Here is a 115343-nt window from a genome sequence, read left to right as displayed (position 1 = left end):
GCCAGAAGAACTTCATGCGGGCCGCCGCCGAGATGGGCTTCCGCTACGACAGCAGCGGCGTGAACAACCAGGTCTGGCCGAAGAAGAAGCAGGAGCTGTGGGACCTGTCGATGCAGCTCGTGCCGTTCCCCGGGCACACCTTCGAGCAGCTCACCATGGACTACAACTTCATGGTCAACCAATCGGGCACCACCACCCAGGGCGACCCGGCCAAGCACGAGTTCTGGGGCGACCAGATGCGCGACGGCCTGCTCCAGGGCTTCCAGCGGGCCTACGACGGCAACCGCGCACCTCTGATCATCGGCAACCACTTCGAGTCCTGGAACGGCGGCACCTACATGCGTGCCATCGAGGAGGTCATCGAGGGGGTGTGCACCAAGGACGAGGTGCGCTGCGTCTCCTTCCGGCAGCTCGTGGACTGGCTGGACGCCCAGGACCCGAAGGTCCTGAAGAAGCTGCGCACCCTGGATGTCGGTGAGGCCCCGAAGAAGGGCTGGGCGTCCTTCCTCTCGGCCGCCCCCGCACCGGCGCCGAAGGGCGTGCCCGGGGCGCCGGCCGCCAAGCAGTAGCCGAGGCGGCGGGAACGGTCAGGGCGTCGTCACGCCGGGGTGACGACGCCCTCGCCCAGCACGAACCCGGGGTCGACCTGCGCCACCAGGTCGGCCCCGGTGCGCTCGTTGCCCCAGCTGCGGGCGTTCTTCACGTGGAAGTGGACCATCTGGCGCGTGTAGCGCTCCCGGTCCCGCAGCTCGTACGTCGCGTCGACGGCCGTGTGCAGGGCGCTGAGCGCACGGCGGTTGGCGTCCTCCAGGAGCTCGAAAACAGGTGGCCGGCCCTTCTCCATGGCGCGCACCCAGTCCGAGTGCCCGACGGTCACCAGCAGGTCGTCCCCCACCTGTTCACGGAGGAAGTCGAGGTCGTCCGGCCCCTGCACCTTGTTGCCGACGACCTTCAGGGCTACGCCGAAGTCGCGGGCGTACTCCTTGTACTGGCGGTAGACGGAGACCCCCTTCCGGGTCGGCTCGGCGACGAGGAACGTGATGTCGAAGCGGGTGAACATGCCGGAGGCGAACGAGTCCGAGCCGGCGGTCATGTCGACCACGACGTACTCGTCACGGCCGTCGACCAGGTGGTTCAGACACAGCTCCACCGCTCCCGTCTTGGAGTGATAGCAGGCGACACCCAGGTCGGCGTCCGTGAAGGGCCCGGTGACCATCAAACGGACGGTCCCGCCGTCCAGTTCCACCGGCCGGGCGCAGGCGTCGTAGACCGGGTTGTCCTCGCGCACCCGCAGCAGGCGCGAGCCCTCGCCGGGCGGGGTGGTTTTGATCATCTTCTCGGCGGAGGCGATACGCGGGTTGGCGCCGCGCAGGTGCTCCTTGATCAGCGGGAGGTGCTCGCCCATCGCGGGCAGCCCGGCCGCCTCCGCCTCGTCGAGCCCCAGCGCGGCCCCCAGGTGCTGGTTGATGTCGGCGTCGATCGCGACGACGGGTGCCCCGGTGGCGGCGAGATGGCGGACGAACAGGGAGGACAGGGTGGTCTTGCCGCTGCCGCCCTTCCCGACGAAAGCAATTTTCATGTTCACCAAGCGTAGTTGGGTGATAGCCCTAGGTGGTAGGGGAGTCCGGAGCCACGTGAAGAAGACCACTCGTTCGTGGGGTGTGGCGCCGGGATGCGTAGGGTCGTACTCATGAGTACGACAGGCGCGACCGCCGATCCGCTCGCGGCCCTGGGCGCACTGCCCGGTGTGGCCGAGTCCGTGGAGTCCGTACGCAAGGCCGTGGACCGGGTCTACGGCCACCGGATCATGCGGCGCCGCAGCAACGAGATCACCTCCGAGGCGGCCCTGCGCGCCGCCCGGGGCTCGGCGGCGCTGTCCGGGGCGGACTGGGCCCTGGAGGAGGTGCGCAGGCGGACCGACTTCAGTGGCGACGACGAGGCGCGTGCGGTGGGTGCGGCCCTGCGGCTGACCGCCGAGGCGGGGCAGTTGCTGTCCATCTGGCGGCAGTCCCCGCTGCGGGTCCTGGCCCGGCTGCACCTGGTGGCGGCCGCGGACAAGGCCGACCAGGTGGGACGGCCCCGCCAGGAGGGCGAGCCGGTGGACGAGCCGCTCGTGGAGCTGCCGCTGCCCGGCGCCGAGGAGGCGCACGGCCGCCTGGACGGCCTGGCCGCGCTGGTCATGGCGGGCGGGTCCGCGCCTGCTCTGGTGACGGCGGCCGTCGTGCACGGCGAGCTCTTGGCGTTGCGTCCCTTCACGACGCACAACGGTCTGGTCGCGCGCGCGGCCGAGCGCATCGTTCTGATCAACAGCGGTCTGGACCCGAAGTCGGTCTGTCCGGCCGAGGTCGGCCATGCCGAGCTGGGCCGCGCGGCCTATCTGGCGGCGCTCGACGGCTACGTCTCGGGGACCCCGCAGGGCATGGCCGCCTGGATCGCCCACTGCGGCAGGGCGGTCGAACTGGGCGCGCGCGAGTCGACGGCGGTGTGCGAGGCGCTCCAGCGCGGGGCGGCGTAGGAGGACGGCAGGAGAGGCGTACGAGCGTCACACGCGAGGCGTACGAGAGGCGCTGTGGACGGAGAAATGCGGCGGTACGAGTGCTCGTACCGCCGCTGGCATGACCACCGGGTTACCAGGCGTCCTCGATGTGTTGCCCATCAGGCCGGGAACTTTGCCCGTCACCTGGTGCGGCTGGCCCGTAATCGACGGGTCGACGTCGCGTGGGTGCCCGGTGTTCATGCTCGGTCCGTGGGGCCAAATGCGTTCTTAAGGTGATCCTTTCGGATGTCCTCGGTCTCGCGGGCCGTTGATTCCTTTGTACTCCTGCCCCGGAGCAAGCGGAAGTGCCGACCGCACTTCTTTACTTTTGCGCTCATACGCGGGTGAAAGGGCGCATCCGCGGATCGGCGGTTCAGACCGCCGCCGCGGACCGCCGTCGGCTCGCGTACCAGACGAGGCCCGCGGTGGCCGCCGCGGCGCCTATCGCGGCAGCGGCGACGAGCGCCGGACGCGGCGGTACGGAGAAACCCCGGACCCGCTGCTTGAGGCGTACCGGACGGTGGAAATCGAGAATCGGCCACTCGCGCGCGAGTGCCTCGCGGCGCAGGGCACGGTCCGGGTTCACCGCGTGGGGATGTCCGACGGACTCCAGCATCGGCAGGTCGGTCGCCGAGTCGCTGTAGGCGTAGCAGCGGGTCAGGTCGTACCCCTCGGACTTGGCCAGCTCCTGGATCGCCTCCGCCTTGGTGGGGCCGTACGCGTAGTACTCCACCTCTCCCGTGAAGCAGCCGTCGTCGCCCACGACCATGCGGGTCGCCACCACCCGGTCCGCGCCGAGCAGCTCACCGATCGGCTCGACGACCTCGGCACCCGACGTGGAGACGATCACGACGTCGCGGCCGGCGGTGTGGTGCTCCTCGATCAGGGAGGCGGCCTCGTCGTAGATGATCGGGTCGATCAGGTCGTGCAGGGTCTCGGCGACGAGTTCCTTGACCAGTTGGACGTTCCAGCCGCGGCACAGCGCGGAGAGGTACTCGCGCATCCGCTCCATCTGGTCGTGGTCGGCTCCGCCCGCCAGGAAGACGAACTGGGCATATGCGGTACGCAAGACTGCCCTGCGGTTGATCAGCCCGCCTTGGTAGAACGACTTGCTGAACGTGAGCGTGCTCGACTTCGCAATGACCGTCTTGTCCAGGTCAAAGAAGGCGGCTGTGCGGGGCATGGAGTGCGGCAAGGAGTGGGGCAAGGAGTGGTTTTCCACGACCCCGAGCATAGGCGCAGCCCATTCGGCGTAAGGTGGGGCGCGTGGGTTTGCCTGAGATGGCTCTCGGGTACACCATGGAAGTCACGGATCGTTCGCGACCGTGCTAACCCGGTCCGACTCCTCCCCCCCCCGAGTCGGCCGTGGAGACGACCCCCGCTCTCCCCCCCGGCGGGGGTCGTCGCATGTCCGGATGCGTTTTCCCCCTCTCTCCGACCCCGTTTCCGGGTGGTGACGGCGCCGATCCGCGACGACATGTCATGTGCATGCCCTGCTACGCAAGGTAGTCGTCAGACTGCTCTGCGGGAGTCGTGCACGGGGTAGAGGGGCGTGCGTCCGGACTCACCGGTTTGAGTGACGCGATATTCACAATCGTTGAGTTGTCCACAGTTTTTGACCAAGATCCACACGATTTTCCGGATCGCTGCACCGTGATTCCCATGCGTCCGGGCCGCGCCGACTTCCACGGCCGGTTCCGTTTGCCGGATGCGTATGGCCGGGTTCGACCGATGTTCAAGCCGACGCGCAAGTCGGTGGCCAAGTCGGGCGTTCACGTAGGCCGTTCATGTGGGGACCGTTTGCCGGTTCTTCACACGGTTGGGAATCGCGGGGCCGCAAGGGCTGCGCGAGGTCACAGAAGTCGGGCGCGACCGCGGGAGTCGCGGCGAAGGGGGACGCAAGCCATGACCGGAACCATCACCCATGATCCGCCGCCCGCCGCCGGAGGGCGGCAGAGCGGACCACTGATCGTCACCGAGGACACCGAACTCCTCGACGACCTGCTGCGCCTGTGCGCGGCGGCCGGCGCCACGCCGGAGGTACACCACTCGGTGCCCTCGGCGCCCTCTGCCTCCGGACCGCGGGGCGGCTGGGAAGCCGCGCCGCTCGTCCTCGTCGGCGACGACGCCGCGCGACGAGTACGCGGGGCCGTGCGGAGACGAGGAGTGGTCCTCGTGGGCCGTGACCAGGACGATCCGGGGGTCTGGCAGCGAGCCGTCGAGATCGGCGCCGACCACGTCCTGATGCTGCCCGACGGGGAGCAGTGGCTGGTCGACCGCATCGCCGACGTCGCCGAGGGCGTCGGCCGGCCCGCACTCACCGTCGGCGTCATCGGCGGCCGAGGCGGAGCCGGAGCGTCCACGCTGGCCTGCGCGCTCGCCGTCAGCGCCGGACGAGAGGGGCTGCGCAGCCTCCTGGTGGACGCCGACCCGCTGGGCGGCGGCCTCGACGTACTGCTCGGCGGGGAGACGGCCGAGGGGCTCAGGTGGCCCGCGTTCGCGGCCTCGCGGGGGCGGGTCGGCGGCGGCGCCCTGGAGGAGTCGCTGCCCGAGCTGCACTCGCTGCGGGTGCTCAGCTGGGACCGGGGCGACTGCGTCACGGTGCCGCCCCAGGCCGTACGGGCGGTGCTCGCGGCGGCCAGGCGCCGGGGCGGCACGGTCGTCGTCGACCTGCCGCGCCGGATCGACGACGGCGTCGCCGAGGTACTCGCCCAGCTCGACGTCGGACTCCTCGTCGTCCCGGCCGAACTGCGGGCCGTCGCGGCGGCCGGCCGGGTGGCCGCCGCGGTCGGCATGGTCCCGCGCGACCTCCGGGTCGCGGTACGCGGGCCGTACGCCTCCGGACTCGACGACCGCGAGGTGGCCCGGCTGCTCGGACTGCCCCTGGTCGGCGAGGTGCCCGTCGAGCCCGGCCTCCTGCGCGCCACCGAGGCCAGGCGCCCCCCGGGCGCGTCCGCACGCGGGCCACTCGCGCGCTTCTGCAGGGAGTTCTGGGAGCGGGCGCTGGTGGAGTCGGGAGGGGACGCATGAGGGCGCTGATGGGTCCGGAGAGGGCGACTGGTGGCGGGCGGGCCGGCGCGGTGAGTGGTGAGAGGCGGGTTGTGGAGGTGGGTGCGGGGGTGTCTGGCGGGATTCCGGGCGCGGGGGCGGCGGGGGCCGCGGGGACGACGGGGGCTGAGGGGTTCATGGGGTCCGCGAGGGTGACGCTCGGGGGGTCCGCGGGGATGACCCTCGGGGGGCCTGCGGGGGTGACCCTCCGGGGGGCCGCGGGATTGACCCGCCGGGGAGCTGATGCGCCGGCCTCTCGGGCGTCGTCGGGGGCGGGTCCCGGTGAGGTACGAGGGCCGGTCGCCGGGCGGTCGCCGGGCGGCGTCTCCGGGATGCCCGAGGGGCGGTCCTCGGGAGAGAGCCTGGAGCGCGGCTGGGCTTCCGGGGTGCCTGCGGGAGAGGGCCGGGGCGGCTGGACTTCCGGGACGCCCTCGGGAGGGGGCCTGGGGGGTAGCAGGACTGCCGGGGCACCCGAGGGGCCGGTTGCGCGGACGGCCCCGGGATGGGCTTACCGGGCGTCCCCTGGAGCGGCTTCCGCCTGGGCCGCGGGGTCGGCCGTTGGGCGGCTGTCGGGGGCGGCTTCCGGGCGTTCGTCGACGGCGACTCCCGGAAGGGTGCCGGGCCCGGCCGCCGGGATGCTCGACGGTGTCCGGCGGTGGCTTGCCGAGAGCGGGGCCGAACCGACGCCCGCGCGGGTGGCGCAGGCCCTGCGGGAGCAGGGGCGGGTGCTCGGGGACGCCGAGATCCTCGGTGCCGCCGATCAGCTGAGGTCGGAACTGGTCGGCAGCGGGCCACTGGAACCGCTGCTCGCCGACCCCTCGGTGACCGACGTACTGGTGTCCGCCCCGGACCGGGTCTGGGTGGACCGGGGCGGCGGCCTCGAACTGACGACGGTCTCCTTCCCGGACGCCGGTGCGGTACGGCGGCTCGCGCAGCGCCTCGCCACGGTCGCCGGGCGCCGGCTGGACGACGCCCGGCCGTGGGTGGACGCCCGGCTGCCCGACGGCACCCGGCTGCACGCGGTACTGCCTCCGGTCGCCGTCGGCTGCACGTGTCTGTCGCTGCGGGTGGTACGGCCGCGCGCGTTCACCCTCGACGAACTCGCGGCGGCCGGCACCGTGCCGCCCGGCGGTGACCGGGTGCTGCGCGCACTGCTGGGAGCACGGCTGTCCTTCCTCGTCAGCGGTGGCACCGGCAGCGGCAAGACGACACTGCTGAGCGCGCTGCTCGGGCTCGTCGGACCGGACGAGCGCATCGTGCTCGCCGAGGACTCGGCGGAGCTGCGGCCGGACCATCCGCACGTCGTCCGCCTGGAGACCAGACCCGCCAACCAGGAGGCCGCGGGCCTCGTGACCCTGGAGGACCTGGTGCGGCAGGCGCTGCGCATGCGACCGGACCGGCTGGTCGTCGGCGAGGTGCGCGGGCCCGAAGTGGTCCATCTGCTCGCGGCGTTGAACACCGGCCACGAGGGCGGCTGCGGAACGGTGCACGCCAACGCCGCCGCCGACGTACCGGCCCGGCTGGAGGCGCTCGGCACGGCCGCGGGCCTCGACCGGGCGGCCCTGCACAGCCAGCTCGCGGCGGCCCTTTCGGTGGTCCTGCACTTGGTACGGGACAGGGCCGGACGACGCCGGATCGCCGAGGTGCACGTACTGGAGCGCGACCCGTCGGGGCTGGTGCGGACGGTTCCGGCGCTGCGGTGGGGAGCGGAGGCCTTCGTGGCCGAGCGCGGGTGGGAGCGGCTGCGGGAGCTGCTCCGGGGTGACGGGCTCGACATGCGAGCCGTTGGACGGGAGGCGTACAGGTGACGGGGACGGTTGAGCTGTCGACGGGCGTGGCCCTGGTGTGTTTGGGGGCGGCGGCGTGGCCGGCCGGGAGCGGGTGGCACGCCGGGGTACGGCGTGCCCGGTTGGTGCTCGCGGACGGCGTGGCGGTCGGCACGGGGCCGCCCGCACTGCGCCGGATGACGGACGGGCTGCGGCGTGTCCGTGGCCGGCTGCGGCCCGAGTGGTGGTCGTTCGCGGCCGGGCTGCTGCTGGCGGTGCTGGGCAGTTCGGTGCTGCCGGTCGTCGTTGGAGCGGCCGGGGTGCCGGTGCTGCGGCGGGTACGGCTGGCCGGCCGGGCGAGGCGGGCCCGGGAGCACCGGCAGGACGGGGTGATCGCGCTGTGCGGGGCGCTCGCCGGGGAGGTGCGCGCGGGGCGGCAGCCGGGCGAGGCGCTGCTGTGTGCCGCCCACGACTCCGGAGGGCTCGGTGAAGCGCAGGCGGCGGTGCTGGCGGCGGCCCGGTTCGGCGGGGACGTCCCGGGGGCGCTCGTGGCGGCGGCGCGGCAGCCGGGTGCCGAAGGGCTGCGGGGGCTCGCGGCGTGCTGGCGGGTCGCCGTGGACCAGGGTGCCGGGCTGGCGGCCGGGCTCGATCGACTGGAGAGCGCACTACGCGCCGAACGGGACCAGCGCGCCGACCTGCGAGCCCAGTTGGCGGGCGCTCGCGCCACGGCGGTGATGCTCGCCGGCCTGCCGGCCCTCGGCCTCCTGCTCGGCTTCGCCCTCGGTGCCGACCCGCTGCACGTGCTGCTGCACACCGGCCCCGGACTGGGTTGTCTGCTGGTCGGCGGGGTTCTGGAGGGCCTGGGCGTGTGGTGGGTGACGCGGATCGTGCGGTCGGCGGAGGTGGTGTCGTGAACGGGGACGTTGTCCACAGGTTGGGGGCAGTGGTGGGGACGGTGCTGGTCGCCGGATGGCTGGCGCGCGCGGTCGGGGCCGCGCGGCGGGAGCGGACGGTACGCAGGCGGCTCACCGCGCTGCTGACCCCGCAACCGGCCCGCACCGTCCCACGACGGGCCGAGGTGCTGGGCGCCGTGCGCGGATGGCTGCCGCTGGTGGGAACGGTGGGTACCGGCTGGGCCCTGGTCGGTGGCGGTGCCGGAGTCGTGGTGGGCCTGCTGGGTGCGGCAGGGCTGTGGCGTTGGCGCTCCCGACGGGCGGCCTCCGGTACGGCCGCGGCGGAGACCGTTGCCGCGGAAGCCGCCCGCCAGATGCCGTTGGCGGCCGATCTGCTGGCCGCGTGCATCGCGGCGGGTGCCGGACCGGTGGCCGCGGCCCAGGCGGTGGGCGACGCCCTCGGCGGACCCGTCGGAGACGCGTTGGGGCGCGGCGCCGCCGAGGTCCGGCTGGGCGGCGAACCGGGTGGTTCCTGGCGGCGCTTGGCCGCGATCCCGGGCGCCGGTCCGCTGGCGCGGCTGCTGGAACGGGCCGACGTGTCCGGCCTGCCCGCGGCCGGCCCGGTCGCCAGGCTCGCCGCCCAGGCCCGTGCCGACTGGGGCCGCGCCACGACCGCCCGGGCCCGCCGGGCGGCCGTCATGGTCACCGCGCCGGTGGGGCTGTGCTTCCTGCCCGCGTTCATCGCGGTGGGCGTACTGCCGGTGGTGATCGGGCTCGCGGGCGAGGCGCTGGGAGACGGAGGAGGCGGCGGCTGACGGAACGGAGAGGGCGGGCGGGCGCCGGGCCCGCGAGTGAGTGACCGACGACGGACGAGCAAGTGACAACGGGAACGGACCTTACGGGGGTTGCGATGTATCAGGCGGTACGGGCACGGCTGAGTGCCCTGGTGCGTGGAGCGGTACGGATGGCGCGGCGGGACGCGGGGATGGTCACCTCGGAGTACGCGATGGGGATCGTCGCGGCGGTGGCGTTCGCCGTGGTCCTCTACAAGGTGGTGACGAGCGGCGCGGTCAGCGCGGAGCTGCAGGGCATCGTGAAGCAGGCACTCGATGCGCGAATGTGAGCGGGCGGCGAGGGCGGGAGCCCGCAGAGGCTTCGTCTGGCGCTCCGACAAGGGGTTCGTGACGGCGGAGACGGCCGTGGTACTGCCGGTGCTGGTGGTGTTCGCGATGGCGCTGGTCTACGGGCTGCTCGTGGTGGCCGCTCAGATCCAGTGCGTGGACGCGGCCCGGACGGGCGCCCGCGCGGCGGCCCGTCAGGACCCGGCCGACGCGGTCGCCGAGGTCACGAAAGAGGCGGCACCGCGCGGGGCGCGGGTCACGGTCAGCCGGGAGGCGGGCCAGGTCCGCGTGACCGTGGTGGCCGAACCCCCGGCGCTGCACGGCCTACCCTTCGAGGTCCGGGAGGAGGCCGTGGCTTCGGTGGAGCGGACGGTGGGGGCGGGGCCATGAGGGGCGGTGTCCTGCTCCGGCTGGGGGCCGGCCGGTGTGCGGGGGCCGGCTCGGGTCCCGGCTCGGGCCCGGGCTCCGGCTCCGGCTCTGGCTCCGGCTCTGGCTCCGGCTTCGGCTCGGGCCCGGGCACCGGCTTCGGCTCGGGCTCCGGCTCCGGCTTCGGCTCGGGCACCGGCTCCGGCTTCGGCTCGGGCACCGGCTCCGGCACCGGCTCGGGCACCGGCACCGGCACCGGCTCGGGCACCGGCACCGGTTCCGGTTCGGGCTCAGGCTGCGGTTCCGGCTCGGGCACTGCCTTCGGGTCGGGCGCCGGCTCTGCCTCGGGCGCCGGTTCCGGCACTGGGTCCGGCTCGGACACGGACTCCGGCTCCGGATGCGGTTCCGGCTTCGGAGGCGGCTCGGACAGAGGGTCCGCAACGGTCTGGAGCGTAGGTGCCGTCGCCGTTCTGTGCCTGGTGTTCGGCATCGTGCTGGCCCTGGGGCAGGCCGTCGTGGCCCGGCATCGCGCGGCCGGCGGTGCCGATCTGGCGGCGCTCGCGGCGGCGGACCACTGGGCACGGGGCGGCACGGCCGCGTGTGCCAGGGCGGATCGGGTCGCGCGGGCCCAGGGGGCGCGGTTGGTGCGGTGCGTCCTCACCGGCCAGGTCTCGGACGTGACGGCGGCGTCGGGCCGAGGGCCGTTCGCGGCGGAGGTCCGGGCGAGAGCGGGGCCGGCGACGGACGTACCGGGGACGGGCGCCCCGGGGATGAGTGTTCCGCTCGATGGGGTCCCGGGGGCGGGGGTCCCGTCGGCTGGGGCCCCGGGCGACCGGTGACCCGCTGGCTGGCCTCCCGGCGACCGGCGTCCCGCCGAGTGGGCTCACGGCAGACGTTCCGCCTACCCGGCCTCCGTACCGGCCGCGTCCGTACCGGCGGCGGGACCCGCCTCCGGATCCACCTGCGGACCCTTCCCTGGACCTGGACCTGGACCTGGACCTGGACCCGGACCCGTCCCCGGACCTTGTCCCGTCCCGGCATCCGGACCCGAATCCCCATCCGGACCCGGACCCGGACCCGCATCCGGACCCGGACCCGGACCCGCATCCATCCCCCCATCTGGACCCGTCCGCGAACCCGCCCCCGCATCCGCCCCCGCCCCCGAGCCTCCGCCCGCCTCCCCCTCCGCAGCTCCCCGCAACAGCACCGTGAGGAGCCGTACGGCCCCCCGCTTGTGCAGTGGTTCGTTGCCGTTGCCGCACTTGGGGGACTGGATGCAGGACGGGCAGCCGGCGTCGCACTCGCAGGAGGCGATGGCCTCCCGGGTGGCGGTGAGCCACTCGCGGGCCGTGTGGAAGGCGCGCTCGGCGAAGCCCGCGCCGCCGGGGTGGCCGTCGTAGACGAAGACCGTCGGGAGGAGCGTGTCGGGGTGCAGGGGGACCGACACGCCGCCGATGTCCCAGCGGTCGCAGGTCGCGAAGAGAGGCAGCATGCCGATCGAGGCGTGCTCGGCGGCGTGCAGGGCTCCGCCGAGGATCTCCGGGTTGATCCGGGCCGCGTCCAGCTGGTCCTCGGTGACCGTCCACCACACCGCGCGGGTGCGCAGTGTCCGAGGCGGGAGGTCGAGCTTCGTCTCGCCCAGGACCTCGCCGGTGATGAGGCGCCGGCGCAGGAAGGAGACCACTTGGTTGGTGACCTCGACGGAGCCGTAGCACAGGCGCCCGTCGCCCCAGGGGACCTCGATGTCGGTCTCCAGGACCGAGATCGCCGTCGTGTCGCGGGCGACCGTCGAGTAGGCGGGTGTGGCCTCCTCGACCAGCGCGACGGAGTCCTCCAGGTCGAGGGAGCGGACGAGATACGTGCGGCCCTGGTGGAGGTGTACGGCGCCCTCGTGGACCGTCGTGTGGGCGGCGCCGGCGTCCACCGTGCCCAGCAGCCGGCCCGTGCCGGCCTCGACGACCTGGACCGGCCGTCCGCCCTCCCCGCGGATGTCGGTCAGGTCGGCGGCCCTCTCCCGGCGCGTCCAGTGCCAGGTCCGCGTCCGGCGGCGCAGCAGTCTGGCCGCCTCCAGCTGGGGAAGCAACTCCTCGCAGGCGGGGCCGAACAGCGTCAGGTCGTCGTCGGTCAGGGGCAGCTCGGCCGCCGCCGCGCACAGGTGGGGGGCGAGGACGTACGGGTTGTCGGGGTCGAGGACCGTGGACTCCACGGGCTGGTCGAACAGGGCCTCGGGGTGGTGGACGAGGAAGGTGTCCAGTGGATCGTCGCGGGCCACCAGCACCGCGAGGGCTCCCTGCCCGGACCGCCCCGCCCGGCCCGCCTGCTGCCACAGCGACGCCCGGGTGCCCGGATAGCCGGCGATCACCACGGCGTCCAGGCCGGAGATGTCGAGGCCGAGTTCGAGGGCGTTCGTCGCCGCGAGGCCGAGGAGCTCACCGGAGTGCAGAGCACGTTCCAGGGCGCGGCGCTCCTCGGGGAGGTAGCCGCCGCGGTACGCCGCCACGCGCCGGGGCAGCGAGCGGTCGACCTCGGCCAGACGTTCCTTGGCGATCACCGAGATCAGCTCGGCGCCACGCCGGGAGCGTACGAAGGTGATCGAGCGCATCCCCTGCACGGTGAGGTCGGTGAGCAGGTCCGCGGCCTCGGCGGTGGCCGTGCGGCGGACCGGCGCGCCCTTCTCGCCCTCCAGCTCGGTCAGCGGCGGCTCCCAGAGGGCGAACACCAGTTCACCGCGCGGTGAGGCGTCGTCGGCTACCTCGACCACCGGTAGCCCGGTGAGCCTGCGGGCCGCCACCGAGGGCTCCGCTGCGGTGGCCGAGGCGAGCAGGAAGACGGGCGACGCGCCGTAGCGCGCACACAGTCGGCGCAATCTGCGCAGCACCTGGGCGACATGGGAGCCGAAGACGCCGCGGTAGGTGTGGCACTCGTCGATGACGACGTACTTCAGCGACTTCAGGAAGGAGGACCAGCGGGGGTGGGACGGCAGGATGCCGCGGTGCAGCATGTCCGGGTTGGTCAGCACGTAGGTGCCGTACTGGCGGATCCACTCGCGTTCCTCGAACGGCGTGTCGCCGTCGTAGACCGCGGTCCGCACGGATGTGCCCAGAGGCTGTGAAAGTTCCTTCACGGACCGGCACTGATCTGCGGCCAGTGCCTTGGTCGGAGCCAGGTAGAGGGCGGTGGCGCCACGCCCGTTGGGGGCCTCGGATCCGTCCAGGAGCGTCGACAGCACCGGCACCAGATACGCCAGGGACTTGCCGGACGCGGTGCCCGTGGCGACGACCACCGAGTCGCCGTCCAGGGCGTGCTCGGCCACGCGTGCCTGGTGGGCCCAGGGGTGTTCGATGCCCGCGGCCCGCACCGCCGCGAGGACCTCCGGACGAATCCGGTCCGGCCAGACGGCATGACGGCCCGCACGCGGGGGCAAGTGCTCCGTATGAGTGATGCGCGTAGCCCGGCTCGGTCCCGCGGCGAGCCGGTCCAGGAGCATGCCCGGTTCCGGCCTGGAGCCGGGCTCCGCCGGGGGTCGATCGGATCGGTGATTCTTGGCCATCGGCACCGAGTCTGTCACCGGCGTGACGGACAATGGGACCAAGGCGTCGTGCACGCCTGCCGGTAAGTGATTGAATGCCATCGCGGCTGGCGAACCGTCCTGGGGGCTTCAAGCCGAGGTGTCCCGAAGGGCGACCCGCTCGATAGCAAGGTGCTGGAGGATCCGTGGACCTGTCCCTGTCGACCCGTACCGTCGGCGATCGTACGGTCGTCGAGGTCGGTGGCGAAATTGACGTATACACCGCGCCCAAGCTGCGAGAGCAGCTGGTCGAGCTCGTGAACGACGGGAGTTTCCACCTCGTCGTCGACATGGAGGGCGTGGACTTCCTCGACTCCACCGGGCTCGGCGTGCTGGTCGGCGGACTGAAGCGGGTGCGTGCCCATGAGGGCTCGCTGCGCCTGGTCTGCAACCAGGAGCGCATTCTCAAGATCTTCCGTATCACCGGCCTCACCAAGGTGTTCCCCATTCACACCTCGGTCGAGGAAGCGGTGGCGGCCACCGACTGACGACCGGTCCCGGGCCCCTGGGTCCGGGACGCGAGAGAACAAGGGGGGTCCGGGCTGTCGGCGGCCCGGACCCTCGAAAGCACGCCCGTAGTTCCGAGGGGGATGCATGGCCACCGTTGAACTCCGCTTCAGCGCGCTGCCCGAGCATGTCCGCACCGCCCGTCTGGTGGCGGCGGCGGTGGCACGCAGGGCCGGAGTGGACGAGGCCGTCCTCGACGAGGTCAGGCTCGCCGTCGGCGAGGCCTGCACCCGGGCTGTGGGTCTGCATCAGCACGTCGGCATCACGGCGCCGGTCAAGGTGTCGCTGATCGAGGAGGAGAAGCAGTTCTCCATCGAGGTCGGCGACGAGGCGCCGCACGCGGTACCCGGGGCCGGAAACCCGGGCACCGCCGCCGACGCGCTGGAGGCCGAGGAGGACGAGATGGGTCTCGCGGTCATCAGCGGACTCGTCGACGACGTGGAGGTCACGGCCGGCGAGGACGGCGGACTGATCCGCATGACCTGGCCGACCGCGCCGGCGGCGCTGCCGCCGCTCTGACACCCACTTCCGTCACCCGAAGTCACCCGCCTCACCCGTTTCACCCGAAGGGCCCTACCTCGTAGGGCCCTTTGTCATGTGCGGAAGCCGAGGTCCACGCATACAGTGGTGCCGAGCGGGCGTTAAGTGAATTCATTCACGATCCGTCGTGCGATCATTCGCGCGATCAATCGCGCGGGAAAAGGATCACGACGTTAATGCCGGAAGGGCATTACTACTTCTGGGCCCCTTGTGGTTGACAGGCCAATTCCTTTTGTCGTGCACTGTTTTGATCAGGTTCCGGTACCTACAATCCCGTCCACATCTTGAGCTCAGCCCAAGCGTCAAGGAGGACGAATGGCGGAGCTTTCCACCCCTCATCAGTTGGGCGATACCTCGACCATCGCAGCCGCCGTGCTGACCGACTCGAACCGCGCCCTGGTCGCGGTCATCGCGGTCGTCGCGCTGGCCGCGCTGGTGCTCGCGGGTGTCCTGGTGCGCCAGGTGCTCGCGGCGGGCGAGGGAACCGACAGCATGAAGAAGATCGCGGCGGCCGTCCAGGAAGGCGCGAACGCCTATCTGGCCAGGCAGCTTCGCACGCTCGGCGTATTCGCCGTCGTCGTGTTCTTTCTGCTCATGCTGCTGCCCGCGGACGACTGGAATCAACGGGCCGGACGTTCGATCTTCTTCCTGATCGGCGCGGCGTTCTCGGCGGCCACCGGCTATATCGGCATGTGGCTCGCCGTACGCAGCAACGTGCGCGTCGCCGCGGCGGCGCGGGAAGCGACACCGGCCCCCGGCGAACCGGAAAAGGATCTCACCCTCGTCTCGCACAAAGCTACGAAGATCGCATTTCGCACGGGCGGCGTGGTCGGCATGTTCACGGTGGGGCTCGGCCTGCTGGGCGCCTGCTGCGTGGTGCTGGTGTACGCGGCCGACGCGCCGAAGGTGCTGGAGGGCTTCGGCCTCGGTGCCGCGCTGATCGCGATGTTCATGCGAGTCGGCGGCGGCATCTTCACCAAGGCCGCCGATGTCGGCGCCGACCTGGTCGGCAAGGTCGAGAAGGGCATTCCGGAGGACGATCCGCGCAATGCCGCGACCATCGCCGACAACGTGGGCGACAACGTCGGCGACTGCGCGGGCATGGCGGCCGACCTCTTCGAGTCGTACGCCGTGACCCTGGTGGCCGCGCTGATCCTCGGCAAGGTGGCCTTCGGCGACGCGGGACTGGCGTTCCCGCTGCTGGTGCCGGCGATCGGCGTGATCACGGCCATGATCGGCATCTTCGCGGTGGCGCCCCGGCGGTCCGACCGCAGCGGCATGAGCGCGATCAACCGGGGCTTCTTCATCTCCGCGGTGATCTCGCTGGTGCTGGTGGCGGTGGCCGTCTTCGTCTACCTGCCCGGGAAGTACTCGGAGCTGGACGGCGTCACCGACGCGGCGATCGCCGGGCGGGACGGCGACCCGCGGATCCTCGCGCTCGTCGCGGTGGCGATCGGCATCGTGCTCGCCGCCCTGATCCAGCAGCTGACCGGCTACTTCACCGAGACCACGCGGCGCCCCGTCAAGGACATCGGCAAGAGCTCGCTCACGGGCCCCGCCACCGTCGTCCTCGCCGGTATTTCGCTCGGTCTCGAATCCGCCGTCTACACCGCCCTGTTGATCGGCCTCGGCGTCTACGGGGCCTTCCTGCTCGGCGGTACGTCGATCATGCTGGCGCTGTTCGCGGTGGCACTGGCCGGCACCGGCCTGCTCACCACGGTCGGTGTGATCGTGGCCATGGACACCTTCGGGCCGGTCTCCGACAACGCGCAGGGCATCGCCGAGATGTCCGGCGACGTCGAGGGCGCCGGTGCCCAGGTGCTCACCGACCTGGACGCGGTCGGCAACACCACCAAGGCCATCACCAAGGGCATCGCCATCGCCACCGCCGTCCTGGCGGCGGCGGCCCTGTTCGGGTCGTACCGCGACGCCATCACCACCGGCGCGGCGGACGTGGGCGAGAAACTCAGCGGCGAGGGAGCGCCGATGAGTCTGATGATGGACATCTCGCAGCCCAACAACCTGGTCGGGCTCATCGCGGGCGCGGCGGTCGTCTTCCTCTTCTCGGGGCTGGCGATCAACGCGGTGTCGCGGTCGGCGGGCGCGGTGGTCTACGAGGTGCGACGGCAGTTCCGGGAGCGTCCCGGAATCATGGACTACACCGAGAAACCGGAGTACGGCAAGGTCGTCGACATCTGCACCAGGGACGCCCTGCGGGAACTCGCCACGCCCGGGCTGCTCGCCGTCATGGCGCCCATCTTCATCGGGTTCACGCTCGGTGTGGGAGCGCTCGGAGCGTTCCTGGCCGGCGCGATCGGCGCGGGCACGCTGATGGCCGTGTTCCTCGCCAACTCCGGTGGTTCCTGGGACAACGCCAAGAAACTCGTCGAGGACGGCCACCACGGCGGCAAGGGCAGCGAGGCCCACGCCGCCACCGTCATCGGCGACACCGTCGGCGACCCGTTCAAGGACACCGCGGGCCCGGCGATCAACCCCCTGCTGAAGGTCATGAACCTGGTGGCGCTGCTCATCGCGCCGGCCGTCATCAAGTTCTCCTACGGCGCCGACAAGAGCATCGGCGTACGGGTCGCGATCGCCGTCCTCGCGTTCGTCGTCATCGCCGTGGCGGTCTACGTGTCCAAGCGACGCGGAATCGCCATGGGTGACGAGGACGACACCGACCCGGAGCCCAAGTCGGCCGATCCGGCGGTGGTTTCGTAGGTCTCAGCCGGGAGCCTTGCCACAGGCGCAGGTCAAGGAGTGGGCGGACGGCGCGTGTTGACGCGTCGTCCGCCCGCGTCGTGCGTGCGTGCGCCCCTCACCGTGAGCCTTCTCTCTCTTGGTGCAAATGGCTGCAATACGGTCTTAATGGATGTTCGTCCTGCGAGTGTCCCCCATCCGGCGTGTATGTTCCGGGGCCGAGAGCCATGGAAGGGACCAATCCGGTGAACAAGAAGCTCGCGGCCGCACTGTCCGGCGGTGCGGTACTGGTACTGGCGCTGACGGGATGCAGCAGCAGCGACGACAACGACAAGCTGGACTCCTGGGCCAAGGAGGTCTGCGACGCCGTGCAGCCGCAGGCCAGGAAGATCGAGGCGGCCAACGCGGCGATCCAGAAGGAGACCTCGGACAACAGCACGCCGGCGGAGGTCCAGAAGACCGACGCGAAGGCGTTCCAGGACATGTCCGACGCCTACAAGGCCATGGGCAGCGCCGTCCAGAAGGCCGGGGCTCCGGACGTCGACGAGGGCGAGAAGAAGCAGAAGGACGCGGTCACCGAGCTGAACGGCCTCTCCTCGTCGTACGCCTCTCTGCGCAAGCAGGTGGAGGACCTCGACACCAAGGACCAGGCGAAGTTCGCCGACGGCCTCAAGGACATCGCCACCGAGCTGAACAAGCTCAGCAAGAGCGGCAACGACGCGCTGAAGACCCTTGAGGAGGGCGACGTCGGCCAGGCGATGGCCAAGCAGGAGAGCTGCAAGTCGGCCTCGGTGACGCCGTCGGCCGCGGCCGGCTGACCTCTGCCGCACGGGGGCGGGGCGGGGGACACGGGGCCACAATGGGGGTGTGAGTAACGCCAGCCTGTCCCCCCTGCCCTCCGCCGACCGCCCCGACGTCACCGCCCGGTTGCGGGACGCCCTGCTCGGGGCCTCCTTCACCGCCGACGGACTGCTGGAGCTGCTCGGCGCCCCCGCCTACGCGGCGCTGTCGCGCAGCGAGACCGTGCCCGCGCTCCGGGCCACCCGCGGCGACACGCCGCTCGAACTGCTCGTACGGCTGTTCCTGCTCCAGCAACCGGTGCCCCACGCGCGCGTGGCCGACGTCCTGCCCGTCGACGCCTGCCTGGAGAGCGGGTGGCTCGTCCGCGCGGGCGACGACGAGGTGGCGGCCACCGTGGACGTACGGCCGTACGGCGGGCCCGGCGGCGAGGACTGGTTCATCGTCTCCGACCTGGGCTGCGCGGTCGGTGGCGCCGGTGGCATCGGCAACCGCGCCGAGGGCGTCGTCCTCGGCGTCGGCGGCGCCTCCATGACGCTGGCCGGCCTCACCGTCCGTACGCCCGTCTCCGCCGCCCTCGACCTCGGCACCGGCTCCGGCATCCAGGCACTGCACGCCGCCCGGCACGCGACGCGCGTGACGGCGACCGACCTCAACCCGCGCGCGCTGCACATCACCGCGCTCACGCTCGCCCTGTCCGGGGCCCCGGCCGCCGAACTGCGCGAGGGCTCGCTCTACGAGCCGATCGAGGACGACGAGACGTACGACCTGATCGTCTCCAACCCGCCGTTCGTGATCTCGCCCGGCGCCCGCCTCACCTACCGTGACGGCGGGATGGGTGGGGACGATCTGTGCCGCTCGCTCGTTCAGCAGACGGGGGAGCGCCTGAACGAGGGCGGGTTCGCGCACTTCCTCGCCAACTGGCAGCACGTGGAGGGGGAGGACTGGACGGACCGGCTGCGCTCCTGGGTGCCGCGCGGCTGCGACGCCTGGATCGTGCAGCGCGAGGTGCAGGACGTCACGCAGTACGCCGAGCTGTGGCTCAGGGACGCGGGCGACCACCGCGCCGACGCGGCCGAGTACCAGGCGCGGTACGACGCGTGGCTGGACGAGTTCGAGACGCGCAAGGTCAGGGCCGTCGGCTTCGGCTGGATCACCCTGCGCCGGACCGGGTCCGCCGAGCCCTCGATCACCACCGAGGAGTGGCCGCACCCGATCGAGCAGCCGCTCGGCGAGACGGTGCGCGCGCACTTCGACCGCGTCGACTACCTGCGCGCCCACGACGACGCCGCCCTGCTCGAGGCGCATTTCACACTGGCCGGCGAGGTCGTCCAGGAGCAGGTCGGGCTGCCCGGCGCCGAGGACCCGGAGCACGTCGTCCTGCGCCAGAACCGCGGCATGCGCCGGGCCACCCGGGTCGACACGGTCGGCGCCGGTTTCGCGGGCGTCTGCGACGGCACCATGAGCGCGGGCCGCATCCTGGACGCCATCGCCCAGCTGGTGGGCGAGGACCCGGTGGCGCTGCGCGACCGCACGCCCGCCCAGATCCGGCTGCTGGTGGAGCAGGGGTTCCTCGAACCGGCGTAGGGACGCGTCGGCGGAGGGTGCCGTACGGGAGAAACGAGCCACGGGCCGGGGCACACCGAGTCCGTCGGCTCCCCGTTCACCTGGGGTTCGCCTGCCCGCCGCCCGTGCGTGACAGCCTCCCGGAGGCTGGACACTCGCGGGTTGGAAAAAGGGGGACGGGGACCATGGAGAGCGGGCCGGCGATCTTCGCGGGAATGGTGTTCGCCCTGTTCGGGGCCGGTCTGCTGGTGTGGACCGCGACGCGGGTCCGGCACGGCCGGCCCGTCGCGCACGGTGTGAGCCCCGTCGCATCGGCGACCGTCGCGAGCGTCGCCGCCGTGGTCGCGCTGGTCCTCGGGGCATGGTGCCTGACGCACGTGTGAGAGGCCGGTTCCGGCCCCCGGCCGCGCCCCCGCCCGAGTAATCGGGGGATCGCGCTCCGGATACACGCATCAGGGCCGGTAAACACTCCGGGCGGCAGGAACAGGGTTCGTCGGGTTACCGTTCGAGTGGCCGTTGCGGGCTTTTCCCGTTTGACACGGGGGCGGGAGGTACCGTCACACTCCGCAGCGTCACGACCGAAGCGCAGCACGACCCGACCCCGGGAGCACTGCCTGGGGACGCCCCAGCGTCGACCGGAGAGAAGAGCGAAGTTGTCCCCGACCAGCGAGACCGCGAACGGCGGCCGCCGACTCGTCATCGTCGAGTCGCCTGCCAAGGCGAAGACGATCAAGGGCTATCTCGGCCCTGGCTACGTCGTCGAGGCGAGCGTCGGGCACATCCGCGACCTTCCCAGCGGCGCCGCGGAGGTGCCCGAGAAGTACACCGGCGAGGTCCGCCGCCTCGGTGTGGACGTCGAACACGACTTCCAGCCGATCTATGTGGTCAACGCCGACAAGAAGGCCCAGGTCAAGAAGCTCAAGGACCTGCTGAAGGACTCCGACGAACTCTTCCTCGCCACCGATGAGGACCGCGAGGGCGAGGCCATCGCCTGGCACCTCCAGGAAGTCCTCAAGCCGAAGATCCCCGTCAAGCGCATGGTGTTCCACGAGATCACCAAGGACGCGATCCGCGCCGCCGTCGCCAACCCGCGCGAGCTCAACCAGAAGCTCGTCGACGCCCAGGAGACCCGCCGCATCCTCGACCGCCTCTACGGCTACGAGGTCTCGCCGGTCCTGTGGAAGAAGGTCATGCCGAAGCTGTCGGCGGGCCGCGTCCAGTCCGTCGCCACCCGCCTCGTCGTCGAGCGGGAACGCGAGCGCATCGCGTTCCGCTCCGCCGAGTACTGGGACCTCACCGGCACCTTCGCGACCGGCCGCGCGGGAGACGCCTCCGACCCGTCGTCGCTGGTCGCCCGCCTCCAGACCGTCGACGGACGGCGCGTCGCCCAGGGCCGCGACTTCGACTCCCTGGGACAGATCAAGAGCGCGAACACCCTCCACCTCGACGAGGCGAACGCCCGCGCGCTCGCCGCCGCGCTGGAGAACACGCGCTTCGCCGTCCGCTCCGTCGAGTCCAAGCCGTACCGCCGCTCGCCGTACGCCCCGTTCCGTACGACGACGCTGCAGCAGGAAGCTTCGAGGAAGCTCGGCTTCGGCGCCAAGTCGACGATGCAGGTCGCGCAGAAGCTGTACGAGAACGGCTACATCACCTACATGCGTACGGACTCGACGACGCTGAGCGACACGGCGGTCACCGCCGCCCGCGCCCAGGTCACGCAGCTGTACGGCGCCGACTACCTGCCCGCCCAGCCGCGGACGTACGCCGGCAAGGTCAAGAACGCGCAGGAGGCGCACGAGGCGATCCGCCCCTCGGGCGACCGTTTCCGCACGCCCGCCGAGACCGGTCTGACCGGCGACCAGTTCAAGCTCTACGAGCTGATCTGGAAGCGGACCGTCGCTTCCCAGATGAAGGACGCGACCGGCAACAGCGTCACCGTGAAGATCGGCGGCGCGGCCTCCGACGGCCGGGACGTCGAGTTCAGCGCCTCCGGCAAGACGATCACCTTCCACGGCTTCCTGAAGGCCTACGTCGAGGGCGCCGACGACCCGAACGCCGAGCTGGACGACCGCGAGCGCCGACTGCCGCAGGTCGCCCAGGGCGACGCGCTGACGGCCGAGGAGATCACGGTCGACGGCCACGCCACCAAGCCCCCGGCCCGCTACACCGAGGCGTCGCTGGTCAAGGAGCTGGAAGAGCGCGAGATCGGCCGCCCGTCGACGTACGCGTCGATCATCGGCACGATCCTGGACCGCGGCTACGTCTTCAAGAAGGGCACGGCCCTCGTCCCGTCCTTCCTCTCCTTCGCCGTGGTCAACCTCCTGGAGAAGCACTTCGGGCGGCTCGTCGACTACGACTTCACCGCCAAGATGGAGGACGACCTCGACGCCATCGCCCGCGGCGAGGCCCAGGCGGTGCCGTGGCTGCGGCGCTTCTACTTCGGCGAGGGCGCGGGAAGCGGCGGCGCGGCCGACGCCGGCAACGGCGACGGGGACCACCTCGGCGGCCTCAAGGAGCTGGTGACCGACCTCGGCGCGATCGACGCGCGCGAGGTGTCGTCCTTCCCCGTCGGCAACGACATCGTGCTGCGCGTCGGGCGCTACGGCCCGTACATCGAGCGCGGCGAGAAGGACTCCGAGAACCACCAGCGCGCCGACGTGCCCGAGGACCTGGCACCGGACGAGCTGTCCGTCGAGCTGGCGGAGGAACTGCTCGCCAAGCCGAGCGGCGACTTCGAGCTGGGCACCGACCCGGCCACCGGCCACGCCATCGTCGCCAAGGACGGCCGCTACGGCCCCTACGTCACCGAGGTGCTCCCCGAGGGCACCCCGAAGACCGGCAAGAACGCCGTGAAGCCGCGTACGGCCTCGCTGTTCAAGTCGATGGCGCTGGACACGGTCACCCTGGACGACGCCCTCAAGCTCATGTCGCTGCCGCGTGTCGTCGGCGCCGACGCCGAGGGCGTGGAGATCACCGCGCAGAACGGCCGCTACGGCCCGTACCTGAAGAAGGGCACGGACTCGCGGTCCCTCACCTCCGAGGAGCAGCTCTTCACGATCACGCTGGAGGAGGCGCTGGCGATCTACGCCCAGCCCAAGCAGCGTGGCCGGGCCGCGGCCAAGCCGCCGCTGAAGGAGCTGGGCACCGACCCGGTCAGCGAGAAGCCGGTCGTGGTCAAGGACGGCCGCTTCGGCGCGTACGTCACCGACGGCGAGACCAACGCGACCCTGCGCTCCGGCGACAGCGTCGAGGAGATCACGCCGGAGCGCGGCTACGAGCTGCTCGCCGAGAAGCGCGCCAAGGGGCCCGCCAAGAAGACGGCGAAGAAGTCCGCCGCGAAGAAGGCCCCGGCCAAGAAGGCGACGGCGAAGAAGACCGCGGCCAAGAAGACGGCGGCGGCCAAGACGACGGCCGCGAAGAAGACCACGGCCAAGACCGCCGCCACGAAGACCGCCGCCAAGAAGACCGCCACCACGAAGACGGCCACCAAGAAGGCGACCGCGTCGAAGACTTCGGAGGACTGACCTCCTCTCCTCGACGCTTCGCGGACTCTCCCGCAGTGTTCCGCGCTCTTCGCGAAACGAACGCCCCGGCATCATTTCGGTGTCGGGGCGTGCGTACGTTCGGCCGGGCACGCCGGACTGTCGGTGCCGACCGATAGGCTGAACGCATGACGCGAGCCGAGCAGCCAACGGCCCCTCACCCCGCCCCGGACGACGCCCTGGTCGCGGACTCCCGCGAGCGCGCCGTCCGCGCCCTGCTGCGCCGCCCGCAGCTGAGGCGGTTGTGGAGCGCACAGCTCGTGGGGGGTGTCGGCGACATCCTCGCCCTCCTGGTGCTGGTCCTCCTCGCCGTCCAGGCCGCCATCGGCGCGGGCTCGTTCGGCGGCGGCTACCGGGGCGTGGCGTTCGCAGTGGCGACCGTTTTCGGCGTACGCATCCTGGCGACGCTGCTCTTCGGTGCCGTACTGCTGGGGCCCCTCACCTCACTCACCTCGCACGACGGTCCGCTCGACCGCCGCTGGACCATGGTCGGCGCCGACGGGCTGCGGGCCGCGCTGCTGATCGTCGCGCCCCTGTGGATCGACTGGACGCCGGACGACGCGCTCGCCGTCCTCCTGGTGACCGTCTTCGTCACCGGCGTCGCCGAGCGCTTCTGGACGGTGTGCCGGGAGAGCGCGGCGCCCGCCCTGCTGCCCGCCCCGCCCCCGGAGGGCGCGACGGTACGACCGCTGCCCGACCACATGGACGCGCTGCGCCGCCTGTCGCTGCGCACGGGCTTCGTGGCGGTTCCGCTGGCCGGTGCCGTGCTGGTCGTCGCGGGGCTGTTCAACAACCTGCTGGGCGCCGGTGTCGACTGGTTCGCCGAGCACCAGGCGGCGCTCGGTTCGTATGTCGCGGCCGGGCTGTTCGCCGCCTCCCTGTCTGTGGTGACCTTCCTGGAGCTGCCCGGCGTCCGCACCCCGCGCGCGCGGTCGCCGCTGGAGGGCATGCGCCGTCCGAAGAGCGAATCGGGCGTCGACAAGGGCCGCACCGGCGCCCTCCCGCTGCTGGTGCTCGCCTGCGCGGCGGTCGCCGCGGTGGTGGCCGCAGCGGTCGCCGTGGCGGTGCTGCACGCCAAGGACCTCGGCGGCGGCCCCGTGCTGTACGGACTGATGGTGGGCGCGCTGACCGGCGGCGTCGTCGTCGGCATCCGCACGGCCCCCGCCCTGCTGCCCTCCCTGTCCCGTCGGCGGCTGCTGGCCCTGGCGATCGCCTTCGCCGGCGTCGCCCTGCTGGCCGCCGGCCTCGTTCCGGACGACACCACCGTGCTGCTGCTCCTCGCGCTGGCCGGCGTCGGCGCGGGCGTCGCGGCCAACACCGGGCACACGCTGCTCGACCAGGAGACCGAGGACCACCGCCGGACGCGCACGACCGAGCACCTGCACGCGGTCGTCCGGGTCTACGTGGCGCTCGGTGCGGTCGTCGCGCCCGTGGTCGCGGCGGCGATCGGACCGCACCGCCTGGAGAACGGCAAGTTCGTCTTCGCGCACGGCGGCGCCGCGTTCGTCCTTATGCTGGTCGGCGCGCTGCTGCTGCCGGTGGCCGCGCTGGTGCTGGCCAAGGTCGACGACCGTTCCGGCGTGCCGCTGCGGCACGACCTGCGGGACGCGCTGCTCGGCGGCGACGACCCGGTGCCTGCGCCCGCGACCAGCGGCTTCTTCATCGCCCTGGAGGGTGGCGACGGCGCGGGGAAGTCCACCCAGGCCGAGGCGCTCGCCGAGTGGATCAGGAGCAAGGGGCACGAGGTCGTGCTCACGCGCGAGCCGGGGGCGACCCCGGTGGGCAAGCGCCTGCGGTCCATCCTGCTGGACGTCTCCAGCGCCGGTCTGTCGCACCGAGCGGAGGCGCTGCTGTACGCCGCCGACCGCGCGGAGCACGTCGACACCGTGGTCCGGCCCGCCCTGGAGCGCGGTGCCGTGGTCATCTCCGACCGGTACATCGACTCCTCGGTGGCCTACCAGGGCGCCGGCCGCGACCTGTCACCGACCGAGATCGCCCGCATCAACCGCTGGGCGACCAACGGGCTCGTTCCGCACCTGACCGTCCTCCTGGACGTCGCGCCGGAGGCCGCGCGTGAGCGGTTCACCGAGGCGCCGGACCGGCTGGAGTCGGAGCCCGCCGAGTTCCACGCGCGGGTGCGCTCCGGTTTCCTGACCCTGGCCGCGGCCGACCCCGGTCGCTACCTCGTCGTGGACGCGGGCCAGGAGCCCGAGGCCGTCACCACCGTCGTACGCCACCGGCTCGACCAGGTGCTGCCGCTGTCCGAGGCCGAGATCAAGGCCCGGGAGGAGGCACGCCGCAAGGCCGAGGAGGAAGCGCGCCGCAAGGCCGAGGAAGAGGCCGCGCGCAAGGCCGAGGAGGAGCGCCTGGAGCGCGAACGCCTCGAACAGCTGGAGCGGCTGCGCGCCGAGGAGGAGGAGCGCAAGCGCCGCGAGCTGGAGGAGGCGCAGCGGCGCGAGGCCGAGCGGCAGGCCGAGGAGGCCCGGCAGCGGGCCGAGGAAGCGCGCCGGAAGGCCGAGGAGGAGCGGGCACGGCTCCTCGCGGAGGAGAAGGCACGGGCCGAGGAGGAGGCGCGGCGCCGGGCCGAGGAGGAGCGGCGGCGCAAGCAGGCCGAGGAGGAGGAGCGGCTGCGGGCCGAGGCCGAGGCCCGGCGCCTGGAGAAGCAGCGCAAGGCCGAGGAGGCCCTGATGCGGGCCGAGGAGGCACGCCGGGCGGCGGAGCAGGCGGCGGCAGCGGCCGCGGCGGGTCCGAGGCCGACGGCGCCGCCCGCGGCGGACGCGCCCCGGCCGAAGCCGGCCGCTCCGGCCCCGTCGGACGCGGTGACCGTGCCGACGCCGGTCGTGACCCCGACGAACGCCTCCGGCGGTCCGGTGGAGGACACGGCGGTACTGCGGCCGGTGCGGGACTCGGCCGATGCTGGGGACGCTGCCGTCTCGCGGGACGACCGGGGTGGCGCCGAGGACGACACCCGGGGTGGGCGCGGCGACGACGGCCGGGCGCCCGGGGCGTCCGAGGCGTCCGCACCCGAGTCCGAGTCCGAGGTGACGACCGAACTGCCCATGCCGCCGGTGCCGCCCGGCCCGGCGGGCGCGGCGGACGAGACGGCGGTGCTGCCGGCGGTGGACCCGCGGGCCGCCGACGAGACGGCGGTGCTGCCGCCCGTGACGCCGGGTGCCGCCGATGAGACGGCGGTGCTGCCCCCCGTACGCGGGGACGACCCCGCCGACCGGGTCCCGCCGGGCTACTTCCGGGAGGAGGGTCCGGCCGCTCGCTCCGACCGGTCCGAGGAATCCCGGGACCGCACGCGCGAGCTGCCCCAGATCGACCCCGACCAGGCACCGCCCCGCAGGCGCCGCTCGGACTGGGCCGAGGAGACACCGCTGGACGACCTGCCGACGCTGGCGGACGAACTGCTCGGCCCGCGTGACGGCGACCGCGACGGAGGCGGCCGGGGTGACGGCGGCCGGGGTGACGGTAGGCGAAGCGGCGGCCGTGACGGCGACGAGGGCGGTCGGGGGAAGGGACGGGGCCGACGCTGACCGGCGGGACCTCGGGCCCCGGGTCTCCGGGTCTCCGGGTCTCCGGGCCTCCGGGCCTCCGGGCCTCCGGGCCTCCGGGCCCCCGGGCCTCCGGGCCCCCGGGTCTTCGGGCCCGCGGGGGCCCGGGCGTCCTACGCCCGCCGCCAGCTCCCGACCGCCCGCCGCCCCTCCGGGAGTCCCCGGCCCCCGTTGTCAGTACCGCCCCGCACAATGGAGGGACGCGGCGCGGAGTGCGGAGCAGCGCGGCGGAGATGACGGAACGTGACGGAAGGGCGGCGTGACCCATGACCGTGTGGGACGACCTCGTCGGGCAGGAGAAGGTGAGCGAACCGCTCGCCGCCGCTGCCCGGGACGCCGACGCCTTCGTCACCGCCGCCGCGGCCGACGGCCCGCTCCCCGAGACGTCGAGCATGACGCACGCCTGGCTGTTCACCGGCCCGCCCGGCGCGGGGGTGGCGCAGACGGCGCGGGCCTTCGCCGCCGCGTTGCAGTGCGTGAGCCCCGACCGCGCACTCGGCGGTGTCCCCGGCTGCGGCTTCTGCGACGGATGCCACACTGCGCTCGTCGGCACCCACGCGGACGTCAGCACGGTGGTCGCCATGGGAGCGGAGATCCGCGTCACGGACATGCGGGACACCGTCCGCAAGTCATTCACCTCGCCCGCGAACGGCCGCTGGCAGATCATCCTCGTCGAGGAGGCCGAGCGGCTGAACGAGAAATCCGCCAACGCCGTCCTGAAGGCCGTGGAGGAACCCGCTCCGCGTACGGTTTGGCTGCTGTGCGCCCCGTCCGTCGAGGACGTCCTGCCCACGATCCGCTCCCGCTGCCGCCACCTGAACCTGCGCACCCCGACGGTCGACGCCGTCGCCGACATGCTCGTACGGCGCGAGGGCGTCGAGCCGGACGTCGCCGCCGCGGCGGCCCGCGCCACCCAGGGCCACATCGACCGCGCCCGCCGCCTGGCCACGGACCCGGCCGCCCGGAGCCGCCGGGCCGCCGTGCTGAAGCTGCCGCTACGGGTCGAGGACATCGGCGGTGCCCTCAAGGCGGCCCAGGAACTGGTCGACGCCGCGGCGGAGGACGCCAAGCAGCTCGCCGAGGAGACGGACACCAAGGAGACCGAGGAGCTGAAGGCCGCCCTGGGCGCGGCACAGGGCGGCCGGCTGCCGCGCGGCACGGCGAGCGTGATGAAGGACCTGGAGGAGAACCAGAAGCGCCGCAGAACGCGTACACAACGCAACAGCCTCGACCTCGCCCTGACCGACCTCACCGCCTTCTACCGCGACGTCCTCGCCCTCCAGCTCGGCTCCCGTGTGGCGATCGCCAACGCCGACGCCGAGGAAGCCCTGGATCGTCTCGCCCGCGGCAGCTCACCGGAGTCCACGCTGCGCCGCATCGAGGCGGTCGCCGCCTGTGGGGAGGCCCTCGACCGCAATGTGCCGCCGCTTCTCGCGGTCGAGGCGATGGCGATGGCACTCAGAGCGGGCTGACCCGGGGACCTCGGTTGACGACGTAACTCGTACGAGGCACGTCGAGCACGCTCAGCATCGATGTCGTCGCGGAGAGTTACGCTCGCTGAATGCACACAAGGCGCACTCACCGCAGGACCCGCATCGGCAGGACCCGTACCGGAGCCACGCTTCTCGCCGCCGCGTTGCTCGCCACCGCCTGCTCGGCCGGGGGCGCGTCGACGTCCGCCGGTTCGGCGGCGGCCGAGGCGGCCGGATCGACGGAGGCGGCGAAGGCGACGCTGGCCGCGCTGCCGCAGGCCACGCCCTCCGCGCTGGCGCCGTACTACGAGCAGAAGCTGAGCTGGCGCGACTGCGGTGTCCCCGGCTTCCAGTGCGCCACCATGAAGGCCCCGCTCGACTACGCGAAGCCGACCGGGGGAGACGTCCGGCTCGCCGTGGCCCGCAAGAAGGCCACCGGCCCGGGCAAGCGGCTCGGCTCGCTGCTGGTGAACCCGGGCGGGCCGGGCGGTTCGGCGATCGGCTACCTCCAGCAGTACGCGGGCATCGGCTACCCCGAGGAGGTCCGCGCCCAGTACGACATGGTGGCGGTCGACCCGCGGGGCGTGGCCCGCAGCGAGCCCATCGAGTGCCTCGACGGCCGCGAGATGGACGCGTACACGCGGACGGACGTCACCCCGGACGACGAGGGGGAGGCGGACGAGCTGGTCGACGCCTACCAGAAGTTCGCCGAGGGCTGCGGAGCGGACGCGCCGAAACTGCTGCGGCACGTGTCGACCGTCGAGGCGGCCCGTGACATGGACGTCCTGCGGGCCGTGCTGGGCGACGAGAAGCTGACCTATGTGGGCGCGTCGTACGGCACCTTCCTCGGGGCGACGTACGCCGGCCTGTTCCCGGACCGGGCGGGCCGCCTGGTGCTGGACGGCGCGATGGACCCGTCGCTGCCCGCACGCAGGCTGAACATGGAGCAGACGGCGGGCTTCGAGACGGCGTTCCAGTCCTTCGCGAAGGACTGCGTACGGCAGCCCGACTGCCCCCTCGGCGACCGGGGCACCACCCCTGACCAGGTCGGCAAGAACCTGAAGGCATTCTTCGACGACCTGGACGCCAAGCCCATCCCCACCGGCGACGCGGACGGCCGCAAGCTCACCGAGTCACTGGCCACCACCGGCGTGATCGCGGCGATGTACGACGAGGGCGCCTGGCAGCAGCTGCGCGAGTCACTGACCTCGGCGATGAAGGAGAACGACGGCGCCGGCCTGCTGGTCCTGTCCGACAGCTACTACGAGCGCGAGGCCGACGGCGGCTACAGCAACCTGATGTTCGCCAACGCCGCCGTGAACTGCCTGGACCTCCCCGCGGCCTTCTCCTCCCCGGACGAGGTGCGAGAAGCGCTCCCCGACTTCGAGAAGGCGTCCCCGGTCTTCGGCGAGGGCCTCGCCTGGTCCTCCCTGAACTGCGCGTACTGGCCGGTGAAGGCCACGGGCGAACCGCACCGCATCGAGGCCGCCGGCGCCACCCCCATCGTCGTGGTCGGCACCACCCGCGACCCGGCCACCCCGTACCGCTGGGCCGAGGCCCTGGCCGACCAGCTCTCCTCCGGCCGCCTCCTCACCTACGAGGGCGACGGCCACACCGCCTACGGCCGCGGCAGCACCTGCATCGACTCCGCGATCAACACCTACCTGCTGCGCGGCACCGCGCCGGAAGACGGCAAACGCTGCTCGTAGCCACCCCGGCAACCGTCCCGTCCGCCCCGGAGCCCCAGCCTCCGGGGCGGGTACGAAGCACCCTCGGAAACTGTGTAGACTTACCGACGTTGCTGATCGCACCATGGTGCCCAGCACACGCCGCCTTAGCTCAGATGGCCAGAGCAACGCACTCGTAATGCGTAGGTCTCGGGTTCGAATCCCGAAGGCGGCTCCATCAAACCCCAGGTCACATAGTCCGTGACCTGGGGTTTTGTGTTGCCCGGGGCATGACGGGTCACACGGTCAGGTTGCCGTGACTTTGCCTGCGTGAGCGATGCGTGAGCGGAGCCGCTCGGGGTCCTACTTCTGGGGCTTGCCGCGCTTGGCCTTCTTGGCGCCCTTGGCCGGGGCGTTCGCCTTGGTCTTCGGCTTGCCGCCCTTGGCCTTGCCGGCGTTCTTGGCCGCAGCCTTCTTGGCCTTCTCCTTCTTCGCGGCCTTGCGCGCCGCCCTCTCGGCCTCGGCCTTGCGCTGAAGGGGGACCAGCTTCGCCGTCGCCTCGGCGGCGCTCCTGCCGACCTGGGGCAGGACGCTCTGGTAGATGTCCCGCGTGATCCGGGTATCACTGTGACCGAGGGTGTCCGACACGATCTTGATGTCGATGTCAGCGGCGAGCATCAGGGTGGCGGCGCCGTGGCGGAGGTCGTGCAGGCGGATCGGCGGAAGTCCGGATGCGGTGACGAGGCGCTCGAAGAGATCGGTCACCTTGCCCGGGTGGAGCCAGGAGCCGTCCTCCTGGGTGAAGACGTGCCCCGTCTCGACCCAGGCGGTGCCCCACTCCTTGCGGTCCGCGTCCTGCCGCTCACGGTGCCGCTTCAGGACGTCGACGGTGTCGTCGTCGAGCGCGACCACGCGATACCCGCTGTCCGTCTTGGGGTCGGACGCCTCGACCTCCCAGCCGTCCTGCACGAGTTGGGACGAGACGGTCAGGGCGTGCGTGTCGAGGTTCGTCTCCGACCACGGCTGCCCGCACGCCTCGCCACGGCGCAGGCCGCGGAAGGCGATCAGGTGCCACATCGCGTACAGCCGGTCTTCGGCGACGAAGTCGAGGAACGCGCCTGTCTGCTGCGGTGTCCAGACCATCACCGGCGACGGCTTCTCGCCCGTCTGCTCCCACTTGGCGACCCGCTCGTCCGTCCACACGAGCGCCTTCGGCTTGCGTACGGGATCGATCTCGACGTGGGCGGCGGGGTTGAAGGTGATGATCTGTTGCCCGATCGCGTCGTTCAGGGCCGCGCGGAGGGTGGCCTTGACGTGCTGGCGCGTGGCGGGGCCGGTGATGCGGCGGAAGGGCGGCATCTCATCGATCGCGGTCTTCATCGCCTTCCGGCGGGCGCGACTCTCCCCGCCCTTCCACGGTATGGTCGCCAGCTCGTCGAGTGCGGCGCGCCGTTGAGCGTTGTCCTCCAGGATCTGGGCGTTCGCGTCGCGGATGTCGGTGAACATCTCGCTGAGGTGGCTCACGCGGAGCCGGTCCAGGCGGCGGTTCCCGATGCGAGGCTTCAGGTGCACGCGGATGTCGGTCTCGTAGCGGTTGAGACCGGACTTGCGTATGCGCTTGCCGGCCAGCCACCGGTCGAGCCACTCGGCCACGGTCAGGCTGCCGATGAGGTCCTGGCCGGAGTTGAGGCGCCGCCTCGTCTCCTCGACTTCGGGCAGAGGCGACCGTTCGCGGCTGACCTCGGCCAGCATCTCGGCGATGAGCTCGGTGCCCTCGGGGTCGTCCGACTCGGCCAGCCCGAGGAGGGCGCGCACGTGGTCGAGGTCGGCCTGGGCGGCCTTCAGGCTGCCGTACCCGCCGCGGGCGAAGGAGCGCCGGCTGCCGTCCTCGCGGGGCGAGAGCTCCTGGCGTACGGAGTAGGTGCAGTGGTTCCTGCTGTTGCGCTTGGGGCAGGACGTGCCGAGTTCCTTGCCGGTCTTCGGATCGCGGCAGGAACAGCGGCGGTAGGTGGAGCCCTTCAAAGATCATTCTCCTCGGTGGTATCGGGATCGCTCCCGGATGAGTCGATCGCGGTGGCCACGTCGGGCCACAGGGATGGGGGCGTGACGCCTTCTTCCTGGATGAAGGCGCGGATTCTGCGCAGGTGGCTGGCAGCGTCGTCGGCCGTCTCGGCGGCACGGGCCTGAGAGCGGAGGGCCTCGGCTTTACGGTCGGCGTTCGGGGCGGTCTCGGCGTGGTAGCGCGCGTAGTCCTCGTCGCGGCGCGCCTTTTGTAGCCGCTCCTCGACAGCGTGGTGGGCGCGGAAGTAGCGGAGCATGTCGTCGTCCGTGCCGAGATCGGTCTCCTCGCCGGTGAACCAGCGCAGCGCGTCCAGCGAAGTGGTGGGGTGCTGGAGCGGGAGTCGCTGCACACCATCGACGTAGCCGACGGGATAGATGAGGCAGATGGGCGGGGTGTTCAGCGCTTCGCCCAAGACGATGACGTCGACCAAGGGCAGGTTGGAGCGGCGTCCGGACTCCATGTTGGCGATGACGTTGCGCGGGATCGGGTGGCCGATCTCCTCGCATTTGTCGGCCAAGTCCTGCGCGCTCCAACCCAGTTCCTTCCGTCGTCTGCGGACTTCGGCGGCCACGGTGGCCATGACCTGATCCACCCACTCCGGAACGTCGTCCTCGTCGTCGACCTTCTTGGATCCAGGATCGCTACGGCGCTGTGTCATTTAGACACAGTAGCTCGCTTAGCGTTAATTCCAAGACCTGGAGACGGACGCGATGGGCGCGTTCGCCGTGGGCTCAGTCATGGATGGAGCACGCATGCGCGAGAACGAAGAGGCCGGCCGAGCGAAGGGGATGAGCCGCGAGGAGCTCCTTGAGCTCCCCGCAGCCGTTGACCTGGAGACAGGCAACCGAGCGCTGGGACTGGGACGGAGCAAGGGGTACGAGCTCGCCAAGCGCGGCCAGTACCCGTGCAAGGTGCTCCGTCTCGGAAACGCCTACCGAGTGGTGACCGCAGACTTGTTGGCCCTGCTGGGGCTGGCAGCGTGAAGCGCCTGACGCGTAGCAGATGGTTCTGCGCTGAGCTGACACAGAAACGCTGGACTGTGGCACGGCGTGGACGTACTGTCCGTGGTCGCTCGCGGTGCCGAGAGACCCGTGAGAAGAGGGGGAGCCTCCGGCGGTGCAACGCCGGAGGCCCCGAGACTCCCCAGCAATCCCGTGAGAACCGACCCGGCGGCAGGGGTGTGCAAACCCGAAACCGCCAGACGAGGAGCCGCCCAGTGCAACCCGAGAACCCCGAGTCCTATTCCGCTCCCGCACGAGCGGCCTGGCCCGCCACAGCCATCCCCGGCCGGCCTGGCGCCCATCTGAGCTCCGAGCAGGCTGACAATGCCACGGCGGACCCGACCGACGGTACGGGGGATGACAGCGCCAACGATGCGGACCCGGCGATCGGCTTGGATGCCATCCCCGACGCGGAGCCGACGGCCGGCTCGAAGCTGCTGGACGAGCTGCGCTCGCAGATAGCCCAATTCGTGATCCCGCCCTCGTCTGAGGCACTGGACGCGATCACCCTGTGGGTGGCAGCGACACATCTCCAGCCCGCGTGGCAGCACGCCCCGCGGCTGGCAGTGGTGGGGCCGGCGAAGCGCTGCGGCAAGTCGCGGTTGCTGGATGTGCTGACCGAGACGGTCCACGAGCCCATGCTCACCATCAACACCACACCGGCGGCCATCTTCCGCTCGATCCACGAGGACGAGCCGCCGACGTTGCTGGTGGACGAGGCCGACACCATCTTCGGCCCCAAGGTCGCGGAGAAGAACGAGGAGACGCGCGGCCTGCTCAACGCCGGCCATCAGCGCGGGCGGTACGTCACCCGGGTCGTCGGCAACGACCACACCCCGCACAAGTTCGCCACCTTCGCGATGGCGGCCATCGCGGGAATCGGGGACCTGCCGGACACGGTCATGGACCGGTCGGTGGTCATCCGCATGCGACGCCGGGCCGAGGGCGAGAAGGTCAAACCCTTCCGCTCCCGCCGGGACATCCCGGCCCTGCACGAGCTGCGAGACCGCATCCACGCGCTGGCCAGGCCGCTGCTGGAGGAAGCCGCGAACCTGGAGCCGGACATGCCGGTCGAAGACCGCGCTGCCGACACCTGGGAGCCCCTGGTGATCGTCGCCGATCTGGCAGGCGGCCGCTGGCCCCGGCTGGCGCGGATCGCCTGTGCGCGGATGGTCGCCGCCGAAGTGGCGGCGGAAGAGGATCACCCCAGTGGTGCGCGCATCCTCGCCGACATCCGCAGGGTGTTCTTCGCGCAGCGTGAGGTGGAGAGCCTGTCCACCGAGGAACTTCTCCACCACCTGAACCGAGACCCCGAAGCCCCGTGGGGGGAGCGAGGGCGCGACGGCCTGACCTCCCGGGAACTCAGCAGGATGCTGCGCGACTTCGACATCCGGCCCGGCAATGTGCGCATGGCCGACCGGACGCAGCGCAAGGGCTACATGCGCAACAAGTTCCTCGACGCTTGGCGGCGGTACTGCCCTACCGTCCACCCTCTCGACGCCGACCCTGCGCGCGGCGAAGGCTGACCCCCACCTCCCTGGTTGCCGTACTTGCCGTCCCTGCCGTGATCTCGCAGGTCAGGCAGCACACCGGCAAGACGCCAGCCAGCGGCAAGACGGCAACGCAAGCGTCCCCCGGCGTGTTGCCCGCCGGAGACGCTGCCGAAAATCCGTCTTGCCACGTCCCAAGCGTCCATGCCGTATCGCCGCAGCTCAGAGCCCTGCTTACTGGGACGGACGGCGCTGCGCAGCCGTCCCCTCAAGGGGACACACCGACCTAAGCAAGGCCCGCCCCGAAGGCGCCGCGTCCTTGTCCCGAGTCGGGACAAGGACGCCGCACACCTGTCCCGACTCGGGACAAGACGCCAGCACTCGCCGAGACGGCACATCAGGAGCGCTGCCGTCCCACGCTGACCTGCACGTGCAACGGCCGAGACGGCAAAGACGCCGCACACCACTACCCCCAGGAGCCTCCCGCTTGACCACTCCGCCCCTCACGCAAGCCCCACAGCCGCACGATGACGTACCCAGCGAAGGACGACCGAAAAGGAAGGCTGACGCCGAGCAGTTCGCGCTCGGCGCGGCCGGCATCGTCATCGTCGCCCTGACCGCCGGAGCGTTCTGGCTCTCCTATGCGCACCTGGCTGACGTCGCCGGCCAGCACGGCCTCGGAGCGTCGCCCATTCGCCGCTGGGCCTGGCCCGCCACCCTGGACGCGTTCATCGTCGCGGGCGAACTGCTCATGCTGCGCGCGGCATTGCGTCGCGTCACTGACCCGTGGGCGATCGCCGTAACCGCCGTCGGTTCGGTCGGCTCCATAGCGCTGAACGTCGCCGGGGTCAGCGGCACGGGCAACGCACGCACCGTCCCGTTCCTCGACTACGTGGTCGCCGCCGTCCCTCCGGCCGCCGCGATGGTCGCCTTTGGCGTCCTGATGCGACAGATCCACCAGCTCGTCGCACCGCCCGACGACTCCCCGAACACCCGTTCCGTACAGACGCGGGAACAAGCGGTCGGCGACTTCGGCCACAGCCACCTGCCAGACGCCGCTCCCGACGGTTCACATGACCCCGGTGGTGAGCGGACGAAACTCGCGGCACAGGTTCCGGAGGGCAAGCCGAGCGGTGGCCGTCCGGCGAAGGCGACCATCGCGGAGCTGGCGGATATCGGCCGGGCCGCCGGCCACCGGCACGGCAAACTCACGCGCGGCCTGCTCCGAGCGGCAGTGAAGGACCGGGACCTGGCGATCGGCAGTGAGCGGCAGACCGAGGTGATGGAACTGCTTCGGCCGGAACTCGAAGCCGCCGGGATCGAGGTCTCCAGGCGCTGACTGCCACCTGCTCGGGTGACCGGAACCCTTCCGGTCACTCGAGCTCCGCAAGCCGCCCCGCAGATTTCCACACCTGTGGACAACACGACGACCACCGCCGGGCAGGCATCCTCGCCCCGCCTGCCAGCCGTACCTGGAGCATTTTCCTTGACGCACGACGAGCACCCGCCTGAAGACACCCATGCTGAGACACCTGTGTCGTCGCATTCCCTGACGCTGCTGGGACGTCTACGGCGGGCGTTCGGACGGACGGCCCCTGGCGGAGCCAGTAGTACCCCGAGTCCGACTCAAGGCCGGTCTTCGGGGGTCTCCGCCCCGGGGGTGACGGAGACGGCCCGACGCCAGGGGGCGCCGGACCCGGAGGTCGGGGCCGAGGGCGGCCCCGACCCGGACACTCTGCGCGCTCTCCAGCAGCAGATTCTCCACGCCGAGCCCGCAGCCGGCCCGGCGGCCGTGAAGCGAGACGTGCAGAGCGTTCAGCCGGCGATCCGTCGCTTCACCGGAACGAAGCGGACCATCCGTGTCGGTCCGATGCGGTTCACCAGCGACGAGCACGTCAGGCTCCAGGAGGCCGCCGATGAGCACGGCTATAAGGGGGAGTCCGGCTTCGCCGCCGACATCGTCCTCGCCTTCATCACCGGCCGGTTCACGGCGAATCTGCCGCTGTCCGAGGACCGCCGCCGCACTCATGTGTTCCGCGCCCAGGTGCTGCGCGAGCTCAACCGCATCGGCGTCAACGTCAACCAGATCGCCCGCGCCCTCAACAGCGACCTGGCTCCGCCCGACATCCGCCACCGTCTCGACGAGCTGGACCGTCTGCTGAAGCTGATCGCCCAGGCCCTGCGTGAACCCGCTGGCACCAGGAAGGACCAGGCCGCGTGATCGCCGCCATCAAACCGGCCGGGTCCAACACTCGTGGCCTACTTGCCTACCTCTACGGCCCCGGCCGCCACGACGAGCACACCGACCCGCACATCGTCGCCAGCTTCGCCATGCTCGGCATGCCTGACCCTGGCCGTGACGAGTACGCCACCCTCACCCAGCTCGCCCGCCACCTTGACGAGCCTGTCCAGCTCCGGAACAGCGAGTTCGGCAAGAAGGTCACCGACCATGTCTGGCACTGCCCCGTCCGCGCGGCCCCTGAAGACCGGTACCTTTCCGACGCCGAGTGGACCGAGATCGCCCAGCGGATCGTCGAAGCCGCCGGCATCGCCCCTGCAGGAGACGACCTCGGCTGCCGTTGGATCGCTGTACGCCACGCCGACGACCACATCCACATCCTCGCCACCACCGTTCGCGAAGACGGCCGCCGCCCCAAGCTCCACGACAGCGGCGTCCGCGTCGGCGACGCCTGCCGCCAGATCGAGAAGGACTATGACCTACGGCAGCTGAAGAAGGGCGACCGCACCGCCGCACGCTGGCCTACCCAAGCCGAGATGCACAAGGCCGAACGGCTCGGCTGGGAGCAAACCAGCCGCGACTGGCTCCAGGACCGCATCCGCGCTGCCATTCCCCACGCCGGCAGCGCCGAAGAACTCCTCACCTACCTCGAAGCAGACGGCATCGCGGTCAAACCCCGCCGCGGACCGTCGGGAGACCTCCTCGGCTACGCCGTCGGCCGACCTGGCGACCTCAACAACGACGGCGAACAGATCTTCCACCCCGGTGGAAAGATCGCCCCCGACCTCACGCTCCCCAAACTCAAGGCCCGCCTCGAAACCACCGCGCCGGAGGAGCACCCCACCGCCCGCCGCGACCAACTTGCTACCCCCTGGCACCAGGCAACCGACGCCCTTGACACCCTCCACGCCGACATGGCCGACGACACCCATGCCCAGGCCCGCATCACCGCGCTTGGCGAGCTCATTGAAGCGACTGCCCAGAAAGCCCCCACTCACCTCCAGGCCGAACTCCGAGCCGCATCACGAGCTTTCGCCCGCGCCCAGCGCTCCCAGATCCGCGCCGAGAACCAGGCCGCCCGCACCCTGCGCACCGCCGCCCGCGACATCGCCCACGGAGCCACCGGTCCCGATGCAAGCGCCCTGGCCACCCTGGCTGCCGCCCTCGTATGGGCGACGGTCCTCGCCGCCCACTGGCACGAAGCGAAAGGCAACGCTCACCAGACTGAAGCCGCCCGCCAGGCCCTCCACCACCTTCAAGCCGCAGCCGATCAGGCACTCACGCCCGTTTTCGACGGCCTCACCACCCGTCAACCGAGCGAGCAGGCCCGCCGGGCTTTCGTCCACGACCTCCGCGCCGCCATCCCCAACCATGCAGACCGCATCCTCACCGACCCCGCCTGGCCCGCCCTTGCCACAGTCCTCGCTGACGCTGAAGCCCGCGGTCACAAACCCCACCAGCTCCTCAAGGAAGCCGCTGCCCAGCGCGAACTCGCCACTGCCCGCCAGCCCGCACGGGTCCTGATCACACGCATCCAGCACACGAGCCGCAACCCGGCGCCGAACCCCCGCGCCGAAGCCGCCCGCCAACGAACCACCATGGGGCTATCCGTAATTGGACCCGCACCGGATGCGGCACAGCCCGCCTCGCCTCTGGTGTCCGTGCGCCCGAACAACCGTCTACGGCTGTGAGGGTGCTGGCTCAGCCATCAAGCCTGGTCCGCGCCTTTCTCCGTTCGTGGGCGTCCAGTCTTCGGGATTCATAAGGCTTGCTGTCAGGTGCTGGCCGGGCGGCCGGGGCTGTCCAGGAACTGCGCATCCCCGACCACCTCGGTCTTCGCGGTTTTCCTCACGCGGCCGTTGCCTTGGTTTTCGTGCTGGCCTGTTGCAGCAGCTCCAGTAGCCAGTCCATCACACCCGCGGAGTCCTGGGTGCGGTCGATCTCGCTGAGGACGATCTTCCAGATCTCTCGAACGCCCGCCGCATCTTCCTTGTAGTAGGCGTCGCGGACGCCTTCGCGGATCGAGTCCTCGGTGAAGGTGGCGTAGATACCGAGGAACTGGCGCGTCATGAGCCCGCTGGTCTGCCGCGGGTCGTAGACGATGTGGTGGCCGTCGTTGTCGAGCCGGTGAGTGAAGTACTCATCCGGGCCGAGTGGGGCCTGTTCGATGTGGAGGTGCTGGCTGCCAAGCCCGTTGGGCAGCCGCCCGAAGTGGTCGCACATGCGGTCGCGGAAGGCGTCGAAGCCAGCACGCGTGGTCAACGTCGTCATACCGTCACCTCCGTCGACTCGCTGAGGAGGTTACGCATCGCCGCTTCGACGGCGGCCCTCGGGGACCCACAGACGATGATGCGGACGATCACCTCGTCGGCGAACCTCTCCACGGCAGGGGAGCACGAGCCGATTTCCCGCATCTTGGCGCGTAACGTCTCCACCTCGGCGATGGCGCGTTCGATGACAGCCGTGGCCTTCATGCCGCCACCTCCGGAAGATTGACGTACGCGGTGCGGACGTTGACGAGCTGGGCGTGAGCCTCGCGCAGGGAGTCGACCCGCTTCTGCAGGCGGCCAATGATCATCTGCAGTGTGTCCGGTTCGAGGTACTCGATGTAGTGTTCATCGATGGCCTCAATGGCCACGAAAGGCAGCCTCTCCGCCGGCCGTGCCGAGAAGGGGTGGGACTGGATCTGCCAGGAGAGGAAGCGGAAGTCCTCCGGGCCTCGCGTGGTGCACAGCGGGCCGTAGAGGGGCAGCTCCCCGGCTGTGCCGGGGATGTTGCAGTAGATGTCGTGCGGGTGTGTCGGCGTGTTGCTGTCCGCCTTGTGGTCGACCGTGCAGCCGGGCATGCAGGTCACGGTCACACTTTCACCCGTGACGGCGCTGGTGAAGGTGAATGTCCGCTGGACAGAGGACTCTCCCACGGCGGGCTCGCTGTCGGACGGGGCTGCGGGGACGGGCTGAAGCCGGGCAGCCTGGCCAGCGTTCCCGAGAGACTGGCTGGCATGGCCCTCGTGGCTGGTGGCCGTTGGCGTGTCTTTCATGCTTTGTCTCCTCCATTGCGGGATTCGGGTTATGGCCTCTCCTCCGGCGTTGAACCCACCGGCCAGGACCGTTGCTTTGGTGATACGCGCCCTGCCGAAACGGCGTCGAGGGAGCTGTCCCGTTCGAGGGGTCCGGGCTCGGACTAGGTTTTTTTCGAGGTAACTGGTCTGTAGAATGCGCTGTTTCAGTCTGGCGGGCTGACTCGCCGCGTACCTCCTCGCCAGCTCTAGACGGCCAGGGCCTGCAGGAGCGACCGGGGTCGCTTACGTCTCATGCGAGACGTCAACCTTCCTGTGTTCGTCGAGTCGTCGAGGATGCTGCGGACGAGGGCGGGGTGATCCACCTATCAGAGCGACTGAGGCATTCCATCATCGGTCTGAGCTGGTCAGATGAGTGGTGAGGATGGCCTGGCTGAGGCTGTTGATGCTGTCCGGACCTCCTCCGCCAAGGACGGCGCGAGGACGGCCAAGACCTCGACTGCCTCGGTGATGTACCGGTGCGGGGTCGCGGTCCCGAAGCCGAACCTGGCCGCGAGCTGAGCCTACGGGTGGCCGTTGCGGAGATGGGCAAGAGTGAGCAGGGCCTGTCGGCCGGCACTCAGACGCCGCAATCGGGCAGCGAGCAGGAAGCCGATACAGACATGCGTCCTGGAACGTTTTGCTTCACTTGTCAGCGAGCAGCCCACGAACTTCTTCGGCACAACCCCATGACAGCGTGACGCCAGCCCCGCCGTGCCCGTAGTTGTGCACGACCACAACGTCGTCCTCCTGCCGGTCAGACTCCACCCGGACCGTGGCCCGCGTGGGCCGGGCACCGATCCGATGCGCCACAACGCGGGCTGCGGCAAGACGGGGTTCGACCTCGGCACAACGTGTCAGGATACTGGCCGTCGCCCCGTCGTCGGGGGCTAGGCCACCCTCTCCGTCGATGGCCGTGCCGCCCAGGACGACGGTGCCGCCGTGGGGGTAGAAGCACAGCAGGTCTGGCGAGAGGCCGGTGTCCTCTGAGAAGAACTCGGTCAGCCCTGGGTTGGTGACGACGACGTGCTGGCCGCGGATGGGCCGAAGGTCAGGGTCCGGGAGTAGATCTTTGGCACCGAGGCCCGTGCAGTTGACGATCACGGTGGCTGGACCGGCGTCCGCGAGCGAGGCCAGGCGGCGCCGCTCGACTGTTCCTCCTGCGGCCTCGAGTCGCCGCAGCAGGTAGTCGAGGTAGGTGGGCATGTCGATCAGCGGCACCGTGAACCGGTAGCCGGCCGAGAACCCGGCTGGCAGTTCAGCCGGCTCGCACGGCCGGAAGCCGGGCAGGGTGGTGGCCCAGTCCGGTGGCGCCTCGGCCGTGCGGGATGCCTCGATGCCGCTGGTGAGCCGGACACCCGTGGCCGGATCCTCGGCCAACCTACGGAAGACCTCCAGCGATCGTTGTCCCCACTGGTCGACCTTGTCCTTCGGTTCGACCAGGTACGGACCCCACATCGCCCCGGCCGCCAGAGAGGTGACGCCCGGCACCTCCTCGGCGATGATATGCACCAAGACGCCGACCTCGGCGAGAACGACGGCGGTGGTGAGCCCTGCTACGCCAGCCCCGACAACGACAACACGCTTCCCTGCGGCCATGGTCCTGACCGTAGCGGCCCCTGTGACGTCGACGCGGCGGGTCAGCGGGGCGCGTCCAGCACATCGGGCGCAGTCGTGCCCACATCCTGCGAGCCGAAGCGCCCGTCGGCACACCACCCCGTGCCGTCGACAAACGATCTCGGTCATCCTCGGGCTCTGCGCAGATTGAGCCGCCGCTCGGTCCGATCCGAATCGCTGGCACCGCAGGCAGGGGGAAGCGTTCGGACCTTCGGCTTGGGGAAGGCCCGAACGCCTTGACCCGCTCCCCAGCCGCCAGCGCTCACACCGCGGGGTACGGCGGGCGCCTGCGACCAGGGCGGGAGCTAACCTCTGCGGTGGAACCTGCTCTGGCCCCGGTGCTTGCCGGGTCTCCGGCCAGCTGTCGGCTTTCCCACCACAGAGTCTTCGCTCGGCGAGGCGGAGCGGCCCGGGCAGTCCTTGCTGAGGAGGGACTGCCAGGCCCTCTCCTGAAGCGCTCGGATGCAGGGTCCGCACGCGTAATCGGCGCCTGGGCGCCCGCGACACGGGCGGGGCCGATCCACAGGACGCGAGTCCACCGCTGGCCGCAGTAGAGCCAGCAGGGCCCGTCGACCCACTCGTTGCCGTCTTCCGTGGCCGCTGGGGCAGGCAGTCCACCGACGGAGCCATTGCACGCCCTCGGGCCCGGAGCGACGCCGCCGGCCCCGAGGGCGGTCGCTCATGCCACCGAGTTCCGCACAGCGTCTGCCAGGGCAGCAGCGCGCACGTCGTCGGAGCCGCTGATGATGTGGTTCATCACGTACCCGAAGGCGATGCCCTGTTCGGGATCGGCGAAGGCGAGTGAGCCGCCGCGGCCGGTATGTCCGAAGGCGTTCGGGCCGCTCATGAGGTTGCCCGCCGTCGGCAGCATGTAACCGGTACTGAATCGGCTCGGGAGCACCATCACCTCGTCTCTCCCGTTGGCCTGCTCTTCGGTTGCCGATGCCAGGGTTTCCGGGGCGAGTAGGCGCACGCCGTCGACCTCACCGATCAGCGCGGCGTACATGCGGGCCAGTGCGCGTGCGGTGCCGATGCCGTTGGAGGACGGGAGTTCTGCGGCCTGCACCTCGGGCGAGTCGAAGTCGATCGCGGCTGGATCGGTCACCGCGAACGCTCGGTTGCTGAAGGAGTTGGGATCGCGCCAGGCGGCGACCTGTTCGCGAAGTTCCTCGGGAACGGCCTCGGCGGGCACGGTGGTGAGGTCGACGGCCGGTCGGCGGTACACCATGTGGCTTACCCGGTCGCGTTCGCTCGCCGGTAGGCCGATGAAGAAGTCCAGCCCGAGGGGGCCCGCGATCTCGTCGGCGAAGAAGGTGCCGGGCGAGCGACCGGAGACGCGGCGGATCACCTCGCCCACCAGCCAGCCCCAGGTGCGACCGTGATAACCGTGCGCGGTGCCCGGGACCCACTGCGGGCGCTGGGCCGCCAGCGCCGCTGCCATAGGGTCCCAGGCCAGCGCCTCGGCCAATGGCAGTGATTGATCGAGGGCGACCAAGCCGGCCTGGTGGGACAGCAGCCAGCGGACAGGGATGTCCGCCTTGCCGTTCGCCGCGAACTCTGGCCAGTACTTCGCCACCGGGACGTCGAGGTCGAGCATGCCGCGCTCGACCAGCATGTGTGCCGCGGTCGCCGTGGCTCCCTTGGTCGCCGAGTAGACCAGCTGCAAGGTGTCCCGCGCCCACGGACGGCCAGTCTCGGGAGCGGCAACGCCGCCCCACAGGTCCACCACCGGCCGGCCGTGCCAGTAGACGCACACGGCCGCGCCGATGTCCCCATGCTGGGTGAAGTTCGCTGCGAACGCCTCGCGGACCGGCTCGAATCCGAGCGCTACCTCACCGTTGATCGTCGTCATACCCTTCATCCTGGCAGCCGGACTGCCCCAGCCGGCAGGGAGAGTGGCTGTGCTCAAAGGCGTTCGGCACCGACGCGTACGACGAGGGTGACCCGTTCGCCCCTCGTGATTGGGCGTACGCCGTGGATGTGGTCGCGGGTGGCGGGAAACGCAACCAGGGTGCCGCAGGGCGGCTTGATCTCCTGGGCGGGGTTCTCGAAAAAGAGCTCGCCGCCGCCGTAGGAGTCCGGGGTGTTGAGCCAGACCACGAGGGTGATGTCGCCGCCGACCACGGGCTGTCCGTTGGTCCTGGCTCGCTCGCGCTCGATGTCAGTGACCTCGTCGTGGTGGGCGACGAAGCCGACGCCGGGGCCGTAGCGGTAGACGACTGCTGGCTGGGTGGGTATGCGCGTCGGGGCGATCTCGAAGTGGCTGCCGAGGTGGGCGGCGCAGTGGGAGATGACCGCCTCGTGCAGGCGCGTCGGGACCTCGACGTACTCGCTTTTGCGCAGCGATTCGTCGATGACGCCCTGGTAGGTGCGCGGGCGGCCAGTGTGGTTCTTCGCGTGGTCCATCAGCGCTCCGCAGAGGCTGAGGGGGATGGCGCTCTCTACGACGAGCGGTAAGCGGCTCTTCCAGGTCATGAGGTGGTCTCCTTCCACCAACGGGTGCCTTCGGGCGAGTCCTCAAGGGTCACGCCCTGCTGGGTGAGCTGGGCGCGGACCGCGTCTGCCTCAGCGAACTTCTTCGCCGCACGGAGCCGGTCGCGCTCCTTCACGAGTTCGTCGACGGCGGCGTCGCTCTGGGCGGCGCCGGGGATGTCGAAAGTGCCGAAGAGGCTGTTTACGTCCTCGATCAGCCGCAGGGCGGCCGAGCCGGCCGGCTCCTCCATGCGGTTCTGCTCGCGGATGTACTGGAACAGGACGGCGAGGGCGCCGGGGGTGTCGAAGTCGTCGTCCAGGCGCTCGCGCATCTCCTTCCAGGCGTCCGTCGCACGTGCGGCGTTCGCCGGGCCGTCGGTGTGCGCGCGGTCGATGGTGCGGGCGAAGTTCTCGATCCGGCGGCGTGCCCCTCGGGCCTGCTCCAGCGTGGAGTCGTTCAGCTCCATGGAGGATCGGTAGTGCTGAGAGAGGAAGGCGTGCCGCAGGGTGCGGAAGTCCGTCCGGGCGAGGGCGTCGCGGATGGTGAGGAAGTTGCCGGTGCTCTTCGACATCTTCTCGCCGTCGACCCGTAGCAGACCGGTGTGCATCCAGTAGCGGGCCAGCGGCTCGATCCCGGAGGCGGCTTCCATCTGGGCAACCTCGGCCTCGTGGTGCGGGAAGATCAGGTCGACGGCGCCGCCGTGCAGATCGTACGAGGGTCCGAAGAACGTCTCCGTGATCGCGGTGTCCTCGATGTGCCAGCCAGGTCGGCCCGGACCCAAGTCGGTCTCCCAGAACGGCTCGCCGTCCTTGCGGCCCTTCCATAGAGCGAAGTCACCCGGGTTGCGCTTCTTCGAGTGGTCGTCGATCCGCGACACCGAGTCCTCGGGACGCAGGTCGGTGCGGCCGGAAAGCTTGCCGTACGCGGGAAACGAGGCCAGGTCGAAGTACCAGCCATCATCGAGCTGGTAGGCGTGGCCGCGTTCGATCAGCCTCTTGATCTGGTCCACGATCGCGTCGATGTGGTCATGGGCCCGCGCGTGGGTGTCGACGCGGGTGTTCCCCAGCGCGGCCATGTCTTCCAGGTACTGCTTCTCGAAGAGGGCCGCGATCTCCTCCGGCGGGACACCCTGTTCCGCCGACCGCCGGATGATCTTGTCGTCGACGTCGGTGATGTTCTGGAGGTACGTGACCGTGTACCCGCTCACTTCCAGGTACCGGGCGATGAAGTCGAACTGCGTGTAGGTCTTCGCGTGCCCGACGTGGCTGGGGCCGTACACGGTGGGTCCGCACACGAACATCCGCACCTCGGCCTCCCGCTCAGGGCGGAACTCCTCGGTTTGGCCGGTCAGCGTGTTGTGGACCTTGATCGACATCATGCCTCCTGTTTAAGCGGATCACGCAGCGTACTGACGCCCGGACATAAGCGTCTAACTGGAACCGTCGCACTCTCCGAGGGGGACGAAGCGCGGGGACGGCAGGGTGGCGAAGATCGCCGCCTCCTCCCCGAGGAGGTGGTGGTTGGCCTGCTGGTACGCCTTCCGCACGGCCTCGATCGCCCCAGGGCTGAGGTCCATCCCGACCGCCCAGCAGAACTCGCTCAGGGCCTCGCACCGCCGCTCCAGGTCGACCATCGACAGCGGGTCGCACTGCTGGGCCTCGATCAGCAGGTTCTCCTGCTCGCTGCTGATCAGGCCGAGTGCGGGGAGGGAGTACAGCTTCCACTTCATGTTCGGCAGCAGCTGGCCCGAGCGGGCGTACATCCAGTCCACGACCTCGTCCAGCGCCCCAGAGAGAACGAAGTGGCCCGTCGGCACTCCAACCCGCCGTGCCATCCGCAGCGGGATCTCGCGCACGTCCCAGGTGATCCGGTTGTGCAGCCGGTAGGTCTCGCCCTCCAGGCGTTGCAGCTGCTCGCGCGTCTTGTGGGAGATCAGCGCCCCGAAGGCTTCGTCGCGGTCGAACAGCGGCTCACCCTTGTTCCCGTAGGCGTCGCACTTGTCGCTGTTCCACGCCGTGCGCGGGTCGGCTTCGTACTGGAAGAGGAGCTGGTGGACGTTGACCTCCATGCGTCCCCAGGGGACCGGGAGGTGGAAGCTGAACTCCGGGATCCAGACGGGGAGCCGGTCGCGGACCAGGGCGTACGTGTCCGCCGGCCGTGACCTCCACTCGTCCTCCTTGAGCGGAACGTTGAGGACGATGGCCAGGTCGAAATCCGAATCGGTACTGAACCGCGTGACGTTGCGGGGCGCGACCGCTGAGGAGGACAGGATGTAGAGCGCCTGCACCTCGGGCATCGTCTTGAGCGTGTCGAGCAGACCTCCGGCCGCGGCGCGGGCCTGCATTCTCAGGTTCTCCACGGAAACTCCTTTGGTCAGATGATCGAACGGTCCATCACGGAGCGGAGCGCGGGAACGAGCTTGAGCGCGACCCCGCCGTGTGTGCGCTGGATGTGCGCGAGGGAGGGGCTGCTGTTGCCCTCGATGACCACTGGTCCGCCGGGCGTCAGTGCGATGTCCCAGCCGATGAAGGGCACCTGCGGGAACAGGCGGGCACAACGCTCGGCCAGCTCTCGGACCTCCGTTACGCGCGAGATCCGATGGTCGGCGAACGGCACCGAACTGACCGCGTGGTGGGTGTGGGCGTTCAGGTACCGGTCGTAGCCGTGGCGGTCGAGTCCTCCGTCGTGGTGAACACGGATCTGCATGCCGCCGGCGGCCGAGTTGTCCGTGGAGCTGTCGGCGCCACCGAGCTTCAGCATCACGTACAGGACCTCGGCGGCGCCTTCCCGTAGCAGGGTGATCACGCGGAACGTGTTCAGGGCGTACGGGTTCAGCACGTCCAGATCGGGGTGCTGCGGCATGTGCTGCTCCACCAGCCACGTGCCCCACCGCTGCGCGTAGGTCGGGAGGTCGAAGACGTCCTCGCCAGGCCGCACGATCACGACGCCGGACCCACCGCTGGAGTAGCGGGAGGGCTTCACCACCACGCGCCCGAAGCTGGAAGCGTGATCGAGGACGTCCATCAGCGATACCGCCTGGCCCTGGGACGTCACACCCGCGCGGCGGTCGCCACTCGCGATCAGCGCGGGCTGCGGGATGCCGGCCGAGGCGAGGATCTTCTTGCAGGACGTCTTGTCGTCCAGGTCGATCGTGTCCCGGTTCACGCGGGGAAGGAGCCGATGGAACAAGGCCGTCTCCGGCAAGTACGAGCAGGCGCCTTCAGCGGACACCTCGCGTCGGTACCCCCCGTAGCGGAAGTAGTGGAAGGGCAGGCACTGCCACCGCGCGGAGACCTTCACCAGATCCCCCGCGATACGGGCCATGCTCTTCCGATCTCCGTCGCGCAGCATCGCGGGCAGGTGCTCGCTCCGCAGCTGTCGCACCTGGTAGGGGAGGAACCGCACGCCGGATACGCGAGGAAGAACCCGGATGCGGAACCACTCCTCGGTCACGGCTTGGCGGTGGTTGAAGCCGCGGTTCGCGGTACGTCTCATGGTGCTCCTCCCGTTTCTCAGTGGCCCGGGGTTCCGGCAATGGCCAACGTGATGACGAGCGCACTGACGACGATCACGTAGGCCAAGACAGCGAGGCGCTGCCTCATCGGGCGGGCCCAATGTTGTCGGCGGCGGTCGACCAGGCGACGCCGCTCGCGGGCTGGATGTGGGCGATGCGGATGAGCCGACCGCCGTGACTCTCGTGGACGACTTCTGTCAGCTCTCCTTCACCGCGGCTCGCGATATCGCGGACCAGGCAGTGAAGGAGGGGGTGGGCCTCCCGGCCTTCGGCATCGACCGGATTCACCGTTCGGACTCCTCGCGGTCGGTCGCTCCGCGCCGGAGGAATCTCTCCCACCCGCATTCGGCACGGGCTCGGAGGGCCGGACTCGGACCGGTCGGCGGCTTGGGAACCGTGTGCTGTCGTCCGCTGCCGCCGGGCGTACGGACGGGCAGAGGCTGGCTCATCGTGACCTCCTCGGGGGGTGCAGCCCGCCACCCACGCGAGGGTCGCCGATGACGGGCTGCGGTCCTGGAGCCGTCCGGAGCGCGGCGGGGAAGCCGGCTAACCCGGCTGCTCAGCTCCGAACGGCGTGAGGCCCAGTTAACGGCCGTGGACCACGGGCTCGGAACGTTTCCCGGGGGCTCCTACAACGAGAGAAACCCCCGTTTCTCGCACGGGGAGTAGCCTCCTGACTACCAACCGGAGGGGAGGGGTGGGATGTCTGACGCGACGGCTCTGCACCCGCTGACCTACGTGCGAGAAGCCAAGGGCTGGGGCAAGGCCGAGTTAGCCCGGCGCATGCATGAACGCGGGGCCGAGTTGGGCGTACCGCTGGCCACCAACCGGACGACTGTCTGGAAGTGGGAGCAGGGGCAGGCACCTGACGCGGACGCGCAACGGGTGCTCGCCGACCTGCTGGGCGTCCCCGAGGACCACGTACGTTCGGCGGCCTGGCCCCGATGGTTGCCGGCGTGGGAGTCGACGGCCCTGGCGGCCCCGTGGACTCCGGCCGGCACCGTGAAGGTGTTCGCTGATCTGGTCCGGAGCGGTCACATGGATCGTCGGGGATTCCTGTCCATCACCGGCGTCGCACTGACGGGAGTCGCGGCCAACTGGGCAGCCGACACAGAGGCGTTCGCCTCGGCAATCGACGGCGACCGCGTTACCGACGCGATGGTGACCACCATCGAAGCGCGCGTGGACACCCTCCGCACGCTCGACGACCAGATGGGCGGCGCGCGCCTCCTGGACCAGGCCACCAGCGACCTCGCACTGATCACCAGCCTCCTCGACCACGGGCGCTACTCCGACGCCGTCGAACACCGCCTCTACGCCACGGCAGCCCGAGTGTCCTACCTCGCCGGTTGGATGGCCTACGACAAGGGCCTCCGCTCCCTCGGCCAGCGCTACTACGTCGGCGCCCTCCGCAGCGCCCACAGCGCAAAAGACAACGGCTTCGGCGCCTTCATCCTGGCCGAGATGGGCGTCCACGTCTCCGACTCCGGTGACACGGCCGCGCGTGTGAAGCTCATCGACACCGCCATCGGCAACGCCCCGTCGGCTCTCCCGCCGGCCTCGGCCTCGTATCTCTACCTCCACCAGGCCGAGGCCCTGTCCCGAGACACCCAGCACGAGGCGGCCGGCAAGTCCCTCAACCGGGCCTACGATCTGTGGGGCGCCCACCTCGAAGGCGACCTCCCTGACTGGCTCGGCTGGTACGGCGAAGCCCAGCTCAAGTCAACCGAAGGCAAGATCATGCTGCGTTCCGGCTTCCCCGAGCGGGCGACCAGTGCCCTGGCGGTGGCAGTGAACCAAGCAGTCCCACGCGACCGAGCTGTTCGCTCTGGCCGCCTTGCCACAGCACGACTGGCAGCCCGAGACCTCGACGGTGCTCTCGATGCCGCCAACGTCGGCCTGGAACTGCTGGAGAACCGCGTCCGCTCCGACCGGGCCCTCGTCCGGCTAAGCAAGTTCAGCCACTACCTCGAACCTTATGCCGCAGCGCCGGCCGTGCGAGAGTTCCGCGACCGCCTCCGCTCTCTCCCGCAGTGAGCCCCCCCGAAACCGCCCTTTGAAGCTCAGTAGCGCAGACCCAGACGCTCTCGGGGGCAAGGGGCAACCTCCAAAGAGGGCGACGTGATGGCAATCAGGGGCCGCATGCGGACCTTCTACATGCCCGGATTGGGCGAATAGTAGTACCCGTGATCACGCATATTCGCGTCGCTAAGTTGCTCGCGGTCATGCGCGTCGTATAACTATGTCGCGAGACACAGAGTTCACCATTCGCGAACAGAGGGAGCGATGCGGTGAAGAGCAAAATGATCGCACTGAGCGACATTAAATATGATCACCGCATTCGAAGCTTGGGTGATATTGAAAAGCTGGCTGAATCGATCTCCCGGCATGGGCTCAAGCAAGCCGTCGTGTTGAGCAATGACGGACGGACGCTGGTCAGTGGACTTCGACGTGTTAGGGCATGCCAGGCCATCGGGGTGGAGGATATTCCTGCCCTGATTCCGTCGGACGTGATTGAAGCGGCAGAAGCTATCCAGAGGGAGATCGAAAAGGCGGACCCGGAGACGGATTTCCCTATGACGCTCAGAGAACGCATGGAATTGGCGCACCAGCTCCACAGCATGCCCGCACCGTCTGCTGGAGTCTCGCACAGCGTCTATGCGTCGGACGTTGTTGGCATCTCTAATCGAACCTACTGGAGAATTCGTGCGGTCATGAATCTAGCCAGAGAGGATGACCCCAACCCTCCCTTCAGTGCAGTCCGAGCCAGAAAAATTGTCCCCTTGATGCTTGCCGCAGTAGAGGATCCTCCTGCCGGATGGCCTCCGAGTCGGATCATCGAAGAGTTGCATAAGCTTCGCGCGCAGGGGGATATTCCGGAATCGTTGCATTCTTTTCCGCCTCCTAGGAAGGCGAGCAAGGCGGACCGCTTTCAGGATCAAATCCAGCAGACTCCTACTGAGGTCGCAGCGCCACCGCCTGCTGTGCACTTGCCGAAGGGTCGAGGGCTAGCGCCGGCAACGCCCAGGCGAGCCCCAGAAGTGAGCCGTGTCGTAGCCTCACTTGCCGGTGTTTGTGCGGGAATCTCGTCGATCACGGAAATCACGACGTCATGTGAAGAGGACCTGGCCCACTGGGACAGCGAACTCAAGACCTGCAAGAAAATCATCAATGGCCTCCACGGTCTCGTAAGGAAGGCTAACAATGCCTAGAACTGCCCACACGACAACGATTGAAGACCTCGCGCCTTCTGTTGTAACTACAGACCCGGCGGTGAACACTCGCCCTGCTGATCGGGCGTGGGTGGCGCGCAAACTCCGTGAAGGATTCGACGTGAAACGGCTCGGTGTTCCCACCGTTTCGGCGAGGATGGACGGTTCCTATATTTGGGTCGATGGGCAGAATCGCGGGGCGCTTTGTAAGGCTGCCAATCGTGCCGACATCAAGATTTCCATGAAAGTGTTTCATGGCCTAGCGGTATCCGAAGAGGCAGAGCTCTTTCTCGGCCTGAACGATAACCGACGAGTTCAGCCGATCTACAAGTTCATGGCCGAAGTTACTGCAGGACGCAAGGATGCATTGGCCATTACTGAAATCGCCGCTGCTGCTGGATGGAAGGTGTCTGATGGAAGTTCAAACGGGACCATTCATGCAGTGGCGGCATTGAGTTCCCTGTACCGGGCTGATGCATCAGGATCTGGCTCGCTCCTCCGGGACACCTTGGAGATTGTGACCGCCGCGTGGGGGACCGCTCCGGAAGCCGTTAGCGCTAACGTCCTCCTCGGGCTCGGGTCAACTCTGAGTAACTGCCCCGGAGTCGATCGCCAAGTTCTGACCAAGAAGCTCGCGTCCTACTCGGGTGGACCGTCCAACCTCTTGGGTAAGGGGCGAGGTATGCGAGAAGCGATGGCTTGCACAGTGCCGCAAGGCGTGGACCAGGTAATCCGAAGCATCTACAATTCCGGACGCCGGGGTGGACGCGTGCCCACGTGGGCGGTACCCGCCAGTCGAGAAGGCTCTGCGCAGGAAAGCATCTTGGCGTGACTTCAACCCGTGCGCGCTAGTCCACGACGTCCGCGCCGTCATCCCACAACGCCATGACAGCGTGACGCCAGTGCCTCCGTGCCCGTAGTTGTGCACGACCAAGGTGCCGTCCTCCCGCCGGTCAGCATCCACCTGGACCGTGGCCCGGGTGGGCCGGGCACCGATCCGGTGCTCCAGAACGCCGGCTGTGGCATAAGGGGAATCGTTCGGGCCTTCTTGGAGTGTGCGTGTCGAAGGCCCGGAAGCCAAGGCCCGCCCTAGCCACCGGCGCTCACATCACGGGCGACGGCGGGTACCTGCGACCAGGGCGGGGCTAACCTCTGCGGAGGAACCGGCTGTGGCCCCCGGTGCTTGCCGGTCCTTCGGCCAGCCGTCGGCTGGCCCACCGCAGAGCCTTCGCCCGGCTGGGTGGAGCGGTCCGGGCCGTCTTTGCTGAGGAGCGACTGCCCCGTTCCTGTAGGGCTCGGATGCAGGGGCTGCAGGCGTACATCGGCGCCTGGGCGCCCGCGACACGCGCGGGGCCGATCCACAGGACGCGAGTCCACCGCTGCCCGCAGTAGAGCCAGCAGGACCCGTCAACCCACTCGTTGCCGTCGTCCGTGGCCGCGGGGGCAGGCAGTCCGCCGCGTGCGTACTCGGCGACCCCTGGGATCACCCTGTGCCGTAATGCGAGCTTCCGTGAGCATGGGTTGTCCGCCTTCTTGATTAGTGACTGCGGACCGCCGGGGAAGCGTCCTCCTGCTTCTCGGCGTCGGAGAACAGGAGGGTGGACTCGGAGAGGGTGTCGCGGGCCGGCCTCGCTCTTGTAGATCTCGTTGATGCTGCCGAAGCGAGCTTTGGAGTCAAGGTCCAGCAGCGCGGCGGCCTGTCGGAGCGATGCCTCGTCGGGACCCTCGATCTCCAGGAAGGACCGTGGCAGGCGAGTAGGGCTGTGCCAGCAGGCACGCCTGCATGACAATGGTCGACGGGACCGAAAGTCCCACCGGTTGCCCCATACGTTCTGATGCTCTTGGAGCTCTCGCCGTGACGCTCTCTGTCCCGCCCTCGCCTACCGCGCTCGAAACCGTGTTCAATCGGGTCGTCGAGCGCAAGGCTGTCCGAGCCGAGGCGACACTGCAGGCGGACATTCGCCAGTTCCTGCTGGATGCGGACCTCAACCTCGGCGAGCAGGATCTCCTTACACCCGTGCTGGAAGCGCAGGTGGGCGGCGGCACCGGTCACCGCATCGATATTGAGATGGGCGCGACCGTCATAGAGGTCAAGAAGGACACCAGCCGCCCAAAGATCCGCAAGGATGCGGTCGCGCAGCTGGCGAAGTATGTGCGTGCTCGAACAGAGCAGCGGGAGCGGCGGCACGTCGGCATCCTCACTGACGGCGCTGACTGGCGTGCTTACACGCTGGTCAACAATGAGCTGAACGAGGTCAACCATTTCGATGCGCGGGAGCGCAACATCAAGGCGTTGGACCTGGTCCGGTGGCTCGAAGGTGTCCTGGCAACGTCCGAAGGCGCGGCACCCACGCCAGATGCCATCGCAACCCGGCTCGGAGCGGACAGCGTCGCCCACTCCATCGACAAGGCGGTCCTGGCTGCGCTGTACGAGGAGAATAAGAGTCTGCCGACCGTTCAGCTCAAGCGCGATCTGTGGTCGCGCTTGCTGCGTAGCGCCCTGGGCGCCCAATTCGAGGACAGCGACGATTTGTTCATCGAGCACACGCTCCTGGTGAACACCGCCTCGATCATCGCCCACGCAGTGATGGGCATCGACGTGAAGGACACCCCGCCGGCCTCGCTGGTCAACGGTCAGCTCTTCACACAGGCGCGGATCTCGGGCGTGGTCGAGTCGGACTTCTTCGGCTGGCCGCTCGAGGTTGAGGGCGGCGAGGGATTTGTTCAAGACCTGTCTCGCCGCCTCGCTGGCTTCGACTGGTCAAGGGTCGAGCACGACGTTCTGAAGGTTCTCTACGAGTCGGTGATCGCTGCCGAGACCCGCAAGAAGCAGGGGGAGTACTACACGCCAGACTGGCTGGCGGAGGCGACGGTGACCGAGGCAGTCCCTGATCCGCTGAACCTGCGAATCATGGACCCGTCGTGTGGTTCCGGCACGTTCCTCTTCCACGGCGTGCGCCGCTACCTGGCGGCCGCACGGGATAGTGGAGTGCCACTGCGCGAGGCGTTGGACGGGCTCCATGACCATGTCGCCGGCATCGATCTGCACCCCGTCGCCGTGGCCCTTGCTCGCGTCACCTACCTTCTCGCCATCGGCCGCGAGACGCTTACCTCTGAGGAGCGCGGTCCGATAAGCGTCCCCGTCTACCTTGGCGACAGCCTCCAGTGGGACCAACGCACTGACCTCATTGACCACGGCCACCTCGTTATCAAGACCGGCACGGGCAATCAGCTCTTCACCAACGAACTACGCTTCTCCGAAGCCTTGCTGCAGGACGCCAGTCGTTTCGACGCGATTGTCAACGAACTGGCTGACAAGGCGGCTGACCCGCATCGCGCGCAGGGCAAGTTGCCTTCCCTCGTTGCCCTTTTCAACCGGCACGGAGTCTCCAATACGGACGACCGGGACGAGCTGACAGACAACTTCCGTGTCCTGTGCGACCTGGTTGACGAAGGACGCAATCACATCTGGGCCTACTACGTTCGAAACCTGGCACGCCCCATGTGGCTGTCCCGCGCAGAGAACCGCGTCGACGTTCTCGTCGGCAATCCGCCCTGGCTGTCATACCGGCACATGCCGGGTGACATGCAGACGACCTTCAAAGACATGATGCAGGCCCGTGGCCTGTGGAAGGGTTTCGAGGTCGCCACTCACCAGGACCTCTCGGGCCTGTTCATTGCTCGCGCGGTCCAGCAGTACCTACGCGAGGGCGGTTCCTTCGCCTTCGTCGTCCCCAATCCCGTGCTGGATCGTCCCTACTGGACCGGTTTCCGCAGCGGAGAATGGACTGACCCCGACCACCCCGTCAAGGTCAACTTCACCGGCTCCTGGGACCTGCGCCGGCTACGTCCGCACTTCTTCCCCCGTGCGGCCGCCGTCATCTTCGGCCGCCGCCGGTCGCTTGCCATCGGGCAGCAGGGCAACAGCGCCGTCGCTCTGCCCAGGCAGACTGAAATCTGGACCGGGAAGATCGCCAAGAGCGCCGCTCGTTGGGAACGCGCCAGGGGTTGGATCACCCGGAAGGCAGGTGAGCTTCGCTACCCCAAGGACGGGCTGATCAACTCGCCGTACCGGGACCGGTTTGAGCAGGGGGCTACCGTCGTTCCCAAGGTCCTCTTTTTCGTTCAGGAACAGGCTGCCAGTCCCCTCGGGCTCGGCGGCGGTCGCGTCTCGGTCCGCTCACAGCGCAGTGCGATGGAGAAGAAGCCCTGGAAGGAACTCCCCGACCGGGAAGGAACGGTCGAGAAGCAGTTCGTTCGGCCCATCCTGCTCGGGGAGCATGTCGTTCCTTACAGAATCATGGGTGCCGGCAAGGTCGTCCTGCCCATCGAGGGGACGAATACCATCATGGATGGTGAGCATGACCATCTCGACCGATACCCGGACCTGGCAAATTGGTGGCGCGATGCCGAACGACTCTGGGATGACAACCGCTCCAGCCCCCGGCTGTCTCTGGCCGAACAGCTCAACTTCCGAAAGAAGCTGACTGAGCAGCTTCCCGGCGCGCCTCTACGGGTGGTGTACGGCGCCTCTGGAATGCACATGTCCGCCGCGTTGGTGGAAAATCCGAACGCAGTTATTGAGCACGCCCTGTACTGGGCCACGGTCGCCACCCGGCAGGAGGGCATGTACCTCCTTGCGCTACTCAATACCCCACGCCTTACCGAAGCCGTGCGCCCACTAATGTCCTACGGCAAGGATGAGCGGCACATCGACAAGGCCGTATGGGAACTGCCCATCCCGGACTTCGATCCGGCCGACGCCAAGCACGCACGAATCGCGGAGATCGGTGAGGCGGAGGCCCAGCGGATCGCGGAGCTGAAGTTCGAGGGTGGCAAGAGCTATATCCAGATCCGCCGAGCCCTGCGCGACTTTCTCCTCAGCTCTACCGACGCCGAAGAACTGGATCAACTGGTCACCGAACTAATCGGCTGAGAAGCGGCGTCCCGCTTCCTCTGGCGGCGATGGGAGGGCGCTGCGGGCCTACCACGGGCCTAACTTGCGTGAGCGCTGCGTGAGCGGACCCGCTGGCAGTAGGGCTGACGCAGTGTCACGCGAATCGTGACTGAACCCTCCTGGCCAGCGGAAACGAGCCGCTGCGGCATCATGCGACACTGTCTGGGATGATCTTGCGAGCCCTCGTAATGCGTAGGTCTCGGGTTCGAATCCCGAAGGCGGCTCCATACGAAACCCGCGGGTCAGGTATCTGATCTGCGGGTTCTTTGTTTTGTGCGCCGGCGCTCCGGCGGGAGCGGGGTGCGTCCGTTGAACCGTTCCCCACGGTTCTCCGTACGAGTGGCCAGTGACCAGTGACCAGTGGCCAGTGACCAGTGGCCAGTGGCCTGGTGACGCGGGCCACGCGGCCAGTGCGGCGAACCGCGGGGGCGCGGGCGGGCGTACGCCGGGGATCGCGGTCGTGAACGGCTAGCATCGCGCACACGTTGTCGGCCGGAACGAGGTGAGGGCATGGGCGAGCACACGGGTGGACCGAGGATCGCGGTCGCCGTGGTGACCATGGGGAACCGGCCCGCCGAGGTCGACGCCCTGCTGGAGTCCGTGGCCAAGCAGGATGTTCCGCCCGCGCGGATCGTGATCGTCGGCAACGGCTGCCCGCTGCCCGAGTTCGCCGCGCGGCTGTCGCTGCCCGGCGAGGTCACGCCGATCGAGGTCGACGAGAACCTGGGCTGTCCCGGCGGGCGGAACGTGGCGCTCGCGCGGTTGCGGGAGTTCGGCGACACCGACGTGGTCGTGGAGCTGGACGACGACGGGCTCCTCGTGGACGCCGATGTGCTGCGCCGGGTGGGGGAGCTGTTCGCCGCCGACGACCGGCTCGGCATCGTCGGCTTCCGGATCGCCGACGAGCACGGCGAGACACAGCAGCGGCACGTCCCCCGGGTCGGCGCCTCCGACCCCATGCGGGGCGGGTACGTCACCGGGTTCCTCGGCGGCGGGCACGCGCTGCGGTCGGCGATGCTCGACGAGGTCGGCGACTGGCCCGCGGAGTTCTTCTTCGCGCACGAGGAGACCGACCTGGCCTGGCGCGCGGCCGACGCCGGGTGGCGCATCCTCTACGCGCCCGAGCTGCTGCTCCAGCACCCGAAGACCTCGCCCGCACGGCACGCCGTCTACTTCCGGGTCAACGCCCGCAACCGGGTCTGGCTGGCCCGCCGCCGGCTGCCCCTGCCGCTGATCCCCGTCCACCTCGGCGTGTGGATGCTGCTCACGCTGGCGCGCAACCGGTCGCTCGGCGGGCTGCGGGCCTGGTTCGGCGGGTTCGCGGAAGGCCTGCGCAAACCCGCGGGGGAGCGGCGGCCGATGCGCTGGCGCACGGTGGGGCGGCTCACCCGGCTGGGACGGCCGCCCGTCATCTGAGCAGGACGAGAGCCCCGGTCGTTCACCTCTGACGAACGGGGCCCTCATACGTCCCCGGACCCGGCCGCGGCGGCGACACTCCCCCGAGCAACGCGTTCTACGCGCGCACCCCCGGGCCAGATCCGATGATGTGATCACATCAGACCTTGCCAACGGATCGCTAACATGTGGCCAACGGTTCTCCGTTGACAAGGGGGCGCCGTGACGGAGACGGCCCTGGCGGAAAATCGCCGTGAGGAAGGTGGTAGGGCGGCGTGAAGCGGTACCGCCTGCGGTTCGGACTCCTGGGGCCACCGGTCCTGTACGCCGCCGATGCCGCCGTCCCGCTGGGCGATGCCGCTCCTGTCCCCGCCCCCGTCCCCATACCCGTCGCCAGTCCCAAGGCCCGGGCCCTGCTCGCCGCGCTGCTGCTGGAGGCGGGGCGGTCCGTGTCCGTCGAGTCGCTCGAGGACGCGCTGTGGGGCGGCGCCCCGCCGGCGTCCGCGCGGGCCTCGCTGCACAATCACGTGACCCGGCTGCGGCGGCTGATCGGCGAGCCCGGCCGGCTGCGCACCGTGCCGTCCGGCTACCTCCTGCGGGTCGAGGAGGGAGAGGTGGACGTGCATGTCTTCGAGGCCGCCGCGAGTGAGGCGCGTGCCGCGCACGCCGACGGCGACTGGGCACGGGTCGTGCGCTCGGGCTCGGCCGCCCTGGCGCTCTGGCGGGGCGCGCCGCTCGCCGGGCTGCCGGCCGAGGTGGGCGGGTACGCGTTCGCCCAGCGGCTCCAGGAGACGCGGCTCCTGCTCACCGAGTGGTGCTACGACGCCGAACTGGCCCTCGGCGGCGCGCGGCTGGAGAGCCTCGTGCCGGAGCTGTCGGCGCTCGCCGCCGAGCATCCGCTGCGGGAGGCGTACCACCGCCAGCTGATGCTGGCCCTGCACCGCACCGGGCGGCGGGCGGAGGCGCTGGCCGTCCACCGTGATCTGCGCGCCCGCCTCTCCGAGGATCTCGGCATCGAGCCGGGCCCCGCCGTGCGGGCGGCGCACGTGGAGGTGCTGCGGGGGGCGGCCGCGCCGCCGAGCGCGGCTGCGCAGAGCCCGGCGTCGCGGAGCGCCGTGCCGCAGAACCCACGGGATGCCGCGCCACAGAACCCACGGGATGCCGCGCCACAGAACCCACGGGATGCCGCGTCACAGAACCCACGGGATGCCGCACCACGGAACGCCGCCCCCCGCGACCCCGTACCGCGCGTCGACGTCCCGCCCGTCCGTCCGGTCCCGGAGCAGGCGGCCTCCCCTCCGCGTCCGGCGCAACTGCCCGCCGCGCCACCGCACTTCACCGGTCGCGGCACCGTACGGGGCGATCTGGTCCGCGCCCTCGCCCCTGGCTCGTACCCCCGCGTAGCCGTCGTCAGCGGCATGGCCGGTGTCGGCAAGACCGCCCTCGCGCTCCATGTCTCGCATGGGATGAAGGAACGTTTCCCCGATGGGCAGCTCTACCTCAACCTGCACGGCGCCACCCCCGGAATGTCCCCGCTGACCCAGGAACAGGCGCTCACCGCACTGCTCCGCGACCTCGGCGCGGATCCCCGGCTGGTCCCCGAACGGACCGACGCCGCGGCCGCGTTGCTGCGCTCGCTGCTCGCGCCGACTCGTACGCTCATGCTCCTGGACGACGCCGAGAACGCCGCGCAGGTACGTCCGCTGCTGCCGGCCGGCCCCGGCTGCGCGGTGATCGTCACCAGCCGGTCGCCGCTCACCGCGCTCGACGGCGCCCACCGCTTCCCGCTCGCGCCGCTGTCCGGGGCGGAGAGCGCGGCGCTGTTGCGGGCGGCGTCCGGGCGCGACAGCCGTCACGGACCGGACGCCGACCACCCCCTCGTCGAGCTGACCGGCCGACTTCCCCTGGCCCTGCGTGTCGTCGCCGCCCGGCTGGCCGCCCGGCGCGCCCTCACCCCCGACGCGCTCGCCGGCCAACTGGCCGCCACCGAAGGGCGGCTGAACCACCTGGAGTACGACGACCTGAGTGTGCGGCGTTCCCTCGCCGTCGCCCACGACGCGCTCGCCGCCTCCGACCGCGAGACCGACCGGGACGCGGCCCTCACGCTGCGCCGCATCGGTGCCCTGGATCTGCCCGCGTACGGCGCACCGCTGCTCGCCCGTCTCATGGACGCCGACGAGGGCCGCGCCGAGGCCGCCCTCGACCGCCTCGTCGACGTGGCCCTGCTGGAGGAGACCGCGTACGGCCGCTACGCCCCGCACGACCTGGTGCGCGAGTTCGCCCGGGAGATCGCCCGCGGCGACGACGGTGCGGATGACGTCGCCGGGATCACCCTGCGCTGGTACGCCGCCGTCGCCGAGCGCGTCCTCACCGCGATCGTCGAACCCGGCATCGACCAGGACGACCGCCGCCGCCCCACCGCCGCACAGCCTCCCGAGCACGCGACGGAGGTCGCCTCGGTCCCGCCCTTCGCCCGCTGCGAGGACGCCTTCGCCTGGGGCGATCTGGAGTCGGAGAACGTCGTCGCCCTCGTCGAGCGCCACGGCGGCGGTCACGGCGGTCACGGCGGTGACAGCGGTGACAACGGTGGCGGTGGTGGCGGCTGTGATGGCGGTGGTGGCCGGACCCGTCATCTCGCCGTTCTCCTCCGGCTCCTCTTTCCCTACGCCCAGCGCAGCGGCCGGGTCGCCGAGATGGAGGTGCTGGGCCGGGGTGCCCTCGACCTCGCGCGGCTCCACGGTGACGAGGCCGCCGAGGCCTACGCGCTGGGCGACCTCGCGGGCCTGCACTTCCTGACCGGCCGGCTCAGTGACGCGCTCGCGCTCAACGACCGTTCGCTGGCGGTCTGGCGGCGGCTCGGCACGGTCAGCCGGATCCGCCGCTGCCTCAACAACCGTGGCCTGCTCCTCGAGAACCTCGGCCGACACGACGAGTCGGCCGAGGCGCTGCGGCAGAGCCTCGCGTACTCGCAGCGGCTGAACGACCCGTGGGGCGAGGCGATCACCCACAGCCATCTCGGCAACCTCTACGAGCACACCGACCCACGGGCGGCGATCGAGCAGCACCGGCGTTCGCTCGCCATCGGCGACGAGATCGGCAACGTGATCGTGCAGCACTCGGCGCACTGCAACATCGGCTATGCCCACCTCACGCTCGGCGAACCGGCCGCCGCCGCAGCGCACTTCGAGGAGAGCATGCGCATCCTGGGCGGGCACGGTGACTGGCACGGCGAGTCCCAGACCAGGCTCGGCCTCGTCCGCGCCCTGCGCCTGCTGGGCCGTACCGAACGGGCCGCGGAGGAGTGCGCGGAGCTGCTCCGTCGCGCCGACGCCCGCGCCGACCGCTACACCGGCGGTCTCGCCCGGCACCAGCAGGGGCTGCTGCTGCGGGAGCGGGGGCGCGACCGGGAGGCGTACGAGCAGTGGCGGGCGGCGTTGGCGGCGCTGGACGGGACGGACGCGAAGACGGTGGCGGGAGAGCTGCGGGAGCTACTGGCCGAGGGCCCTCCCGCCGACTGATCACTTGGCGTCCGCATAGCACTCCACCACCGCCGTCGTGAACGGGAAACGCACCGGCGTCCGGCCGAACGTCAGCCGTCCCGCCAGCTCCGCCGCTTCCCGGATCGCCGTGACGACGGCGTCCGCCTCCTCCTCGGGGCAGTGCACGATCACCTCGTCGTGTTGGAAGAACACCAACTCCGCCGACTTGTCCGCACAGGCCTGCCGCAGCGCGGCGAGCAGCAGCAGGGCCCAGTCGGCGGCGCTGCCCTGGACGACGAAGTTACGGGCGAAGCGGCCTCGCGCGCGGGCGTTGGTGGACGCGTAGCCGGGCACCCACTCCTGCGCCTGGCCCGGCGCGTCGGAGGGGTCGTCCTGCGGCAGGCCCGCCTCCTCGGCACCGTCGGCCGCCCCGGCCGCCGGTGGGCAGGTGCGCCCCAGCCAGGTCCGTACGAGCCGCCCCTCCTCGCCCGCGCGCGCCGCGTCGTCGACGTACGCGACCGCCCGGGGGAAGCGGCGTCTGAGCGCGGCGAGGTTCTTCAGGCCGTCGCCGGAGGTCTGGCCGTAGACCGCGCCGAGGACGGCGAGTTTGGCCTGGGCGCGGTCGCCGGAGAAGGCGCGGTCGGACACCGCCTGGTAGAGGTCGGTCTCGCGGCCGGCCACCTCCATCAGGCCGGGGTCACGGGAGATCGCCGCCAGCACGCGCGGCTCCATCTGGTCGGCGTCGGCGACGACCAGCCGCCAGCCCGGGTCGGCGACGACGGCCCGCCGGATGACCTTGGGGATCTGCAGCCCGCCCCCGCCGTTGGTCACCCAGCGTCCGGTGACGGTGCCGCCGGCCAGGAACTCGGGGCGGAACCGTCCGTCGCGCACCCAGTCCTGGAGCCAGGACCAGCCGTGGGCGACCCAGATCCGGTACAGCTTCTTGTACTCGATCAGCGGCTTCACGGCCGGATGGTCGACCGACTCGATCTCCCACCGGCGGGTGGAGCCGACCTTGACGCCGGCCCGCGCGAACGCCTTGACCACGTCCGCGGGCAGGTCGGGCCGCACCCGGTGCCCGAACGCCGCGGACACCTCCTCGGCCAGCTCGGCCAGGCGGCGCGGCTCGCCTCCTCCCGCGTACCGCTCGCCGAGCAGGTCGTGCAGTACTTCCCGGTGTACGTCGGTCCGCCAGGGCAGCCCGGAGCGGTTCATCTCGGCGGCGACCAGCATCCCCGCCGACTCGGCCGCCGTCAGCAGCCGCATCCGGTCCGGGTGGGCGGACCGGTCGTGGCGGCGCTGCTGCTCGGCGTAGACGGCGAGCAGGTCGTCCAAGGGCAGGTGGACGGCCTGGGGCTCGAAGAGCGGGGACTGCGCGCCGGGCTCGGCGGAGCGCTGTGGCGGGTCGGGCGGTACCGGGTCGCCGCGCAGTCTGGCCAGGGCAGCCGCGGCCGAGCGTGGCTCCCCGTACCGGCCCTCGTGGCCGAGCAGGAGGGTTTCGGCGGCCTCCACGTCGTAGCACCGCTTCACCCGCACCCCCGCGGCGAGCAGGCGCGGCGCGGTCTCGGCGGTGGACCGCCACACCCAGCGCGCGACGTCCGGCCTGCTCCGCACGGCCTCGGCGAGGCCGGCCTCCCGCCGCACGGGTCCGGCGGGCAGCCCGTCGGGGCCGAGGGGGGCGACCTCCACGCCGCCGTCCTCGGCCTCGGCGAGTGCCCACCGGTCGGCCATGTCGCGAGTGTCGCAGGAGGGACTGACAACGACCCCTCGGCGGACGGGGCCTCTGCCCTCTCCCTCTCAGCCCTCTCCCTGCCCGGGTGCCGTCTCCTCGGTCTCCTCGGTCTTCTCGGTGACCTCGATGAACTCCGCCAGCACCTCGGTGACGTACCGCTCGGTCGCCTCCTTGTCGAGTCCGAGCCCGCTGAGTACGCCCTCGCCGTGCTCGTGCTCCAGCAGGGCGAGCAGGATGTGCTCGGTGCCGATGTAGTTGTGGCCGAGGCGCAGGGCCTCGCGGAAGGTGAGTTCGAGGACCTTCTTGGCGGCGGGCCCGTAGGGCACCAGCTCGGGAACCTCCGCGGCGCCGGGCGGGAGGGCCGCGGTCGCCGCCGCGCGGACCGCGTCGAGGGTCACGCCCTGCGCGGCGATCGCCTTGGCGGAGAGGCTCTCGCGTTCGGTGAGCAGGCCGAGGACCAGGTGCTCGGGCACGCCCTCGGCGTTGCCGGCGGTCTTGGCCGCGTTGTGGGCGGCCATCACGACGTTGCGCGCGCGGGGCGTGTAGCGGCTGAAGCCCTGGCTCGCGTCCAGGTCGGCCGACTCCTTGGGCACGAAGCGCTTCTGCGCCGCCTGCCGGGTGACGCCCATGCTCCTGCCGATGTCCGTCCACGAAGCGCCCGAACGCCGGGCCTGGTCCACGAAGTGGCCGATGAGGTGGTCGGCCACCTCACCGAGGTGCTCGCCGGCGATGACGGCGTCCTGGAGCTGTTCGAGGGGCTCCGGGTGCACCTTCTTGATCGCGGTGATGAGTTCGTCGAGTCGTACGGATGACGTGATGCTCGGGTTCGTCGTCATGTGTCAACCGTAGGTTGCGCTCTGGGGAGTGTCAACCGTCGGTTGACACTCTTCCCGACCGGGCGACGGGTCGACGGATTGCCGGGCCGTACGGCTACTTCGGCGACGCCACCACCAACCGCACCGCCAGCCCCGTGAACACCGTCCCGGAGACGATGTTCAGCCAGCGGTTCACCCGGGCGCTGCGCCGGAGGAGGCCCGCCAGCCGCCCGGACAGCAGCCCGACGAAGCCGTCCCACAGGAAGCCCATCACCACGAGGGTGCCGCCGAGCAGCAGCAACTGGCCGGGGACGTGCCCGAGCGAGGGGTCGACGAACTGCGGCAGGAACGCCACGTTGAAGAGGATCACCTTGGGATTGAGCAGGTTGGTGATCGCGCCCTGCCAGAAGGCCCGCCGCATTCCCGCGCCCCGGGGCGCCGCGTCGTCCCCGCCCGGCACCGAACGGTCCCGGAAGGCCTTCACCGCCAGGTACAGCAGATAGGCGGCGCCCGCCCAGCGCAGTACGTGGTACAGCGTCGGCAGCGTCGTGAACAGCGCCGACAGCCCGAGCGCCGCGGCGACCGCGTGCACCAGCATGGCGCAGGCCACCCCGAACGCGGCCATCACCCCCGCCGTGGGGCCGCCCCGCCCGCCCATCGCCACGATGAACATCATGTCGGGCCCCGGGGTGATGCACAGCGCGAAGGCGGCGACGAGGAACGCCGCGTAGAGAGTCATGTCCACCATGGGCGCCATGCTCGACTCCGGGCGGCGCGGCCTCGGCCGAATTCCGCGGAGTGAGACGGGCCGGGGGCCGTGGCACCATCGCCGGGTGAGTACGCCCCGCACCGTCGACCGTGCCTTCGAGACCGCCTTGTACGACGCCGCAGACGACGCCCTCGACACCGCCGCCTCGCTGCTCGCCGCCGACCCGGCCGCGGACGCGGAACTCGCCCGGCGCGGGGAGGAGTTCGTGGCCATGGCCTGGCGGCGCGGCTGGCAGCCCGCCGACCTCGTACGGATCGTGCGGCGCGAGCTGGACGACGTCCACGTACGGCTGGTGGCGGCACTGATCCGGGCCCAGGCGCCGCACGACCGCCCGCGCGGCCCCCGTTGGACCGCGCAGCTCGACGCCGTACCGGATCAGGTGCCGCCCCGCACCGACCGCTTCTCGCAGGCCACCGCCGTACTCGAGCTGTACCGCCTGCTGCTGCGCCTGCCGACCCTGGACCCCCTGGAGCCGGGTGTGTCGGGGCCGGCGGGCGTGTCGGGCGCCCCGGGTGAGGCGTCCCGCCGGGAGAACCGGCCGGAGTCCCGCACCCTCGCCCGCATCCGCGCGCTGCTCGCCAAGGCGGAGGCGACCGGGTATCCGGAGGAGGCGGAGGCGCTCAGTGCCAAGGCGCAGGAGCTGATGGCCCGGCACAGCATCGACGAGGCGCTGCTGTCGGCCCACGCGCCCTCGCCCGACGCCCCGGGAGCCTGCCGGATCGGGGTGGAGCCGCCGTACGAGCAGGCCAAGGCGGTGCTGCTGGACGCGGTGGCCGACGCGAACCACTGCCGGGCGGTGTGGAACGAACCCCTCGGCTTCTCCACCGTCGTCGGCTTCGAGGCCGACCTGGAGGCGGTCGAACTCCTCTACACGTCCCTGCTGGTGCAGGCCGAGGCGGCGATGACGAAGGCGGAGGCCGCGCAGCGCGCGGGCGGGCGCAGGCGGACCAAGACCTTCCGCCAGTCGTTCCTCGCCGCCTACGCCCACCGCGCGGGCACCCGGCTCCGGGCGGCGACGGACGCGGCCACCGCCGAGTCCGGCACGACGGCGGACGTGGACCTCCTGCCGGTCCTCGCCTCCCGCGAGGTCGCGGTCACGGACCGTCTGGAGCGCATGTTCCCGGAGACGACGACGACCCGACTGCGCGGCGCCGGCGACGCGGCGGGCTGGACGGAGGGCACCCGCGCGGCGGACGACGCCCGGGTCGACCGCCGACGGCCACTGAGGTAGACGTCCTCGCCCCGGCGGTCAGGAGCCGAGGCCGGCCGTCGGCAGTCCGGGCGGCAGCGACCCGCCCTCCGACTTGGTGTACGTCTCCTCGCCGAGGCCGCCCTGCCACGTCACCTTGAGGGACGTCCCGTCGACCGACTCGACGGTGCCGGTCGCCCGGTCGTCGCTGCCGTCGGTGCACTTCAGGCGGATCGTCCGGGTGCCGGAGTCCTCGCCCGCGGTGCCGCTGCACACGGTCCCGCCGGTGGCGAAGAGGGCGGTCTTGTCGCCGGTGACCATCAGCGCGACGGCCTGGCCGTCGGTGGTGGCCAGCCAGCTGCCCTCCAGTTCACCCGCGGCGGCGGACGGCGATCCGCCGCTGCCGCCACCCGGGTCCGTGCTCGCGGACGCGGAGGCGCTGGGCGCGGCCGAGGACTTGTCGCCCCCGCCCGAGCCGCCGTCGTCGGAGTCGCCGTCGTCGGTGCACGCGGTCAGCGCCAGTGCGCCCACCAGCCCGACGGCCACGGCGGTGGCCCGCACGGACCGACGGGCCGCCCACCCGCGCCGTTCCCGCGCTCCCGCGGCTCTACTCGTCGCGTTCGCCGTACTCGTTGCGCTCGCCGTACTCGCCGTACTCGCCGTACTCGCCGTACTCGCCGTACTCGCCGTACTCGCCGTACTCGCCGTACTCGCCGTACTCGCCGTACTCGCCGTACTCGCCGTACTCGCCGCGTTCGCCGTGCTCTCCGCAGTCACCAGTGTCACCGGAAGCTCCAAGCTGTAGCCGGACGGCCGGGTCGGCCCCAAGACAGCCGCAAGCTACCAGGACGACCAACCAGGACGACCTACCAGGACGACTTGCGAACTCCCGGCAGATATCCGGCGTGTGCCTGCCCACGCAGGTTCACCCGGGACAGCCCGAAGACGCGGAAGTAGCCGCGTGGGCGCCCGTCGACCTGGTCGCGGTTGCGCACGCGCGTGGGGCTCGCGTCGCGGGGCTGCCGGCGCAGTTCCCGCTGTGCGGCGAGCCGTTCGGCCTCCGTGGAGGACGGCCGGCGGACGATCTCCTTCAACTCGGCCCGGCGCGCGGCGTACCGCGCGACGGTCTCCTGCCGCTGCTCGTTCTTCGCGATCTTGCTCTTCTTCGCCATCGGATCCTCAGCCCCTCGGTCCTCTTAGACCTTCACCCCGCGCGCGCGGATGCGCGCCACGGCCGCCTCGACGCCGATCGCGTCGACCGTCTTGATCGCCTTCGTGCTCAGCCGCAGCCGTACGTGCCGGCTCTCGCTCGGCAGCCAGTAGCGCTTGGTCTGGATGTTGGGGTCGAAGCGGCGGGAGGTCCGCCGGTGGGAGTGGGAGATGCGGTTGCCGAAGCCGGGCTGGGTGCCGGTCAGCATGCAGTGGGCGGACACGGTGACGTACCTCTCCTTCGGACCGGACGGTCCTAGCTGTTAATGGAATTCATTTTCAGTAAGATACCAGCATGGCACGCAACGAACTCCGTCCGGTCATCAAACTCCGGTCCACCGCCGGGACCGGCTTCACCTACGTCACCCGCAAGAACCGCCGCAACGACCCGGACCGGCTGACCCTGCGCAAGTACGACCCGGTCGCCGGCCGTCACGTCGACTTCCGAGAGGAGCGCTGACCCCGCCATGCGCAAGGGAATCCACCCCGAGTACCGCCCGGTCGTCTTCCGCGACCGCGCCGCGGACTACGCCTTCCTCACCCGCTCGACCATGACCAGCGAGCGCACGATCGAGTGGGAGGACGGCCAGACCTACCCGGTCGTCGACGTCGAGATCTCGAACGTCAGCCACCCCTTCTACACCGGCACCGCCCGCGTCCTGGACACGGCCGGCCGCGTGGAGCGCTTCGAGCGGCGGTACGGAAAGCGGGACGGGGCATGAGCGGGCCGGACCACCCGGGCCACTCGGACCGCCCGGACCACCGGGGTCGCCCGGACGACCCGGGCCACCCCGGCCACCCCGCCCTGCCGGTGGTGATCGTCGGCGGGCTGCACGCCGACGCCCGCAGGGCGGCCGTGGCCCGGCTGCTGGCCGACGTGCCCGGCAGCGTCGTCCTCCACCACGACCTGGCGACGGCCACCGCGGGCACGGTCGTCCGGACCGTCCGGGACGCCACCGGCATCCTGTCCGCCGGTGAGGCGCCCCTGGTGAACGACTGCGCCTGCTGCGCCCTGCGCGAGGACCTCGTCCCCGAGCTGGAGCGGCTCGCGGACGCCGGAGGCACCCCGCTGGCGGTCGTCGAGCTGTGGGACTCCGTCGAGCCCAAGGCCATGGCGGAGGTGGTGACGGCCGGCGGCTTCACCGTCACCGGCGTGATCACCGCCGTCGACCCGGCGCTGGTGCTGCCGTACCTCGGCAACGGCGACGACCTCGCCGAGGGCGGCCTCGCCGCCGCGGCCACCGACCAGCGCACCGTCGCCGACACCTTCGCGCGCCAACTGGAGTACGCACCCGTCCTCGCCCTCGCCGAGTCCCTCCCCGGCTCCCCGGAGGCCGACGACGAGGACCGCGAGCTGCTGGCCCAACTGCATCCGACGGCCCGCCGGGTCCCCATCGGACACGGCCACGGCCACGGCGACGGCCCGGCGGGCACCCCCGCCGCGCCCTCGGAGCTGGCGCGGGCCGCCCTCGCCGGCTTCGACGTGGAGGCCGCGGCGGCGGCCCAGCACCCGGCCTGCGCCCTGCTGCCCGCCGAGGCCGACGCGCACGGCGTCGCCACCCTCGTCTGGCACCGGCGCCGCCCCTTCCACCCGGAGCGGCTGTACGCGGCGCTGGAGGACCTGACCTGCGCCGCCGCCCGCAGCCGGGGCCGGTTCTGGCTCGCCGGCAAGGCGGACACGCTGCTGCACTGGGACGCCGCGGGCGGCGCCCTGTGCGTGGAGAGCGCGGGGCCGTGGCTCGCGTCGCTGCCCGACGCCGCCTGGGAACTGGTCCCGCCGGTGCGCCGCGCCGCCGCCGCGCTGGACTGGCACCCCGAGCACGGCGACCGCTGCCAGCACCTGGTCTTCACGTCCCCCGGACTCGACCGCGACGGCCTGGAACGGCTCCTGGAGTCCTGCCTGCTGACCGACGCCGAGTACGCCGCGGGGCAGGCCGCCTGGGAGCGGCTGCCGCCCGCCTTCGACACCCTCCTGGAGGTCTGACCCCCATGCCACGCAAGAGCGACCGCAAGCCCGCCGGGAAGCGGCCCAACCCGCTGGACCAGGCCGGAGTGACGTACATCGACTACAAGGACACCGACCTGCTGCGGAAGTTCATCTCCGACCGAGGCAAGATCCGCAGCCGTCGCGTCACCCGCGTGACGTCCCAGCAGCAGCGGCAGCTGGCCAGGGCGATCAAGAACGCGCGCGAGATGGCGCTGCTGCCGTACGGCATGCGCTGACCTGCGCGCTCGTACCTCGTCCCGCCGCATCACACCGGGGCCCGCTCAGAGGAGCGGGCCCCGGTGTTGTCGCATGTTGTTGAGTGTTCATGGAATCCGGGGGCATACGCGGGAACGACTTCTCGGGAGCGGGCGTCAGAGAGGGCAAGGGCTTTCGGTGGGGAGCGGCCCTTGTGGGGCTGTAACCGCGAGAACACCGCGCGTGCACGTGCATTTGCTCATGCATCTGCACGGGGAACAGGGTTATGATCCGGATCAGTTGACCACTGCATCAATGGCCACATCAGCCAGTGCACCACCGGGGAGCGACCTGTGGACCACGACGTGTACAACGGCATGGCCGCCACGCAACTGCACGACGTGGCCTGGCAGAAGAGCCGGCACAGCAACTCGCAGGGGTCCTGCGTGGAGTTCGCGCGGTTGCCCGACGGCGGCGTGGCGGTGCGCAACTCCCGCTTCCCCGACGGTCCCGCGCTCGTCTACACGCGCGCCGAGATCGAGGCCATGCTGCTGGGTGTCAAGGACGGCGAGTTCGACCACCTGATCGCGAGCTGACACGCGTGGACGCGAGCTGACACGCGTAGACGCGAACTGACACACGTAGGGCTGACACGCGTAGAACCGCGGCGCGGGCGGGCGTCGCGGTTCGTCGTCACTCGTAGGTGGGCCGGTCCGTCATGTCGTCGGGCTTGTGGAGCCGGAACAGGGCCCAGACCACCTTGCCGTCGAGCGTCCCGGCGAGCGGGTGCCAGCCCCAGCTGTCGCTGAAGGAGTCGACGAGGAACAGGCCCCGGCCCGACTCCGCCGAGAAGTCGTCCGTCTCGCGGGCCACCGGACTGTCGTGACTGGGGTCGCGCACCGCGCACACCAGGCGCTCGGTCCAGCGCATCAGATGCAGCCGGACGGGGCCGTTCTGCTCCCCGTGCCGAGGGGTGTCGGCCGGCAGCGCGTGGCGCAGGGCGTTGGTGACGAGTTCGGAGACCACCAGGCAGATGTCGTCGAAGCGGTCGCCCGCGTCCCAGCCGTCGAGCGTTCTGCGGGTGAATCTCCGGGCCTCGCGGACCGCTTCGTAACGCGGCGGCAGGGCGCAGGAGGCGGCGTTGGACACGGCCGCGGGGTCGAGTGGCGGAAGGCCCTGCCGTAACGGCTCGAGCATGGTCGATCCATTCGTCCCCATGCGAGGCACTCCCGGGAATTCGCGGTCGTAGCGATGCGGCGCGGTGGTGCGGGACCATGGTTTCGGATGCGTACCGCAGATGCAAGGGCAGATGCACGTGCACGTGACCGAAATGGACCTGCCCGTACCGCTTGTTGGTCAATTTTTCCGTCATCTTCGCCCCCTCTTCATCTCGCGAGGCGGCCACTTCCTGCCCGCTCCGTGCATGATCCCGAGCGTTTCCTTTGGCGCGATTCCGTTTCCGTAACCGGACGAGTACTGCTCGGAGTGTTTTAGTGGCAGACTTCGGCCCCTGAAGACGGTTGGGGAGGCTGGCGAACGTGAGCGCGGGAGAGCCCGGATCGGTGGTGCGGCGCATGCTGCTCGGATCACAACTCAGGCGACTGCGTGAGACGCGGGGGATCACGCGGGAGGCGGCGGGCTACTCGATCCGCGCCTCGGAGTCGAAGATCAGCCGGATGGAGTTGGGCCGGGTGAGCTTCAAGACGAGGGACGTCGAGGACCTGCTGACGCTGTACGGCATCACGGACGAGCAGGAGCGCGCCTCCCTGCTGTCCCTGGCCAAGGAGGCCAATGTCGCCGGCTGGTGGCACAGCTACTCCGACGTACTGCCCAGCTGGTTCCCCACCTATGTGGGCCTGGAAGGCGCCGCCTCGCTGATCCGGGTCTACGAGGTCCAGTTCGTGCACGGCCTGCTGCAGACCGAGGAGTACGCCCGCGCGGTCGTCCGGCGCGGCATGAAGGGCGCCGGCGAGGCGGACGTCGAACGGCGGGTGGCGCTGCGCCTGGAGCGGCAGAAGCACCTCGTCGCCGAGAACGCTCCCGAGTTCCACATCGTCCTGGACGAGGCCGCGCTGCGCCGCCCGTACGGCGACCGCGAGGTGATGCGCGGGCAGCTCCAGCACCTCATCGAGATGTCCGAACACCCCAATGTGCGGCTGCAGATCATGCCGTTCGGCTTCGGCGGGCACTCCGGCGAGAGTGGCGCGTTCACGATCCTCAGCTTCCCCGAGTCCGACCTGTCGGACGTCGTCTACCTGGAGCAGCTGACGAGCGCGCTGTACCTCGACAAGCACGAGGACGTCACCCAGTACGAGACGGCGCTGAAGGAACTCCAGCAGGACAGCCCGGGGCCGGACGAGAGCCGGGACCTTCTGCGGGGGCTCCTCCAACTCTCCTGAAACGTAAGTACGATGACGCTCAATCAGGCGGCTCGCTCGCGGCGGCTGCGGCAGCTAAGGGGATTGAGGGATCACATGTCGTCGTACTTCACCGACCTCGCCCAGCAGTACATCGACGGCGAGTGGCGCCCGGGCACCGGTTCCTGGGACATCATCGACTTCAACCCGTACGACAACGAGAAGCTGGCCTCGGTCACGATAGCCACGGTCGACGAGGTCGACGCCGCGTACCGGGCGGCCGAGCGCGCGCAGAAGCAGTGGGCGGCGACGAACCCGTACGCGCGCCGCGCGGTGTTCGAGAAGGTGCTGCGCCTCGTGGAGGACCGCGAGGCGGAGATCAGCGAGGCGATCATCGCCGAGCTGGGCGGCACCCGCCTGAAGGCCGCCTTCGAGCTGCACCTCGCCAAGGAGTTCCTGCGCGAGGCGGTCCACCTGTCGCTGCGCCCCGAGGGCCGGATCATCCCCTCGCCGGTCGACGGCAAGGAGAACCGCGTCTACCGGGTGCCGGTCGGTGTCGTGGGCGTCATCAGCCCCTTCAACTTCCCCTTCCTCCTCTCCCTGAAGTCGGTCGCCCCGGCCCTCGCCCTCGGCAACGGCGTCGTCCTCAAGCCGCACCAGAACACGCCGATCGTCGGCGGCACCCTGATCGCGAAGCTCTTCGAGGACGCCGGCCTGCCCGGCGGCCTGCTGAACGTGGTCGTCACCGACATCGCGGAGATCGGCGACGCCTTCCTGGAGCACCCGGTCCCCAAGGTGATCTCCTTCACCGGCTCCGACAAGGTCGGCCGCCACGTGGCCACCGTGTGCGCCGCGAACTTCAAGCGCTCGGTCCTCGAACTCGGCGGCAACAGCGCCCTCGTGGTCCTCGACGACGCCGACGTCGACTACGCGGTCGACGCCGCGGTCTTCAGCCGCTTCGTCCACCAGGGCCAGGTCTGCATGGCCGCCAACCGGGTCCTGGTCGACCGCTCGGTGGCCGACGAGTTCACCGAGAAGTTCGTCGCCAAGGTCAAGTCCCTCAAGGCCGGCGACCCGCGCGACCCGTCGACCGTCATCGGCCCGGTGATCAACTCCTCGCAGGCGGACGCCCTCTCGGGCGTCGTCGAGCAGGCGCTGGCCGAGGGCGCCACCGCCCTGGTGCGCGGCACCACCACGGACAACCTCGTCGAGCCGTCCGTCCTGACCGGCCTGCCCGCCGACTCCGCGCTGCTCCAGCAGGAGGTCTTCGGCCCGGTCGCCTTCCTCGTCCCGTTCGACGGCGAGGAGGAGGCCGTACGCCTCGTCAACGACACCCCGTACGGCCTGAGCGGCGCCGTGCACACCGGGAACGTCGAGCGCGGCGTCAACTTCGCCAAGCAGATCGACACCGGCATGTTCCACGTGAACGACGGGACCGTGCACGACGAGCCGATCGTGCCCTTCGGCGGCGAGAAGCACTCCGGCGTCGGCCGCCTCAACGGCGACACCATGCTGGACGCCTTCACCACCCAGAAGTGGATCTCGGTACAGCACGGCCGGAGCGGGTTCCCGTTCTGAGCGTCCCGAGGCCGCCGAGAACCTGAGCGGCCCGGCGTGAGCGCACCGCCTTGACATGGGCCGGACCGCGTGCCCGGTCCGGCCCTCTTGCCGCCTAACCTGGACCCATGTCAGTGATCCGTCTCCTGGTGCTCGGCGCGGTCCGCCAGCACGGGCGGGCCCATGGCTACCAGGTGCGCAACGACCTGGAGTACTGGGGCGCGCACGAGTGGTCCAACGCCAAGCCCGGCTCGATCTACCACGCGCTGAAGCAGATGGCCAAGCAGGGCCTGCTGCACGCGCACGAGATCGCCCCGTCGACCGCCGGCGGGCCACCGCGCACCGAGTACGAGATCACGGAGAAGGGGACCGAGGAGTTCTTCGGTCTCCTGCGCGCGTCCCTGACCGCCTACGACCAGAAGCCGGACGTGCTCTCCGCCGGGCTCGGCCTGATGGTCGACCTCGAACGCGACGAGGTGCTGGCGCTGCTGGAGGAGCGGGTCCGGGCCATCCGGGAGTGGCGCAAGTCCGTCACCGACTACTACACGCCCGAGGAGGGCCCGGAGCAGCTCGGGCACATCGGCGAGATCATGAACCTCTGGGTGCACTCCGCCGACACCGGCGCCGAGTGGACCCGCGCGCTCATCGAGCGCATCCGCGGCGGCGCGTACACGTTCGCCGGGGAGGGCGAGCCCTTCGTCGGCGTCCTCGGCGAGGGCGAGGAGAACCCGTTCGCGGCGGGGGAGCGGCATCCGGGAGATCTCGACTAATCAAGTTTGACTAAGCCGGACGGCGGGCATAAGCTCCCGAGCTGGTAGTCAAGTTTGACTAATCGAGGAGTGGTAGTGACCGACGCGGCGATCACCGTCGAAGGGGCACGCAAGAAATACGGCAGCAAGGACGCGCTGGACGGACTCGACCTCACGGTCACACGCGGCACGGTCCACGGCGTACTGGGCCCGAACGGCGCGGGCAAGACGACGCTGGTCCGGATCCTGTCCACCCTCCTGCGTCCCGACGCGGGCCGGGTCGAGGTGGCCGGGCGCGACATCCTCACCCAGGCGTACGCCGTACGGCTGCGCATCGGACTGCTCGGCCAGCACGCGGCGCTCGACGAGGAACTCGGCGGCCGGCAGAACCTGGAGATGTTCGGCCGCCTGCACCACCTGGGCGCCCGGCGGGCACGCGCGCGTGCCGACGAACTGCTCGCCCGCTTCGACCTCACCGACACCGGGCGCAAACCGGTCGGTGCCTACAGCGGCGGTATGCGGCGCCGCCTGGACCTCGCCGCGTCCCTGATCACCGAACCGGAGGTGCTCTTCCTGGACGAGCCGACCACCGGCCTCGACCCGCGCGGCCGCGCCGAGGTGTGGGACTCGGTCCGCTCCCTGGTCGACGGCGGTACGACGGTCCTGCTCACCACCCAGTACCTGGAGGAGGCCGACCAGCTCGCCGACCGCATCTCGGTCGTCGACGCCGGCCGGGTCGTCGCCGACGGCACCGCGGACGAACTGAAGGCCGCCACCGGCGGCGACCGCGTCGACGTCGTCCTGCGCGACGCCGGACAACTGACCGCCGCGGCGGCCCTGCTGCCCCTCACCGGCGTCCGCGTCGACCCCGACCGCCGGCTGCTCAGCGCGCCGGTCACCGACCGCATGGCGGCGCTCTCCGGCGTCGTACGGGCGCTGGAGGTGGCCGGTCTGGAGGCGGAGGACGTGGCCCTGCGCCGCCCGACCCTGGACGAGGTGTTCCTGCACCTCACCGACCGCACCAAGGAGGCCGTGTGAGTACGAGCACCGTCATGAACACCGTCACCAACCCCGCGACGTACGCCCTGACCGACTCCTGGACCATGACCCGCCGTGAACTGGTCCGCTGGGCGCGGCAGCCGGTCGCGGTGGTCGTCAACCTGGTCTTCCCGGTGATGCTGCTGCTGATGTTCGGCTACCTGGTCGGCGGCGGCCGGGGCGTGAGCGGCGCCTACCTCGACTACCTCGTCCCCGGCATGCTGGCCCTCACCATGGCCTTCGGCCTGGAGGGCACGATGGTCGCCGTCACCCGGGATCTCGAGAAGGGCGTCGTCGACCGCTTCCGTTCCCTGCCGATGGCCAACGGCGCGGTGCTGGTGGGCCGTTCGGCCGCCGACATGATCCAGTCGGCGCTCGGCCTCACGGTGCTGATCGCCGTCGGGTACGCGCTCGGCTGGCGGGCGCAGGGCGGCCCCGGCGCCTTCCTGGGGGCGGTGGGCCTGCTGCTGCTCTTCCGGTTCGCGATGCTGTGGATCGGCATCTTCCTGGCGCTGGTGGCCGGGAAGCCGGAGCTGGTGCAGGCGGTGCAGATCCTGGTCTGGCCGGTCGGCTTCCTCTCCAACGCCTTCGCCACGCCGGAGGCCATGCCGGGCTGGCTCGGCACGGTCGTCCAGTGGAACCCGATGTCCCAGACCGCCACGGCCGTACGCGACCTGTTCGGCGGCCCCGGCGGCGAGCCCGGCCACGTCTGGGCGGCGGTCGCCTGGCCGCTGGCCCTGCTCGCGGTGTTCTTCCCGCTGGCGGTACGGAGGTTCGCGCGCCTCAGCCGATAGCCGCCCCGGGAGTGCCCCCTAGTGGTGGAAACCGGTCGCCGCGCCCTTGTCACCGGTCAGCGGGCGCGGCTGCCGGCGCAGCGAGGGCAGCAGCCGCTCCAGCTCCTCCGCCAGCAGGTCGGCCATGTCGGCCGAGAAGCCGTTGCGGCACACCACGCGCAGCACGGACAGGTCCTGGCGGTGCGGCGGGAAGGTGTACGCGGGCACCAGCCAGCCGCCCTCCCGCAGCCGCCGGGAGACGTCGAACACGTCGTACGCCGTCACGTCGTCGGACGTCGTGAAGGCGAACACCGGCAGCTGGTCGCCGCGCGTGAGCAGCCGGAAGTCGCCGAGCGCCGCCACCCGGTCGGCGAGCCCCCGCGCGATGTCCCGTGAGGCCTGCTGCACCGCCCGGTAGCCCTCGCGGCCCAGCCGCAGGAAGGTGTAGTACTGCGCGACCACCTGCGCGCCGGGCCGGGAGAAGTTCAGCGCGAAGGTCGGCATGTCGCCGCCCAGGTAGTTGACCCGGAAGACCAGCTCCTCCGGCAGCGCCTCCGCGTCCCGCCACAGCGCCCAGCCGACGCCGGGGTAGACGAGGCCGTACTTGTGCCCCGAGGTGTTGATCGAGGCGACCCTCGGCAGCCGGAAGTCCCACACCAGGTCCTCGTCGAGGAAGGGCGCGACCATGGCACCGGAGGCCCCGTCGACGTGCACCGGGATGTCCAGCCCGGCCCGTTCCTGGAGCGCGTCCAGGGCCGCGCACAGGTCGGCGACCGGCTCGTAGGACCCGTCGAAGGTGGACCCGAGGATGCCGACGACGCCGATGGTGTTCTCGTCGCACAGCTCGGCGGCCGCCTGCGGATCGAGATGGAAGCGGTCGCCCTCCATGGGCACCTGCCGGGCCTCCACCTCCCAGAAGTTGCAGAACTTATCCCAGCAGACCTGGACGTTCACGCCCATGACGAGGTTGGGCCGCACGTCCTTCGCCGGATACCGGCCGGCGTTGCGCAGCGCCCACCGCCGCTTCAGCGCCATCCCGGCCAGCATGCACGCCTCGCTCGATCCGGTCGTCGAACAGCCCACCACCGCCGAGGGGTCGGGCGCGTGCCACAGGTCGGCGAGCATCGCCACACAGCGCCGCTCCAGCTCGGCGGTGCGGGGATACTCGTCCTTGTCGATCATGTTCTTGTCCCGGCACTCGCTCATCAGCACCCCGGCCTGCGGCTCCATCCAGGTGGTGACGAAGGTGGCCAGGTTCAGCCGCGCGTTGCCGTCCAGCATCAGCTCGTCGTGGACCAGCCGGTACGCCGTCTCCGGGGGCAGCGGGGAGTCGGGGAGCCGGTGGGTCGGCGGCGCCTCCGTCATGCCGCCGAGGGGGTTCGTCGCCCCGTGGAACGGGTTGACGGCGAGCCGGCGCCGGTCACGGTCGTCGTCGTGGGACGCGTGGGGGCCCTGGTGCAGTGGCATGCAGACGACGGTAGGTCCGTGGACCGGGCCCCGCACTCGGGCTTGCACCTCACGTCACGTGAGGCGGCAGCGTGGAGGGCGTCAGAGGAAGGAGCGGAAGTGAGCTACTCCGTAGGACAGGTCGCCGGCTTCGCCGGAGTGACGGTGCGCACCCTGCACCACTACGACGACATCGGCCTGCTCGTACCCAGCGAGCGCAGCCACGCGGGCCACCGGCGTTACAACGACGCCGACCTCGACCGGCTGCAGCAGATCCTGTTCTACCGGGAGCTGGGCTTCCCGCTCGACGAGGTCGCCGCCCTGCTCGACGACCCGGATGTGGACCCGCGCGCGCACCTGCGCCGCCAGCACGAGTTGCTGACCGCCCGGATCGAGAAGCTGGAGAAGATGGCGGCGGCCGTTGAGCAGGCCATGGAGGCACGCAGCATGGGCATCAACCTCACGCCCGAGGAGAAGTTCGAGGTCTTCGGCGACTTCGACCCCGACGAGTACCAGGAGGAGGTCCAGGAACGCTGGGGCGACACCGACGCCTACCGCCAGTCGCGGCAGAAGACCGCCTCGTACACCAAGGAGGACTGGCAGCGCATCCAGGACGAGGCCGACGAGCTCACCCGGCGCTTCGTCGCCCTGATGGACGCCGGTGAGCCCGCCGATTCCGAGGCGGCCATGGACGTCGCCGAGGACCACCGGCAGGGGATCGCCCGCAATCACTACGACTGCGGGTACGAGATGCACACCTGCCTGGGCGAGATGTACGTGTCGGACGAACGTTTCACGCGAAACATCGACGCCGCGGGGCCGGGCCTCGCCGCCTACATGCGCGACGCGATCCTCGCGAACGCCGTCCGGCACACTCCCTGAGCGCCTTGAGCGGTGGTCGTGGCCCGGGTCTCACTCCCGGGCCACGACCACCGCCGTCCCGTACGCGCACACCTCGGTGCCCACGTCCGCGGCCGCCGTCACGTCGAAGCGGAACGCCAGCACCGCGTTGGCGCCACGCGCGCGTGCCTGCTCGACCAGGCGCTCCATCGCCTCGTTGCGGGTCTCGACCAGCGTCTTCGTGAGCCCGCGCAGCTCACCGCCGACCATCGACTTCAGCCCGGCACCGATCTGGCTCCCCAGGTGCCGGGAGCGCACGGTCAGTCCGAAGACCTCCCCGAGCACCTCCTGCACGCGATGGCCCGGCAGGTCGTTCGTGGTCACGACGAGCACCTCGGGCCCGGGGCCCTGTCCGCCGCCGTATTCTTCAATACCCATGGTTCTCAGGTTTCCCCGGGGAACGTCACAGTGCACCCCCAGGACTCCCGTGGAACCTGGAACGCCACGGCTGCGTTATACGTTTGGGCAGCCAGGTCCCAGCCCGCCTCCCCCCAGCAGCAGGAGCCACAATCCCGTGACCACCCTTGCGCTCGGCCCCGAGTGGCTCAGCCCGGACTACCTGATCGAGACCTTCGCTCTGCCGGGCATCCTGCTCATCGTCTTCGCCGAGTCCGGACTCTTCGCGTTCCTGCCCGGCGACTCGCTGCTGTTCACCGCGGGCCTCTTCGTCGCCCAGGGCGAGTACATCAGCCAGCCGCTGTGGCTGGTGTGCACCCTGATCGTGCTGGCCGCCGTCATCGGCGACCAAGTGGGCTACATGATCGGCAAGTTCCTCGGTCCCAAGCTCTTCAACCGCCCCAACTCCAAGCTCTTCAAACAGGAGAACCTGGACAAGGCCCACGAGTTCATGGAGAAGTACGGGCCCAAGGCGATCGTCCTGGCCCGCTTCGTGCCGATCGTGCGCACCTTCGCCCCCATCGTGGCGGGCGCCGGCCGCATGAAGTACCGCACCTTCCTGACGTACAACATCATCGGTGGCGTGGCCTGGGGCTCCGGCGTCACCCTCGCGGGCTACTGGCTCGGCCAGATCGAGTTCATCCGGACCAACGTCGAGCCGATCCTGGTCCTGATCGTCGTGCTCTCGGTCGTCCCGATCGCCATCGAGTACCTCCGCGAACGCGGCAAGAAGAAGCGCGCCGCCGCCGAGCCGCAGCCGACGCCGGTGCAGCAGCAGTACCAGCAGCCCCAGTACCCGGTCATGGACGACGCCACGACCCAGCTCCGCAGGGTGGACCCGTACCCGCCCCAGCAGCAGTACCAGCAGCCGCAGCAGCAGCCGTACGACCAGCCCTACGGCCAGCAGCAGCCGTACGCCCAGCAGTACCCGCAGAACTACGGTCAGCAGCCGTACGGCGACCAGCAGGGCGGGGGACAGTCCCCCTACAACCAGGGGTACTGAGGTTCCCCGCCCGTAGGTACCCGGCGCTAGAACCCTCGCGTCCGCTTCGCCGCCCGGCGTCCCGCGGCACTCGCGGCGCCGGGCACCTTCAGGAACAGCCGCGAGATCTCCCCACCGAGGTTCACCCCGATGGCGATGGCCATGGCGAGCGCCACGGCCGTCGACAGGGACACGAGCCCCTTGTCGACCTCGCTCTGCGCGATCGCCAGCAGCCCGAAGTACGTCGCCGAACCGGGCAGCAGCGGCCCGATGGCCGCGGTCGTGTACGGCAGCGCCGACGCGAACCGGTACCGGGACATCAGCTGCCCGAACAGGCCCACCAGCCCCGCCGCGGCGGCCGTGGACGCCACCGGCGAGATGTCACCGGCGATGTGCATCGCGCCGTACACGCTCCAGGCGACGCCCCCGTTGAGGGTGACCGCCAGTACGGTGGATCGTTCCTGCTGGAGCAGGATCGCGAAGGCCAGCGACAGCAGCATCGACGCGCCGATCTGGACGAGGGGCTCGTCGCCCGTGCCCAGCTGGGCGTCCGGATTGAGCTCGGCGCCCAGCTGGACGCCGAAGTACAGCACGACCAGCACCCCGGCGACGATGCTCACGAAGAAGTACATGACCTCCAGCAGGCGCGCCGCGGCGGTGATGTAGAAGCCGGTCAGTCCGTCCTGCACCCCCGCGACCAGCGCCCGCCCCGGCAGCAGCGCGAACAGGCCACCGGTGATGACCGCCGACGCCTTCACGTCGACATGGACCAGCGTCAGCGCGATCCCCATCGCGGCCGGCGGCATCGCGGCCACCGCGAACTGGTAGAACTCCGGCAGCCCGCGCCCGGCGCACAGCCAGGCCAGCCGGTCGCCGAGCATCGAGCCCAGCATGGCCGCGACGAACACGGTCAGCCCACCGCCGACGAGCACGGATGCCGCGCCCGCGAGCAGTCCGCTCGCCGTGGTCAGCACCCAGGTGGGGTACGGGTGCCGGTTGCGGCGCATCTCCGCGAGGCGCCGGTAGGCCTCCTCCAGGGAGATGTTCGTGTCCGGGTCGCTGAGGTCGTCCACCAGGTGGAAGACGGCCGCGAGCCGCGTGTAGTCGGTGCCCCGGCGGCGGACCGTCCGGGAGGCCGTCACCGGGTCCTCGACCAGGGACGGCTGGTGGGAGATCGAGAGCAGAGTGAAGGTGACGTTCGGCTCGCAGCGGTCCAGGCCGTAGGACCGGCAGACGGCGAACATCGCCGCCTCCACGTCCTCGGCGCCCTCACCGCCCGCCAGCAGCAGCTCCCCGATACGCAGGGTCAGGTCGAGCACGCGCGGGACGGCCGGGCCGGTGTCGTCGTCGTGCCGCTGCGCCGTCTCGGGCGCGGGCCGCTCGGCCACCGGCATGCGCAGCATCGTGCGCATCCGGTCCTGCCAGGGCACGTCCGTGAGGTTCACCGCCGGGAAGCCGCTCGCCGGAGTGAACGCGGCCGGCGCGGTCCAGGCGTGGTACGTGCTGGGCGTGGTGAACGCCGACCCCTCGTCCTCCGCGGGCGCCGCCGGGAGCGTGTCCAGCCCCTCCGGCAGCGAGAACTCCGAAGTCGTCTCGGACTCCGAGCCGGCGTGCCGCGGGACGGCCAGCCCCTGCGGGATCTCGAACTCGGACGTCGTCGACGACTCGCCGTCGATCGACGCCGCGACTGAGCCGGGCGGCCGGAAGGCACTGCGGGCCTCGTCCGACTGCGGCTTGCGGTCCTCCGCCTCCGTCACCTGCGCAACGCTCCCTGATCCGTACACACCCTCCTGCCTGTAGCCCTCAGTATGCGCAGCCAAACGTGAACGGGCCGCACGCGTCATGCGTGCGGCCCGTTACGGAAGTGACCTGATCAGTGATCAGTGGCCGCCCTGGTCCTTGAAGCGCTTGTAGGACCGCTCGATCTCGGCCTCGGCCTCGGTGCGGCCCACCCAGTCGGCGCCCTCGACGGACTTGCCGGGCTCCAGGTCCTTGTAGACCTCGAAGAAGTGCTGGATCTCCAGGCGGTCGAACTCCGACACGTGGTGGATGTCACGCAGGTGCTCCACGCGCGGGTCGGTCGACGGCACGCACAGCAGCTTGTCGTCGCCGCCGGCCTCGTCCGTCATCCGGAACATGCCGATCGCGCGGCAGCGGATGAGGCAGCCCGGGAAGGTCGGCTCGTCCAGGATGACCAGCGCGTCCAGCGGGTCGCCGTCCTCGCCGAGGGTGTTCTCGACGAAGCCGTAGTCGGTCGGGTAGGCGGTCGAGGTGAAGAGGCGGCGGTCCAGGCGGATACGACCGGTCTCGTGGTCCACCTCGTACTTGTTCCGCGAACCCTTCGGGATCTCGATCGTGACGTCGAACTCCACCGGACGCTCCTCCATGATCAGCACATAGTTCTGGTGATTAAGTGTCCCTCACGCAGGTGTGTGATCGCGAAAGGGGCTGGTGATAGTGCCAGAGCTGAGGCCTTGGCGGGCCGCGAGACCGCACGTGGTGCGCGCCGCGGGCGTCGTACGTCCGCGCCTGGCACGCGCCGCGCGGGCCGCCAAACCGCGGTTCGCGCGGTTCGCGCGGGCCACGGCGCCGCAGCTCGCCCGGGTCACGCGGCCGAAGACCTGGCAGTACACCGCCGGCGCCGCCACCGCCGGGCTGGCTCTCGCCGCCGGTGTGGTGACCGCCGCCGGCCCCTGGGACTCCACGGGTCAGCGTACGGCCGAGCGGGACCGGGCCGTCGCCCTGGAGCGCACGGGTGGCGTAGATCACGGCCGCGGATCCGGTACGACGTCCGGGGCGCCCCGCCCCGCGCCCAGCGCCGACTCCGTCCTGGCGGGCCTCGGCGACGACTCCGGCGGAGTACCGGGCGGGGCCAAGGCGGCGCCGACCGCCAAGGCCCTCGCGGACGTCCTCGGGCCCCTCCTCGACGACCCGGCGCTCGGCACCCACCGGGGGGCGGCCGTCGTCGACCTCACCACCGGCAAGCGCCTGTACGGCCGCGGCGCCGACACGGCGCTCACCCCCGCCTCCACCACCAAGATCGCCACCGCCGTCGCCGCCCTCACCGCCCTCGGCCCCGACCACCGCCTCACCACCCGCACCGCCCTGGAGGCCGACACCGGCGAACTCGTCCTGGTCGGCGGCGGCGACCCCACCCTCACCGCGCGCAAGGACGCCAGAGGCCTCGCGAGCCTGCGCACCCTCGCCGAGAAGACGGCCACCGCCCTGAAGAAGCGGGACGTGCGCAAGGTGACGCTGTCCTACGACACGACGCTCTACGCCGGTACGGAAACGCACCCGATCGGGGTCAACGAGAACCTCGCCCGCGTCACCGCCCTGATGGCCGACGAGGCCCGTACGGACGACTCCACCAGCGGCCCCGCCCCGCGCGTGCCCGACCCGGCCGCCGACGCAGCCCGCACCTTCGCCGGCTTCCTGAAGCGGCACGGCATCACCGCGTCGCCCCCCGGCCCCTCCAAGGCGACCGACCGCGCCGACACCCTCGCCACCGTCTCCTCGCCCCCACTGGCGTCCCTGGTCGAGCGGATGCTGACCAACAGCGACAACGACATCGCCGAGGCCCTGGCCCGCCACACGGCCCTGGCGTCCGGCGAGGCCGCAGACTTCGACGGGGTCTCCGCCGCCGTTCCGGCCCGCCTGAAGCAGCTGGGCCTGCCCGTGCGCGGCGCTCGCTTCCACGACGGCAGCGGCCTGGACCGCACCGACCGGATCACCGCCGAGCTGCTCACCGCCCTGCTGGCCAAGGCCGCCGACCCGGACCGGCCCGAGCTCCGCCCCGTCCTCACCGGCCTCCCCGTCGCCGGCTTCACCGGCACGCTGACCAGCCGCTACACGGACGGCGCGGCCGGCCTGGTCCGCGCCAAGACCGGCACCCTGACGGGCGTCAACACCCTCGCCGGCACCATGGTCACCGAAGAGGGCCGCCTCCTGGGCTTCGCCTTCCTGGCCTCGGACACGACGGACGCGTGGGCGGCCCAGAACACCCTGGACCGCTTGGCGACGACCCTGGCGTCCGGCTCCGCCTAGCTGCGGGCGGTCGCGCGCCGCACCGCCGTGGGCAGTCGTTCCGCAGGGCGGAACGGGTGGGCACGGCCCACAACGCCGGGTGCGCTTCCAACGGACTCCGGCCCTTGCCAACCCCACCGCCCACCCCGGCGCCCCGCACAGCCTGCCCCCAGCGGCAGCGCTCACGTACCGTTGACGCATGACGAGCATCGGCGCATCTTCCGGCATGGTCGACTGGAACCTCGCGGTGGCGACCGCGACCCGGCTCGTACGGCCGGGACCCGAGGTGAGCCGCGACGAGGCCAGGGCCGTCGTCGCGGAACTCCGCCGCCATGCCAAGGTCTCGGAGGAACACGTCCGAGGCTTCACCCGTATGGCCACCGACGAGATCCACGACACCCCCGTCCTCGTCGTCGACCGCCCCGGCTGGGTCCGGGCGAACGTCGCCGGGTTCCGGGAGATCCTCAAGCCCCTGCTGGAGAAGATGCAGGAGCGGCGCGGCGACGGCGCGGGCAACGCGGTCCTCGGTGCCGTCGGCGGCAAGGTCACCGGCGTGGAGCTGGGCATGCTGCTGTCGTTCCTGTCCTCGCGCGTCCTCGGCCAGTACGAGACCTTCGCCCCGGCCACCCGCGAACTCCCCGCCGGTGCGAACGGCGGCGGCCGGCTGCTGCTCGTCGCGCCGAACATCGTGCACGTGGAGCGCGAACTGGACGTCGAGCCCCACGACTTCCGCCTGTGGGTCTGCCTGCACGAGGAGACGCACCGCACGCAGTTCACCGCGGTGCCCTGGCTGCGCGACCACCTGGAGGGCGAAATCCAGTCGTTCCTCGCGGAGACCGACGTCGACCCCATGACCGTGCTGGAGCGGGTCCGCGAGGCCGCCCAGACGCTCGCCGGGGGCCGCCCCGAGGCCGAGGAGGACGACGGCGGCCGGTCGCTGGTGGAGCTGGTGCAGACCCCGGCCCAGCGGGAGGTCCTCGGCCGGCTCACCGCCGTGATGTCCCTGCTGGAGGGGCACGCCGACTTCGTGATGGACGGCGTCGGCCCGGCGGTCGTGCCGAGCGTCGGGGAGATCCGCGAGAAGTTCCAGCAGCGCCGCGCCAAGGGCGCCTCCCGCCTCGACCTGGCGCTGCGCAAGCTGCTCGGCCTGGACGCCAAGCTCCGCCAGTACCGGGACGGCGAACGCTTCGTGCGGGCCGTCGTCGACGAGTGCGGCATGGACGGTTTCAACCGCGTCTGGACCTCGCCCAACACCCTCCCCACCAAGTCGGAGATCGCCAAACCGGCGGACTGGATCGCGCGGGTGCACCGCAAGCCGGAGTCGTGAGCCCCGCGGAGGGGGCGTGAAACGAATCCGGCCGACGGCAGTCGAACGCCCCTCCAATCACCCGTCCGAGGGACCGTAAGCCCTCGACAGGCGTGCGATGCTCGGGGAACGGCCCGTTTCTGTCACCATCTACACACTCTGAGTGACCGAATCTCGGGCTCACCCCCCGACAACTTCATGAAGGGCACCGGACATGGGTCCCCATCCTGCGGTCGCGGCGATACGCCTGGCGGTCCGCCGCGTCCTCCACGACATCCTCACCGAACTGAAAACCACGGCCGGCGTTCCCGCCGCGACGGCCGCCGACCGCGTGCCGGACCGCGAGGCCGGACTCCCGGCGTCGCCGCTCGTGCTCGTGGCCTGCTCCGGCGGCGCCGACTCCATGGCACTCGCCTCCGCCCTCGCCTTCGAGGCCCCCCGCCTCGGCATCCGCGCCGGCGGCGTCACCGTCGACCACGGCCTGCAGAACGGCTCGGACCTGCGCGCCGAAGAGGTCGTCCTGCGCCTGCGCGAACTCGGCCTGGACCCCGTCGAGGCCACCGCCGTGACCGTCGGCCGCGGGGGCGGGCCCGAAGCCGCCGCCCGCGACGCCCGCTACGCCGCCCTGGACGCCGCCGCCGCCCGCCACGGCGCCGCCGCCGTCCTGCTCGGCCACACCCGCGACGACCAGGCCGAGACCGTCCTGCTGGGCCTCGCCCGCGGCTCCGGCATCCGCTCCCTGTCGGGCATGGCCGCGGTCTCGGGGGCCGGCGGCCGTTACCGGCGCCCCTTCCTCCAGGTCGACCGGCAGACCGCCCGCAAGGCCTGCATGGTCCAGTCCCTGCCCGTCTGGGACGACCCGCACAACGCCGACCCGGCGTACACCCGCTCCCGGCTGCGCCACGAGGGCCTGCCCGCCCTGGAGAAGGCGCTCGGCAAGGGCGTCGTCGAGGCCCTCGCCCGTACGGCGCAACTCTCCCGGGACGACGCCGACGCCCTCGACACCTGGGCCCGCCAGGCCGAGGCCGGTGTCCGCGACGCGCGGGGCATGCTGGAGTGCGCCAAGCTCTACGCCCTCCCGCCCGCCGTACGCCGCCGGATCCTGCGCCGCGCCGCCATCGAGGCCGGCGCCCCCGCGGGTGCGCTGTTCGCCCGCCACATCGAGGAAATCGACCGGCTGATCACCGGCTGGCGCGGTCAGGGGGCCATCAACCTCCCCGGCAAAGTCGTCGCCCAGCGGCAGGGTGGCAGACTGGTGATTCGGCAAGGCTGAATCCGGACCCCCCCACCGATCCGCGTACGGATCGCCGGGGCGCTCCGGAGTGGCCGGTGGGACGACCGAAAGTGATGCGGGTGGACGCGAACGACATGGGTGCCGACCTCGAGAAGGTACTCATCACCAAGGAAGAGATCGACGCGAAGCTGGCCGAGCTGGCCGCGAAGATCGACGCGGAGTACGCGGGCAAGGACCTGCTCATCGTCGGTGTCCTCAAGGGCGCCGTGATGGTCATGGCGGACCTCGCCCGGTCGCTGTCCACCCCTGTCACGATGGACTGGATGGCGGTGTCCTCGTACGGCGCGGGCACCCAGTCCTCCGGCGTGGTGCGGATCCTCAAGGACCTCGACACCGACATCAAGGGCAGGCACGTCCTGATCGTCGAGGACATCATCGACTCCGGCCTGACCCTGTCCTGGCTGATCTCCAACCTCGGCTCGCGCGAGCCCGCCTCCCTCAAGGTGTGCACGCTGCTGCGCAAGCCGGACGCCGCGAAGGTCGCCATCGACGTGGAGTGGGTCGGATTCGACATCCCCAACGAGTTCGTCGTCGGCTACGGCCTCGACTACGCAGAGAAGTACCGGAACCTCCCGTTCGTGGGTACGCTCGCGCCCCACGTCTACGGCGGCTGACACGGCCTCGTAGCGGGCTCCACGGCGTTTCGGGGGGTTACCGGGAACCCCGGAGGCCTCCGCGCCGTTGGAGCATGCAGACGGGAAGCCAGCGGTCCCGTGCGGCTGACGGCCGCCGGGCTGGGGTACCGTCAGAAGAACTGTCTTATCAAACTCACTATGGCAGGAGGGACGGGGCGGCACCGCTCCGTGTGGATGGACGTGAAGCGATACTTCCGTGGGCCAATCATGTGGATCGTGCTGGCCGTCCTTGCCGTGGTCGTGTTGATGCAGGTCGTCGGCTCGTCCGGCGGCTACAAGACGGTGGACACTGGCCAGGTCGTCCAGGCGATCAACGACAACAGGGTCGAGTCGGCCAAGCTGACCACCGGCGACGAGCAGAACATCAAGGTTCAGCTCAAGGACGGCGAAAAGGTCGAGGGCAGCTCGAAGATCCAGGCGAGCTACATCGGCGACCAGGGCGTGACCCTCGCCAGCACGCTGCAGAACAAGTACCAGGACAAGCAGATCCCCGACGGCTACACGGTGTCGCCGTCGAAGCAGAACCCGTTCGTCGGGCTTCTGATCACCCTGCTTCCGTTCGTCCTCATCGTGGTCATCTTCCTGTTCCTGATGAACCAGATGCAGGGCGGCGGCTCCCGCGTCATGAACTTCGGCAAGTCCAAGGCGAAGCTCATCACCAAGGACACCCCGAAGACGACGTTCTCGGACGTCGCCGGCTCGGACGAGGCCGTCGAGGAACTCCACGAGATCAAGGAGTTCCTGCAGGAGCCGGCCAAGTTCCAGGCCGTCGGCGCCAAGATCCCCAAGGGCGTGCTGCTGTACGGCCCGCCCGGCACCGGCAAGACCCTGCTCGCGCGTGCCGTCGCGGGCGAGGCGGGCGTGCCGTTCTACTCGATCTCCGGTTCCGACTTCGTCGAGATGTTCGTCGGTGTCGGTGCCTCCCGGGTCCGTGACCTGTTCGAGCAGGCCAAGGCGAACGCGCCCGCCATCGTCTTCGTCGACGAGATCGACGCGGTCGGCCGCCACCGCGGCGCCGGCCTCGGCGGCGGTCACGACGAGCGTGAGCAGACGCTGAACCAGCTGCTCGTCGAGATGGACGGCTTCGACGTCAAGGGCGGCGTGATCCTCATCGCCGCGACGAACCGTCCGGACATCCTCGACCCGGCGCTGCTGCGCCCCGGCCGCTTCGACCGGCAGATCGCCGTCGACCGTCCGGACATGCAGGGCCGTCTGGAGATCCTCAAGGTTCATCAGAAGGGCAAGCCGGTCGCTCCCGACGTCGACCTGTCGGCCGTCGCCCGCCGTACGCCCGGCATGACCGGTGCCGATCTGGCCAACGTGCTGAACGAGGCCGCCCTGCTGACGGCCCGCAGCGACCAGAAGCTGATCGACAACCACATGCTGGACGAGGCGATCGACCGTGTGGTCGCGGGCCCGCAGAAGCGGACCCGGATCATGTCGGACAAGGAGAAGAAGATCACCGCGTACCACGAGGGCGGACACGCCCTGGTCGCGGCGGCCTCACCGAACTCCGATCCGGTCCACAAGATCACGATCCTGTCGAGAGGCCGGGCCCTCGGTTACACGATGGTGCTCCCGGACGAGGACAAGTACTCGACCACGCGCAACGAGATGCTCGACCAGCTCGCCTACATGCTGGGCGGCCGCGCGGCCGAGGAACTGGTCTTCCACGACCCGACGACGGGTGCCGCCAACGACATCGAGAAGGCCACCAGCGTGGCCCGCGCGATGGTCACTCAGTACGGCATGACCGAGCGTCTCGGCGCGATCAAGTTCGGCGGCGACAACAGCGAGCCGTTCCTGGGTCGTGAGATGGGTCACCAGCGCGACTACTCGGAAGAGGTCGCCGCGCTGGTCGACGAAGAGGTCAAGAAGCTCATCGAGACGGCGCACAACGAGGCCTGGGAGATCCTGGTCGAGAACCGCGACGTCCTCGACAACCTCGTCCTCGCCCTGCTGGAGAAGGAGACGCTCGGCAAGGAGGAGATCGCCGAGGTCTTCGCCCAGATCGTCAAGCGCCCGGCCCGGCCCGCCTGGACCGGCTCCTCCCGCCGCACGCCCTCGACCCGTCCGCCGGTGCTCTCCCCGAAGGAGCTCGCCCTGACGAACGGAGCGAACGGCGCGCCGGCGGCGATCTCCACCGCCAAGAGCACCACGCCGGAGCCGGCCCCGGCTCCGGAACGAGCCCCGGAGGAACGCCCGGAGAGCTGACCCAGCCACTCCCGGCGGCCCCACCAGGCCCGGAATGTATGCCGCGCCCCCCAGGTTCTAGCCTTGGGGGGTGCGGCATTTCCGTATGCCGACCGCAGGACAGGACAGGAACGAGGCACCAGATGACCGACCCCGTGACGCTGGACGGCGAGGGCCAGATCGGCGAGTTCGACGAGAAGCGGGCCGAGAACGCCGTACGCGAACTGCTGATCGCGGTCGGCGAGGACCCGGACCGCGAGGGTCTGCGGGAGACGCCGGCGCGCGTGGCGCGGGCGTACAAGGAGATTTTCGCGGGGCTGTGGCAGGAGCCCGGGGACGTGCTGACGACGACGTTCGACCTCGGGCACGACGAGATGGTCCTGGTGAAGGACATCGAGGTGTTCTCGACCTGCGAGCACCACCTGGTGCCGTTCCGCGGCGTGGCGCACGTCGGCTACATCCCGTCCACCAACGGCAAGATCACCGGTCTGTCCAAGCTGGCGCGTCTCGTGGACGTCTATGCCCGCCGCCCGCAGGTGCAGGAACGTCTCACCACGCAGATCGCGGACTCCCTGATGGAGATCCTGGAGCCGCGCGGTGTGATCGTCGTCGTGGAGTGCGAGCACATGTGCATGTCGATGCGCGGCATTCGCAAGCCCGGCGCGAAGACCCTGACGTCGGCGGTGCGCGGCCAGCTGCGCGACGTCGCCACGCGCAACGAGGCGATGAGCCTGATAATGGCGCGCTGACGCCCGTCGGCGCCGAGCCTGGCGGACCGCACGCGGCCGTCGGCGCGGAGGCGGGTCAGGCCGCCGTGGCCGCGCCCGGGTGGTCGTCGTCCTCGTCCTCCGGGAGCTTGCAGACGCGCTCCAGGAAGATCGCGGCCGCTATCACGCCGATGCCCGCCACGACCGAGAAGCCGGCGTAGATGGCCTGGTCGCGGCGGGCCGGGACGTCGAGGTACTCCAGCAGGAAGGCGCCCATGCCGCCGTACATACCGGCGACGAGGGCGGCCACCAGGGCGCTGGCCTGGCCGAAGACGACCGCACGGGCCGCCATCATCGGGTCGACGCCCTTGGCGTCCGGGACACGGTCCCGCTGGGCCTTCAGACGGGCGCGGATCGACAGGGCCGTCGCCAGCAGGATCACGGCGATCAGCGCGAGCACGACGGGGGCGGCCAGGGGGACGCTCGGGAGAGTCCCGATCGAGTTCCACAGACGGGCGCCCGCCCAGGACAGGATCCCGGCCACGACGAACACGCCGGCCAGCACCCTGATGCGCAACTCTTTCACGGTGTCCCGGTGTCCCTTCGGTTCCCCTGCGTGGCCGTCCGACCCTGTCGACCTTAACGACTACTCGGGCAGCCGGAGTTCCAGGTCGGCGCGGGGCGCGATGCCGTCCCTGGTGACGGAGTCCAGGAGGTCGGCGACCGGGCCGTGTCCGGGCAGCTGGGCCCCGGGGTCCACGTCGTGCCAGGGGGCGAGCACGAAGGCGCGTTCGTGGGCGCGCGGGTGGGGCAGGGTGAGGTGCGGGTCGTCGGAGACGACCTCGGCGTAGGCGACGATGTCGACGTCGAGGGTGCGCGGGCCCCAGCGCTCGTCGCGGACGCGGTGGAAGGCCTCCTCCACGGCGTGCGCCCGCTCCAGCAGGGAGGACGGGGGCAGGGTGGTCTTGAGGATCACGACCGCGTTGAAGTACGACGGCTGGCTGTCGGGGTCGACGCCCCACGGCTCCGTCTCGTACACCGGCGAGACTTCTTTGACCCGCACGCCCGGGGTGTCCTCCAGCGCGTCGATGGCGCCCTGGAGGGTCTCCAGGCGGTTGCCGAGGTTGGCGCCGAGGGCGATCACCGCGCGCTTGGGGTTGGACAGCGTGGTGTCGGCGGCGTCGACCTGCTCGATGACGGAGGCGGGCACCGGCTGTACGGTCGGGTCGCTGGGACCCTTGGTGAAGGGGGCGCTCATACACGGCTCCGGATGATGGTGACGGTCACGTCGTTGAAGGGGACGGTGATCGGAGCGTCCGGCTTGTGGACGCAGACCTCGACCTCCTCGACCCCTTCGTGTTTCAGGCAGACCTGGGCGATGCGCTCGGCGAGCGTCTCGACCAGGTTGACGGGCTCGCCCTCGACCACGGCCACGACCTCCTCGGCCACGATGCCGTAGTGCACGGTCTTCGCCAGGTCGTCGTCGGCCGCGGCCGGTCGGGTGTCCAGGCCAAGGACGATGTCCACGAGGAAGGTCTGGCCGTCCTCGCGCTCCTTGGGGAACACACCGTGGTGCCCGCGGGCCTTGAGGCCGCGCAGCGCGACACGATCCACGCGAATCACTCCTGCAGTCGTCGGTCTCGGCCGGTGCGCACCGCGTGCGGGCGGTACGCCGACCTCAGTCGAATCTACCCGCGGGCACCGACAGTGCCGGGCCACGGGGGGTGTGGGGCCGGGTGGAGGCCAGGAGGTTTCACCGTGCGTTTGCCCTGGCGGTCCCGGTGGATCACGGGTTGGTAGCCGCCCATACCCGCCGGTCCGTGATTCCAACCACTTCTTGGTTCTCCCGGGTCAGGAAGGTGTCTCCTCGCCCTCCTCGTCCTCCGTCTCGGCCATCACGGGGGAGGCGTGGTGCGACCAGAGTTTCCAGCCGGAGGGCGTGCGCCGGAACGCGTTGGTGGCGACCACGAGCTGGCCCACGAGCGGACCGAGCTCGTCGCCGCCCTCGGGGGCGGGGCCGCCGCTGAGGATGTTCTCGGTGCAGGTCACCAGGGCGGTGTCGCCGGTCACGGAGACGTGCACGTCGGTGAGGAAGAACTGGATGTAGTCGGTGTTCGCCATGATCAGCGCGTAGGAGCGGAGCACCTCGCCGCGGCCGGTGAGCACCGGCCAGCCGGGGTGCACGCAGGAGACCACGCCGGCGTCGGCCGGGTCGTGGTACGACTCGTCGACGCCCAGGTCGGACGGGGTGAGCCAGAACTCGGACACCTTCTCGAAATCGCCCTGCTCCAGCGCCTCGTAGAAGGCGGTGTTGGCGGCCTCGACCTGCTCCACGTCGATGTGCGGCGCGTTCACCGGGCACCTTCCGGGCCGCTGCCCGCCGTCCGGGCCCCTTCGACGGCGCGCGCGACCCGTACCGCGTCGGCGGTGGCGCGTACCTCGTGCACGCGTACGGCCCACGCGCCGGCGTGCGCCGCGAGCGCGGAGACGGCGGCGGTGGCCGCGTCGCGCTCGCGCGCGGGCGGCGGGGAGGCCCCCGGCCCGGCGAGGACCCGGCCGAGGAACCGCTTGCGGGAGGCGGCGACGAGCAGCGGATGGCCGAGGCCGTGGAGGCGGTCGAGGTGGGCCAGCAGCACCAGGTCGTGCTCGGCGTCCTTGGAGAAGCCGAGCCCCGGGTCGACGACGACGCGGTCGGGCGAGACGCCGCCCTCGACGACCGCCGCCACGCGCGCGTGCAGCTCGTCCACGACCTCGGCGACGACGTCCTCGTAGGCGCCCCTGACGTTCCCGCCCTCCAGGAGGCCGCGCCAGTGCATGACGACGAAGGGCGCGTCGGCATCGGCGACGACCGGGATCATCCGGGGGTCGGCGAGGCCGCCGCTGACGTCGTTGACCAGGGCGGCGCCCGCCGCGAGGGCCTGCTCGGCGACCGAGGCGCGCATCGTGTCGACGGAGATCGTGACGCCCTCGGAGGCCAGGCCGCGCACGACCGGGACCACGCGCCTGAGCTCCTCGTCCTCGTCGACGCGGGTCGCGCCGGGACGGGTGGACTCGCCGCCGACGTCCACCAGGTCGGCGCCCTCGGCGACCAGGTCGAGGCCGTGCTTGATGGCGGCCGTGGTGTCGAAGAAGCGGCCGCCGTCGGAGAAGGAGTCGGGGGTCACGTTGACGACCCCCATGACCGCGCAGCGGTCCCATGCGGTCAGTCCCGCCAGGTGGCGGCGGCCGGTCTGCTTGCTCATGTGTTCAGCGTAGGCCCCGCAGGTGGCGGCCTTCCCGCGCGGCCCGGCCCCGCGGGGCGGGGAGCCGCTTCGCGCACGCGGATCTCTCACGCCGCCCGGGCGTCCTGCTCCATCACCCGGTGGGCGCACGGGCGGCGCGCGGTGGTGCGGCGGCGCAGGAAGCGGGGCAGGGGCGGGGCGAGGGTGACGAAGCCCTCGGCCTGCATGGCGGCGAAGCCGATGCGGGGCAGGTCGGCGGAGGCGCGGTACACCACGAAACGGGGTTCCCACCGGGGGCGGAACTTGGCGTTGAACTTGTACAGGGACTCGATCTGGAACCACCGGGAGAGGAACACCAGCAGTCCGCGCCAGGCCCGCAGCACCGGCCCCGCACCGATCTTCTCGCCTCGGGCGAGCGCCGCGCGGAACATGGCGAAGTTCAGCGAGACCCGCGCGATCCCGAGCTTCGGGGCGGCCTGGAGCGCGGCCACGATCAGCAGCTCGTTCATGCCGGGGTCGGCCGAGCGGTCGCGGCGCATCAGGTCGAGCGACACCCCGTCGGGGCCCCACGGCACGAAGTGCAGGATCGCCTTCAGGTCGCCGTACTCGCCGGGCTCGGCGTCCTGCTTGTGCGCGGTGGCTATCAGGCAGTCCCCGTCGGAGGGGTCGCCGATGCGGCCCAGCGCCATGGAGAAGCCCCGCTCGGTGTCGGTGCCGCGCCAGTCGTCGGCGGCGCGGCGGACGCGGTCCAGTTCGGCGTCGCCGAGGTCAGCCACGCGCCGTACCCGGGTCTCGTAACCGGCGCGCTCGATGCGCTTGACCATCTGGCGCACGTTGCGCATCGCGCGGCCGGCCAGGGAGAAATCCGCGACGTCCACCACCGCCTCGTCGCCCAGTTCGAGGGCGTCGAGCCCGGTCTCGCGGGTCCACACCTCGCCGCCGGTCTCGGAGCAGCCCATGACGGCGGGCGTCCAGGAGTGGGCGCGGGCCTCGTCCATGAACCGTTCGATGGCGCCGGGCCAGGCCTCGACGTCGCCGATCGGGTCGCCGCTGGCCAGCATCACGCCGGAGACGACGCGGTACGTCACCGCCGCCTTGCCGCTGGGGGAGAAGACGACGGCCTTGTCCCGGCGCAGCGCGAAGTGGCCGAGGGAGTCGCGGCCGCCGTGTCTGGCCAGCAGGTCCCGCAGGCGGGCCTCGTCGTCCTCGGTGAGGCGGGCGGCGGGGTGTTCGGGGCGGAAGGCCAGGTAAACGGTGGTGATGGCGGTGAGCAGGCCGAGGGCGCCGAGGGAGAACGCGACCGTCCAGGAGGTGTTGCCCCAGTAGTCGACCGGGCCCTCGACGCCGAACAGGCCGTACAGCACGTGGGTGAGGCGGTCGGCCAGGCTCGGGTCGCCGACCATGCGGTGCGGGTGGGCGTTGACGACGACGAGGCCGAGGGCGAGGGAACCGGCGCCCATGAGCACGAAGTTGGCGAGCGCCCGCCACCGGCTGCGCGGGTCGGGCAGCGCCGCGAACTGGTCCCGGTGCCGCAGCAGGGGCAGGAGCAGCGCGAGGGAGATCAGCACCCCGACGAGGGAGTGCCGGTAGGTGAACTGCGCGACGGCGCCGAGCGGCAGCAGGGCCACGGCCGCCCGCCACGCCCGGCGTTTACGGCGCTTGAGTCCGTGGGCGAGCAGCAGCAACAGCACCCCGGCGCTGAGCGAGAGTGCCGCCGCGAACGGGCCGAACGCGCCGGGCAGTACCTCGGCGAGGGCGTGCATACGGCTGTGCCGGAACCGCGGGAAGACGCCGGCGGCGATGTCCAGCAGGCCCACGAGCGCGCAGGCGCGGCCGACGAGGAGGGGCACGGTCTCCGGGCGAGGGCCGCGCAGCACCCGGCGTACGCTCGTGGGCTTCGTCGGAACCGCACCCGACATTTCCTCATCTGTCCTGACAGACATCGCACCCGTAGTTCTGCGAGAGACCGTGGATCCGGGCCCGTTTCGGGCATCCGGCGACATTGCGCCCTCTAGGACGGTGTCTTGGCGGGAGAGGTTCACTCCCGACTTCGGAAACCCCGGAGGGTGCGCGGGGGTGGTGGTCCGGGCGGACGGCCCGAACGGACGCATGGAAAGCGCAGGCAGGTAGCAACGCATGGGTCTCACAAGCAACAAGGTGCTGGCGCTGGCGGTCCTGTCCGGCGTGCTGCTGTTCGCCGGCACGGTGTGGCTGTGGCCGCGGCTGGCCCGGCGTACCTGGCGGGCGGTCCTCGGGCGGGTGGGGCTGCTGTTCGCCACCCAGCTGGCGGTCTTCGCCGCGGTGGGGCTGGTGGCCAACCAGTCCTTCGGGTTCTACGGCAGCTGGGCCGACCTGTTCGGCCGGGAGAACGGCCGGGGCGTGGTCGTCGACCACTCGGCCGACGAGGCCGGCGGCCCGCTCCGGGTCGTCGGCGACCGGCGGGTCGGCCGGGCGGTCGGGGCGCGGCCGGAGGTCGGCGGGCGGATCCAGGAGATACAGGTCGTCGGCCGTACGACGCGGATCGCGTCGCCCGCGTACGTGTATCTGCCGCCGGAGTACTTCCAGGCACGGCACCGCGCGCGTACGTTCCCCGCGGCCGTCGTCCTGACCGGCTATCCGGGGACGGCGTCGGCGCTGGTGGACAAGCTCCACTACCCGCGTACGGCGTTCGACCTGGCCGAGGCGGGCCGGATGCGGCCGATGATCCTGGTGATGCTGCGGCCCACGGTGGCGCCGCCGCGCGACACGGAGTGCGTGGACGTCCCGGGCGGCCCGCAGACGGAGTCGTTCTTCGCCAAGGACCTGCCCGAGGCCGTGAGCGCCCACTACCGCGTGGACCGCGGGCCGGGCGGCTGGGGCGTCGTCGGCAACTCGACCGGCGGTTACTGCGCCCTGAAGCTCGCCATGCACCATCCCGAGGTGTACGGCGCGGGGGCCGGGCTCTCCGCCTACTACGACGCGCCCAGCGATCCCACCACGGGCGACCTCTTCCAGGGCGACAAGGGACGGAAGAACCGCGCCGACCTGTGGTGGTGTCTCAAGAACTTGCCCGCGCCCGACACTTCACTGCTCGTCACCAGCAGCAGGTCCGGCGAGACGAACTACAAAGACACGCTGAAGTTCATTGAGCGGGTGAAGGACAGGAAGCCGACACGCATCTCGTCGATCATCCTGGAAAGCGGCGGGCACAACTTCAATACGTGGCGGCGCGAGATTCCCGCGACCCTGGAGTGGCTCGACGAGCGGTGACGTGCGAACGCCGGAAATGATCTTGAAGTAATTCGCCCACCGTTGGGCATGTGGATTCCTGATGCCGTGTGAAAGCGTCGGAGATGGCTGTGTTTTTACGGGGCGGGGCGCCAAGATTCGCCTACGCGCGGTAAGTTTCTGGCCATGCCACGTGGACGTCACCGCCATTCCCCGCCCCTGCACAGGCTGCTTCCTCCGTCGGCGATCGCCGGCGTCTCCGTCGTCTGTGCCGTCGGCCCATGGGTGTTCAGCGAAGCGATGATCCTGCGCTCACTGGCCGCGGCCGCCGCGGTGACGGCCGTCGTCGGCGCGGTCGTCATGCGTCACTGGGACGCGCAGGCGGGCAGGCGCGTCGCCGACCTCACGCGCGCGCGTGCGAGCGACGAGTGGCGTTACGAGGAACGGGTCGCCGAACTGGAGTCCGACCTGGAGGAGTCGCGCGAGCTGCGCGTGAAGCTGGAGCACCGGCTGCGGGCGAAGCGCACGGAGCTGGCGGGACTGCGCAACGAGCACGCCGCCCTGCTGCGGCGCTACGCCACGGCGGAGACCGAGCGGGCCACCGCGCTGGAGGGCCGCCGCCTGCTGGAGATAGAGGCCGTGCCGCAGACGCCCGCGCTGCCGGCGGCGCGGTCGGGGCCGGTGGAGGAGACGCCCGCCGAGGACACCGCGGCCACCGAGGAGGCCGCCGAGGCGGTCGAGGAGGCGGTCGAGGATGCCCCCGCCGTGTTCTCTCCCGAGGGTTCCCGGCTGTTCCTGCGGGCGAACGCGGCGCTGGCGCGCTTCGACGAGGGACGGCCGGCCGCCGCCCCGGACGGCGGCGACCGTGACGGCGGCGGCGACTCCGACGGCGGTGGCGACGACGGGGACGGCGGCGGCAGCGGCGGCGGCGAGAGCGCGGAGGCGGCCGAGGCCGCGCGGGAGGACGAGGCACAGGGGCAGCCCGAGGCGGTCGACGGGCACGAGCGCACCGGCACCGCCTCCCCGGCCACTCAGCCCGACCAGCCCGACCAGCCCGACCAGCCCGACCAGCCCGACCAGCCCGACCAGCCCGACCAGTCCGACGAGCGGTCCGCGCAGCCCACCCAGCCCACCCGGCGGACCGCCGGTCACTTCACGGTGCCGACCGCGGTGGCCGTCGCACCGACGACTCCCGCGCGGCGTCAGGCGGTCGAGGGCGGCTTCGACTTCTTCGGCACGAAGAACGCCGAGTCCGAGGACGGGACGTCGTCGTCCGAGGCCCTGGAGGCCGTCCAGAACGAGGACCTCGCCGACGTGGTCGGCCAGGAGGCCCTCGCCCTGCACAAGGCCGAGACGGAGGCCGCCTTCAAGCCGGCCGGCGAGGAGTCCCGCGGTGTGGGCCAGGTGATCGACCTGACGGCCCACGACGAGACCGAGCAGATCGACGTACAGCAGCTGCGCAGCGCCGTGTCCTGACGCCGGCCGGCACCGGTCGGCGCAGCCGACGCGGTCTCAGGCCATCCACCGGTCCGGCAGCGCGTCCCGCCGCCCGGTACGGGAGCGTTCCGCCTGCGCCCGCAGCAGCCGTGCCGCCTCGTCGGCGTCGCGCAGCCGCGCGGTCACGGTCTTGTTGGCGCCCGTGTCCACCCGTACGTCGGCCAGCCGCAGCGCCCGCTGCCACGGCCCCTGCGTGAGCCGGACGCTCTGCACCTTGGCGTGCGGCACCAGCGCCAGGCTGCGGCGCAGCAGTCCGTACCGGGCGGCGAAGACCGCGTCGGTGACGGCGAGTCCGTAGCCGCGCCACCACAGCGGCCGGCAGCGCGCGGCCCGCCGAGGTGCGCGCGACAGCATCGCGTCCGTCGGCACGGTCACCCCGGGCAGCACGCGCGCGACGACCGACTCGGCGATCTCGCGCGGGGCGACCGGCACCAGCACGGAGTTCGACGACCCGGCCACGTCCAGCTCCACCCGCACCCACCCGCGCCGCCGCCACAGCACCGGCTCCACGATCCGCACCGTCTGCACCCGGCCCGGCGGAACCGTCTCGTGGGCGCGGTCCAGCAGCCCGTGGTCGAGGCGGAGCCCGTCCGGGGACTCGGCCACCGTCCAGTCGTACTCCCCGACGAACCGGCCCGCGCTGCTGGCGCCCGCGGCGCCCAGCAGGGGCAGGGCGGTCGCCAGCACCGTCCACAGGTTGTGGGTGGCCAGCCACAGCAGTGTCGGCACGACGACGGCGGCGATCAGCGTGCCCCAGGTCGCGCCGGTCAGCAGCAGCGAGACGGCGAGGACGCCGGGCGGCACGCGCAGCAGTTGCCGGGAGGGCGCCTCGCCGACCTCGTGCGCGGTCTCGGGCGCGAGGCCGGCCGCGCGCGCGAGCAGCTCGGCACGCAGCGCGCGTGCCTCGTCGGCGCCCAGGAAGGCCAGTTCGTCCTTCTTGCCGGTGCCTATGACGTCGAGTTTCAGTTTGGCGACCCCCGCGACGCGGGCGAGCAGCGGCTGGGTGACGTCGACGGCCTGGATCCGTTCGAGCCGGATGTGCGCGGTGCGCCGGAACAGCAGTCCGGTACGGATGCGCAGCTCGGTGTCGGTCACCGCGAAGTGGGTGAACCACCAGGTCATGAAGCCGTACAGGGCGGCGGCCGGGATCAGTACGGCCAGCCCGACCAGCAGTGTGGTCGTGGTCAGCCGCGACAGCTGGCGCTGCGCCTGGTCGGGGTCGTGCACGGCCCACCCGACGATCACGGCGACCGGCGCCCAGGCCCGCCGCAACGGCGTGACGGGGTGCAAGCGCCGCTCGACGAGACCGTCCCCGGGGCCGGGGGCGCCGCTCTCGTCCCCGTTCAGGCGGCCCTCGGCCTTGCTCACCTTCGCGCCGGCGCCCGAGCGGTCCTCGGCCTTGCTCACGTCCGCGCTCAGGCGGCCCTCGGCCTCGCTCACGTCCGCGCCGGCGCCCGAGTGGTCCTCGGCCCCGGCCGCGGCGTCCGCGGCCCCCGGTGGGCCGTTCCGCGCCTCCGGCGGGCCCTGCTCCGCTCCGGGCGTCGTCACAGCCCCGCCGATCGGGCCTCGCCCAGCTCGGTGAGCCGGTCGCGGAGGCGTTCCGCCTCGGCCGGGTCGAGGCCCGGGATGGTCGCGTCGGTCGCCGCGGCGGCCGTGTGGAGCTGCACACTGGCCAGGCCGAAGTGGCGCTCGACCGGGCCCGAGGTCACCTCGACCAGCTGCATCCGCCCGTACGGGACGACGGTCTCCTCCCACCACAGCACGCCCCGGCTGATCAGCAGGTCGTCGGCGCGCTCGGCGTACCGCCAGGAGCGCCAGTTGCGCTCCAGCATCACCCAGCCCCACGCCAGCAGGGCCGCCGGCAGCAGTGCCAGGGCCGCCCAGAAGGGGCCCAGGAACAGCCCGGGCAGCAGACCCGCGGCGAGCGTCAGCAGTCCCAGCCACACCACCAGCAACAGCCGCCGCATGCGTAGCAGCCCCGGCGGCAGGCCGGTCCACACCGGCTGGTCCCGCACCGGCTCCGTCGGCTCCGTCGCCTCCGCCGTGCCCGTGTCGTCAGGGCTCCCCGTCTCCATGGGGCCAGCGTACGTAGGGGACACTGTGCGCATGACTCCTACGACGGAGACCACGGTCGGTATCGGCGGTGCCGCGGAGAGCACCGACATGGTGCTCAACATCGGGCCCCAGCATCCGTCCACGCACGGCGTGCTGCGGCTGCGGCTCGTCCTGGACGGTGAGCGCATCACGAGCGCGGAACCCGTGATCGGCTACATGCACCGCGGCGCGGAGAAGCTGTTCGAGGCCCGTGACTACCGTCAGATCATCGTGCTCGCCAACCGCCACGACTGGCTGTCGGCGTTCTCCAACGAGCTGGGCGTGGTCCTCGCCGTGGAGCGGATGCTCGGCATGGAGGTCCCCACGCGCGCGGTGTGGACGCGGACGCTGCTCGCGGAGCTGAACCGGGTGCTCAACCACCTGATGTTCCTGGGGTCGTACCCGCTGGAGCTGGGCGGCATCACCCCGGTCTTCTACGCCTTCCGGGAGCGGGAGGTCCTCCAGAACGTCATGGAGGAGGTCTCCGGCGGGCGCATGCACTACATGTTCAACCGCGTCGGCGGCCTCAAGGAGGACCTGCCGGCGGGCTGGCACACACGCGCGCGTGCCGCCGTCGCCGCCGTGCGCTCGCGCATGGACGTCTTCGACGACCTGGTGCTCGGCAACGAGATCTTCCGGGGGCGTACGCGCGGGGTGGGCGCGCTGTCGCCCGAGGCCGTGCACGCCTACGGCGTCAGCGGCCCGATCGCCCGCGCCTCCGGCGTCGACTTCGACCTGCGCCGCGACGAGCCGTACCTCGCCTACGGCGAACTCCAGGACGTCCTGAAGGTCGTCACCCGCACCGACGGCGACTGCCTCGCCCGCTTCGAGTGCCTCCTGGAGCAGACCCACAACGCCCTCGACCTCGCCGACGCCTGCCTGGACCGCCTGGCCGAGCTGGCGCCCGGGCCGATCAACCAGCGGCTCCCGAAGGTGCTGAAGGCGCCCGAGGGCCACACGTACGCGTGGACCGAGAACCCGCTCGGCATCAACGGCTACTACCTGGTCAGCAAGGGCGAGAAGACCCCCTACCGGCTGAAGCTGCGCTCGGCCTCGTACAACAACATCCAGGCGCTGGCGGAGCTGTTGCCCGGGACGCTGGTCGCGGACATGGTGGCGATCCTCGGGTCACTCTTCTTCGTGGTCGGGGACATCGACAAGTAGCGCGGCGGCGTCGAGAGACCCCACCGGCTGGAGCAGCCACACGAAGTCGCCCAGCCCGCCGCGCGCGAGCAGTTCCGCGGCCTCCGAGGCGCTCGCGAGGGCGCGTACGTACGCCGCCGGGTCGGTGGAGGCCAACGCGAGCGGGGGGCGTGCGCCCGTGACACCCAGGGCGCGCAGGGCATCGCGCTGGGGGCGCAGAAGAGCAGCCGGCGAGGTGCGCTCCGGAGCGCACCTCGCCGCGTGGGCCGCCGCGCACGCGTCCAGCGCCACATGCGCGGTGATGTCGCACGACCCGTCCGGCACCGGCGGCGTCTCCCGCCCCTCCCGGAAGCCGGTGAGGGTCCCGAACGGCGGGCGGGCGTCCCTGGTGTGCGCGTAGTCGGCGGCCACGGCCAGCCCGCCCAGCCCGCCGTCCAGGGCCGCCACGGCGGACGCCCAGGCGGCGTCCCGGGGGAGCCCGATCTCGGCCCGCAGCCCCTCCCGCGGCCCTTCCGCACCGGCCGGCGGCCACCACCGCGCCAGCCACTCGGCCTCCGCCCCGTCCACCGGCTCCCCGAGCCGTTCGGCCCCGTCGCCCCGCACGAGCACCCGCCGCGGCACGCCCGCCGAGTCCACCTCCGCCACCTCCACCGGGACGTTGTCCAGCCACTCGTTGGCGAACAGCAGCCCCGTCACCCCACCGCCCGGCGGCTCGGCGAGCCACTCGATCCGGTGGTCCAGCCCCTCGGGCCGGCCGGCCACTTCGACGGCGTACGCGCGTGTGCGGGCGGCCACCTCGGCGGGCAGCGCGGCGAGCACTCCGGTGACCAACTCGCCCCGCCCGGCCGCCATGTCCACGAAGTCCAGCGACGAGGGCCGCCCCAGCGCCTCGTCGACCCGGCACAGCAGCCGCGCCACGGCGCCGGCGAACAGCGGCGACGCGTGCACGGACGTTCGGAAGTGCCCGGCAGGCCCCTCGGATCCGCGGTAGAAACCGGCCGGACCGTAGAGAGCGTCCTGCGTCGCTTCCCTCCAGCCTCGCCACTCGCGCCGCGCCTCTGAAGTCCCTCTGGCCCCTGTTGTCCCTCGTGTCACAGGGCCAGGCTAGGGGGTGTCGTTTGGACCAGGCCGGCTCCCGGCAACGGTGCCTTGCGACTGACCAGACCCCGCGACCCCGGCAAGGTCCGAACGACACCCCCTAGGCGCACAGGAGAACGGAGCCTCCACCTTGCGGAGTATGCGCGGGCGATGCGGATCGGCCCTCCGGTTGACCCCTGCACCTATCACCCTTCCCTACGCTGGGTTACGTGCAGCGCCTCTACGATTTCCTCCGCAGACACCCGATCGGGGTCGACTGTTTCTGGGCCCTCGTCCTGCTCGGGATCTCCGTCATGTCCGTGGCTCCGAAGGAGGAGGCCCGGGGGACGGACATGACGGCGCTGATCGTTCCCTTCGTCCTGCTGCTGTGCGTGGTGATCGCGCTGCGCAGGCTGATGCCGGAGAAGATGCTGCTGCTGGCCGCCGCACTGGGCCTGGGGCAACTGGCGCTGGACGTGTCGACCATGCCGGCCGACTTCGCCCTCCTGGTGATCGTCTACACCGTGGCCGCGACCGGCGCCCGCTGGGCCTCCCGGACCGCGCTGGCCATGGGGCTGTGCGCCGCCCCCGTCGCCCAGCTCCGCTGGCCGATGGAGGACGCGGGCATAGGGGGCAACATCGCCATAACGGTCTTCCAGGCGGTGCCCTTCGCCCTCGCCTGGGTGCTCGGCGACTCCATCCGCACCCGCCGCGCCTACTTCGCGCAGCTGGAGGAACGGGCCGCACGCCTGGAGAAGGAGCGCGAGGCACAGGCCAAGGTCGCGGTCGCCGCCGAACGCGCCCGGATCGCGCGCGAGCTGCACGACGTCGTGGCGCACAACGTCTCCGTGATGGTGGTGCAGGCCGACGGCGCCGCCTACGTCCTGGACGCCGCCCCCGACCAGGCGAAGAAAGCGCTGGAGACCATCTCCTCCACCGGCCGCCAGGCCCTCGCGGAGATGCGCCGCCTGCTCGGCGTGCTGCGCACCGGTGAGCACCAGGAGGCCGGCGAGTACGTCCCGCAGCCCGACGTCCAGCAGATCGAGGACCTCGTGGAGGAATGCCGCGGCTCCGGGCTGCCCGTCGACTTCAAGGTCGAGGGCACCCCGCGCCGGCTGCCCAGCGGCCTCGAGCTCACCGCGTACCGCATCGTGCAGGAGGCGCTGACCAACACGCGCAAGCACGGCGGTCCCAACGCGGGCGCGAGCGTGCGCCTGGTCTACTTCGACGACGGGCTCGGGCTGCTCATCGAGGACGACGGCAAGGGCGCCCCGCACGAGCTGTACGAGGAGGGCGGCTTCGACGGCCAGGGCCACGGACTGATCGGCATGCGCGAGCGGGTCGGCATGGTCGGCGGCACCCTGGACGCCGGGCCGCGGCAGGGCGGAGGATTCCGCATCAGTGTGCTGCTGCCCCTGAAACCCGCACACTGACACCCGCGCCCATACGCACGTACCGCGTTTACACCTGTAAGCCTGTAAGCCCGCAAGGAAGAGGCGCCGATGGCGATCCGCGTAATGCTCGTCGACGACCAGGTGCTGCTGCGCACCGGGTTCCGGATGGTGCTGGCGGCCCAGCCGGACATGGAGGTCGTCGCGGAGGCGGGCGACGGCGTCGAGGCACTCCAGGTGCTGCGCTCGACGGCCGTGGACGTCGTCCTGATGGACGTCCGCATGCCCAAGCTCGACGGCGTCGAGACCACCAGCCGGATCTGTGTGGACCCGGCCGCGCCGAAGGTGCTGATCCTGACCACCTTCGACCTCGACGAGTACGCCTTCTCGGCGCTGAAGGCGGGCGCCTCCGGCTTCATGCTCAAGGACGTGCCGCCGGGCGAGCTGCTCGCCGCGATCCGCTCCGTGCACAGCGGCGACGCGGTGGTCGCCCCCTCGACCACGCGCCGGCTCCTGGACCGGTTCGCGCCGATGCTGCCGGCCACCGGCCAGGAGCCCCGGCACAAGGAACTCCAGCGGCTCACCGAGCGGGAGCGCGAGGTGATGGTGCTGGTCGCGCAGGGGCTGTCCAACGGCGAGATCGCGGCCCGGCTCGTGCTGTCGGAGGCGACCGTGAAGACGCACGTGGGCCGCATCCTGACCAAGCTGGGCCTGCGGGACCGGGTGCAGGTGGTGGTCCTCGCCTACGAGACCGGGCTGGTGCGGGCGGGCGGGGGACAGGGCTGACACCCCCGCGGCGGGCGCCCGACCGGCCGCACGGCGGCTACCGGAGTATGCCTTCCAGGAAGTCGCTGCCCAGCCGGGCCACCACCGTCACGTCCAGCTGGTGCAGGACGTACCGTCCGCGGCGGCGGGTGGTGATCAGGCCGGCCTTCTTCAGCACGCCCAGGTGCCGGGATATCTCCGGGGCCGTCATGCCGTGCGCCTGCGCCAGCTCGCTCGTGGTGTACGCGCTGCGGGCCAGATGGCGGCAGATCCGCATCCGGACCGGGTGGGACAGCGCGGTCATCCGCAGCGTGAGCTGCTCGACCGACGGCGGCGATGCCAGCTCGGGGGAGCCGACGGGGTAGTGCAGCACCGGCTGCCAGTCGTGCCGGTGCAGGACCATCAGATGCGGCCAGCCCAGACTCGTCGGGACGAGCAGGAGCCCGCCGTCCGCCGTCGCCGAACGGCCGTCGCCCAGCTTGTCGACCGTGATCCGCGCGGCGCTCTCGTCCAGCGTGACCGCCGGGGACACGGCGGCCAACGCCTCGGCGAGGCCCTTGCGGTGCAGCAGGTCCGTCTTGTGGCGGGCGTCCGCCGCGAGCTGGTGGCGCAGCCGCGACCAGGCCTCCGCGAAGAACGCCTCGTCGCAGTCCTGCGCGAACTGCCGCAGCCAGCCGCGGATCAGCGGCGGATCGGCCAGCAGCCGCTCGCTGAAGCGCAGCTGTTGCGGTCCGCGCGCGGCGGCCAGGTCAAGCGCGCGGCGGCGCACCTCGGCGTCCTTCAGCGCCGAGACCCCACCGGTGCTGTAGGACAGGGCACAGGTGAACTCCAGTGCCGCGTCCACGAACTGCTCGTCGGACAGCTTGTCGAGCAGGTCCAGGTCCTCGGCGAGGGTGGCGCCGGGCAGCGTGCTGCGGCCGGGCACGCCGGCGAACGGCATGAACAGGTCCGAGAAGGTCGTCCGCCACAGGAAGTCCGCCTCGCACATCCGGTCGGCCAGATGCGAGTCGAGCCGGGCGGTCACCCCCGTCGCCCAGGCCTGGAGGCCCGGGTGGTGCCCCGGCTCGGACAGCGCGTGCAGCGCCATGCCCAGCTCGGCCAGGGGTGAGGGCACGACGGCGATCCTCTCCGGCCGCAGCCCCGCGATGTCGATGCGCACGCTCATGCCCTCATGGTGCACCCCGCCACCGACAACGCCGCCGCCGATTGACCGCCGCCGTCAATCGGCGCGACCGCGGAGCCGTGCCGGAGCAGTCTGGAGTCACCGGGGCAGCCGCGGAGCCCGTTCCCTCTTCCACTCACTTCCCCTTCCACGTCCCCCGAGAAGGCGATCCCCATGAGCATCACGCAGCAGTACCTCCTCGACACCTACCGTGCCCGGCAGCTCGGCGAGCCCGCACCGCCCGCGCCCGGCACCCACGACCGGCGGGTCGTGCGCGAGTGGCACGACCGCCGCCGGTTCCGGGCCGTGCTCGCCGGCCGCCCGGCGCACGGCCGCGTGCGGCGCGCCCTGCGCCGGTGGTGGTCCCTGTGGCCGCGCGCTCTCGGCTGACGCGGGCGGCCGCCGGGCGCGCCGCCGTTCAGCCCGTCAGCCGGGCCGCGAACTCGGCGACCGCCGCCTTCACCTCGTCGGCCGTCCAGTCCAGGCCCGCCGCGTCCACCCCGACCTCGGTGACGGCGAGTCCCGGTCCGGGCGTGTCCCAGCCCCGGGAGAAGAGCAGGGTCCCCGTCTCCTCGCCCTGCCGCACCGCGGCCTCGCCGACCACATCGGCGTCGTACGGCAGCCAGACCTGGAACTCGTGGGTGTGCGGCTCCTCGGGGTGCACCCGCACCCACGGCAGCCCCGCCGCCGCGAAGCCCTCCCGCAGCGCGGCGGCCACCACGCGCGCGTGGGCCACGTACTCCGGCAGCCGGGGCAGCTCGCGCTCCAGGCCGGCCAGGGCCGACAGCACCGTGGGGAACTGCTGGAACACCGCGCCGCCGTACCGGTGCCGCCAGGCCTTCGCCTCCTCGATCAGCGTCCGGGGACCGGCCAGGGCGGCGCCGCCGTAGCCCTTGAGGGACTTGTAGAACGAGACGTACACGCTGTCCGCGAGACCCGCGATCTCCTCCAGTGGGCGGCCGAAGTGGACGGTGGACTCCCACAGCCGGGCCCCGTCGAAGTGGACCACCGCGTCGCGCTCCCGCGCGGCCTCGACGACACCGGTGAGCTCCTCCCAGGTGGGCAGTACGAAACCGGCCTCCCGGAGCGGCAGTTCCAGCATCAGCGCCCCGAACGGCTCGTCGAAGTCGCGCACCTCGTCGGCGGTCGGCAGCCGGGGCTCGCTGGTCACCCGCACCGGGCGCAGCCCGCTGACCCGGCTGAAGGCGTCGCGCTCGTGCATCTCGGGATGACTGAGCCCGTGCAGGGCGACGACCGGGTCGCCGGTGCGGCCCGCCCAGCAGCGCAGGGCCACCTGCTGGGCCATGGTGCCGGTCGGGAAGAAGGCGGCGGCCTCGGCGCCGAGCAGGGCGGCGACCTTCTCCTCCAGGGACTCCACGATGCCGTTGCCGTAGATGTCGGACGGCTCGTCGAGGTCGTACAGCTCGGCCGCCCCGTCCAGCAGGGCGAGCCGCTCGCGCAGGGTGGTCGTGAACCCCGGGCCGACGAGTGTGCGCCGGGCGTCGCGATGGGCGGCCACGCGCCGCTCCCGGAGCCGCGCGCCGCGGTCCTCCGCCGATTTCGCCGGCTCGGTCGATTTCGACGACTCCGCCGACTCCGCCGGTTCCGCTTGTCCTGCTGCCGTATCGCTCATGCCGGGGATCATGCCGCGCGGACGTCGGCGCGGGCATCCGGGTTTTCCCACGGGTTCCGTCACGCGTTTCCACGCGCGCGTGAGGGTGTGCCCCGTCGTCGCACGGAAACCCACAGCCTGTGGACAACCGGACGTGCCCCGAACCAATCGCGTTAACATGACGAGAAATCGTCCGGTACCCCGAGCGGACTGGAACGGGAAGGCCGCCGTCGCGTGAACACAACCCCACAGCCAGACCCCAGGGACCGCCCCGCGCGTCTCACCGTAGGCGTCGTCGGCGCCGGACGCGTGGGCCCCGCGCTCGCCGCGTCCCTCCAGCTCGCCGGGCACCGCCCGGTGGCCGTCTCCGGTGTCTCCGACGCCTCCAGGCGGCGTGCCGCCGCGCTGCTGCCCGACGTGCCGCTCATGCGGCCCGCCGAGGTCCTCCAGCGCGCCGAGCTGGTCCTGCTGACGGTCCCCGACGACGCCCTGCCCGGCCTGGTGACCGGTCTCGCCGAGACCGGCGCGGTGCGACCGGGCCAGCTGCTCGTGCACACCTCCGGGCGGTACGGCGCGAGGGTCCTGGACCCCGCGCTGCGGGCCGGCGCCCTGCCGCTGGCCCTGCACCCGGCGATGACCTTCACCGGCACCCCCGTGGACGTCCAGCGCCTGGCCGGCTGTTCCTTCGGCGTCACCGCGCCCGAGGAGCTGCGGCTGGCCGCCGAGGCCCTGGTCATCGAGATGGGCGGCGAGCCGGAGTGGATCGCCGAGGACAAGCGCCCGCTGTACCACGCCGCGCTCGCCCTGGGCGCCAACCACCTGGTCACCCTGGTCGCCCAGTCCATGGAGCTGCTGCGCACGGCCGGCGTCGAGGCCCCCGACCGGATGCTCGGCCCGCTGCTGGGCGCCTCCCTGGACAACGCCCTGCGCTCCGGCGACGCGGCCCTCACCGGCCCCGTCGCGCGTGGGGACGCGGGCACGGTCGCCGCGCACATCGTGGAACTGCGCGCACACGCCCCGCAGGCCGTCGCCGGCTACCTGGCCATGGCCCGCGCGACCGCCGACCGGGCCCTGGACCACGGGCTGCTGAAAGCCGAACTGGCCGAGGACCTGCTGGGGGTACTCGCCGACGGCACGGACGGCGGCAACCGCACGGCCCCGGAGGACCGCACCGACCGCATCGACGGCCCGGACGGCATCGATGACAGTGACCGCATGTACGGCACGGACGGCATCGACGACAGCGACCGCACCGACGACAGCGACGGCACCGACGGCCCCGGGGGAGACGCCCGATGACCACCACCCCGCCCGCCCTGCTGCGCACCGCCGACGAGCTGCACGCGCGCGTGCGGCACGGCCGCCGGGCCGTCGTGATGACCATGGGCGCCCTGCACGAGGGCCACGCCACCCTGGTCCGCACGGCCCGCGACCTCGTCGGCCCGGACGGCGAGGTCGTCGTCACCGTCTTCGTCAACCCGCTGCAGTTCGGCGCCGGCGAGGACCTCGACCGCTACCCGCGCACCCTGGACGCCGACCTGGGGATCGCCGGGCGGGCGGGCGCGGACGCCGTCTTCGCCCCCGCCGTCGACGAGGTCTACCCGGGTGGCGAGCCCCAGGTGCGCGTCACAGCCGGCCCCATGGGCGAACGCCTGGAGGGCGCCTCCCGCCCCGGCCACTTCGACGGCATGCTCACCGTCGTCGCCAAGCTGCTCCACCTCACCCGCCCCGACCTGGCCCTCTACGGCCAGAAGGACGCCCAGCAGCTCGCCCTGATCCGCCGCATGGTCCGCGACCTGAACTTCGGCGTGGAGATCGTCGGCGTCCCCACCGTGCGCGAGGAGGACGGCCTGGCCCTGTCCAGCCGCAACCGCTACCTCTCGACCCGGGAGCGCCGCACCGCCCTCGCGCTCTCCCAGGCCCTGTTCGCCGGCCTCGACCGGCACGCGGCCCAGGAGGCGCTGCGCGCGCGGGCCCGCGAGGTGCCCGCCACGCACGCGCGTGCCGAGGCGCTCAGCGCCCTGGGCGAGTCCCGCGCGGCGGCCGACGCCCATGCCGTCGCCACATCCGCTCCCGGCGGCGCCACGGCCGTCCGGGCCGCCGCCCACCTGGTGCTGGACGACGCGGCCCGCGCCGATCCGCCGCTGGAGCTGGACTACCTCGCCCTGGTCGACCCGTCCGACTTCACCGAGATCGGCGACGACCACACCGGCGAGGCCGTCCTCGCCGTCGCCGCCCGGGTCGGCGCGACCCGGCTGATCGACAACGTCCCCCTCACCTTCGGAACCTTCGGAGCCGCCTCGTGACCAGCACAGGCATACGACTGCACGCACCCGCGCCCGGCTGGGCCATCGCCGCGGACGTGGTGGTCGTCGGCTCCGGCGTCGCCGGCCTCACCGCCGCCCTGCGCTGCGAGGCGGCCGGTCTGCGCACGGTCGTCGTCACCAAGGCCCGCCTCGACGACGGCTCCACCCGCTGGGCCCAGGGCGGCATCGCGGCGGCCCTCGGCGAGGGCGACACCCCCGAGCAGCACCTGGACGACACCCTGGTCGCCGGCGCGGGGCTGTGCGACCAGGAGGCGGTCCGCATCCTGGTCACCGAGGGCCCCGACGCCGTACGGCGGCTCATCGAGACCGGCGCGCACTTCGACGAGTCCGCCGAGGGCGGCCTGGCCCTCACCCGCGAGGGCGGCCACCACCGACGCCGCATCGCCCACGCGGGCGGCGACGCCACGGGAGCGGAGATCTCCCGCGCCCTGGTCGAGGCGGTACGCGCGCGTGGGATGCGCACGATCGAGAACGCCCTCGTCCTGGACCTCCTCACGGACGCGGACGGCCGCACCGCCGGCGTCACCCTGCACGTCATGGGAGAGGGCCAGCACGACGGCGTCGGAGCGGTGCACGCCCCCGCCGTCGTCCTCGCCACCGGCGGCATGGGCCAGGTCTTCTCGGCGACGACGAACCCGTCCGTCTCCACGGGCGACGGCGTCGCGCTCGCCCTCCGCGCGGGCGCCGAGGTGAGCGACCTCGAATTCGTCCAGTTCCATCCCACCGTCCTCTTCCTCGGTCCGGACGCCGAGGGCCAGCAGCCCTTGGTCTCGGAAGCGGTACGGGGCGAGGGCGCCCACCTGGTGGACGCCGACGGCGTGCGCTTCATGCGGGGGCAGCACGAACTGGCGGAACTCGCCCCCCGGGACATCGTCGCCAAGGGCATCACGCGCCGCATGCAGGAGCGGGACGCCGAGCACATGTACCTGGACGCGCGCCACTTCGGCGCGGAGATGTGGGAGCACCGCTTCCCCACGATCCTCGCCGCCTGCCGCGCCCACGGCATCGACCCGGTCACCGAGCCGATCCCGGTCGCCCCGGCCGCCCACTACGCCTCCGGCGGCGTCCGCACCGACGCCCGCGGCCGTACGACGGTCCCCGGCCTGTACGCGTGCGGCGAGGTCGCCTGCACGGGTGTGCACGGCGCCAACCGCCTGGCCTCCAACTCACTCCTGGAGGGCCTGGTCTACGCCGAGCGCATCGCCGCGGACATAGCCGCCGGCCACGCGGACGGCACCCTCCACGCGCGCGTACCCGCCCCCCTCCAGCAGCCCGCCCACCCGGCGCACCCGCTCCTGCCGCCCGAGTCCCGCCTGACCATCCAGCGGATCATGACCGACGGCGCCGGCGTCCTGCGCTCGGCCGACTCCCTCACGCGGGCGGCGGACCAGCTGCTCCACCTCCACACCGAGGCCCGCGAAGCCCTGCACGACAACGGCAAGACGTCCGAGCCGGGCGTGGACACCTGGGAGGCCACCAATCTCCTCTGCGTGGCCCGCGTCCTGGTGGCCGCGGCGGCGCGGCGCGAGGAGACCCGCGGCTGCCACTGGCGCGAGGACCACGCGGACCGCGACGACACGACGTGGCGCCGCCACATCGTCGTACGCCTGAACCCGGACCGATCCCTCGCCGTGCACACCACGGACACGCCAGAATTCCCCCCGACCACCCACGGCCCCCAGCCGGCGCAGCGTCCCCAGGAGCAGTGACAGCAGTGAACACCCCCGACCTTCCCCTCGCATCCTCCGGAGGCTGCGGCGACGGCTGCGCCTGCGGCGCGGACACCGACGAGGACGCCTTCATGGAGTGCGGCCTCGACCCCGCACTCGCGGCCCTGATGCTGGACTCCGGACTCGACCCCGTGGAGGTCGAGGACCTCGCGAACCTCGCCATCCAGGAGGACCTGGCGGGCGGCGTGGACGTGACGACGGTCGCGACCATCCCCGAGGACGCCGTGGCCACCGCCGACTTCACCGCGCGTGAGGCGGGCGTGGTGGCCGGCCTCCGGGTCGCCGAGGCGGTGATGTCGGTCGTCTGCACGGACGAGTTCGAGGTGGAACGCCACGTCGAGGACGGCGACCGCGTCGAAGCCGGCCAGCAGCTCCTCTCCGTCACCACCCGCACCCGCGACATCCTCACCGCCGAGCGCAGCGCGCTGAACCTCCTGTGCCGCCTGTCGGGCATCGCGACGGCCACGCGCGCGTGGGCGGACGTCCTGGAGGGCACGAAGGCGAAGGTCCGGGACACCCGCAAGACGACCCCCGGGCTGCGCTCCCTCGAGAAGTTCGCCGTCCGCTGCGGCGGCGGCGTCAACCACCGCATGTCCCTCTCGGACGCCGCCCTGGTCAAGGACAACCACGTGGTGGCCGCCGGCGGCGTCGCAGCGGCCTTCCGGGCCGTCCGCGAGCGCTTCCCCGACGTCCCCATCGAGGTCGAGGTCGACACCCTGCACCAGCTCCGCGAGGTCGTGGACGCGGGCGCGGACCTGATCCTTCTGGACAACTTCACCCCGGACGAGTGCGAGGAAGCGGTGGCCCTGGTCGCCGGCCGGGCCGCCCTGGAGGCCTCGGGCCGCCTGACCCTGACCAACGCCAAGGCGTACGCGGCCACGGGCGTCGACTACCTCGCCGTGGGCGCCCTCACCCACAGCTCCCCGATCCTGGACATCGGCCTGGACCTGCGAGCGGCGGAGTAGAGCCATGCTGCTGACGATCGACGTAGGCAACACGCACACCGTCCTGGGCCTCTTCGACGGCGAGGACATCGTCGAACACTGGCGCATCTCCACCGACTCGCGTCGCACCGCCGACGAGCTGGCGGTCCTCCTCCAGGGCCTGATGGGCATGCACCCGCTCCTCGGCGACGAGCTGGGCGACGGCATCGACGGCATCGCCATCTGCGCGACGGTCCCCTCGGTCCTGCACGAACTGCGCGAGGTCACCCGCCGCTACTACGGCGACGTTCCCGCGGTCCTCGTCGAGCCGGGCGTCAAGACGGGCGTCCCGATCCTCACCGACCACCCCAAGGAGGTCGGCGCCGACCGCATCATCAACGCGGTCGCGGCCGTCGAGCTCTACGGCGGCCCGGCGATCGTCGTGGACTTCGGCACGGCGACGACGTTCGACGCGGTCAGCGCGCGCGGGGAGTACATCGGCGGGGTCATCGCCCCCGGCATCGAGATCTCGGTCGAGGCGCTCGGCGTCAAGGGCGCCCAGCTCCGCAAGATCGAGGTGGCCCGGCCGCGGAGCGTGATCGGCAAGAACACGGTCGAGGCGATGCAGTCCGGCATCGTGTACGGCTTCGCCGGCCAGGTCGACGGGGTCGTCAACCGCATGGCCCGCGAACTGGCCGACGACCCCGACGAGGTCACGGTCATCGCGACGGGCGGGCTGGCGCCGATGGTCCTCGGCGAGTCCTCGGTCATCGACGAGCACGAGCCGTGGCTGACGCTGATGGGGCTCCGCCTGGTGTACGAGCGGAACGTGTCCCGCATGTAGCCGCCGGGGTGGGTGCCGGGTGCCCTGCGTTGGTGGGGCACCCGGTGTGGGTGCGGGCCGGGGGTGGGTGTCGCGGCCCGGCGCTACGGGGTGCCTCCCCCACTCTCGGCTTCGCTCGAGCGGGAGGTGCCCCCACCGCCCACCCGTGCCGCCCCAGCGGCACGACTGCCCGCGGCTATGCGGGAAGCCGCGTACGGCGAGAAGGGGACGTGTCGGGGGGTGTCCGCCCGCAGCGGTTGGCGCGTCAACGGACGGCACTTCCGTGGCCGACCGATTCCGCGCCGTTCCGAGGACGGACACCCCCCGGCGCGGCCCCGACCCACCACCCCACCGCACGCGCTACCCGCACCCCCACCGAACCCGCACAGGCCGCCGCAGGCACCCGCATACGAGTGGCCGCCCACGCCACACCGGCCCCCTATGCCGAGTTTGTCTGATTAGCGCGTATCGTCGCCGCATGCCCACGCCCTACGGATCCCGCGGCGGCATGGCGTTCGGTGCTCAGGAGCTGCGTGTGCTCCGGCGCGCCCTCGCCCTCGCCCTGAACCCCAGCCCCGTCTCGGCGGAGGAGGCCCAGGACTGTCTCCGCCTCGCAGAGTCGCTCGACGAGACGATGCGGGAGAGCGCCAGGCTGCGCGCCTTCCTGGTGGCCGACCTCGCCCGGTACCGCGCCGCGCTCCCCGGCACCGTCACCGGCTACCTCGCGCTCCTGGACGAGGCGCTGGGCGCCGGTCACCGCCCGGACGCGGACGACCTCGCCGCCCTCGGAGCCCTGCGCGGCAACCCCGCCGCGGCCGCTCTCCTGGCCCGCTGCGGGCCGAGGGCGGCCACGGCGACCCGCGCGGCCACGGTCGTCCTCCCGGCCGCCCGCACCCGCCTCCACGCTCTCCCCGGCGGCCGGCAGCCCGACAAGAAACCCGCACAGAAGCCCGCCCAGAAACCGGCCCCCCACCCCGCCCCGGCCACCCCGAAGCGCCCCGTCCCCACCCCGGGCGAGGTCTTCCCGCGCCGCAGGCCGGCCCCGCCCGCCCCCGGCTCCCGGCACCACCTCGCGGCCGGGTGACACGGCCTGGCTACCCTGGATCCATGGACTACGTCTCCGCGCTCCTGCCCCCGGCCGTCATGGCCGTGTTCTTCATCGGCGTGATCAGGGTGATCGTGAAGACCCAGGGCGGCGCCAACAAGGCCAAGGAGGACGCGGCCGTCGACGCCGCCCTCGCGCGAGCGGAGGGCGCCCGCCAGACGCCCGCCCACCCCGAGGCCTGACCGAGCCCCGGACACCGCCACCGCACTCGCGTACGACTCCCCGCACCCACCGCGAGGAGTCGTGCGCCCTTTTTGTGCTCATTTGCTCGCAAAATCGCACGTCCGGCACGCCATCGCCCAGATCTCCCACTATCGTTCAGAGCGTGCCTCGCCCATTGGGAGAACTCGAAGACGCGGTCATGACGAGGGTGTGGAAGTGGAACCGCCCCGTGACCGTTCGGGAAGTCCTGGAAGATCTGCAACAGGAACGGTCCATCGCGTACACCACGGTGATGACCGTTTTGGACAATCTCCATCAGAAGGGCTGGGTGCGCCGCGAGGCGGAAGGCCGGGCCTATCGATATGAGGCGGTCTCCACCCGTGCCGCCTACGCCGCCGCGCTGATGAACGACGCATGGTCCCAGAGCGACAACCCCACCGCCGCCCTCATCGCCTTCTTCGGCATGATGAGCGAGGAACAGCGCGAGGCGCTCAGAGACGCCATCCGCATCGTGCAGGGACCGGAAACCCCGGCGCCCAACCCCGGCTCGGTACCGGACGCGGGCGAGCGATAGCGTCCCCACATGTCAAAAGCCATCACCGTCCGGCGGGCCCGCACCAGCGATGTCCCCGACGTACGCCGGCTCCTCGACACGTACGTCCGTGACCGCATCCTGCTCGACAAAGCGATGGTGACGCTTTACGAGAGCATCCAGGAGTTCTGGGTCGCGGAACGGGACGACAACGCCGAGGTGGTCGGCTGCGGCGCCCTGCACGTGATGTGGGAAGACCTCGCGGAAGTGCGCACTCTCGCGGTGAAGCCGGGCCTGAAGGGCTACGGCGTCGGTCACCGGCTGCTGGAGAAGTTGGTGGAGACGGCACGCTGGCTCGGTGTTCGCCGCGTATTCTGCCTGACCTTCGAAGTGGACTTCTTCGGCAAGCACGGCTTCGTGGAGATCGGGGAGACACCCGTCGACACCGATGTCTACGCGGAGCTGCTGCGTTCCTATGACGAGGGCGTAGCGGAGTTCCTGGGTCTCGAACGAGTGAAACCGAACACCTTGGGCAACAGCCGGATGCTTCTGCATCTGTGATCGCCGGGCAACGGCGGGCAACGGCGGCCATCCGTAGCTCTTCGCAGCCCTTCGCCAGGTTTATTCCACCGGCGGACCGTTCGCGGGTTCCCTATGTCCGAAACGCGCACCTTTTCGGCCCGGAGGTGAGCTACCGGTCTCCGTCGAGGGTTTGTGTTTTTCCGGCAAAAGCGGTTTGCTTTCCGACGTACTGCAGTACTGCATATAACAAGGGACGGCGATACGGCGGACGCCGGCGGATCTCCGGCCCTCAAGTTATCGATGAAAGGAAATCCGGTGGCACAGAAGGTTCAGGTCCTTCTTGTCGATGACCTCGACGGTGGCGAGGCAGACGAGACCGTGACGTTCGCGCTGGACGGCAAGACGTACGAGATCGATCTCACCACCGCCAATGCGGACAAGCTCCGTGGGCTGCTCGATCCCTACCTGAAGGGCGGTCGTCGTACCGGGGGCCGTGCTTCGGGCGGACGCGGCAAGGCGCGCGCCTCTTCCGGCGGCAGCCAGGACACCGCGGCGATCCGCGCGTGGGCGAAGGAGAACGGCTACGAGGTCAACGACCGCGGCCGTGTTCCCGCGATGATTCGCGAGGCGTACGAGAAGGCCAACGGCTGATCACCCGACCCGCGCCACGGACTCCGCCCCGAACGCCCTCAGAGCGTCACCCGCTGGAACGGGGAGACCGGGAGGGAAGGGGAGGACGGCGAGGGCAGGGAGAGTCGGACCCGGTGGCACTGAGTCGCCAGCGTCTGGACCAGTCGCGCGAGATCGGGGGCCGTTCCGGCGCCCCCCATGGCCGACAGTGTCGGCAGCGAGGCCTCGACCTCGCACCCCGGCTCCGGGGCGCGCAGCCAGACGGCGGCGCCCTGCAGGCCGTCGCGACCCGGGGGACGCGGCGGCAGGCCGGTCGAGCCCGGTTCGGGGGCCAGGGGCGCCTCCATGAGGCCGCCCGCGCCGACCGCCGTCAGGTCGAGCGGCAGCGAGCCCCACTCCAGCCACTCCAGCAGCCCGGGGATCTCCTCCGCGCCGCCCGCCGCAACGAGCAGCAGCATCCGCTCGCCCCGGACGGCCACCGGAAAGCCGGGCCACCGCGGGGCCGGACCGCCGGGTCGCCGGAGCAGCCCCAGCCGCTCCAGTGCCGCGTGGCCGGCCTCGGCCGGGACGTCCAGTACGTCGAAGCGGACGCCCACGCGGAGCCGTACCGGGGCTCCGGGAGCCGTCGGCCAGCCGAGCACGCTCTCGTACCACCACCGCACCCGCTCCCACGTGCCACCCGCGTCGAGCGGCCGGCGGGGGAACGGCACCGAGGGGGCAGCGGGTGCCGCCGGGGCGGAGGGGTGGGCAGAGGCTGTCGTCCGGGCCGGAGGGACCGGAGGAACCGGGGGCGGGGCGCCGACCATGCCAAGTGCAACAGCCGAAAGAGCGCTCAGGTTACGCTGGGTTGCGGGGTGAATGCGCTGAGTTCCGGTAGAAGGGGCGTGCGGGGGTGCGGGGAGGCGCAAGGTTGTTCGCCCGTAGCGGAGGGAACCGGGGCGCGCGGCATGGAGTGTCAGTCCCAGCGGGTAAGACATCCCTAGTGGGAGGGGGCGACACGCAGATTGGGCCGTCTCACGTT

104 protein-coding genes, 1 tRNA gene and 3 pseudogenes (1 of these 108 only partly in view) are annotated in these 115343 nt (G+C 71.3%); 67 read left to right on the top strand and 41 right to left on the bottom strand.

Annotated features, from left to right (window positions below; translation table 11 throughout):
- Positions 1–569 carry the 3' portion of a hypothetical protein gene (locus RI578_RS18210; RefSeq protein WP_310872052.1) on the top strand. 715 nt of this gene lie to the left of the window's left edge, so 569 of the gene's 1284 nt are visible here — the last part of the coding sequence; its start codon lies off the left edge, out of view; its stop codon occupies positions 567–569.
- A 29-nt stretch (positions 570–598) separates the two neighbouring features.
- On the opposite strand, the gene RI578_RS18205 is transcribed toward RI578_RS18210, so the two are convergent.
- Positions 599–1579, bottom strand: coding sequence for an ATP-binding protein (locus tag RI578_RS18205; protein WP_310872051.1), 981 nt, complete (start codon positions 1577–1579; stop codon positions 599–601).
- 111 nt (positions 1580–1690) lie between these two features.
- On the opposite strand from RI578_RS18205, the gene RI578_RS18200 reads away from it, so the two are divergent.
- Positions 1691–2515, top strand: coding sequence for an oxidoreductase (locus RI578_RS18200; RefSeq protein ID WP_310872050.1), 825 nt, complete (start codon positions 1691–1693; stop codon positions 2513–2515).
- A gap of 394 nt (positions 2516–2909) precedes the next feature.
- Here the strand turns inward: RI578_RS18200 and RI578_RS18195 are convergent, their stop codons facing one another.
- A complete protein-coding gene (locus tag RI578_RS18195) occupies positions 2910–3770 on the bottom strand; it encodes an HAD-IB family hydrolase (protein WP_310872049.1) in 861 nt (286 codons plus the stop codon).
- 671 nt (positions 3771–4441) lie between these two features.
- Here RI578_RS18195 and ssd point away from each other — a divergent pair.
- The 7 genes from ssd to RI578_RS18160 all read left to right on the top strand — a co-directional run bounded on the left by ssd (position 4442) and on the right by RI578_RS18160 (position 10569).
- On the top strand, positions 4442–5566 hold the full coding sequence (gene ssd / locus RI578_RS18190) for a septum site-determining protein Ssd (RefSeq protein WP_310872048.1): 1125 nt from the start codon (positions 4442–4444) through the stop codon (positions 5564–5566).
- A gap of 653 nt (positions 5567–6219) precedes the next feature.
- The gene (locus tag RI578_RS18185) at positions 6220–7392 is read left to right on the top strand and encodes a TadA family conjugal transfer-associated ATPase (RefSeq protein WP_310875801.1); all 1173 of its coding nucleotides are present in this window, start codon (positions 6220–6222) and stop codon (positions 7390–7392) included.
- Complete coding sequence (locus RI578_RS18180; protein ID WP_310872047.1) at positions 7389–8264, top strand: type II secretion system F family protein; 876 nt, start codon at positions 7389–7391, stop codon at positions 8262–8264. Before RI578_RS18185 ends, RI578_RS18180 begins: the two co-directional genes overlap by 4 nt.
- On the top strand, positions 8261–9058 hold the full coding sequence (locus RI578_RS18175; RefSeq protein WP_310872046.1) for a type II secretion system F family protein: 798 nt from the start codon (positions 8261–8263) through the stop codon (positions 9056–9058). The genes RI578_RS18180 and RI578_RS18175 overlap by 4 nt, the downstream gene beginning before the upstream one ends.
- Before the next feature lie 95 nt (positions 9059–9153).
- Complete coding sequence (locus RI578_RS18170; protein WP_121748314.1) at positions 9154–9366, top strand: DUF4244 domain-containing protein; 213 nt, start codon at positions 9154–9156, stop codon at positions 9364–9366.
- Positions 9353–9754 (top strand): TadE family type IV pilus minor pilin, encoded by a 402-nt coding sequence (locus RI578_RS18165; RefSeq protein WP_310872045.1) that lies wholly within the window; start codon positions 9353–9355, stop codon positions 9752–9754. Before RI578_RS18170 ends, RI578_RS18165 begins: the two co-directional genes overlap by 14 nt.
- A gap of 446 nt (positions 9755–10200) precedes the next feature.
- Positions 10201–10569, top strand: coding sequence for an Rv3654c family TadE-like protein (locus RI578_RS18160; RefSeq protein WP_337307374.1), 369 nt, complete (start codon positions 10201–10203; stop codon positions 10567–10569).
- A gap of 62 nt (positions 10570–10631) precedes the next feature.
- On the opposite strand, the gene RI578_RS18155 is transcribed toward RI578_RS18160, so the two are convergent.
- The gene (locus RI578_RS18155; RefSeq protein ID WP_310872044.1) at positions 10632–13361 is read right to left on the bottom strand and encodes a DEAD/DEAH box helicase; all 2730 of its coding nucleotides are present in this window, start codon (positions 13359–13361) and stop codon (positions 10632–10634) included.
- Between the two features lie 83 nt (positions 13362–13444).
- Between RI578_RS18155 and bldG the strand changes: the two genes are divergently transcribed.
- The 11 genes from bldG (at position 13445) to RI578_RS18100 (ending at position 29885) form a co-directional block, all read left to right on the top strand.
- Positions 13445–13786, top strand: coding sequence for an anti-sigma factor antagonist BldG (bldG, locus tag RI578_RS18150; RefSeq protein WP_003975386.1), 342 nt, complete (start codon positions 13445–13447; stop codon positions 13784–13786).
- A 106-nt stretch (positions 13787–13892) separates the two neighbouring features.
- Positions 13893–14324, top strand: a complete 432-nt coding sequence (locus RI578_RS18145; protein WP_310872043.1) for an ATP-binding protein — start codon at positions 13893–13895, stop codon at positions 14322–14324.
- 336 nt (positions 14325–14660) lie between these two features.
- A complete protein-coding gene (locus tag RI578_RS18140) occupies positions 14661–17066 on the top strand; it encodes a sodium-translocating pyrophosphatase (protein ID WP_310872042.1) in 2406 nt (801 codons plus the stop codon).
- A 206-nt stretch (positions 17067–17272) separates the two neighbouring features.
- Positions 17273–17863, top strand: coding sequence for a small secreted protein (locus RI578_RS18135; protein ID WP_121748318.1), 591 nt, complete (start codon positions 17273–17275; stop codon positions 17861–17863).
- A 49-nt stretch (positions 17864–17912) separates the two neighbouring features.
- Positions 17913–19430, top strand: coding sequence for a class I SAM-dependent methyltransferase (locus RI578_RS18130; protein WP_310872041.1), 1518 nt, complete (start codon positions 17913–17915; stop codon positions 19428–19430).
- Positions 19431–19594: 164 nt separating this feature from the next.
- Positions 19595–19792 (top strand): hypothetical protein, encoded by a 198-nt coding sequence (locus RI578_RS18125; protein WP_310872040.1) that lies wholly within the window; start codon positions 19595–19597, stop codon positions 19790–19792.
- 270 nt (positions 19793–20062) lie between these two features.
- Positions 20063–22933, top strand: coding sequence for a type I DNA topoisomerase (topA, locus tag RI578_RS18120; RefSeq protein WP_310872039.1), 2871 nt, complete (start codon positions 20063–20065; stop codon positions 22931–22933).
- 146 nt (positions 22934–23079) lie between these two features.
- On the top strand, positions 23080–26490 hold the full coding sequence (tmk, locus tag RI578_RS18115) for a dTMP kinase (RefSeq protein ID WP_310872038.1): 3411 nt from the start codon (positions 23080–23082) through the stop codon (positions 26488–26490).
- Positions 26491–26774: 284 nt separating this feature from the next.
- A complete protein-coding gene (locus RI578_RS18110; RefSeq protein ID WP_310872037.1) occupies positions 26775–27980 on the top strand; it encodes a DNA polymerase III subunit delta' in 1206 nt (401 codons plus the stop codon).
- Positions 27981–28069: 89 nt separating this feature from the next.
- Positions 28070–29689 (top strand): alpha/beta hydrolase, encoded by a 1620-nt coding sequence (locus tag RI578_RS18105; protein ID WP_310872036.1) that lies wholly within the window; start codon positions 28070–28072, stop codon positions 29687–29689.
- A 119-nt stretch (positions 29690–29808) separates the two neighbouring features.
- Positions 29809–29885: transfer RNA gene (locus RI578_RS18100), tRNA-Thr, on the top strand.
- A 125-nt stretch (positions 29886–30010) separates the two neighbouring features.
- Here RI578_RS18100 and RI578_RS18095 read toward each other — a convergent pair.
- Complete coding sequence (locus RI578_RS18095; protein ID WP_310872035.1) at positions 30011–31669, bottom strand: tyrosine-type recombinase/integrase; 1659 nt, start codon at positions 31667–31669, stop codon at positions 30011–30013.
- Entirely contained in the window at positions 31666–32367 is a 702-nt protein-coding gene (locus tag RI578_RS18090; protein WP_310872034.1) for a helix-turn-helix transcriptional regulator, read from the bottom strand. Before RI578_RS18090 ends, RI578_RS18095 begins: the two co-directional genes overlap by 4 nt.
- Positions 32368–32461: 94 nt before the next feature.
- Between RI578_RS18090 and RI578_RS18085 the strand changes: the two genes are divergently transcribed.
- The 5 genes from RI578_RS18085 (at position 32462) to RI578_RS18065 (ending at position 38130) form a co-directional block, all read left to right on the top strand.
- Positions 32462–32692: a hypothetical protein gene (locus RI578_RS18085; protein WP_030404206.1), complete on the top strand. Its 231-nt coding sequence runs from the start codon at positions 32462–32464 to the stop codon at positions 32690–32692.
- Positions 32693–32925: 233 nt separating this feature from the next.
- A complete protein-coding gene (locus RI578_RS18080) occupies positions 32926–34236 on the top strand; it encodes a DUF3631 domain-containing protein (RefSeq protein WP_310872033.1) in 1311 nt (436 codons plus the stop codon).
- A gap of 451 nt (positions 34237–34687) precedes the next feature.
- Entirely contained in the window at positions 34688–35539 is an 852-nt protein-coding gene (locus RI578_RS18075; RefSeq protein ID WP_310872032.1) for a DUF2637 domain-containing protein, read from the top strand.
- A gap of 321 nt (positions 35540–35860) precedes the next feature.
- Positions 35861–36421: a MobC family plasmid mobilization relaxosome protein gene (locus tag RI578_RS18070; protein WP_310872031.1), complete on the top strand. Its 561-nt coding sequence runs from the start codon at positions 35861–35863 to the stop codon at positions 36419–36421.
- Complete coding sequence (locus tag RI578_RS18065; protein WP_310872030.1) at positions 36418–38130, top strand: relaxase/mobilization nuclease domain-containing protein; 1713 nt, start codon at positions 36418–36420, stop codon at positions 38128–38130. The genes RI578_RS18070 and RI578_RS18065 overlap by 4 nt, the downstream gene beginning before the upstream one ends.
- A gap of 157 nt (positions 38131–38287) precedes the next feature.
- Here the strand turns inward: RI578_RS18065 and RI578_RS18060 are convergent, their stop codons facing one another.
- From RI578_RS18060 to RI578_RS18010, 11 genes and pseudogenes are all read right to left on the bottom strand, one after another.
- Positions 38288–38710 carry a hypothetical protein gene (locus tag RI578_RS18060; RefSeq protein ID WP_310872029.1) on the bottom strand — a complete coding sequence of 141 codons (423 nt, stop codon included), beginning with the start codon at positions 38708–38710 and terminating at the stop codon, positions 38288–38290.
- Positions 38707–38913 (bottom strand): hypothetical protein, encoded by a 207-nt coding sequence (locus RI578_RS18055; protein ID WP_310872028.1) that lies wholly within the window; start codon positions 38911–38913, stop codon positions 38707–38709. Before RI578_RS18055 ends, RI578_RS18060 begins: the two co-directional genes overlap by 4 nt.
- Entirely contained in the window at positions 38910–39479 is a 570-nt protein-coding gene (locus RI578_RS18050) for a DUF6907 domain-containing protein (RefSeq protein WP_399060559.1), read from the bottom strand. Before RI578_RS18050 ends, RI578_RS18055 begins: the two co-directional genes overlap by 4 nt.
- 419 nt (positions 39480–39898) lie before the next feature.
- A pseudogene (locus RI578_RS18045) lies at positions 39899–40093 on the bottom strand (transposase family protein); the annotation flags it as partial.
- A 49-nt stretch (positions 40094–40142) separates the two neighbouring features.
- The gene (locus RI578_RS18040; RefSeq protein WP_310872026.1) at positions 40143–41096 is read right to left on the bottom strand and encodes an FAD-dependent oxidoreductase; all 954 of its coding nucleotides are present in this window, start codon (positions 41094–41096) and stop codon (positions 40143–40145) included.
- 697 nt (positions 41097–41793) lie between these two features.
- A complete protein-coding gene (locus RI578_RS18035) occupies positions 41794–42966 on the bottom strand; it encodes a serine hydrolase domain-containing protein (protein ID WP_310872025.1) in 1173 nt (390 codons plus the stop codon).
- A gap of 53 nt (positions 42967–43019) precedes the next feature.
- A complete protein-coding gene (locus RI578_RS18030) occupies positions 43020–43589 on the bottom strand; it encodes a 2OG-Fe(II) oxygenase (RefSeq protein ID WP_310872024.1) in 570 nt (189 codons plus the stop codon).
- The gene (cysS, locus tag RI578_RS18025) at positions 43586–44965 is read right to left on the bottom strand and encodes a cysteine--tRNA ligase (protein WP_310872023.1); all 1380 of its coding nucleotides are present in this window, start codon (positions 44963–44965) and stop codon (positions 43586–43588) included. The genes RI578_RS18030 and cysS overlap by 4 nt, the downstream gene beginning before the upstream one ends.
- A gap of 51 nt (positions 44966–45016) precedes the next feature.
- Complete coding sequence (locus RI578_RS18020) at positions 45017–45946, bottom strand: hypothetical protein (protein ID WP_310872022.1); 930 nt, start codon at positions 45944–45946, stop codon at positions 45017–45019.
- Between the two features lie 14 nt (positions 45947–45960).
- Positions 45961–47082, bottom strand: coding sequence for a sugar-transfer associated ATP-grasp domain-containing protein (locus RI578_RS18015; protein WP_310872021.1), 1122 nt, complete (start codon positions 47080–47082; stop codon positions 45961–45963).
- 103 nt (positions 47083–47185) lie between these two features.
- The gene (locus RI578_RS18010; RefSeq protein ID WP_310872020.1) at positions 47186–47389 is read right to left on the bottom strand and encodes a hypothetical protein; all 204 of its coding nucleotides are present in this window, start codon (positions 47387–47389) and stop codon (positions 47186–47188) included.
- Positions 47390–47803: 414 nt separating this feature from the next.
- Here RI578_RS18010 and RI578_RS18005 point away from each other — a divergent pair, with 414 nt between their 5' ends.
- The 3 genes from RI578_RS18005 (at position 47804) to RI578_RS17995 (ending at position 51145) form a co-directional block, all read left to right on the top strand.
- Positions 47804–49138 carry a helix-turn-helix transcriptional regulator gene (locus RI578_RS18005; RefSeq protein WP_310872019.1) on the top strand — a complete coding sequence of 445 codons (1335 nt, stop codon included), beginning with the start codon at positions 47804–47806 and terminating at the stop codon, positions 49136–49138.
- Between the two features lie 254 nt (positions 49139–49392).
- A complete protein-coding gene (locus tag RI578_RS18000; RefSeq protein ID WP_310872018.1) occupies positions 49393–50313 on the top strand; it encodes a ParB N-terminal domain-containing protein in 921 nt (306 codons plus the stop codon).
- Positions 50314–50374: 61 nt separating this feature from the next.
- Positions 50375–51145, top strand: coding sequence for a DUF6551 family protein (locus RI578_RS17995; RefSeq protein WP_310872017.1), 771 nt, complete (start codon positions 50375–50377; stop codon positions 51143–51145).
- Between the two features lie 30 nt (positions 51146–51175).
- On the opposite strand, the pseudogene RI578_RS17990 reads toward RI578_RS17995, so the two are convergent.
- A pseudogene (locus RI578_RS17990) lies at positions 51176–51337 on the bottom strand (FAD-binding oxidoreductase); the annotation flags it as partial.
- A 513-nt stretch (positions 51338–51850) separates the two neighbouring features.
- Positions 51851–52055, bottom strand: a pseudogene (locus tag RI578_RS17985) (adenylyl cyclase); the annotation flags it as partial.
- A 113-nt stretch (positions 52056–52168) separates the two neighbouring features.
- Here RI578_RS17985 and RI578_RS17980 point away from each other — a divergent pair.
- From RI578_RS17980 to RI578_RS17970, 3 genes are all read left to right on the top strand, one after another.
- Positions 52169–55249 (top strand): N-6 DNA methylase, encoded by a 3081-nt coding sequence (locus RI578_RS17980; RefSeq protein WP_310872016.1) that lies wholly within the window; start codon positions 52169–52171, stop codon positions 55247–55249.
- Positions 55250–55780: 531 nt separating this feature from the next.
- A complete protein-coding gene (locus RI578_RS17975; RefSeq protein ID WP_310872015.1) occupies positions 55781–56686 on the top strand; it encodes a glycosyltransferase in 906 nt (301 codons plus the stop codon).
- A 254-nt stretch (positions 56687–56940) separates the two neighbouring features.
- A complete protein-coding gene (locus RI578_RS17970) occupies positions 56941–60183 on the top strand; it encodes a BTAD domain-containing putative transcriptional regulator (protein WP_310872014.1) in 3243 nt (1080 codons plus the stop codon).
- Here RI578_RS17970 and RI578_RS17965 read toward each other — a convergent pair whose 3' ends face one another.
- The 3 genes from RI578_RS17965 to RI578_RS17955 all read right to left on the bottom strand — a co-directional run bounded on the left by RI578_RS17965 (position 60184) and on the right by RI578_RS17955 (position 63439).
- A complete protein-coding gene (locus RI578_RS17965; RefSeq protein WP_310872013.1) occupies positions 60184–61875 on the bottom strand; it encodes a bifunctional 3'-5' exonuclease/DNA polymerase in 1692 nt (563 codons plus the stop codon).
- A 66-nt stretch (positions 61876–61941) separates the two neighbouring features.
- A complete protein-coding gene (locus RI578_RS17960) occupies positions 61942–62712 on the bottom strand; it encodes a Clp protease N-terminal domain-containing protein (RefSeq protein ID WP_310872012.1) in 771 nt (256 codons plus the stop codon).
- A gap of 94 nt (positions 62713–62806) precedes the next feature.
- Positions 62807–63439: a LysE family translocator gene (locus RI578_RS17955; RefSeq protein WP_310872011.1), complete on the bottom strand. Its 633-nt coding sequence runs from the start codon at positions 63437–63439 to the stop codon at positions 62807–62809.
- Between the two features lie 85 nt (positions 63440–63524).
- Here RI578_RS17955 and RI578_RS17950 point away from each other — a divergent pair, with 85 nt between their 5' ends.
- Positions 63525–64691: a DUF2786 domain-containing protein gene (locus RI578_RS17950; protein WP_310872010.1), complete on the top strand. Its 1167-nt coding sequence runs from the start codon at positions 63525–63527 to the stop codon at positions 64689–64691.
- A gap of 18 nt (positions 64692–64709) precedes the next feature.
- Here RI578_RS17950 and RI578_RS17945 read toward each other — a convergent pair whose 3' ends face one another.
- A complete protein-coding gene (locus RI578_RS17945; RefSeq protein ID WP_310872009.1) occupies positions 64710–65210 on the bottom strand; it encodes a hypothetical protein in 501 nt (166 codons plus the stop codon).
- On the opposite strand from RI578_RS17945, the gene RI578_RS17940 reads away from it, so the two are divergent.
- Entirely contained in the window at positions 65200–65454 is a 255-nt protein-coding gene (locus RI578_RS17940) for a hypothetical protein (RefSeq protein ID WP_310872008.1), read from the top strand. The two genes, RI578_RS17945 and RI578_RS17940, sit on opposite strands and share 11 nt — an antisense overlap.
- Positions 65455–65515: 61 nt before the next feature.
- On the opposite strand, the gene rpsN is transcribed toward RI578_RS17940, so the two are convergent.
- Positions 65516–65821: a 30S ribosomal protein S14 gene (rpsN, locus tag RI578_RS17935; RefSeq protein ID WP_310872007.1), complete on the bottom strand. Its 306-nt coding sequence runs from the start codon at positions 65819–65821 to the stop codon at positions 65516–65518.
- A 24-nt stretch (positions 65822–65845) separates the two neighbouring features.
- Positions 65846–66082 (bottom strand): 50S ribosomal protein L28, encoded by a 237-nt coding sequence (gene rpmB, locus RI578_RS17930; protein ID WP_310872006.1) that lies wholly within the window; start codon positions 66080–66082, stop codon positions 65846–65848.
- Between the two features lie 71 nt (positions 66083–66153).
- Here rpmB and rpmG point away from each other — a divergent pair, with 71 nt between their 5' ends.
- From rpmG to RI578_RS17905, 5 genes are all read left to right on the top strand, one after another.
- Positions 66154–66318, top strand: a complete 165-nt coding sequence (gene rpmG, locus RI578_RS17925; RefSeq protein WP_044382365.1) for a 50S ribosomal protein L33 — start codon at positions 66154–66156, stop codon at positions 66316–66318.
- Positions 66319–66325: 7 nt separating this feature from the next.
- Positions 66326–66580 (top strand): type B 50S ribosomal protein L31, encoded by a 255-nt coding sequence (locus RI578_RS17920; RefSeq protein WP_310872005.1) that lies wholly within the window; start codon positions 66326–66328, stop codon positions 66578–66580.
- Complete coding sequence (locus tag RI578_RS17915) at positions 66577–67842, top strand: CobW family GTP-binding protein (RefSeq protein WP_399060542.1); 1266 nt, start codon at positions 66577–66579, stop codon at positions 67840–67842. The genes RI578_RS17920 and RI578_RS17915 overlap by 4 nt, the downstream gene beginning before the upstream one ends.
- Before the next feature lie 5 nt (positions 67843–67847).
- Positions 67848–68081, top strand: coding sequence for a 30S ribosomal protein S18 (rpsR, locus tag RI578_RS17910; RefSeq protein WP_310872004.1), 234 nt, complete (start codon positions 67848–67850; stop codon positions 68079–68081).
- A 312-nt stretch (positions 68082–68393) separates the two neighbouring features.
- A complete protein-coding gene (locus tag RI578_RS17905; protein WP_121748333.1) occupies positions 68394–68636 on the top strand; it encodes a DUF397 domain-containing protein in 243 nt (80 codons plus the stop codon).
- 97 nt (positions 68637–68733) lie between these two features.
- On the opposite strand, the gene RI578_RS17900 is transcribed toward RI578_RS17905, so the two are convergent.
- Positions 68734–69237, bottom strand: a complete 504-nt coding sequence (locus tag RI578_RS17900) for an ATP-binding protein (protein WP_310872003.1) — start codon at positions 69235–69237, stop codon at positions 68734–68736.
- Between the two features lie 377 nt (positions 69238–69614).
- Between RI578_RS17900 and RI578_RS17895 the strand changes: the two genes are divergently transcribed.
- From RI578_RS17895 to RI578_RS17875, 5 genes are all read left to right on the top strand, one after another.
- Positions 69615–70439: a helix-turn-helix transcriptional regulator gene (locus RI578_RS17895; RefSeq protein ID WP_310875799.1), complete on the top strand. Its 825-nt coding sequence runs from the start codon at positions 69615–69617 to the stop codon at positions 70437–70439.
- A gap of 75 nt (positions 70440–70514) precedes the next feature.
- Complete coding sequence (locus RI578_RS17890; protein WP_310872002.1) at positions 70515–71975, top strand: aldehyde dehydrogenase family protein; 1461 nt, start codon at positions 70515–70517, stop codon at positions 71973–71975.
- Between the two features lie 107 nt (positions 71976–72082).
- Positions 72083–72724, top strand: coding sequence for a PadR family transcriptional regulator (locus RI578_RS17885; RefSeq protein WP_310872001.1), 642 nt, complete (start codon positions 72083–72085; stop codon positions 72722–72724).
- 75 nt (positions 72725–72799) lie between these two features.
- Positions 72800–73741 (top strand): ATP-binding cassette domain-containing protein, encoded by a 942-nt coding sequence (locus RI578_RS17880; RefSeq protein WP_310872000.1) that lies wholly within the window; start codon positions 72800–72802, stop codon positions 73739–73741.
- A 14-nt stretch (positions 73742–73755) separates the two neighbouring features.
- Positions 73756–74535, top strand: coding sequence for an ABC transporter permease (locus tag RI578_RS17875; protein WP_310875798.1), 780 nt, complete (start codon positions 73756–73758; stop codon positions 74533–74535).
- A gap of 18 nt (positions 74536–74553) precedes the next feature.
- Here RI578_RS17875 and RI578_RS17870 read toward each other — a convergent pair whose 3' ends face one another.
- Positions 74554–75981: a glutamate decarboxylase gene (locus RI578_RS17870; protein ID WP_310871999.1), complete on the bottom strand. Its 1428-nt coding sequence runs from the start codon at positions 75979–75981 to the stop codon at positions 74554–74556.
- Between the two features lie 99 nt (positions 75982–76080).
- On the opposite strand from RI578_RS17870, the gene RI578_RS17865 reads away from it, so the two are divergent.
- On the top strand, positions 76081–76842 hold the full coding sequence (locus tag RI578_RS17865; RefSeq protein ID WP_310871998.1) for a MerR family transcriptional regulator: 762 nt from the start codon (positions 76081–76083) through the stop codon (positions 76840–76842).
- Between the two features lie 30 nt (positions 76843–76872).
- On the opposite strand, the gene RI578_RS17860 is transcribed toward RI578_RS17865, so the two are convergent.
- On the bottom strand, positions 76873–77238 hold the full coding sequence (locus RI578_RS17860) for a YbjQ family protein (RefSeq protein ID WP_073726677.1): 366 nt from the start codon (positions 77236–77238) through the stop codon (positions 76873–76875).
- Between the two features lie 136 nt (positions 77239–77374).
- Here RI578_RS17860 and RI578_RS17855 point away from each other — a divergent pair, with 136 nt between their 5' ends.
- Positions 77375–78259 (top strand): VTT domain-containing protein, encoded by an 885-nt coding sequence (locus RI578_RS17855; RefSeq protein ID WP_310871997.1) that lies wholly within the window; start codon positions 77375–77377, stop codon positions 78257–78259.
- Between the two features lie 26 nt (positions 78260–78285).
- On the opposite strand, the gene RI578_RS17850 is transcribed toward RI578_RS17855, so the two are convergent.
- Positions 78286–79995 (bottom strand): threonine/serine exporter family protein, encoded by a 1710-nt coding sequence (locus RI578_RS17850; protein WP_310871996.1) that lies wholly within the window; start codon positions 79993–79995, stop codon positions 78286–78288.
- Positions 79996–80118: 123 nt separating this feature from the next.
- Positions 80119–80610, bottom strand: a complete 492-nt coding sequence (locus RI578_RS17845; RefSeq protein WP_003975424.1) for an inorganic diphosphatase — start codon at positions 80608–80610, stop codon at positions 80119–80121.
- A gap of 79 nt (positions 80611–80689) precedes the next feature.
- On the opposite strand from RI578_RS17845, the gene dacB reads away from it, so the two are divergent.
- From dacB to folE, 6 genes are all read left to right on the top strand, one after another.
- Positions 80690–82285 (top strand): D-alanyl-D-alanine carboxypeptidase/D-alanyl-D-alanine-endopeptidase, encoded by a 1596-nt coding sequence (gene dacB / locus RI578_RS17840; protein WP_310871995.1) that lies wholly within the window; start codon positions 80690–80692, stop codon positions 82283–82285.
- A 178-nt stretch (positions 82286–82463) separates the two neighbouring features.
- The gene (locus RI578_RS17835) at positions 82464–83591 is read left to right on the top strand and encodes a zinc-dependent metalloprotease (RefSeq protein ID WP_310871994.1); all 1128 of its coding nucleotides are present in this window, start codon (positions 82464–82466) and stop codon (positions 83589–83591) included.
- A 193-nt stretch (positions 83592–83784) separates the two neighbouring features.
- Positions 83785–84843, top strand: a complete 1059-nt coding sequence (gene tilS, locus RI578_RS17830; RefSeq protein ID WP_310871993.1) for a tRNA lysidine(34) synthetase TilS — start codon at positions 83785–83787, stop codon at positions 84841–84843.
- A gap of 95 nt (positions 84844–84938) precedes the next feature.
- Positions 84939–85478 (top strand): hypoxanthine phosphoribosyltransferase, encoded by a 540-nt coding sequence (gene hpt / locus RI578_RS17825; protein ID WP_238696629.1) that lies wholly within the window; start codon positions 84939–84941, stop codon positions 85476–85478.
- Between the two features lie 195 nt (positions 85479–85673).
- Positions 85674–87713: an ATP-dependent zinc metalloprotease FtsH gene (ftsH, locus tag RI578_RS17820; protein WP_310875797.1), complete on the top strand. Its 2040-nt coding sequence runs from the start codon at positions 85674–85676 to the stop codon at positions 87711–87713.
- Between the two features lie 122 nt (positions 87714–87835).
- On the top strand, positions 87836–88441 hold the full coding sequence (folE, locus tag RI578_RS17815) for a GTP cyclohydrolase I FolE (RefSeq protein ID WP_310871992.1): 606 nt from the start codon (positions 87836–87838) through the stop codon (positions 88439–88441).
- Between the two features lie 55 nt (positions 88442–88496).
- On the opposite strand, the gene RI578_RS17810 is transcribed toward folE, so the two are convergent.
- The 6 genes from RI578_RS17810 to RI578_RS17785 form a co-directional block, all read right to left on the bottom strand.
- The gene (locus RI578_RS17810) at positions 88497–88985 is read right to left on the bottom strand and encodes a DUF3180 domain-containing protein (protein WP_310871991.1); all 489 of its coding nucleotides are present in this window, start codon (positions 88983–88985) and stop codon (positions 88497–88499) included.
- Positions 88986–89045: 60 nt separating this feature from the next.
- Positions 89046–89657 carry a 2-amino-4-hydroxy-6-hydroxymethyldihydropteridine diphosphokinase gene (gene folK, locus RI578_RS17805; protein WP_310871990.1) on the bottom strand — a complete coding sequence of 204 codons (612 nt, stop codon included), beginning with the start codon at positions 89655–89657 and terminating at the stop codon, positions 89046–89048.
- A complete protein-coding gene (folB, locus tag RI578_RS17800) occupies positions 89654–90013 on the bottom strand; it encodes a dihydroneopterin aldolase (protein ID WP_310871989.1) in 360 nt (119 codons plus the stop codon). The genes folK and folB overlap by 4 nt, the downstream gene beginning before the upstream one ends.
- Positions 90014–90250: 237 nt before the next feature.
- Positions 90251–90754 carry a nuclear transport factor 2 family protein gene (locus RI578_RS17795; protein WP_310871988.1) on the bottom strand — a complete coding sequence of 168 codons (504 nt, stop codon included), beginning with the start codon at positions 90752–90754 and terminating at the stop codon, positions 90251–90253.
- Positions 90751–91641 (bottom strand): dihydropteroate synthase, encoded by an 891-nt coding sequence (gene folP / locus RI578_RS17790; protein ID WP_310871987.1) that lies wholly within the window; start codon positions 91639–91641, stop codon positions 90751–90753. Before folP ends, RI578_RS17795 begins: the two co-directional genes overlap by 4 nt.
- Positions 91642–91727: 86 nt before the next feature.
- Positions 91728–93539 carry a phosphatidylglycerol lysyltransferase domain-containing protein gene (locus tag RI578_RS17785; protein ID WP_310871986.1) on the bottom strand — a complete coding sequence of 604 codons (1812 nt, stop codon included), beginning with the start codon at positions 93537–93539 and terminating at the stop codon, positions 91728–91730.
- 217 nt (positions 93540–93756) lie between these two features.
- Here RI578_RS17785 and RI578_RS17780 point away from each other — a divergent pair, with 217 nt between their 5' ends.
- Together RI578_RS17780 and RI578_RS17775 are read left to right on the top strand one after the other, a co-directional pair.
- Entirely contained in the window at positions 93757–94869 is a 1113-nt protein-coding gene (locus tag RI578_RS17780) for an alpha/beta hydrolase-fold protein (protein WP_310871985.1), read from the top strand.
- A gap of 144 nt (positions 94870–95013) precedes the next feature.
- Positions 95014–96303, top strand: a complete 1290-nt coding sequence (locus RI578_RS17775) for a hypothetical protein (RefSeq protein ID WP_310871984.1) — start codon at positions 95014–95016, stop codon at positions 96301–96303.
- A 36-nt stretch (positions 96304–96339) separates the two neighbouring features.
- On the opposite strand, the gene RI578_RS17770 is transcribed toward RI578_RS17775, so the two are convergent.
- Positions 96340–97671, bottom strand: coding sequence for a PH domain-containing protein (locus RI578_RS17770; protein WP_310875796.1), 1332 nt, complete (start codon positions 97669–97671; stop codon positions 96340–96342).
- Between the two features lie 197 nt (positions 97672–97868).
- Entirely contained in the window at positions 97869–98399 is a 531-nt protein-coding gene (locus tag RI578_RS17765) for a PH domain-containing protein (protein WP_310871983.1), read from the bottom strand.
- Positions 98400–98430: 31 nt separating this feature from the next.
- Here RI578_RS17765 and RI578_RS17760 point away from each other — a divergent pair, with 31 nt between their 5' ends.
- On the top strand, positions 98431–99582 hold the full coding sequence (locus RI578_RS17760) for an NADH-quinone oxidoreductase subunit D (RefSeq protein WP_310871982.1): 1152 nt from the start codon (positions 98431–98433) through the stop codon (positions 99580–99582).
- Here the strand turns inward: RI578_RS17760 and RI578_RS17755 are convergent.
- Positions 99547–100656 (bottom strand): SAM-dependent methyltransferase, encoded by a 1110-nt coding sequence (locus tag RI578_RS17755; RefSeq protein WP_310871981.1) that lies wholly within the window; start codon positions 100654–100656, stop codon positions 99547–99549. The genes RI578_RS17760 and RI578_RS17755 overlap by 36 nt on opposite strands.
- 212 nt (positions 100657–100868) lie before the next feature.
- Here RI578_RS17755 and RI578_RS17750 point away from each other — a divergent pair, with 212 nt between their 5' ends.
- Both RI578_RS17750 and RI578_RS17745 read left to right on the top strand, forming a co-directional pair.
- Positions 100869–102071 (top strand): sensor histidine kinase, encoded by a 1203-nt coding sequence (locus RI578_RS17750; protein ID WP_310871980.1) that lies wholly within the window; start codon positions 100869–100871, stop codon positions 102069–102071.
- Positions 102072–102140: 69 nt separating this feature from the next.
- Entirely contained in the window at positions 102141–102815 is a 675-nt protein-coding gene (locus RI578_RS17745) for a response regulator transcription factor (protein WP_310871979.1), read from the top strand.
- 37 nt (positions 102816–102852) lie between these two features.
- On the opposite strand, the gene RI578_RS17740 is transcribed toward RI578_RS17745, so the two are convergent.
- Positions 102853–103959 carry a DUF5937 family protein gene (locus RI578_RS17740; protein ID WP_310871978.1) on the bottom strand — a complete coding sequence of 369 codons (1107 nt, stop codon included), beginning with the start codon at positions 103957–103959 and terminating at the stop codon, positions 102853–102855.
- 171 nt (positions 103960–104130) lie between these two features.
- Between RI578_RS17740 and RI578_RS17735 the strand changes: the two genes are divergently transcribed.
- Positions 104131–104346 carry a hypothetical protein gene (locus RI578_RS17735; RefSeq protein WP_310871977.1) on the top strand — a complete coding sequence of 72 codons (216 nt, stop codon included), beginning with the start codon at positions 104131–104133 and terminating at the stop codon, positions 104344–104346.
- Positions 104347–104374: 28 nt separating this feature from the next.
- Here RI578_RS17735 and RI578_RS17730 read toward each other — a convergent pair whose 3' ends face one another.
- Entirely contained in the window at positions 104375–105589 is a 1215-nt protein-coding gene (locus RI578_RS17730) for a beta-eliminating lyase-related protein (protein ID WP_310871976.1), read from the bottom strand.
- A gap of 213 nt (positions 105590–105802) precedes the next feature.
- Between RI578_RS17730 and RI578_RS17725 the strand changes: the two genes are divergently transcribed.
- The 10 genes from RI578_RS17725 (at position 105803) to RI578_RS17680 (ending at position 114343) form a co-directional block, all read left to right on the top strand.
- Positions 105803–106867, top strand: a complete 1065-nt coding sequence (locus RI578_RS17725; protein ID WP_310871975.1) for a DUF2520 domain-containing protein — start codon at positions 105803–105805, stop codon at positions 106865–106867.
- A complete protein-coding gene (panC, locus tag RI578_RS17720; RefSeq protein WP_310871974.1) occupies positions 106864–107874 on the top strand; it encodes a pantoate--beta-alanine ligase in 1011 nt (336 codons plus the stop codon). The genes RI578_RS17725 and panC overlap by 4 nt, the downstream gene beginning before the upstream one ends.
- Positions 107871–109604: an L-aspartate oxidase gene (locus tag RI578_RS17715; RefSeq protein WP_310871973.1), complete on the top strand. Its 1734-nt coding sequence runs from the start codon at positions 107871–107873 to the stop codon at positions 109602–109604. The genes panC and RI578_RS17715 overlap by 4 nt, the downstream gene beginning before the upstream one ends.
- A gap of 5 nt (positions 109605–109609) precedes the next feature.
- Entirely contained in the window at positions 109610–110590 is a 981-nt protein-coding gene (gene nadC, locus RI578_RS17710; RefSeq protein ID WP_310875795.1) for a carboxylating nicotinate-nucleotide diphosphorylase, read from the top strand.
- A 4-nt stretch (positions 110591–110594) separates the two neighbouring features.
- A complete protein-coding gene (locus RI578_RS17705) occupies positions 110595–111392 on the top strand; it encodes a type III pantothenate kinase (RefSeq protein WP_121748364.1) in 798 nt (265 codons plus the stop codon).
- A 457-nt stretch (positions 111393–111849) separates the two neighbouring features.
- Positions 111850–112455, top strand: a complete 606-nt coding sequence (locus tag RI578_RS17700) for a hypothetical protein (protein ID WP_310871972.1) — start codon at positions 111850–111852, stop codon at positions 112453–112455.
- A 23-nt stretch (positions 112456–112478) separates the two neighbouring features.
- Positions 112479–112658, top strand: coding sequence for a hypothetical protein (locus tag RI578_RS17695; protein WP_055418607.1), 180 nt, complete (start codon positions 112479–112481; stop codon positions 112656–112658).
- 143 nt (positions 112659–112801) lie between these two features.
- Complete coding sequence (locus RI578_RS17690; RefSeq protein WP_193776423.1) at positions 112802–113212, top strand: BlaI/MecI/CopY family transcriptional regulator; 411 nt, start codon at positions 112802–112804, stop codon at positions 113210–113212.
- 9 nt (positions 113213–113221) lie between these two features.
- Positions 113222–113731, top strand: a complete 510-nt coding sequence (locus tag RI578_RS17685; RefSeq protein ID WP_121748368.1) for an amino-acid N-acetyltransferase — start codon at positions 113222–113224, stop codon at positions 113729–113731.
- A 276-nt stretch (positions 113732–114007) separates the two neighbouring features.
- A complete protein-coding gene (locus RI578_RS17680) occupies positions 114008–114343 on the top strand; it encodes an Lsr2 family protein (RefSeq protein WP_310871971.1) in 336 nt (111 codons plus the stop codon).
- Positions 114344–114381: 38 nt separating this feature from the next.
- Here RI578_RS17680 and RI578_RS17675 read toward each other — a convergent pair whose 3' ends face one another.
- Positions 114382–115128: an SCO3374 family protein gene (locus RI578_RS17675; RefSeq protein WP_399060512.1), complete on the bottom strand. Its 747-nt coding sequence runs from the start codon at positions 115126–115128 to the stop codon at positions 114382–114384.
- Between the last annotated feature and the right edge of the window lie 215 nt (positions 115129–115343).

The organism is Streptomyces sp. BB1-1-1, assembly GCF_031597775.1.
Classification (GTDB): domain Bacteria; phylum Actinomycetota; class Actinomycetes; order Streptomycetales; family Streptomycetaceae; genus Streptomyces; species Streptomyces thinghirensis.
The sequence above is the reverse complement of the archived record's forward strand: the minus strand, read 5'-3'. Positions and strand labels throughout refer to the sequence as shown.

Bases quoted from the DNA above. Each gene is read 5' to 3' on its own strand.
- RI578_RS17740 (WP_310871978.1), bottom strand. From the start codon at position 103,959: ATGAGCGTGCGCATCGACATCGCGGGGCTGCGGCCGGAGAGGATCGCC.
- RI578_RS18200 (WP_310872050.1), top strand. From the start codon at position 1,691: ATGAGTACGACAGGCGCGACCGCCGATCCGCTCGCGGCCCTGGGCGCA.
- RI578_RS17730 (WP_310871976.1), bottom strand. From the start codon at position 105,589: ATGAGCGATACGGCAGCAGGACAAGCGGAACCGGCGGAGTCGGCGGAG.
- RI578_RS17835 (WP_310871994.1), top strand. From the start codon at position 82,464: ATGACGAGCATCGGCGCATCTTCCGGCATGGTCGACTGGAACCTCGCG.
- RI578_RS17920 (WP_310872005.1), top strand. From the start codon at position 66,326: ATGCGCAAGGGAATCCACCCCGAGTACCGCCCGGTCGTCTTCCGCGAC.
- RI578_RS17875 (WP_310875798.1), top strand. From the start codon at position 73,756: ATGAACACCGTCACCAACCCCGCGACGTACGCCCTGACCGACTCCTGG.
- RI578_RS17895 (WP_310875799.1), top strand. From the start codon at position 69,615: ATGCTGCTCGGATCACAACTCAGGCGACTGCGTGAGACGCGGGGGATC.
- RI578_RS18035 (WP_310872025.1), bottom strand. From the start codon at position 42,966: ATGACGACGATCAACGGTGAGGTAGCGCTCGGATTCGAGCCGGTCCGC.
- RI578_RS18165 (WP_310872045.1), top strand. From the start codon at position 9,353: ATGCGCGAATGTGAGCGGGCGGCGAGGGCGGGAGCCCGCAGAGGCTTC.
- RI578_RS17760 (WP_310871982.1), top strand. From the start codon at position 98,431: ATGACTCCTACGACGGAGACCACGGTCGGTATCGGCGGTGCCGCGGAG.
- RI578_RS17870 (WP_310871999.1), bottom strand. From the start codon at position 75,981: ATGCCACTGCACCAGGGCCCCCACGCGTCCCACGACGACGACCGTGAC.
- RI578_RS18155 (WP_310872044.1), bottom strand. From the start codon at position 13,361: ATGGCATTCAATCACTTACCGGCAGGCGTGCACGACGCCTTGGTCCCA.
- RI578_RS18090 (WP_310872034.1), bottom strand. From the start codon at position 32,367: ATGACACAGCGCCGTAGCGATCCTGGATCCAAGAAGGTCGACGACGAG.
- tilS (WP_310871993.1), top strand. From the start codon at position 83,785: ATGGGTCCCCATCCTGCGGTCGCGGCGATACGCCTGGCGGTCCGCCGC.
- RI578_RS17775 (WP_310871984.1), top strand. From the start codon at position 95,014: ATGCCACGTGGACGTCACCGCCATTCCCCGCCCCTGCACAGGCTGCTT.
- RI578_RS17975 (WP_310872015.1), top strand. From the start codon at position 55,781: ATGGGCGAGCACACGGGTGGACCGAGGATCGCGGTCGCCGTGGTGACC.
- RI578_RS17785 (WP_310871986.1), bottom strand. From the start codon at position 93,539: ATGTCGGGTGCGGTTCCGACGAAGCCCACGAGCGTACGCCGGGTGCTG.
- rpmG (WP_044382365.1), top strand. From the start codon at position 66,154: ATGGCACGCAACGAACTCCGTCCGGTCATCAAACTCCGGTCCACCGCC.
- RI578_RS18050 (WP_399060559.1), bottom strand. From the start codon at position 39,479: ATGAAAGACACGCCAACGGCCACCAGCCACGAGGGCCATGCCAGCCAG.
- RI578_RS18145 (WP_310872043.1), top strand. From the start codon at position 13,893: ATGGCCACCGTTGAACTCCGCTTCAGCGCGCTGCCCGAGCATGTCCGC.
- RI578_RS18110 (WP_310872037.1), top strand. From the start codon at position 26,775: ATGACCGTGTGGGACGACCTCGTCGGGCAGGAGAAGGTGAGCGAACCG.
- hpt (WP_238696629.1), top strand. From the start codon at position 84,939: ATGGGTGCCGACCTCGAGAAGGTACTCATCACCAAGGAAGAGATCGAC.
- ftsH (WP_310875797.1), top strand. From the start codon at position 85,674: ATGGACGTGAAGCGATACTTCCGTGGGCCAATCATGTGGATCGTGCTG.
- RI578_RS18195 (WP_310872049.1), bottom strand. From the start codon at position 3,770: ATGCTCGGGGTCGTGGAAAACCACTCCTTGCCCCACTCCTTGCCGCAC.
- RI578_RS18040 (WP_310872026.1), bottom strand. From the start codon at position 41,096: ATGGCCGCAGGGAAGCGTGTTGTCGTTGTCGGGGCTGGCGTAGCAGGG.
- rpsR (WP_310872004.1), top strand. From the start codon at position 67,848: ATGCCACGCAAGAGCGACCGCAAGCCCGCCGGGAAGCGGCCCAACCCG.
- folE (WP_310871992.1), top strand. From the start codon at position 87,836: ATGACCGACCCCGTGACGCTGGACGGCGAGGGCCAGATCGGCGAGTTC.
- RI578_RS18060 (WP_310872029.1), bottom strand. From the start codon at position 38,710: ATGACGACGTTGACCACGCGTGCTGGCTTCGACGCCTTCCGCGACCGC.
- RI578_RS17700 (WP_310871972.1), top strand. From the start codon at position 111,850: ATGCCCACGCCCTACGGATCCCGCGGCGGCATGGCGTTCGGTGCTCAG.
- ssd (WP_310872048.1), top strand. From the start codon at position 4,442: ATGACCGGAACCATCACCCATGATCCGCCGCCCGCCGCCGGAGGGCGG.
- RI578_RS17965 (WP_310872013.1), bottom strand. From the start codon at position 61,875: ATGGCCGACCGGTGGGCACTCGCCGAGGCCGAGGACGGCGGCGTGGAG.
- RI578_RS18005 (WP_310872019.1), top strand. From the start codon at position 47,804: ATGTCTGACGCGACGGCTCTGCACCCGCTGACCTACGTGCGAGAAGCC.
- RI578_RS18135 (WP_121748318.1), top strand. From the start codon at position 17,273: ATGGAAGGGACCAATCCGGTGAACAAGAAGCTCGCGGCCGCACTGTCC.
- RI578_RS18030 (WP_310872024.1), bottom strand. From the start codon at position 43,589: ATGACCTGGAAGAGCCGCTTACCGCTCGTCGTAGAGAGCGCCATCCCC.
- RI578_RS18055 (WP_310872028.1), bottom strand. From the start codon at position 38,913: ATGAAGGCCACGGCTGTCATCGAACGCGCCATCGCCGAGGTGGAGACG.
- RI578_RS18185 (WP_310875801.1), top strand. From the start codon at position 6,220: ATGCTCGACGGTGTCCGGCGGTGGCTTGCCGAGAGCGGGGCCGAACCG.
- RI578_RS17885 (WP_310872001.1), top strand. From the start codon at position 72,083: ATGTCAGTGATCCGTCTCCTGGTGCTCGGCGCGGTCCGCCAGCACGGG.
- RI578_RS17745 (WP_310871979.1), top strand. From the start codon at position 102,141: ATGGCGATCCGCGTAATGCTCGTCGACGACCAGGTGCTGCTGCGCACC.
- RI578_RS18205 (WP_310872051.1), bottom strand. From the start codon at position 1,579: ATGAAAATTGCTTTCGTCGGGAAGGGCGGCAGCGGCAAGACCACCCTG.
- RI578_RS17675 (WP_399060512.1), bottom strand. From the start codon at position 115,128: ATGGTCGGCGCCCCGCCCCCGGTTCCTCCGGTCCCTCCGGCCCGGACG.
- RI578_RS17890 (WP_310872002.1), top strand. From the start codon at position 70,515: ATGTCGTCGTACTTCACCGACCTCGCCCAGCAGTACATCGACGGCGAG.
- RI578_RS17915 (WP_399060542.1), top strand. From the start codon at position 66,577: ATGAGCGGGCCGGACCACCCGGGCCACTCGGACCGCCCGGACCACCGG.
- RI578_RS17735 (WP_310871977.1), top strand. From the start codon at position 104,131: ATGAGCATCACGCAGCAGTACCTCCTCGACACCTACCGTGCCCGGCAG.
- RI578_RS17955 (WP_310872011.1), bottom strand. From the start codon at position 63,439: ATGGTGGACATGACTCTCTACGCGGCGTTCCTCGTCGCCGCCTTCGCG.
- RI578_RS18170 (WP_121748314.1), top strand. From the start codon at position 9,154: ATGTATCAGGCGGTACGGGCACGGCTGAGTGCCCTGGTGCGTGGAGCG.
- RI578_RS18125 (WP_310872040.1), top strand. From the start codon at position 19,595: ATGGAGAGCGGGCCGGCGATCTTCGCGGGAATGGTGTTCGCCCTGTTC.
- RI578_RS17900 (WP_310872003.1), bottom strand. From the start codon at position 69,237: ATGCTCGAGCCGTTACGGCAGGGCCTTCCGCCACTCGACCCCGCGGCC.
- rpsN (WP_310872007.1), bottom strand. From the start codon at position 65,821: ATGGCGAAGAAGAGCAAGATCGCGAAGAACGAGCAGCGGCAGGAGACC.
- RI578_RS17685 (WP_121748368.1), top strand. From the start codon at position 113,222: ATGTCAAAAGCCATCACCGTCCGGCGGGCCCGCACCAGCGATGTCCCC.
- folK (WP_310871990.1), bottom strand. From the start codon at position 89,657: ATGAGCGCCCCCTTCACCAAGGGTCCCAGCGACCCGACCGTACAGCCG.
- RI578_RS18105 (WP_310872036.1), top strand. From the start codon at position 28,070: ATGCACACAAGGCGCACTCACCGCAGGACCCGCATCGGCAGGACCCGT.
- RI578_RS17705 (WP_121748364.1), top strand. From the start codon at position 110,595: ATGCTGCTGACGATCGACGTAGGCAACACGCACACCGTCCTGGGCCTC.
- cysS (WP_310872023.1), bottom strand. From the start codon at position 44,965: ATGATGTCGATCAAGGTCCACAACACGCTGACCGGCCAAACCGAGGAG.
- RI578_RS18085 (WP_030404206.1), top strand. From the start codon at position 32,462: ATGCGCGAGAACGAAGAGGCCGGCCGAGCGAAGGGGATGAGCCGCGAG.
- RI578_RS17780 (WP_310871985.1), top strand. From the start codon at position 93,757: ATGGGTCTCACAAGCAACAAGGTGCTGGCGCTGGCGGTCCTGTCCGGC.
- folP (WP_310871987.1), bottom strand. From the start codon at position 91,641: ATGAGCAAGCAGACCGGCCGCCGCCACCTGGCGGGACTGACCGCATGG.
- tmk (WP_310872038.1), top strand. From the start codon at position 23,080: ATGACGCGAGCCGAGCAGCCAACGGCCCCTCACCCCGCCCCGGACGAC.
- panC (WP_310871974.1), top strand. From the start codon at position 106,864: ATGACCACCACCCCGCCCGCCCTGCTGCGCACCGCCGACGAGCTGCAC.
- RI578_RS18015 (WP_310872021.1), bottom strand. From the start codon at position 47,082: ATGAGACGTACCGCGAACCGCGGCTTCAACCACCGCCAAGCCGTGACC.
- RI578_RS18140 (WP_310872042.1), top strand. From the start codon at position 14,661: ATGGCGGAGCTTTCCACCCCTCATCAGTTGGGCGATACCTCGACCATC.
- RI578_RS17860 (WP_073726677.1), bottom strand. From the start codon at position 77,238: ATGGGTATTGAAGAATACGGCGGCGGACAGGGCCCCGGGCCCGAGGTG.
- RI578_RS17765 (WP_310871983.1), bottom strand. From the start codon at position 98,399: ATGGAGACGGGGAGCCCTGACGACACGGGCACGGCGGAGGCGACGGAG.
- RI578_RS17960 (WP_310872012.1), bottom strand. From the start codon at position 62,712: ATGACGACGAACCCGAGCATCACGTCATCCGTACGACTCGACGAACTC.
- RI578_RS17695 (WP_055418607.1), top strand. From the start codon at position 112,479: ATGGACTACGTCTCCGCGCTCCTGCCCCCGGCCGTCATGGCCGTGTTC.